This window comes from uncultured Roseobacter sp., from assembly GCF_947501835.1.
Classification (GTDB): Bacteria; Pseudomonadota; Alphaproteobacteria; order Rhodobacterales; family Rhodobacteraceae; genus Roseobacter.
In genome coordinates, this window is record NZ_CANMXR010000001.1 from 56152 (window position 1) to 171494 (window position 115343).

103 protein-coding genes, 2 tRNA genes, 2 pseudogenes and 1 riboswitch (2 of these 108 only partly in view) are annotated in these 115343 nt (G+C 60.5%); of the genes and pseudogenes, 41 read left to right on the forward strand and 66 right to left on the reverse strand.

The window, feature by feature from the left end:
• The 3 genes in view from cobM to cbiE are tightly spaced (each overlapping or abutting the next) and all read right to left on the reverse strand, a layout consistent with a single transcriptional unit that may run on beyond the window.
• Positions 1–363, reverse strand: partial view of a precorrin-4 C(11)-methyltransferase gene (gene cobM / locus Q1A20_RS00260; protein WP_299915519.1) — the beginning only. Its footprint begins 432 nt before the window's first position; the window shows 363 of its 795 coding nt (coding positions 1–363); its start codon is at positions 361–363; the stop codon falls past the left edge of the window.
• Positions 360–728 (reverse strand): cobalamin biosynthesis protein, encoded by a 369-nt coding sequence (locus tag Q1A20_RS00265; protein WP_299915520.1) that lies wholly within the window; start codon positions 726–728, stop codon positions 360–362. The genes cobM and Q1A20_RS00265 overlap by 4 nt, the downstream gene beginning before the upstream one ends.
• Entirely contained in the window at positions 725–1924 is a 1200-nt protein-coding gene (gene cbiE / locus Q1A20_RS00270; protein ID WP_299915521.1) for a precorrin-6y C5,15-methyltransferase (decarboxylating) subunit CbiE, read from the reverse strand. The genes Q1A20_RS00265 and cbiE overlap by 4 nt, the downstream gene beginning before the upstream one ends.
• Here cbiE and Q1A20_RS00275 point away from each other — a divergent pair.
• Positions 1923–2678 (forward strand): cobalt-precorrin-6A reductase, encoded by a 756-nt coding sequence (locus Q1A20_RS00275; protein WP_299915523.1) that lies wholly within the window; start codon positions 1923–1925, stop codon positions 2676–2678. The genes cbiE and Q1A20_RS00275 overlap by 2 nt on opposite strands.
• Here Q1A20_RS00275 and cobJ read toward each other — a convergent pair.
• From cobJ to Q1A20_RS00350, 15 genes are all read right to left on the reverse strand, one after another.
• Positions 2651–3403 carry a precorrin-3B C(17)-methyltransferase gene (cobJ, locus tag Q1A20_RS00280; protein ID WP_299915524.1) on the reverse strand — a complete coding sequence of 251 codons (753 nt, stop codon included), beginning with the start codon at positions 3401–3403 and terminating at the stop codon, positions 2651–2653. The two genes, Q1A20_RS00275 and cobJ, sit on opposite strands and share 28 nt — an antisense overlap.
• A complete protein-coding gene (gene cobI / locus Q1A20_RS00285) occupies positions 3400–4128 on the reverse strand; it encodes a precorrin-2 C(20)-methyltransferase (protein WP_299404974.1) in 729 nt (242 codons plus the stop codon). Before cobI ends, cobJ begins: the two co-directional genes overlap by 4 nt.
• A complete protein-coding gene (locus Q1A20_RS00290) occupies positions 4125–4754 on the reverse strand; it encodes a precorrin-8X methylmutase (RefSeq protein ID WP_299915525.1) in 630 nt (209 codons plus the stop codon). Before Q1A20_RS00290 ends, cobI begins: the two co-directional genes overlap by 4 nt.
• Positions 4751–5887, reverse strand: a complete 1137-nt coding sequence (locus Q1A20_RS00295) for a cobalamin biosynthesis protein CobG (RefSeq protein WP_299404969.1) — start codon at positions 5885–5887, stop codon at positions 4751–4753. The genes Q1A20_RS00290 and Q1A20_RS00295 overlap by 4 nt, the downstream gene beginning before the upstream one ends.
• Entirely contained in the window at positions 5884–9177 is a 3294-nt protein-coding gene (gene cobN, locus Q1A20_RS00300) for a cobaltochelatase subunit CobN (RefSeq protein WP_299915526.1), read from the reverse strand. The genes Q1A20_RS00295 and cobN overlap by 4 nt, the downstream gene beginning before the upstream one ends.
• Positions 9178–9183: 6 nt before the next feature.
• Positions 9184–10242: a cobalamin biosynthesis protein CobW gene (gene cobW, locus Q1A20_RS00305; protein WP_299404964.1), complete on the reverse strand. Its 1059-nt coding sequence runs from the start codon at positions 10240–10242 to the stop codon at positions 9184–9186.
• The gene (locus tag Q1A20_RS00310; RefSeq protein ID WP_299915527.1) at positions 10235–10633 is read right to left on the reverse strand and encodes a DUF1636 domain-containing protein; all 399 of its coding nucleotides are present in this window, start codon (positions 10631–10633) and stop codon (positions 10235–10237) included. The genes cobW and Q1A20_RS00310 overlap by 8 nt, the downstream gene beginning before the upstream one ends.
• A gap of 93 nt (positions 10634–10726) precedes the next feature.
• A riboswitch (cobalamin riboswitch) is annotated at positions 10727–10939 on the reverse strand.
• Between the two features lie 48 nt (positions 10940–10987).
• Positions 10988–11884, reverse strand: a complete 897-nt coding sequence (locus Q1A20_RS00315) for a DMT family transporter (protein WP_299915528.1) — start codon at positions 11882–11884, stop codon at positions 10988–10990.
• A 125-nt stretch (positions 11885–12009) separates the two neighbouring features.
• Positions 12010–12531: a DUF2478 domain-containing protein gene (locus Q1A20_RS00320; RefSeq protein WP_299404956.1), complete on the reverse strand. Its 522-nt coding sequence runs from the start codon at positions 12529–12531 to the stop codon at positions 12010–12012.
• Positions 12532–12543: 12 nt separating this feature from the next.
• Positions 12544–14664 carry a HEAT repeat domain-containing protein gene (locus tag Q1A20_RS00325; RefSeq protein ID WP_299915529.1) on the reverse strand — a complete coding sequence of 707 codons (2121 nt, stop codon included), beginning with the start codon at positions 14662–14664 and terminating at the stop codon, positions 12544–12546.
• Between the two features lie 54 nt (positions 14665–14718).
• Entirely contained in the window at positions 14719–17394 is a 2676-nt protein-coding gene (locus tag Q1A20_RS00330) for an arsenate reductase (azurin) large subunit (protein WP_299915531.1), read from the reverse strand.
• An 11-nt stretch (positions 17395–17405) separates the two neighbouring features.
• Complete coding sequence (locus tag Q1A20_RS00335; protein WP_299915532.1) at positions 17406–17993, reverse strand: arsenate reductase (azurin) small subunit; 588 nt, start codon at positions 17991–17993, stop codon at positions 17406–17408.
• Positions 17994–18006: 13 nt separating this feature from the next.
• Positions 18007–19134, reverse strand: a complete 1128-nt coding sequence (locus Q1A20_RS00340; RefSeq protein WP_299915533.1) for a cytochrome c peroxidase — start codon at positions 19132–19134, stop codon at positions 18007–18009.
• Between the two features lie 11 nt (positions 19135–19145).
• Positions 19146–20222: a cytochrome c peroxidase gene (locus Q1A20_RS00345; RefSeq protein WP_299915534.1), complete on the reverse strand. Its 1077-nt coding sequence runs from the start codon at positions 20220–20222 to the stop codon at positions 19146–19148.
• Positions 20223–20545: 323 nt separating this feature from the next.
• Entirely contained in the window at positions 20546–22747 is a 2202-nt protein-coding gene (locus Q1A20_RS00350) for an ATP-binding protein (RefSeq protein WP_299915535.1), read from the reverse strand.
• A 76-nt stretch (positions 22748–22823) separates the two neighbouring features.
• On the opposite strand from Q1A20_RS00350, the gene Q1A20_RS00355 reads away from it, so the two are divergent.
• From Q1A20_RS00355 to Q1A20_RS00390, 8 genes are all read left to right on the forward strand, one after another.
• Entirely contained in the window at positions 22824–23531 is a 708-nt protein-coding gene (locus tag Q1A20_RS00355) for a response regulator transcription factor (RefSeq protein ID WP_298975248.1), read from the forward strand.
• 367 nt (positions 23532–23898) lie between these two features.
• Entirely contained in the window at positions 23899–24519 is a 621-nt protein-coding gene (locus Q1A20_RS00360) for a VPLPA-CTERM sorting domain-containing protein (RefSeq protein ID WP_298975249.1), read from the forward strand.
• Between the two features lie 123 nt (positions 24520–24642).
• Positions 24643–25833, forward strand: coding sequence for an LLM class flavin-dependent oxidoreductase (locus Q1A20_RS00365; protein WP_298975250.1), 1191 nt, complete (start codon positions 24643–24645; stop codon positions 25831–25833).
• A 193-nt stretch (positions 25834–26026) separates the two neighbouring features.
• A complete protein-coding gene (locus Q1A20_RS00370; protein WP_299915536.1) occupies positions 26027–27679 on the forward strand; it encodes a hypothetical protein in 1653 nt (550 codons plus the stop codon).
• A 210-nt stretch (positions 27680–27889) separates the two neighbouring features.
• Positions 27890–28135 carry a hypothetical protein gene (locus Q1A20_RS00375; RefSeq protein WP_298975254.1) on the forward strand — a complete coding sequence of 82 codons (246 nt, stop codon included), beginning with the start codon at positions 27890–27892 and terminating at the stop codon, positions 28133–28135.
• Positions 28136–28180: 45 nt separating this feature from the next.
• The gene (locus tag Q1A20_RS00380; RefSeq protein WP_299404925.1) at positions 28181–28597 is read left to right on the forward strand and encodes a hypothetical protein; all 417 of its coding nucleotides are present in this window, start codon (positions 28181–28183) and stop codon (positions 28595–28597) included.
• A complete protein-coding gene (locus tag Q1A20_RS00385; RefSeq protein WP_299915537.1) occupies positions 28597–29034 on the forward strand; it encodes a hypothetical protein in 438 nt (145 codons plus the stop codon). The genes Q1A20_RS00380 and Q1A20_RS00385 overlap by 1 nt, the downstream gene beginning before the upstream one ends.
• A 100-nt stretch (positions 29035–29134) precedes the next feature.
• Positions 29135–29587, forward strand: coding sequence for a hypothetical protein (locus Q1A20_RS00390; protein ID WP_299915539.1), 453 nt, complete (start codon positions 29135–29137; stop codon positions 29585–29587).
• 39 nt (positions 29588–29626) lie between these two features.
• Here the strand turns inward: Q1A20_RS00390 and Q1A20_RS00395 are convergent, their stop codons facing one another.
• From Q1A20_RS00395 to Q1A20_RS00410, 4 genes are all read right to left on the reverse strand, one after another.
• Positions 29627–30364, reverse strand: a complete 738-nt coding sequence (locus tag Q1A20_RS00395; RefSeq protein WP_299404917.1) for an aspartate/glutamate racemase family protein — start codon at positions 30362–30364, stop codon at positions 29627–29629.
• A gap of 27 nt (positions 30365–30391) precedes the next feature.
• Positions 30392–31618: an FAD-binding oxidoreductase gene (locus tag Q1A20_RS00400; protein WP_299915540.1), complete on the reverse strand. Its 1227-nt coding sequence runs from the start codon at positions 31616–31618 to the stop codon at positions 30392–30394.
• A 17-nt stretch (positions 31619–31635) separates the two neighbouring features.
• The gene (locus tag Q1A20_RS00405; protein ID WP_299915541.1) at positions 31636–33852 is read right to left on the reverse strand and encodes a TRAP transporter fused permease subunit; all 2217 of its coding nucleotides are present in this window, start codon (positions 33850–33852) and stop codon (positions 31636–31638) included.
• A 95-nt stretch (positions 33853–33947) separates the two neighbouring features.
• Positions 33948–34955: a TAXI family TRAP transporter solute-binding subunit gene (locus Q1A20_RS00410; RefSeq protein ID WP_298975265.1), complete on the reverse strand. Its 1008-nt coding sequence runs from the start codon at positions 34953–34955 to the stop codon at positions 33948–33950.
• Positions 34956–35084: 129 nt separating this feature from the next.
• Between Q1A20_RS00410 and Q1A20_RS00415 the strand changes: the two genes are divergently transcribed.
• Positions 35085–36032, forward strand: a complete 948-nt coding sequence (locus tag Q1A20_RS00415) for a LysR family transcriptional regulator (RefSeq protein ID WP_299404906.1) — start codon at positions 35085–35087, stop codon at positions 36030–36032.
• Here the strand turns inward: Q1A20_RS00415 and Q1A20_RS00420 are convergent.
• From Q1A20_RS00420 to Q1A20_RS00485, 14 genes and pseudogenes are all read right to left on the reverse strand, one after another.
• Positions 36029–36499 carry a YbaK/EbsC family protein gene (locus tag Q1A20_RS00420; protein WP_299404904.1) on the reverse strand — a complete coding sequence of 157 codons (471 nt, stop codon included), beginning with the start codon at positions 36497–36499 and terminating at the stop codon, positions 36029–36031. The two genes, Q1A20_RS00415 and Q1A20_RS00420, sit on opposite strands and share 4 nt — an antisense overlap.
• 152 nt (positions 36500–36651) lie before the next feature.
• Positions 36652–38091 (reverse strand): alpha/beta fold hydrolase, encoded by a 1440-nt coding sequence (locus Q1A20_RS00425; protein ID WP_299404901.1) that lies wholly within the window; start codon positions 38089–38091, stop codon positions 36652–36654.
• Between the two features lie 411 nt (positions 38092–38502).
• Positions 38503–38579, reverse strand: a tRNA-Arg gene (locus Q1A20_RS00430).
• Positions 38580–38746: 167 nt separating this feature from the next.
• The gene (locus Q1A20_RS00435; RefSeq protein WP_299404756.1) at positions 38747–39967 is read right to left on the reverse strand and encodes a cysteine desulfurase; all 1221 of its coding nucleotides are present in this window, start codon (positions 39965–39967) and stop codon (positions 38747–38749) included.
• A complete protein-coding gene (locus Q1A20_RS00440) occupies positions 39960–40553 on the reverse strand; it encodes a YIP1 family protein (RefSeq protein ID WP_299404753.1) in 594 nt (197 codons plus the stop codon). The genes Q1A20_RS00435 and Q1A20_RS00440 overlap by 8 nt, the downstream gene beginning before the upstream one ends.
• A complete protein-coding gene (locus tag Q1A20_RS00445) occupies positions 40550–41035 on the reverse strand; it encodes a YIP1 family protein (protein WP_298969597.1) in 486 nt (161 codons plus the stop codon). Before Q1A20_RS00445 ends, Q1A20_RS00440 begins: the two co-directional genes overlap by 4 nt.
• Entirely contained in the window at positions 41035–42315 is a 1281-nt protein-coding gene (gene sufD, locus Q1A20_RS00450; RefSeq protein ID WP_299404750.1) for a Fe-S cluster assembly protein SufD, read from the reverse strand. The genes Q1A20_RS00445 and sufD overlap by 1 nt, the downstream gene beginning before the upstream one ends.
• Entirely contained in the window at positions 42315–43070 is a 756-nt protein-coding gene (sufC, locus tag Q1A20_RS00455) for a Fe-S cluster assembly ATPase SufC (RefSeq protein WP_299404747.1), read from the reverse strand. Before sufC ends, sufD begins: the two co-directional genes overlap by 1 nt.
• A 71-nt stretch (positions 43071–43141) precedes the next feature.
• Positions 43142–43456: a heavy metal-binding domain-containing protein gene (locus Q1A20_RS00460; RefSeq protein ID WP_299631173.1), complete on the reverse strand. Its 315-nt coding sequence runs from the start codon at positions 43454–43456 to the stop codon at positions 43142–43144.
• A gap of 14 nt (positions 43457–43470) precedes the next feature.
• Positions 43471–43713 carry a hypothetical protein gene (locus Q1A20_RS00465; RefSeq protein WP_299404745.1) on the reverse strand — a complete coding sequence of 81 codons (243 nt, stop codon included), beginning with the start codon at positions 43711–43713 and terminating at the stop codon, positions 43471–43473.
• Between the two features lie 110 nt (positions 43714–43823).
• Positions 43824–43937: pseudogene (locus tag Q1A20_RS00470) on the reverse strand (heavy metal-binding domain-containing protein); the annotation flags it as partial.
• Between the two features lie 310 nt (positions 43938–44247).
• A complete protein-coding gene (sufB, locus tag Q1A20_RS00475) occupies positions 44248–45786 on the reverse strand; it encodes a Fe-S cluster assembly protein SufB (protein ID WP_298969602.1) in 1539 nt (512 codons plus the stop codon).
• Positions 45787–45800: 14 nt separating this feature from the next.
• On the reverse strand, positions 45801–47003 hold the full coding sequence (locus Q1A20_RS00480; RefSeq protein ID WP_299915542.1) for an aminotransferase class V-fold PLP-dependent enzyme: 1203 nt from the start codon (positions 47001–47003) through the stop codon (positions 45801–45803).
• On the reverse strand, positions 47000–47461 hold the full coding sequence (locus tag Q1A20_RS00485; protein WP_298969604.1) for an Rrf2 family transcriptional regulator: 462 nt from the start codon (positions 47459–47461) through the stop codon (positions 47000–47002). The genes Q1A20_RS00480 and Q1A20_RS00485 overlap by 4 nt, the downstream gene beginning before the upstream one ends.
• A gap of 182 nt (positions 47462–47643) precedes the next feature.
• Between Q1A20_RS00485 and Q1A20_RS00490 the strand changes: the two genes are divergently transcribed.
• The 5 genes from Q1A20_RS00490 (at position 47644) to Q1A20_RS00510 (ending at position 50899) form a co-directional block, all read left to right on the forward strand.
• Positions 47644–48297, forward strand: coding sequence for an alpha/beta hydrolase (locus Q1A20_RS00490; protein WP_299404735.1), 654 nt, complete (start codon positions 47644–47646; stop codon positions 48295–48297).
• A gap of 4 nt (positions 48298–48301) precedes the next feature.
• Positions 48302–48544: a hypothetical protein gene (locus Q1A20_RS00495; RefSeq protein WP_299404733.1), complete on the forward strand. Its 243-nt coding sequence runs from the start codon at positions 48302–48304 to the stop codon at positions 48542–48544.
• Positions 48537–49115 carry an HD family hydrolase gene (locus Q1A20_RS00500; RefSeq protein WP_299915543.1) on the forward strand — a complete coding sequence of 193 codons (579 nt, stop codon included), beginning with the start codon at positions 48537–48539 and terminating at the stop codon, positions 49113–49115. The genes Q1A20_RS00495 and Q1A20_RS00500 overlap by 8 nt, the downstream gene beginning before the upstream one ends.
• A gap of 1 nt (position 49116) precedes the next feature.
• Positions 49117–49575, forward strand: coding sequence for a hypothetical protein (locus tag Q1A20_RS00505; protein ID WP_299915545.1), 459 nt, complete (start codon positions 49117–49119; stop codon positions 49573–49575).
• Between the two features lie 109 nt (positions 49576–49684).
• Positions 49685–50899 carry an NADP-dependent isocitrate dehydrogenase gene (locus Q1A20_RS00510; protein WP_298969609.1) on the forward strand — a complete coding sequence of 405 codons (1215 nt, stop codon included), beginning with the start codon at positions 49685–49687 and terminating at the stop codon, positions 50897–50899.
• A gap of 83 nt (positions 50900–50982) precedes the next feature.
• On the opposite strand, the gene Q1A20_RS00515 is transcribed toward Q1A20_RS00510, so the two are convergent.
• Entirely contained in the window at positions 50983–51189 is a 207-nt protein-coding gene (locus Q1A20_RS00515) for a DUF6356 family protein (RefSeq protein ID WP_299915546.1), read from the reverse strand.
• Positions 51190–51301: 112 nt separating this feature from the next.
• On the opposite strand from Q1A20_RS00515, the gene Q1A20_RS00520 reads away from it, so the two are divergent.
• The 3 genes from Q1A20_RS00520 (at position 51302) to typA (ending at position 54037) form a co-directional block, all read left to right on the forward strand.
• On the forward strand, positions 51302–51760 hold the full coding sequence (locus Q1A20_RS00520) for an Lrp/AsnC family transcriptional regulator (RefSeq protein ID WP_299915547.1): 459 nt from the start codon (positions 51302–51304) through the stop codon (positions 51758–51760).
• Between the two features lie 15 nt (positions 51761–51775).
• The gene (locus Q1A20_RS00525; protein WP_299915548.1) at positions 51776–52111 is read left to right on the forward strand and encodes an SMR family transporter; all 336 of its coding nucleotides are present in this window, start codon (positions 51776–51778) and stop codon (positions 52109–52111) included.
• Positions 52112–52219: 108 nt separating this feature from the next.
• Positions 52220–54037: a translational GTPase TypA gene (gene typA / locus Q1A20_RS00530; protein ID WP_299404718.1), complete on the forward strand. Its 1818-nt coding sequence runs from the start codon at positions 52220–52222 to the stop codon at positions 54035–54037.
• 74 nt (positions 54038–54111) lie between these two features.
• On the opposite strand, the gene Q1A20_RS00535 is transcribed toward typA, so the two are convergent.
• The 6 genes from Q1A20_RS00535 to Q1A20_RS00560 form a co-directional block, all read right to left on the reverse strand.
• On the reverse strand, positions 54112–54399 hold the full coding sequence (locus Q1A20_RS00535) for a DUF1330 domain-containing protein (protein WP_299404715.1): 288 nt from the start codon (positions 54397–54399) through the stop codon (positions 54112–54114).
• Positions 54400–54404: 5 nt separating this feature from the next.
• Positions 54405–57098 carry an alanine--tRNA ligase gene (alaS, locus tag Q1A20_RS00540; protein WP_299915549.1) on the reverse strand — a complete coding sequence of 898 codons (2694 nt, stop codon included), beginning with the start codon at positions 57096–57098 and terminating at the stop codon, positions 54405–54407.
• 142 nt (positions 57099–57240) lie between these two features.
• A complete protein-coding gene (recA, locus tag Q1A20_RS00545; protein WP_219503582.1) occupies positions 57241–58320 on the reverse strand; it encodes a recombinase RecA in 1080 nt (359 codons plus the stop codon).
• A 380-nt stretch (positions 58321–58700) separates the two neighbouring features.
• Positions 58701–60890, reverse strand: coding sequence for an ATP-binding protein (locus tag Q1A20_RS00550; protein WP_299404709.1), 2190 nt, complete (start codon positions 60888–60890; stop codon positions 58701–58703).
• 292 nt (positions 60891–61182) lie between these two features.
• Positions 61183–61479, reverse strand: coding sequence for a hypothetical protein (locus Q1A20_RS00555; RefSeq protein WP_299404706.1), 297 nt, complete (start codon positions 61477–61479; stop codon positions 61183–61185).
• Positions 61480–61657: 178 nt separating this feature from the next.
• Positions 61658–62827: an RsmB/NOP family class I SAM-dependent RNA methyltransferase gene (locus tag Q1A20_RS00560; protein WP_299915550.1), complete on the reverse strand. Its 1170-nt coding sequence runs from the start codon at positions 62825–62827 to the stop codon at positions 61658–61660.
• 610 nt (positions 62828–63437) lie between these two features.
• Here Q1A20_RS00560 and Q1A20_RS00565 point away from each other — a divergent pair.
• Positions 63438–64160, forward strand: a complete 723-nt coding sequence (locus Q1A20_RS00565; protein WP_299915552.1) for a transglutaminase domain-containing protein — start codon at positions 63438–63440, stop codon at positions 64158–64160.
• A 320-nt stretch (positions 64161–64480) separates the two neighbouring features.
• Here the strand turns inward: Q1A20_RS00565 and Q1A20_RS00570 are convergent.
• Together Q1A20_RS00570 and guaB are read right to left on the reverse strand one after the other, a co-directional pair.
• Positions 64481–64603: pseudogene (locus Q1A20_RS00570) on the reverse strand (RsmB/NOP family class I SAM-dependent RNA methyltransferase); the annotation flags it as partial.
• Between the two features lie 36 nt (positions 64604–64639).
• A complete protein-coding gene (gene guaB / locus Q1A20_RS00575) occupies positions 64640–66088 on the reverse strand; it encodes an IMP dehydrogenase (RefSeq protein WP_299915978.1) in 1449 nt (482 codons plus the stop codon).
• Between the two features lie 327 nt (positions 66089–66415).
• Here guaB and Q1A20_RS00580 point away from each other — a divergent pair, with 327 nt between their 5' ends.
• The 3 genes from Q1A20_RS00580 to Q1A20_RS00590 all read left to right on the forward strand — a co-directional run bounded on the left by Q1A20_RS00580 (position 66416) and on the right by Q1A20_RS00590 (position 69439).
• On the forward strand, positions 66416–68467 hold the full coding sequence (locus Q1A20_RS00580) for an ASKHA domain-containing protein (RefSeq protein WP_299404696.1): 2052 nt from the start codon (positions 66416–66418) through the stop codon (positions 68465–68467).
• Positions 68464–69315 carry a class I SAM-dependent methyltransferase gene (locus Q1A20_RS00585; RefSeq protein ID WP_299915553.1) on the forward strand — a complete coding sequence of 284 codons (852 nt, stop codon included), beginning with the start codon at positions 68464–68466 and terminating at the stop codon, positions 69313–69315. The genes Q1A20_RS00580 and Q1A20_RS00585 overlap by 4 nt, the downstream gene beginning before the upstream one ends.
• A 50-nt stretch (positions 69316–69365) precedes the next feature.
• A tRNA-Gly gene (locus Q1A20_RS00590) sits at positions 69366–69439 on the forward strand.
• An 11-nt stretch (positions 69440–69450) separates the two neighbouring features.
• On the opposite strand, the gene Q1A20_RS00595 is transcribed toward Q1A20_RS00590, so the two are convergent.
• Both Q1A20_RS00595 and Q1A20_RS00600 read right to left on the reverse strand, forming a co-directional pair.
• Entirely contained in the window at positions 69451–69894 is a 444-nt protein-coding gene (locus Q1A20_RS00595) for a hypothetical protein (protein WP_298969620.1), read from the reverse strand.
• Between the two features lie 116 nt (positions 69895–70010).
• Positions 70011–71630: a long-chain-fatty-acid--CoA ligase gene (locus Q1A20_RS00600; RefSeq protein WP_299915554.1), complete on the reverse strand. Its 1620-nt coding sequence runs from the start codon at positions 71628–71630 to the stop codon at positions 70011–70013.
• A gap of 130 nt (positions 71631–71760) precedes the next feature.
• Here Q1A20_RS00600 and Q1A20_RS00605 point away from each other — a divergent pair, with 130 nt between their 5' ends.
• Positions 71761–72243 carry a thioesterase family protein gene (locus Q1A20_RS00605; protein ID WP_299404686.1) on the forward strand — a complete coding sequence of 161 codons (483 nt, stop codon included), beginning with the start codon at positions 71761–71763 and terminating at the stop codon, positions 72241–72243.
• Between the two features lie 30 nt (positions 72244–72273).
• On the opposite strand, the gene pgi is transcribed toward Q1A20_RS00605, so the two are convergent.
• Genes pgi through zwf form a run of 3 tightly spaced genes read right to left on the reverse strand, consistent with a single transcriptional unit; the run spans position 72274 to position 75997 of the window.
• Positions 72274–73866, reverse strand: coding sequence for a glucose-6-phosphate isomerase (gene pgi, locus Q1A20_RS00610; RefSeq protein WP_299915979.1), 1593 nt, complete (start codon positions 73864–73866; stop codon positions 72274–72276).
• Entirely contained in the window at positions 73863–74534 is a 672-nt protein-coding gene (gene pgl, locus Q1A20_RS00615) for a 6-phosphogluconolactonase (protein WP_299404683.1), read from the reverse strand. Before pgl ends, pgi begins: the two co-directional genes overlap by 4 nt.
• Positions 74531–75997 carry a glucose-6-phosphate dehydrogenase gene (zwf, locus tag Q1A20_RS00620; RefSeq protein WP_299404680.1) on the reverse strand — a complete coding sequence of 489 codons (1467 nt, stop codon included), beginning with the start codon at positions 75995–75997 and terminating at the stop codon, positions 74531–74533. The genes pgl and zwf overlap by 4 nt, the downstream gene beginning before the upstream one ends.
• 174 nt (positions 75998–76171) lie before the next feature.
• On the opposite strand from zwf, the gene Q1A20_RS00625 reads away from it, so the two are divergent.
• The gene (locus tag Q1A20_RS00625; RefSeq protein ID WP_299404678.1) at positions 76172–77119 is read left to right on the forward strand and encodes a radical SAM protein; all 948 of its coding nucleotides are present in this window, start codon (positions 76172–76174) and stop codon (positions 77117–77119) included.
• A 5-nt stretch (positions 77120–77124) separates the two neighbouring features.
• Here Q1A20_RS00625 and Q1A20_RS00630 read toward each other — a convergent pair whose 3' ends face one another.
• On the reverse strand, positions 77125–77394 hold the full coding sequence (locus tag Q1A20_RS00630) for an usg protein (RefSeq protein WP_299404675.1): 270 nt from the start codon (positions 77392–77394) through the stop codon (positions 77125–77127).
• 230 nt (positions 77395–77624) lie between these two features.
• Between Q1A20_RS00630 and gyrA the strand changes: the two genes are divergently transcribed.
• Complete coding sequence (gene gyrA, locus Q1A20_RS00635) at positions 77625–80342, forward strand: DNA gyrase subunit A (protein WP_299404673.1); 2718 nt, start codon at positions 77625–77627, stop codon at positions 80340–80342.
• Between the two features lie 55 nt (positions 80343–80397).
• Entirely contained in the window at positions 80398–80748 is a 351-nt protein-coding gene (locus Q1A20_RS00640) for a DUF6614 family protein (protein WP_298969627.1), read from the forward strand.
• Positions 80749–80751: 3 nt separating this feature from the next.
• Here the strand turns inward: Q1A20_RS00640 and Q1A20_RS00645 are convergent, their stop codons facing one another.
• The 3 genes from Q1A20_RS00645 to Q1A20_RS00655 all read right to left on the reverse strand — a co-directional run bounded on the left by Q1A20_RS00645 (position 80752) and on the right by Q1A20_RS00655 (position 84199).
• Positions 80752–82227 (reverse strand): carboxypeptidase M32, encoded by a 1476-nt coding sequence (locus Q1A20_RS00645; RefSeq protein WP_299404670.1) that lies wholly within the window; start codon positions 82225–82227, stop codon positions 80752–80754.
• Positions 82224–83378, reverse strand: a complete 1155-nt coding sequence (gene ctaA, locus Q1A20_RS00650) for a heme A synthase (RefSeq protein ID WP_299404668.1) — start codon at positions 83376–83378, stop codon at positions 82224–82226. The genes Q1A20_RS00645 and ctaA overlap by 4 nt, the downstream gene beginning before the upstream one ends.
• A gap of 65 nt (positions 83379–83443) precedes the next feature.
• Entirely contained in the window at positions 83444–84199 is a 756-nt protein-coding gene (locus tag Q1A20_RS00655; RefSeq protein ID WP_299404665.1) for an RNA methyltransferase, read from the reverse strand.
• 143 nt (positions 84200–84342) lie between these two features.
• Here Q1A20_RS00655 and Q1A20_RS00660 point away from each other — a divergent pair, with 143 nt between their 5' ends.
• On the forward strand, positions 84343–84963 hold the full coding sequence (locus Q1A20_RS00660; RefSeq protein ID WP_299404662.1) for a thiamine phosphate synthase: 621 nt from the start codon (positions 84343–84345) through the stop codon (positions 84961–84963).
• 4 nt (positions 84964–84967) lie between these two features.
• On the opposite strand, the gene Q1A20_RS00665 is transcribed toward Q1A20_RS00660, so the two are convergent.
• Positions 84968–86113: a HupE/UreJ family protein gene (locus Q1A20_RS00665; RefSeq protein WP_299405174.1), complete on the reverse strand. Its 1146-nt coding sequence runs from the start codon at positions 86111–86113 to the stop codon at positions 84968–84970.
• A gap of 25 nt (positions 86114–86138) precedes the next feature.
• Between Q1A20_RS00665 and Q1A20_RS00670 the strand changes: the two genes are divergently transcribed.
• The 4 genes from Q1A20_RS00670 (at position 86139) to Q1A20_RS00685 (ending at position 89581) form a co-directional block, all read left to right on the forward strand.
• A complete protein-coding gene (locus Q1A20_RS00670) occupies positions 86139–86921 on the forward strand; it encodes a DUF4198 domain-containing protein (RefSeq protein ID WP_367180861.1) in 783 nt (260 codons plus the stop codon).
• A gap of 42 nt (positions 86922–86963) precedes the next feature.
• Positions 86964–87857: a PfkB family carbohydrate kinase gene (locus Q1A20_RS00675; RefSeq protein ID WP_299404657.1), complete on the forward strand. Its 894-nt coding sequence runs from the start codon at positions 86964–86966 to the stop codon at positions 87855–87857.
• Positions 87854–88786 (forward strand): pseudouridine-5'-phosphate glycosidase, encoded by a 933-nt coding sequence (locus Q1A20_RS00680; RefSeq protein WP_299404655.1) that lies wholly within the window; start codon positions 87854–87856, stop codon positions 88784–88786. The genes Q1A20_RS00675 and Q1A20_RS00680 overlap by 4 nt, the downstream gene beginning before the upstream one ends.
• A 75-nt stretch (positions 88787–88861) precedes the next feature.
• The gene (locus Q1A20_RS00685; protein WP_299404652.1) at positions 88862–89581 is read left to right on the forward strand and encodes a DUF502 domain-containing protein; all 720 of its coding nucleotides are present in this window, start codon (positions 88862–88864) and stop codon (positions 89579–89581) included.
• Position 89582: 1 nt separating this feature from the next.
• Here the strand turns inward: Q1A20_RS00685 and Q1A20_RS00690 are convergent, their stop codons facing one another.
• Both Q1A20_RS00690 and Q1A20_RS00695 read right to left on the reverse strand, forming a co-directional pair.
• Complete coding sequence (locus tag Q1A20_RS00690; protein ID WP_299404650.1) at positions 89583–90620, reverse strand: patatin-like phospholipase family protein; 1038 nt, start codon at positions 90618–90620, stop codon at positions 89583–89585.
• Between the two features lie 64 nt (positions 90621–90684).
• Positions 90685–91470 (reverse strand): 3-hydroxybutyrate dehydrogenase, encoded by a 786-nt coding sequence (locus Q1A20_RS00695; RefSeq protein ID WP_299736410.1) that lies wholly within the window; start codon positions 91468–91470, stop codon positions 90685–90687.
• 454 nt (positions 91471–91924) lie between these two features.
• Between Q1A20_RS00695 and Q1A20_RS00700 the strand changes: the two genes are divergently transcribed.
• A complete protein-coding gene (locus Q1A20_RS00700) occupies positions 91925–93640 on the forward strand; it encodes an extracellular solute-binding protein (RefSeq protein ID WP_299915982.1) in 1716 nt (571 codons plus the stop codon).
• A 10-nt stretch (positions 93641–93650) separates the two neighbouring features.
• Here the strand turns inward: Q1A20_RS00700 and Q1A20_RS00705 are convergent, their stop codons facing one another.
• Positions 93651–94274, reverse strand: a complete 624-nt coding sequence (locus tag Q1A20_RS00705; RefSeq protein ID WP_298969638.1) for an XRE family transcriptional regulator — start codon at positions 94272–94274, stop codon at positions 93651–93653.
• Positions 94275–94338: 64 nt separating this feature from the next.
• Between Q1A20_RS00705 and Q1A20_RS00710 the strand changes: the two genes are divergently transcribed.
• From Q1A20_RS00710 to Q1A20_RS00720, 3 genes are all read left to right on the forward strand, one after another.
• Positions 94339–95853, forward strand: coding sequence for a class I adenylate-forming enzyme family protein (locus Q1A20_RS00710; protein ID WP_299915555.1), 1515 nt, complete (start codon positions 94339–94341; stop codon positions 95851–95853).
• Positions 95850–96491 (forward strand): DsbA family oxidoreductase, encoded by a 642-nt coding sequence (locus tag Q1A20_RS00715; RefSeq protein WP_299915557.1) that lies wholly within the window; start codon positions 95850–95852, stop codon positions 96489–96491. Before Q1A20_RS00710 ends, Q1A20_RS00715 begins: the two co-directional genes overlap by 4 nt.
• A 180-nt stretch (positions 96492–96671) precedes the next feature.
• On the forward strand, positions 96672–97838 hold the full coding sequence (locus Q1A20_RS00720; RefSeq protein ID WP_299736472.1) for an MFS transporter: 1167 nt from the start codon (positions 96672–96674) through the stop codon (positions 97836–97838).
• Here the strand turns inward: Q1A20_RS00720 and mfd are convergent, their stop codons facing one another.
• Both mfd and Q1A20_RS00730 read right to left on the reverse strand, forming a co-directional pair.
• On the reverse strand, positions 97839–101306 hold the full coding sequence (gene mfd / locus Q1A20_RS00725; protein ID WP_299915558.1) for a transcription-repair coupling factor: 3468 nt from the start codon (positions 101304–101306) through the stop codon (positions 97839–97841).
• A 33-nt stretch (positions 101307–101339) separates the two neighbouring features.
• A complete protein-coding gene (locus Q1A20_RS00730) occupies positions 101340–101867 on the reverse strand; it encodes a component of SufBCD complex (RefSeq protein WP_298969642.1) in 528 nt (175 codons plus the stop codon).
• Between the two features lie 121 nt (positions 101868–101988).
• Between Q1A20_RS00730 and hemB the strand changes: the two genes are divergently transcribed.
• Together hemB and Q1A20_RS00740 are read left to right on the forward strand one after the other, a co-directional pair.
• The gene (gene hemB / locus Q1A20_RS00735) at positions 101989–102993 is read left to right on the forward strand and encodes a porphobilinogen synthase (protein ID WP_299404634.1); all 1005 of its coding nucleotides are present in this window, start codon (positions 101989–101991) and stop codon (positions 102991–102993) included.
• Between the two features lie 106 nt (positions 102994–103099).
• On the forward strand, positions 103100–103666 hold the full coding sequence (locus tag Q1A20_RS00740; RefSeq protein ID WP_298969644.1) for a YSC84-related protein: 567 nt from the start codon (positions 103100–103102) through the stop codon (positions 103664–103666).
• 52 nt (positions 103667–103718) lie between these two features.
• On the opposite strand, the gene Q1A20_RS00745 is transcribed toward Q1A20_RS00740, so the two are convergent.
• Entirely contained in the window at positions 103719–104591 is an 873-nt protein-coding gene (locus Q1A20_RS00745) for an NAD(P)-dependent oxidoreductase (RefSeq protein WP_299404630.1), read from the reverse strand.
• A 103-nt stretch (positions 104592–104694) separates the two neighbouring features.
• Here Q1A20_RS00745 and Q1A20_RS00750 point away from each other — a divergent pair, with 103 nt between their 5' ends.
• Together Q1A20_RS00750 and Q1A20_RS00755 are read left to right on the forward strand one after the other, a co-directional pair.
• Positions 104695–107160: a penicillin acylase family protein gene (locus tag Q1A20_RS00750; RefSeq protein ID WP_299404628.1), complete on the forward strand. Its 2466-nt coding sequence runs from the start codon at positions 104695–104697 to the stop codon at positions 107158–107160.
• 4 nt (positions 107161–107164) lie between these two features.
• Positions 107165–107728 carry a pseudouridine synthase gene (locus Q1A20_RS00755; protein WP_299404625.1) on the forward strand — a complete coding sequence of 188 codons (564 nt, stop codon included), beginning with the start codon at positions 107165–107167 and terminating at the stop codon, positions 107726–107728.
• Between the two features lie 18 nt (positions 107729–107746).
• Here the strand turns inward: Q1A20_RS00755 and hflX are convergent, their stop codons facing one another.
• From hflX to trkA, 4 genes are all read right to left on the reverse strand, one after another.
• Positions 107747–109024, reverse strand: coding sequence for a GTPase HflX (hflX, locus tag Q1A20_RS00760; protein ID WP_299405168.1), 1278 nt, complete (start codon positions 109022–109024; stop codon positions 107747–107749).
• Positions 109025–109041: 17 nt separating this feature from the next.
• On the reverse strand, positions 109042–109281 hold the full coding sequence (gene hfq / locus Q1A20_RS00765; RefSeq protein WP_007119530.1) for an RNA chaperone Hfq: 240 nt from the start codon (positions 109279–109281) through the stop codon (positions 109042–109044).
• A 129-nt stretch (positions 109282–109410) separates the two neighbouring features.
• Positions 109411–110964 carry a TrkH family potassium uptake protein gene (locus tag Q1A20_RS00770; protein ID WP_299915560.1) on the reverse strand — a complete coding sequence of 518 codons (1554 nt, stop codon included), beginning with the start codon at positions 110962–110964 and terminating at the stop codon, positions 109411–109413.
• A 3-nt stretch (positions 110965–110967) separates the two neighbouring features.
• Entirely contained in the window at positions 110968–112344 is a 1377-nt protein-coding gene (trkA, locus tag Q1A20_RS00775) for a Trk system potassium transporter TrkA (protein WP_298969649.1), read from the reverse strand.
• 104 nt (positions 112345–112448) lie between these two features.
• Between trkA and Q1A20_RS00780 the strand changes: the two genes are divergently transcribed.
• Both Q1A20_RS00780 and Q1A20_RS00785 read left to right on the forward strand, forming a co-directional pair.
• Positions 112449–112931 (forward strand): hypothetical protein, encoded by a 483-nt coding sequence (locus Q1A20_RS00780; RefSeq protein WP_299915561.1) that lies wholly within the window; start codon positions 112449–112451, stop codon positions 112929–112931.
• A 54-nt stretch (positions 112932–112985) separates the two neighbouring features.
• Positions 112986–114011, forward strand: a complete 1026-nt coding sequence (locus tag Q1A20_RS00785) for a nuclear transport factor 2 family protein (RefSeq protein WP_299915562.1) — start codon at positions 112986–112988, stop codon at positions 114009–114011.
• 1 nt (position 114012) lies between these two features.
• Here the strand turns inward: Q1A20_RS00785 and Q1A20_RS00790 are convergent, their stop codons facing one another.
• Positions 114013–115343, reverse strand: the 3' portion of a protein-coding gene (locus Q1A20_RS00790) for a sigma-54 dependent transcriptional regulator (protein ID WP_299404585.1). It continues 82 nt past the right edge of the window; 1331 of the gene's 1413 nt are visible here — the last part of the coding sequence; the start codon falls outside the window, past its right edge; its stop codon occupies positions 114013–114015.

The following is a 115343-nucleotide window of genomic DNA, read 5'->3' on the forward strand; positions in this document are numbered from 1 at the left end:
GCCCAATGCGGCGGCGGCGGCGGCAAAGGACGGCACACCGGGCGTCACAGACACCGGGATGCCCGCCGCGCGCAGCCTGCGCATCTGCTCGCCCATCGCCGACCAGACCGACAGATCGCCGGAATGCAGCCGCGCGATGTCCTTGCCTTGGTCATGGGCCGCCTGGATCGCCGCGATGATCTCCTCCAGGCTCATTGAAGCCGTATTCACAATCTCCGCGCCGGGCGGACAATGCGCCAGCACCGCCTCCGGCACCAGCGAGCCCGCGTAAAGGCACACCGGGCAGGATGCGATCAGATCGCGCCCGCGCAGGGTCAGAAGGTCGGGCGCGCCGGGACCGGCGCCAATAAAATGAACGGTCATGATGTCTCTCTGATGGCCAGGGCACAGGTTGCCAGCCTGTCCGCGGAAATATGTCGTGTCGTCAACAGCTTGGCGCCGGGGCCTGCGGCGGCGAGCGCGGAGGCCTCGGCGACGGAGCCGATGCCCCTCTCTGTCAGGGATTTCAACGACTGCGTGACGGTGTTTTGCTGTTCCAGCATGTCGGCGGGCACCGCCTTGATGGGCAGGTCGGCCGCCTCTGCGAAAAGGCGGAACGCCTTGGCCGTCGCCTTGTCGTCCGGGGCTGCCAGCAGTTCCGGTCGTGCCGAAGCACAGGCGCTGTCATAGGCATCCTGCAGGCTGCCCTGGGACGCATCTTTTCGAAATCCGAAACCTGCAACAATCATAGGGTCACGCTCCATTGCACAATCGGGTAGCTCGCCTTCCATCCCCGGCGCGGACCCAGGGGTTCGGACCGGGACAGCTCCAGACGCATTAGCTCCCCGCCGTGGTGTTCCTGCGCTTGCAAAAGCAGTGCTTCGGTCTCCAGCGTCACGGCGTTGGCGACCAGCCGGGTGCCCGCGGCAAGGTTTTCCACCAGCCAGTGTAGCAGGTTTTCAGACAGCCCGCCGCCGATGAAGACCGCCCGCGGCGCGTCCAGCCCGGCCAGCGCCTCGGGTGCCGCGCCAGTCACAACCCGCAATCGGTCCACCCCAAGGCTGGCCGCATTGGCGGTGATGCGCGCCGCGCGGTCCGGGCGCGGTTCAATCGTTGTGGCCTGCAAGGTCGGGTGGCAGAGCAACCATTCGATGCCGATGGAGCCCGACCCGCCGCCGATATCCCACAGGTGTTCGAAGGGATGTGGCGCCAAGGCGGACAAGGTCAGGGCGCGGATCGGTTGTTTGGTGATCTGACCGTCGTTGTCGAACCATGTGTCCGGGCGCCCGCTGGCCAAAGGCATCGCGGCCCCCACCCCGAGGATGTCGCAGGCCACGCAGACGGGGTGCTGAAACGTGGTATCAGGCAGCGCTTTGGCGTGCATATCGGTCACCCGTTCGCGCGGTCCACCCAAAGCCTCAAAGACTGTCATCGAGGTTTCGCCGAAACCCGCCTGCCCAAGATAATCAGCGAGGTCGCGGACCGCCGCACCGTCACGCAAGAGCACGATCAAGCGCAGGCCCGTGGACAGATGTGGCCGCACCCGTGTCAAAGGAGCCGCGTGCAGGCCCAGGCAGAGCGTCGTCTCAAGCGCCCAGCCCAGACGATTGGCCACCAGCGAAAACACTGAAGATGTGGGCAGGCTTTGCCATTCATACGGGTCCAGATGCCGCGCCAGTACCGCACCCGCCCCGAACCAGAAGGGATCGCCTGAGGCCAGAACAACCACGCGCCGCCCGCGCAGCGACAACAATTGCTGCACGCCTTCCGCAAAAGGCACCGGCCATTCGATGGTTTCGCAGGGCAGATCACCCAAAAGCGCCAGATGCCGCGTCGGTCCCATCACGATTTCTGCGCTATCCAGCGCGGATTGGCTTGCAGCGGTCAGGCCTTTGAGGCCATCTTCGCCCAACCCGATGATGGTCAACCACGGAGCCTCAGACATGGTGCCAAACCTGCTTGTCCTTGGCGGCACAACCGAAGCGACGGCGCTGTGTCGTGCGCTGGCAGAGGTTGGCCTGGTGGGCACAATCTCCTTTGCCGGTCGGGTCAAGCGCCCGGTCAGACAACCCCTGCCGCAACGTGTCGGCGGGTTCGGCGGTGTTGCCGGGTTGGTGTCCTATCTGCGCGCGGAGAAAATCACCCATGTTGTGGATGCCACACACCCCTTTGCCGCGCAGATGAGCCGGAATGCCATTGCCGCCTGTGCCGAGGCTGGGGTGCCGCTGGTCGCCCTGACGCGCGCGCCCTGGATGGCGCAGGAGGGTGACCAATGGACGTCGGTGCAGAGTATTGACGCTGCCGTTGCCGCCCTGGACCGGCCCGCCACGCGGGTCATATTGGCCATCGGGCGCATGAACCTGCCCGCATTTGCCCCGCACCCGCAACACTTCTATTTGCTGCGGCTTGTGGATCCGCCCGAAACGCCGCCGCCCTTTCCCGATCATCACATCGTGGTGGATCGCGGCCCCTTCGACACACAGGGGGATCTGGATCTGATGCGCAGCTTTGACATCTCGCTTGTGGTCTCCAAAAACGCCGGTGGCACAGGTGCTTATGCGAAAATCCTCGCCGCGCGCGCGCTCAGGCTGCCCGTCATCATGATTGACCGCCCGCAAGTGCCGGAGCGCCGCGAGTTGCATTCTGTTCAGGCGGTGCTGGACTGGGTGCATCATGCCTCAACCGATCTGGGCGTGTAGACAATCGGAGGGCCGTCCCGCGCAATGATCCGCGTATTTGACGCACCCACAATCACCATGGTGCGCATATCTGCCATCTCAGGCCGGGCATCGGTCAGGGGCACGACCGTGATCTTTTCCTCTGGCGTGGAAACCGCACGTGCAAAAATCACCGGGCGCGCATCGCGACAGACCTCTTTGAGGATTTCAAGCGTTTTGACAAAACCTTCGGGGCGCGATTTGGACCGCGGATTGTAGAAGGCCATGGCAAAATCGGCTTCCGCCGCAAGCCGCAAGCGCTTTTCGATCAAGGCCCAGGGTTTGAGGTTGTCGCTGAGGTTGATGGCACAGAAATCATGGCCCAGGGGCGCGCCCACATGGGCCGCCGCCGCCAGCATTGCGGTGATGCCGGGGGCCACGCGAATGTCCAGCGCCCGCCAGTGCTGCGGCCCCGCTTCAACCGCCTCAAACACCGCCGCTGCCATGCCAAAAACGCCGGGATCGCCTGAGGAGACCACCACAACGCGCCGCCCCGCCGCTGCCATCGCCAACGCATGGCGCGCGCGGTCGAGTTCCACGCGGTTGTCGCTGGCATGCAGGGTCAACCCTTCGCGCGCAGCCACGCGGGCCACATAAGGAATGTAGCCCACCACATCCGTGGCCTGATCCAGCGCGGCGCGCACTTCCGGCGTGACCAGATTTTCATCCCCCGGCCCCAGCCCCGCAATGACCAGCCAGCCGCTCACGGTCTGCGCCCTTGCCCATGCACAACGATGATCGAGAAATAGGGGGTGATCTTCTCACCTGCTTGCGAGAGTTTCTGCACCGTCTGGTTCGGCATACTGGCATATTCGATGATCCAGGCATCCTCGAATTTGCCCGCCTGTTGCAGCGCGGATTTGACCTTTTCGATATGTCTGCCGATCTTCATCACCACAATCGCATCGCTTTGCACCATGCGGTCCGCCAGCATCTCCAGCGGCAGGGTGCCCATCAGCACCGTGAGGATATCATCGCCCCAGGTGATAGGCTGACCCGTCGCGGTCCAGGCCCCCGACATGCCGGTGATCGCAGGCACGACCTGCACCGGCACGACATCCCTCAGACGGGTATAGAGATGCATGAAAGAGCCAAAAAAGAACGGATCCCCCTCGCAGAGCACTACGACATCTTCACCACTGTCGACCAATGCGCGCAGATGCTCGGTACAGCTTGCATAGAAATCGGAGAGGGTCGCGTTGTAGCTCGGATCGGTCACTGGGATTTCGGTGGTAACGGGGTATTCCATCGGAAATTCGATGACATCCTTGTGCAGCATGCCTTCCACAATCCGCCGGGCCTGCCCCGACCTGCCGGCCTTGCGAAAGAAGGCGACGTGGCGGGCGCTCCGCAGCAGCCGGTCGGCGCGCACGCTCATCAGATCCGGATCACCGGGGCCGAGCCCGACACCATGAAGCGTCCCGGCGCTCATTCCGCACGGCTCGCGATGGCGTTGACCGCGGCGACTGTGATGGCGCTGCCGCCGAGGCGTCCCTGCACGATGCAGCAGGGCACCGGTTGATCCGCCCAGAGCGCGTCCTTGCTTTCCACCGCGCCGACAAAACCAACGGGGCAGCCAATGATCGCTGCGGGGCGCGGGCAATCGGGGTCTTCCAGCATGTTCAGCAGATGAAAAAGCGCCGTGGGCGCATTGCCGATGGCCACCAGCGCGCCTGCCAGATGCGGGCGCCAGAGCTCTAGCGCCGCCGCCGATCGGGTATTCTGCATCTCCGCCGCCAGGGCGCGCACGCCATCGTTCTGCAGGGTGCAGATCACAGCGTTCTGCACGGGCAGACGCGGGCGCGTCACCCCTTCGCTGACCATCCGCGCGTCGCATAGGATCGGCGCTCCGGCTTCCAGTGCCGCCCGTGCCGTCCGGGCAAACCCCGGCGAAAACCGAATGTGCTCTTCCAGCCCGACCAGCCCGGCGGCATGGATCATCCGTACCGCGATTTGCTCTTCATCCTCGGCAAACCGCGCCAGATTTGCCTCCGCGCGTATTGTTGCGAAGGATTGTTTGTAAATCGCAGCGCCGTCCGTTTCGTAAGCATAAGTCATGAGGAGCCAGTCAATTCCGTCAATAAGTCCTGGGGCAATAGCCCTGATTTTTCCGGGGCATCCCATGCAGGGCCGCGCCGAACAAGGTCAAAACGCCCGTCCTGGCCAACAATTGTGGTGTCGGCGGCGCCCTTTCGCGCGCATCCCTTGGCGCACCCCGAGACATGCAGGCTGCCGGTTTGCGCCCCTGCCAGCGCCCGCGCAATGGCGCGGGTGTCGACGGTGGCGCTGGCGCAGAAGGGCGCGCCCGGGCAGGCATCCACCTGTAGCAGCGGATCGTCGGGCGTGGTCACAAACGCATCGTGGTGCACCATATCCGCCCCTTCGAGCAGAAAGAGCCGCCGGGGTGTGACGCGCAAGGCAATCGCACCCGTCTCCCGCATGAGTTCAGAAAGCGCAGCAGCATCGATCTGCCCGAAAGCAGCACCGAAAAGCGCACCCAGTTGATGCGCGCCGGGCATCGGCAGAGATGCGGCGGCAAGCGGTGGGGTTTGCCGCCATGCCTCAGGCGGGTGCGTATGTGCCAGGACGCTGGCCATGCGCCGGTCCTCGGGCCGTTTGTGCGTGGCAAACCAAGTCGCAAAGTCATGAACAGCCGTTACCACAGCGTCCATAGGCACCAAGCGGCCCAAATCCGCGCCATCCGCCCGCACGATGATGCCCCCCGCGCTCCGTTCGATCCGGATATCCGCAGAGGCTGTTGTCAGTAATGGCGCGGCAACGGTATCAACCGAAAATCCAAACTTTGCAGGCAGATCAGGGAGTTGCGCCAGAGAGCTCAACAAGCTGGCCGTGAGCGCTTCCGTCTCATCCCCAGCGGACCAGAACGGCGTCACCAGGATGTTGCGGCGGCTTTCCAGCGCAGGTGTTTCGTCAAGCAGGTTCAGATCATCCAGGTCCTGTAGCAGCGCGTCGAGCACACCTTCGCCAACCCCCCGAATTTGCAGGTTCGCCCGGTTGGTCAGGTCGAGAAACCCGTTGCCATACCGCTGTGCCAGCGTGCACAGACCCGAGACCTGAGCGGCGTTAAGCCGGGCAAAGAACGGCCTGACCCGCACGATCAGCCCATCCCCCGACATCATCGGTTTGTAGGCACCGGGGCACCAGCCTTTGACATCGGGCGCGGCGGTCATTGCGCCGCCTCCAGCCCGGCGAGGATCGAATTACGCCGTGTTTGCCAAAGCCCGGCAGCATGCAATTCGGCAAAGCGGTGCAGCATGGCCTCGCGCGCTTCTGGATTGGCGTCCTGCAGGAACTGATCCGTATCCACGTGACCCAGCGTTGCATCATGATAGAGATCGAAGAGATGCGGCGAGACAGCGCCCGCCAGATGCGCAAAGGCGGCCATGTGATCCAGCGTCGCCGCAATCTCCGCCGCGCCACGGAACCCATGGGCGCGCATGCCAGCGATCCAAGCTGGATTGGCGGCGCGCGCCTGAACCACCCGCGCGATCTCTTCGGGCAGCGCGCGGGCGCGGGGCCGGTCGGGATCGGTGTTGTCCAGATGATAGAGCGCCGCCTGCCCGCCAGTGATGGCCTGTGCCGCGGCAAATCCGGCCTCATGCGCCGCGTAATCGGCGGCCAGCAACAGGTCCGTCTCCGGCAGGTCCTGCGAGTGCACAAATGTGTCCGCCTGCGCGACCCGGGCGCGGATGCCGTGATCCTGCCGCTCGGCGCTGTCGCCGTCCAGTGCCCAGGCACTGGCTTTCAACCAAGCCTCGCCCGCAGCCTGGCGGCCCGCTTCGGTATAGGTCTGCGCGGCATCAGTCATGCCGACGCCAAAACTGTCGGGTGCCGGGCCATAGACGCGCGCCAGATCGCCTGCCGCAACATAGGGGTTCCAGTCAGATGCCTCGTCCCGCGCGGCCAGGGCGCGCACGGCCTGGGCAAAGAGCGCCGAGAGCGTGGGGAAGACATCGCGGAAGAGACCCGAGACCCGCAGGGTGACATCGATCCGGGGCCGGTCCAATTCGGTGATCGGCAGCACCTCGATGCCGGAAACGCGCTCTGATCCGGCGTCCCAGACGGGCCTTGTGCCCAGCAGATGCAGCGCCATGGCGAAATCCTCGCCCGCCGTGCGCATGGTTGCCGACCCCCAAAGATCGACGATCAGACCGCGCGGCCAGTCCCCCGCATCCTGCAGATGGCGGCGCACCAGCTCATCGGCCAGCTTCACGCCCTGCGCATAGGCGGCACGGGTCGGCACGGCGCGGGGATCGGTGGTAAAGAGGTTGCGGCCCGTGGGCAGGACATCCGTGCGACCGCGATAGGGCGACCCCGAGGGCCCCGCCGCAATGCGCCGCCCGTCCAGGGCATCCAGCAACGCGCGTTGCTCGGCTTGGATCGAGGGCCCGACATCGAAAGCAGTGTCGGCTCGCGGTGCCCTGCCCCAGATGTGCAAACCTTCGCCAAACTGGCTTTCCTTGATGTCACAGACAAACCGGTCGATGCGCGTGATCGCTTCGGCGCTGCACCCGGCGCGATCCAGACCCAGATCATCCTCGACACCCAGCGCCTGCGCTTCGGCGCGGATGTCATCCTGCAATCGGTCGCGGCGGCGCGGGTCCAACCCATCGGCGTTGGAGAACTCGTCCAGCAGGCTCTCCAACCGCACCAGGCCCTCGGGCGTGCCGCTCTCGCGAAGGGGTGGCGGGACATGACCGAGGGTGATCGCGCCGATCCGCCGTTTCGCCTGCGCCGCCTCGCCGGGGTCATTGACGATGAAAGGATAGATCACTGGCAGCGCACCGGTGAGCGCCTCGGGCCAGCAGGTGGCTGAAAGCGCAACCGATTTGCCGGGTAGCCATTCCAACGTCCCATGCGCCCCGATGTGCACCAAGGCGTCGGCGCGTGCCTGTAGCCAGAGATAAAACGCCACATAGGCATGCCGGGGCACGCGCGACAGATCGTGGTAGTCATCGTCGCGCTGATCCGGCGTGCCGCGTTCCGGCTGCAGCGCCACGAACACCTTGCCCCGATGGGTCACGGCAAAGCGGAACGCGCCCTCCTCGACATCCGGATCGTTCTCCGGCGTGCCCCAGGCGTTGAAAAGATCGGTTTTCAGCGCGGTAGGGATTTGGCTCAGAGCCGCCATGTAATCCGCCACAGGCCATGTTTCGTGACGGGCCAGGAGCATGTCCGTGATCTCTGCACCCGCTGGTTGCACGTCGTAACCGGCCAGCGCGAGGTCTTGCAGGATGGTCTGCGCCGAGGCGGGCGCATCCAACCCCACCGCATGGCCCATGTTCCAGTCTTTGCCGGGATAGGTGGAGAGCACCAGCGCCACCCGGCGTTCGACTGCGGGTGTCGCCGCCAGTGTCAGCCAGCCGTGCACACGATCGGCAATCGCCTCGATCCGATCGGGCTCCGGCGCATGGGCAAAGCGGGAATACTCAAGATCAGGGTCACGCACGCCCGGTTCCTTGAAGGAGGCGACACCGCCCATGATCCGACCGTCCACCTCGGGCAGCACCACATGCATGGCCAGATCCGCAGGGGACAACCCCCGCTCCGCTTCCGACCAGTCCGCGCGGGTCGAGGTGGCCAGCGCCACCTGAAATACCGGTACATCGCCCACGTCCAGCGGTGATGCGCCATCGTCACCCTTGCCGCTGAAGGCCGTGGCATTGACGATGGCGGCCGGTTTCATCTGCGCCACCTGACGGCGCAGCCACCCGGCGGCTTGCGGCGCTTTCAGCGAGGGCACAAAGAGTCCCATGACGTCATAGCCCCGGGCGCGGAATGCCGCAAAAAGCGCATGGATCGGCGCCAGATCGGCAGAAACGAGGTAAGAGCGGTAGAAGCTGATGAGAATGCGCGGTTTCGGATCAGCGACCTGCGTCACAACAGGACAGGTCACGCCATGCTCCGGCGTCCAGGCGCCAAGAGCCGGCAGCGTTTTGGAGCCTGCGACCGGCCCCGCATAGAGGCCCGCCGCCAGTGACATCTGCGCCAGCGCCGCCTGCGCGGCAACAACGCCACCAGTGTCACAGAGGTGGCCGAGCCGTCGCAGGGTCGAGACCGGCAGCGTGGCAAAATCATCGAGCCTTGCGTCGACGCGCCCATCCGCAGGCAGCACCGCCAGCGCGATGCCTTTGCGCTCGGCCAGTGCGCGGACCTGTTGCAGCCCGTAAGACCAGTACGGCACGCCGCCGATCAGCCGGATCAGGATGCCCTTCGCGCCCGCCAGCGTCTGCTCCACATAGGTATCGACCGAAAGCGGATGTTTCAGCGCCACCAGATTGGCGAGCCGCAATGTGGGCAGTTTGCCCTCTGGCCCGCCGCCCCGCCGCCAGGCTTCCGCGAAAGCACCCAGGTCACTGTCAGAGAACGACAACACCACCAGATCGGCGGGGCTCTGCCCCAGATCCGTTGGCGTCTCGGTCTCCTCCAACCCATGGCTTTCGCGGAAAACGACGTGCATGGGGGGTTACTCTGCGGCCTCGACGGCGCGGGCGCCCAGCACGGACTGAATGGTTGCCACTCTGATATCATCATGTTCGGCAATCACCACCAGACGCCCCTGCCGCGCTTCATCCGGCTGCCACGCACGATCATACTGATACCGGACGCGGGCACCCACCGCCTGCACCAGCAAGCGCATGGGTTTGCCTGCCACAGCGGCATAGCCTTTCACGCGCAGGATGTTGTGCTCATTAGCCAGCACCTCCACCGCGCGCACCAGATCCGCCGGGTCGGTTTGCTCGGGGATATCTACCACGATGCTTTCAAAATCCTCGTGGTCGTGATCATGCGGGCCGTCGTGGTGGCTGGGGCGCGCGTCCATGTCATCCTCCGCCGCCGCTTCGAGGCCGAGAATGATGCGCGGATCCACGATCCCCTCGGCAACCTCAACCACCGGCAAGGGGCGCGGCGCTTCGGCGGCGATGATTTCTTTTGCCTTCTCAACCCCTTCCGGTCCGGCCAGATCGGGCTTGGTCAACAGGATGATGTCAGCGCAGGAAATCTGATCTTCAAAGACCTCGGACAGGGGCGTTTCGTGATCGATGCTCTCATCCGCTGCGCGTTGCGCATCCACCGCCGCCACATTGGGCGCAAAGCGACCCGCCGCCACGGCCTCGGCATCTGCCAGAGCGATCACGCCATCCACGGTGATTTTCGAGCGGATATCCGGCCAGTCAAAGGCCTTCAAGAGCGGTTTCGGCAGCGCCAGACCCGATGTTTCGATCAGGATGTGATCGGGGCGCGGCTCCAGCGCCATCAGCGCCTCGATGGTGGGGATGAAATCATCGGCAACCGTGCAGCAGATGCAGCCGTTGGCCAGTTCCATGATGTTCTCCGCCGGGCAATCGGGGATGGCGCAGGATTTCAGGATGTCGCCGTCGACCCCCACATCGCCAAACTCATTCACCACCACGGCCAGCCGCTTGCCGCCGGGGTTCTGCATCAGTTCGCGGATCAGGGTGGTTTTGCCCGAGCCCAGAAAGCCGGTGATGACGGTCACGGGAAGTTTTGCAAGATCAGTCATGGTCGTTCTCCAGCGGCGGGATGCGCGCGATACAGTTGCGTTTAAAATGGTCGGGGCGCTCGCGCCACGGGATCAGGCCGTCCTGCGTGGCGTTATAGCGGGCCGCCCCATCGATCAGGACGTCCGGATGCGACACTTCATCGATGTTTCCGTAAATATACGTCCACCTGTCGCCACCGCGCAGCGCAATCGTGCAGCCATGGTCACAGTTTTGCAGGCATTCCACGGGTTTCAGGCGAATGCCGGGCGGCATCTCGTTTTGCGCCAAAGTGTCATAAAGGCGTTGCCCCGGACGGCGTTCGTCCTCCGGGATCTCCTGACCGCGCCTGCATTTGACACAGATCAGCAATTCTGTGGCAGGGCCGGTCAAGGCTGTTGCGTCTGTCGTCATAGTGTTTTGTCCCATATGTCATGGGACGTGGGTCAGATGACGAGATGGGCCTGATGGGATCAGGGCTTTCCCGACACCGGAACACCCCGTCCGGTTTCCTCACGTGTCGCTGGCAGGTCTCCCGGCTCACGGATCCCGGCAGCCTGGCTGCCTTCGGTCTGCGCCACCTTCCCGGACCTATGTCCAGTGGTATCGGCAGACCTTTCCGTTCACGGTCGCGGGGGCGGCTGTGCTTCGTCGAAAGCAATCGACTGCACATTCCCTTTTCACTTCAAATCACGAAGCACCAACTGGGATTCAGTTGCGTCAGAACCACGGGCATTGTCAAGCAGAAGCGGGTGTTTCCACCGCGGGCTATGCCTGACCGGTGGTTTGTTTGCTGCGCCAAAGAATGAAAAGACCGGACAGAACGATCAGGCCGCAGCCCAAGAGCACCGACCAGCCGATGTCCTCGCCGAAAAGGACGACACCAAAGCCAATGCCAAAAAGTAGTCGCGTGTACCGGAAGGGCGTGACCGCAGAGACTTCACCGGTGCGCATGGCTTTCATCAGGCTGGTGTAGGCGGCAACGCCCGCTAGCACCGCGCCCAAGAGGCACGCGGACGTCACGGGATCAGGCCGGACAAAGGGCGCCGCTTCCCACAAGAAGAACAGCAGCCCCGCGACGACAACCGATAGAAACCCATAGAGCCCCAGAATGGACGCGCTCAAAGACGCCGGGGCCGCGCGGCTCGCCAGATCGCGCCCGGCAAACCCAAGCATGCCCAAAACGGCCAACAGCGACAGCAGCGAAAAACTGTCTGAACCCGGACGCACGATCACGATCACACCCAGCAACCCGATGAAGATCGCGACCCAGCGTCGTGGCCCCACCTTTTCACCAAAAACCAGGGCAGCAGCAGCCACCACAACCAAGGGGGTGGCTTGCAGGATCACCGTGGCCGACGACAGCGGCGTCAGGGTGATCGCCAGCACGAAAAAGAGACGTCCGGTGATCTCGAAAAAGACCCTTAGCCGCATCGGGCGCGATACCACATCCGGCGTGAAAAGGCTTTCCCGGTTGAGCACGGCCAGACCGGCAAAGACGATAGCACCGCCGAGGCCGAAAAGGATCAGGATTTGACTGACGGGCAGCGTTTGCGACGCCGCTTTGATAAACACGTCTTCGACTGCGAAAGCGGCCATGGCGAGCACCATCCACAGGCTGCCGACAAGGTTCGCCTTGCTGTCGGTTGCAATGCTGGGGGTCACGCGGTCTCCGATGCTGCGATGCGCCAGGACCTAACTGATCCCGGCTCCGCATGACGGATCGCACCGGGCGCGTCAACGGCAATGCAGCAGGCAATGTGTTTTCACAGCGTTCCCCGTGGCGGGGGTCAGGCAGGCGCGTTCCGTTCCGCGATTTGCGCGTCGAACCATGCGGTCAATGCCGCCTCATCAGCTGGAAGCGCTTGGGCCAAATCCCCCGTAAACGCGATGAACGCGGCACGGTTTAGCGCATTCAGACCCACAAGAACCGGGATATCATGGCTCAGCGCTTCTGCGATCACCGGTCGAAACCCGCGACCAGCGGCCTCGTGTTTGCCGAACTTGTTGACGATGAGCAGATCGGCCCCCTTGGCCACTTCGCTGCTGACCAAACCCACGGCCTGTTCCAGCGCTTCGGGATCAAGCCTGCAGCCGGTCGCGGAAGGGCCAAGGCTTTGCGAAATGCGAATGACAGGTCCCTCCGGCAGGAGTTTCACATCCATATCGCAGAGCCCGCCATCGCAGCTGTCGGTATTGACCTGCACGGCACCACACAAGCGATGGCCACGGGTCAGCGCTTTGCGGGCAAAGCCATAAAGCAGCTGATCTGTATCGCCTTTTCCGGGCGCAATCGTATAGGCAATTCTCATGGTCTGACCAAATTATGAAGCGTCGTGGCGCGGGGCGAGCCCCCGCAGGATGATCAACGCGCGGCGGGGATTGTCAACACTGTCTGCGAGGATTTCGAGGGCTGTTTCCTGCGCCGCGTCAGCTTGCCGCGCCAGCATCCCGAGGGTGTCGGACCGCTCTGCGTCGATCACGGCGCGCATGGCCGCCTGGATAAGCGTAGTCTGTCCTGACGTGAGGATTTTCTGCGCCGCTTTTTGTCGGACAGCGGTTGCTGCGTCGCCGATGAAGTCGAGCGCTTGGCCCGCGGGCAAGTGCGCAACGGCTTCGGCGCGGATCAAGGCGTCCGCGTCATTGAGCCCCCTGCTCAGCACGGCAGGATCGGGATCTTGCGAGAGGATGCGAAACGCCGCCATGCGGATCAGCGGGTCACTGTCAGCAAAGCCAGCCTCGGCGGTCTTGCGAAATGCGGCGGCCACCGCCCTGCCCGCCAACGTCTCCCAGGCCGCGCGGCGCACCGTCTCATCGGGGTCATCTACCCGCGCCATCATCGCCTCGGTCAGCTTGCCCCCAACGCAGTCGCGGAATATCCGCATCGCGTCGCAGGCGAGCGACGGCGCCAGATCGTCGGATCCTTCAACAGCGCGTCGTTTGGCACGTTTCGCACCGGATTCTTCGGGCGTTTCTCCTGCCATCGGGGGCGCTACGGGGAGGGTCACATGCGCGTCCAACTGGATCGCATCCAGTGTGCTCTGCCCGCTTTGCTGGGCGACATTCTCGCGTTCGACAATCTCACCCTCAGGCGTGATCCAGATGCGGCTGGACCCGGCCCCTTCCTTGGGCGTGCCAGCGTCCGGAACCGAGACGTCACCCGTCATTTGTTCAGCGTCGGGCTCGGGCAGCAGGATGTCGCCCGCAATCACGGCCGCCGCGAGATCCATTGCAGCGTCATCGGTCGCAACCTTTTGCAGCAGAACCGCCAAGAGCGTGGCGCGGACCTGACGCGCGGGATTTTCCAGACGTTCCGCAATCAGCGCCACCGGCACGTTCAATGCAGTTGCTCCGAGCGCTTTTGCCGCCGCGACGCGCACCTCCAGGTCATTTTCACGCGCGTCAATCAGCTGCAAAAGCGGATCCAAAGCGCGGTTGGGCACGAGCACTGGCAGTCTTTCGATCACGCAGATCGCCAGCTCAGGCCCAGAACGCGGAAGCCACATCAGCATGTTGTCGACGAGTGCCTCGTGGAAATCTGGCTCAAACGGCGGTACGAGGCAGTCCAGGGCGGCAACCCGAACACGCTCGCTGCTGTCGGAAAGGCCGCGGCGCGCGAGATCGGGATGGGCAGATACCGCATGCCGCAGCGCCGCCGCGCGGACATCGGCATCGGGGTCGTCGCGCGCAAGCGCTTCGCCGCGGGCATCATCGGGCGCGAGCGCCTTGAGCGCCAGCACCCGCAATTCGGGCTCCTCTGCCGCCAGCAGCTTTTCCAGATGCGACTCGAAGCTTTCTGGTGCGGCCTTGGCTAAAGCTGCGGCGGCACGGCGACGCGCGACGCCCTTCATCTGATTGAAGACCTCGATCAGCGTGGCAACGCCAATCTCGCCCATTTGCGCCAGGGCGCGGTAAACAGGCACGTCAACGGATTGCCCGAACGCATCCATCAGCGCCACGATCAGATCGTCGATGGTCTCTTCGGCCTGCATGTCACCCAGCGCGCGGATGGCAGCCGTTTGAACATCCAGCCAGTCTTCCCAATCGCTGCCGACGTCTTCCCAGGCCACATGATGCTCGGACCGCGATGTCACCAGCGCCTGCAACAGGGGGACAGCCTCCGTCGACTGCAATCGCGCCAGCGCCCGAATGGCAGCCAGTTTGACCTCGCGCACCGGATCACCGGCGAGCGAATGTAGCAAATCCTCCGCATCTTCGGGCTCTGCCAGAGGCACCAGCGCCTCCATCGCATCGCTGCGCACGTCCGGGTCGGGGTCAAGGCGTGCCATCAACAATGCCGCGCGCACATCCTTTGCGCTCGCCTCCCCCAAGGCGGGCAAGGCACAGACCGCGGCCGAACGAAGGACTTCGTTGTCGGACGTCAAAAACGCATCAATGGCGGAAAGCATTGCGCGCGGATTGAGCAAGGTATCAGATTGCATCATGTCTCCGAGAATGTGCGGCGGGCCGGACCGAATAGATCAGGCCCGCACTTGGGATCACGCGATATCGCGGCGGGCAAAGGACATCGACCGGAACTGCGATTTGTAAGGGCTTTCGCCCATCTTCCGCACCTTGCCGACCCCCATCTTGTAGTTGTAATTGCCGCTGATCCAATCGACGACACGACCCGAGAGCGCATTGGCGGGCTGGCTGGTGTGCAGGAAATCCATGTAGCCAAGGTTTTCCTTCACCGCCGGCGTCACAATGGCGACGGCAGTGATCGACGCTTTGGTCAGTTCGATATGCCCGTTTTTCAGCAGCTCGGCGAAATCGAAATCCGAGCCTTCGACCCCGATGATCGTATCTGTCTGCACCGGAATCCGGTCTGAATAGACCTGCACATAGTCGCCATTCTCGATGCCGTTTGCCTCCGCCACCGTCGGGTGAATTTCGATCCAGTTCTCCGGCCAGCGCTGTACGATGTAAGGCCTGCGCCGGTCGTCATATCCCGATTGCCACCGCTCGTTGATGCGCCCCGAGGTGATCCAGATCTCGCCCTCACGCGGCTTGAGCCATTCCCAATAGCTGGAGAAAAGATCCCATGGTGCTTTCTGGATGTTGCACTTGCCGGTCTGGCTGTTGAAATGGGTCAGCTTCTTGTTGAATACATTGGCGCCAATCGGTCCCTCTTCGGGCAACACGCGGTTCACGTCATGCAGGCGCTTGGTCTCGATCAGCGTGCCGTCCTTATCCATCAAAACTGGACCCTGAATGCCATTGGTGCCAAACTCGCCCAGCTTCTGGTGCAGCGTCTTGCCTTCCTGATCCGCCTTGACCTTGACCATGAAGAAATCCTTGCGCGAGCCGCGCGAGTGCCGCGCGCCCTCTTCCAGCACCTCGTTGGAGTCCTTCCAGTCGAACCCTTCGAAGCCCATTTTCCTGGCCAGTTGCGCGATGATCCACCAATCCGGTTTTGCCTCACCGGGGGCGTCGTAGAACTTCGGATAAAGCCGGATGCGCCGTTCGCCATTGGCGCGGGTGAAGGTGTCCTCGCCCCAGCCGCTGGCCGGGAAAACGATATCGGCATAGCGCGCACCGATGGGATCGACCATGTAGATGTCCTGGTTCCAGACCACCATACCGCCTGAGTCCGCGCGCCGTTTCAGCGTGTCGATGATGTCCTGCTTCTCGAAGCTCTGCACCTGATGCGGGTTGCGGGTGGTCAGCTCGTCGAACTTGGCCTGCAGCGACTGCGTGCCGCACATCGCCTGCACCCAGGTGGTGCCGATGACATGGGCCAGCCGCGTGTGACCGCTCATTAGATAACGGTCGGTGTCCATGGCGCGGCGGCGGCGGCCGGGGAGTTTTTCGGGAGATTTGTTCCGCGGGTAGCCACCGCCGCGCAGGCCACCGCGCTGGTGGCCCCCTGCCCGACCGATCACCTGACCGGGGCGTCCACCGCAGCCGGTGATGATGCCCAAGGCAGAGATCGCCTGCGTGTTGCCGGTGTTATTGGACCAGTAAAACCCCTTCTCGATCATCACGGAAGTTTTGGGGCGCGTACCGTCCTCTTTCGGTTTCGCCATCCATTCGGCAGCTGTGTAGATTTTCTGTACGTCGATCTGGGCGATCTCGGCGGCCTTTTCCGGCTCGGAGTAATCCTGGCTCAGCAGCCATTCCTTCCAGTCTTCAAACCCTGCGGTCTGGAACTTGCCCCAGGTGGTGCGCCACTGCCAGGGCGTGTTGCGCGTGCCCTGCCCAAAGCCCGACGAGCTTTCCCACTTGTTGTTGACCCAGTTCTGGATCCATTCACTGTCTTCCCAGCCGTTCTCGACAATCACCCGCGCGATGGCCAGCACCACCGGCAGGTCAGTGCCGGGCTGAATATCGATCACCATGCCACCGTTCTTTTCTGCAAAGGCGGTCCCGGAGGTCCGGCGCGGCAGCAGGAAGATCGCCTTCTGACCGCCTTGGATCGCGGGCATGATGTAATCGGTAAAAAGAATGGTCTTGGATTCGTAGGGGTCCGTGCCACACATCAACAGCGTGTCAGCCTCCGCCCAGTCGTCATAGCTCGGCCCGAAATTGTCAAAGCCCGCGTCCCGGAAACCCGGCGTCGAGGTCACATCCGAGGGCGTGTCGTGAAAGGTAAAATTCGCCGTGCGCACGTGGCGCAATGCGTATTTGGTGATGGCGTAGGTGTTCTCCATGTAGCCGTAGGAGAAGGTTTTCACCCCATAGGCATTGGTGCCGTGTTTTTCGAGCACGTGGTTGCCCACCTCGGCTGCGATCTCGAGCGCGAAGTCCCAGGTGACGGGCATCAGCACGCCAAACATCCGCACCATTGGCGATTTCAACCGGTCGCGTGTCGGTGTCTGCGGGTTATATACCTTTTGCGCCAGCGCCCCGCCCCGGATCGACGAGTTGCCGGAGTAATTGACGAATTCGGCGTCCTTGTCCGGGATGATAACAACGTGATGCGGCTCGCCATTGTGCAGGACGATGTTGTGCTGATTGGGCGCAACCCAGGCCCCGAGGGGGGCGACGGGGAAATCTTCGTTAAAGGCGTTGTCTTCGGCTTTGGGGCCGCCGACTTTGCCGCCCGCGACCGGCCAGCGGTAGACCTTGTAGCCGCAGGCCACGATGCAGTAATCGCAGGCGGTCGAGATCACATCGGCGTCGGGGGGCGGCAACGGAACAGAGGTTTCCGGGACATAATATGGCGTGGACATGGGTGTGCTCCTCAGCCTTGCAGATTGTCAAAACGGCCGTAGATCAGGCCAAACATGCCGACGGCGTAGATGTCGTCGCCGTCCAGTTCGAGCAGCACCTGCGGCAGGGACTGATAGGCCTGCCCGGCGATGAAAATCCCGTGGCGCGTCAGATCGAAAGTCGTCAGGTGCAGCGGGCATGGCCCCAGCGCCTTGTCTGCGGCCTGATAGGTGCCTTGCAGCGGGCCACCCTGGTGCGTGCAGGTATAGTTGAACGCCACGACGTCCTTGTCCGGGCCGAGCCCGCCCCCCGCTTCCTGCCCGAGTTTAATCAGGATGGATTCGGCATATTCGCCCTCGTCGGGGTATTCGAAGTCAAAGGGTTCATCGACCTTGAGTTCACTGAGCTTGGCGATGAGTTTGCGCGGATAGGTGGAGACCACCGCCGGGGTCTGCGCCTGCGGCAGGCCGGGCACGCCGACCATGACCACGCTGGTGGCAATGCCGCTGGTGAGTAGGAATTCGCGCCGGCTCATCAGGCATTTGCGGGTACCGGCCTTGGCGGCTTCGCCCTGCGCGCCATTGATCGCGGCGCGGATCTTTGGATCGACCTGTGTCATGCTTGCTTCCTCATCAATTCTGTGTCGCTGGCAGGGGTTGCATTTCGGGCAGGTCCGGATCGTCCACCAAAATTTCCGGACCGCTCAGGCTTTCGAGAAAGGCAACCAGATCGTCGATTTCCGCCGCTTCCAGCCCCAGAGGCTGGATCAACTCGGATTTGTTCGCGGCAAATTCATTCTCGCCGCCGCCCGCGTTGTAAAAGACGACCACGTCGCGCAGCGTCTCCAGCATGCCGTTGTGCATGTAGGGATAGGTGTATTTGGTGTAGCGCAGGCTGGGCACGCGGAATTTGCCCTTGTCGGCCTTCTGCTTGGTGCGGAAATAGAGACCCGGATCATCCTTGGTCTTGCGGTACATCTCTTCTGTCGAGCCTTTGGCGTAGAGTTCGAACCGGAAGGTGATCTGCGCCAACTCATCCTCTTCCCAGCCGTCGTAGGGTGGCACGCCGATGTTGTAATAGGCCTCGTTCGACAGCAGCGCGCCATTATGGCACGCAGCACAATTCGCTTTGCCGGTGAAGAGATCCAGCCCGCGTTTCTGCGCCTCGCTCAGCGCGGCATCATCGCCGCGCATATACGTGTCAAAGGGGGTGTCGGTTTGGACCAAGGAGCGTTGGTATGAGGCCAGCGCCATATAGGCATGGCGCACCAGCGGCCAGTCATCGCCAAACACCTCGCGGAAGGCCTCGCGGTATTCCGGCACGAAGGCCAGCCGCGCCTCCATCATGTCGTCTTCGCCATTGCCAGCCACGCCGCCGCGGGCGGCCGAACGCGCCTGATGCTCAAGGCTACCGCTCGCCCCGGCCCAGAATAGCTTCTTATAGTAGGCCGAATTCACCACGGTCTGGCTGTTGCGCCAGTGGGTCGTGCCGGGATAGCCAAAGCTGATCTTGTCCTGCACCGCCCAGCCCGCTTCGGGCCGGTGACAGGAGGCGCAGGACATCTCGCCATTGCCCGACAGGATCGGGTCAAAGAACAGCAACTCGCCCAGGGCGATCTTTTCCGGTGTCTGCGGGTTGTCAGCGGGGGCCGCGGGTGGCTCCAGCGCGGCCAGTTCCGATGGACGCGGTCCATCTGCCATGACCGTCCCTGCAAGGCAGGTGACCATGAGGACCGCGGCGATCCGGGTTTTATGTGTCATGATGCCCTCCATCAGTTTGGCTGCTCGCGCCAGTTTTCGATCAGTTCGTAATCGTAATCATCTTCGCGCCAGACGTAGGCATCGGTGTCGAAGCTGTCGCCGGAGAGGCTTTCGAGGAAGGCGATCAGGTCGGCCTTTTCGCTGGGCACCAGTCCAAGCGGCTTCAGGCGCGCGTCCTTTGCCGTGTCGTTGCCGCCGCCCTCGTCATAGAAATCGACCACATCCGCCAGCGTCGCAAAGGTGCCGTTGTGCATGTAGGGCGCGGTGTATTTCAGCTCCCGCAGCGAGGGTGTGAGGAACGTGCGTTTGGTTTCTTCACGGTGGGTGCGGACATAGGCGCCCAGATCCTCGCGCAGGTTCATGTAGTTTTCGACACCCATGAATTTGGCGTAGGTGACAAAGGCGGAGTGCCGCAGCGGGTCGCTCCAGATGTCGGGGTTGGTCGGCACGCCGGTGTTATGGGGTTTGTCATCGGTGAAGCGCGACCCGGAATGGCAGGCGGCGCAGCCGCCCTTGCCCTCAAAGATACCCTGCCCGCGCGTCGCGGCCGCCGACATCTCGCCGGTGTCGAAAGGGGCATTGCGTGACTGGATGGTCTTCATGAAATCCATCAACGCATTACGCGCGCCCCCGTTCGACGGTTCCGACATGCCGGCGGCGGCGAACATCTCGCGGTACACCGGATCCTGCTTCATGCGTTCCTGCATGATGCGCATGTCCATGTTCATCAGGTAGGTCTCGGTGATCATCTCCCGCGCGACATCGTTGAGGTTGGTGCCCAGACGGCCATCGTGCATCCAGGCGTCGCGGAACCCGACATTCGCCAGTGTCGGTGCATTTCGGAAATGTCCGGCACCCGTATAAGCCTGGCTCAGCGCCTCACCATCGGTAAAGGCCTTGTCGGGCTGGTGACAACTGGCACAGGACAGCGAGGTATCGCCCGAGAGCCGCGTGTCGTAGAACATGCGCTTGCCCAGTTCGGCACGGGCGGCGTCCACTTCTATGGCAGGGTCAGGTGTGACGTCTTGTGCGGCGCCCGCACTCGCCCCCAGAACCAGCACGCAAACCGCTTGCAGTGTCCGTTTCATCGAGCTCTCCTTCTTGCTGGGCGATGAATGGCCTAGCTGTAATTCAGCTGCGAAATGCGCAGCCGCGACGGGTGCGGTGCCGTGAGACACCGCTTTGGAAAACACCCTCAGATGAGACTTTTTAAGTCCTGTCCCTTTGGTTTTTATGCGACATGAGGCGGCTGGGGCGCACTGGCGAGGTGGGTCCCGACCGTTCCGTTTAACCTGAGGTTAACGCCTATTCTCGCGGGATATGTTGCGCGCGGGGTTGCGACTTGTAACTAATTGCGACGAAATGTTGCGATATGAAACGGGGCTGCACGAGGTCCTTCAAATGCGACAGATTAGTCCAGGAGTGTGCGAATTTCCTGCGCCAGCTTTGCGGGCTGCACGGGTTTGTCGATGAGGATTGGTGCAGGGCCCGGCACGGTCACACGGCGCGGTTTATAGGCGGAGCAATAGATGACCGGGATTTCGTCGCGCAGATCCCGCACGGCGCGCACCAGATCTTCGCCGCTCATGTCCGGCATCACCATGTCCGAAATCAGGATGTCAAATCGGGCCGGGTCCGCCTTGAAGCGTTCCAGCGCGGTCATGGGTGAATTGAAGGCTTCGACCCGATACCCCAGCCGCGTCAGCAGGCGCCGGAAGGTGCCCAGAACCTCGGCCTCGTCGTCCACCAGTAGAATGCGTTCGGTGCCGCGCGGGATGGCACCATCCCTCGACGCTATAGTTTCTTCTGCAGCTTCCGCGCCGGGCAGAATGATGGTGAAGGTGCTGCCGGCGCCAAGATCGCTGGCAAAGGAAATCTCGCCCCCCATTTCATTGACCAGCCCGTAGACCACGGACAGCCCCAGACCGGAGCTTTTGCCCAGTGGTTTGGTGGTGAAAAACGGCTCAAAGAGATGGCGCTGGGTTTCAGCGGACATGCCCGGCCCGTCATCCCTCACCGTCAGGCGCACCCAGCCCTCGGTGCGGGGGGCGGCGTTGGCGGGCGGTGCAGCGGCGGAGAGCTTCAGCTCGATATTGCCCTGTGACCCCTCCAGCGCCTCAGCCGCATTGCGGCACAGGTTCATGACGATCTGGTGCAGGTGCGTCGGATCCCCGCGCACGAAATGGCGCGCGCCCTCGGGGTCGAAACGGATGGTGATCATCGGCGGCGTCGAGGCCTTGAGCAGCCCGGTCACCTCCTCGATGATCTGCCCCAGATCCACGGCGCGCATGTCTCCGGGTTCGCGCCGCGCAAAAGTCAGCAGTTCATTCACAAGGCTTTGGGCTCGGCGCGCCGCGATGTTGATCTGGGCAATCTCTCCGGCAAGATCACTGCCCTCGGAAGCATCCAGCGACGCCAGATGCGCAGAACCCACAATCGTTGTCAGGATGTTGTTGAAATCATGCGCCACACCGCCCGCCAATTGTCCGACCGCTTCGAGCTTTTGCGCGCGCACGACCTGATCGCGGGCCTGCCGTTTTTCGGTGATGTCCTCGCTGATCCCGATGAAGTTCTGGATGCTGCCTTCGGGCGACAGCAAGGGCAGGATGGTTGTTTCCGCCCAATAGCTTGACCCGTCTTTCTTGCGGTTGCGAAAGATACCGTGCCAGGCTTCGCCATTTGAGAGCCCGGCGCGGATGTCGCGGTAGACGCTGTCTTCGGTGTCGCCGGATTGCAGGAACGCGGGCGTCTGCCCCCGGACATCATCCAGCGTCCAGCCGGTCAGCTGTGTGAATTTGGCGTTCACATATTGGATCTGCGCATTTGTGTCCGTGATTATGATCGTCGCGGGGCTCTGCTCAACAGCCGTGGCCAACCGCCCCTCGGAGGCCTCCAGCCTTTTGCGTTCCGACAATTCATTCGCCAGATCCGCCACCGCATGGCGCAAATCGCGAAAGAGCAGGATCAGCAACCACCCCACGAGCAGAGCCGCCATCACCAGCGCTGCGATCGATAGAAACCCGATCCAGATCAGCTGCTGTCCCTGCCCCACGGCCGCCAGCAAGCGCCGCGTGCTCGACGCCTGCAACTCCGACCAGATACGCTCCAATTGTGCCAGCCCTGCAATCGCCTGGCTGTCATCGACCCGCACCTGTGCGTCCGTACGCTCTGCAGACCAGCCCTCGTCCGCAGCGCGGATCGCGAGCGGCAGATTGGCGTTGTATTCCGCAATCGTCCGCTCGATCGCGCTGAGCGCGGCCTCTTCGTCCCCCGAGAGGTCAAGCGCCCGGAACCGGGACAGGACTTCATCGAATTCCACAAGTTGCCGCTGTGTCTCGCCCAGGTAGCGATCCTCCTGGCGCAGCACGAAGTTCTTGTAATTGTGGATCAGGCCGCCATAGCCCAGTAAGGCGCGCACTTCGCTGATCAGGATGCCTTTGCGTTCCGTTCCGGTTGAATAGTCGAGCCAACTTTGCCGGACTTCCTTGAATTGCGCCTGCGTCAGCGCGCCCAGAACACCGCCCAGAATGACGGTGACCAGAACCAATGCCAAAGCTGACAGGGCTGCGCGCAGGGGGCGGTGCATCGAGACATGGGCTCTGGACTCTGTCATGGCCGCAGCCTGTCGCGAGTTGCGGCCCGCCACAAGTTAAAATACGCTAAAGCTGCGGGTGTGGGAGTGTAGGGATATGGAACAGAAAATTCTGGTGGTTGATGACGACCAGCAGGTGACCTCCTTTCTGGAACGGTTCTTTGCACGTCACGGGTATCAATCTGCGACCGCGGCCACCGCGGCTGAGCTCTTCAAAATTCTGGAAACCGAAAGTTTTGATCTGATCATCCTCGATCTTATCCTGCCGGATGAAGACGGTTTTGAGGTGGCCAAGCGCATCCGCAGCGAGATGGAAACGCCGCTGATCATGCTGACCGCGCGGGATGAGGTCTATGACCGGATTGTCGGGCTGGAACTGGGCGCGGATGACTACGTCACCAAACCCTATGAGCCACGGGAATTGCTGGCGCGCATGCGCTCGGTGATGCGGCGCTACGCAGGTGGCGGGTCGCGCCCTGAAACTTCCGCCAAGGCGCTGCGTTTTGACGCACTGGAAATCGATCTGATCCGCTCGGTCGTGCGCAACATTCACAATGACAGCGAACTGCGGCTCACGAGCACCGAATTTGCCCTGCTGCGCGCGCTTGCCGATGCGCAGGGTGAGGTTCTGACCCGGGAGCAGATTTTGACGACGGTCTATGGCAACTCGGTACAGATCACCGACCGGGCCATCGACGCCCATGTCGTGCGCCTGCGCAAGAAACTTGGCGGCGCAACGCAGAATGAGGACCTGATCCGCACGGTACATGGGGTCGGGTACAAGCTCGCGGCCCTCGTGTCCTAGCAGCAGTGCAACTTTAAGATGAGTGCCATTTTTCGCCGCGTCGGCCCGCTTTGGGCAGCAATCTCTTAGCATTCAAAGGATTGATAGTGAATTCGGCCTCCGAGGCGCGCAAGAAAATTCAATCGAAGATGGAATTCGCCGCTATCTGGAGACGAATCAAAAGGTTAACGGCCAATAAAGCGCTTTGAAAAACGGGGCCGATGCAGGACTTGCCACCGCTTGAGGGGGAGCGGCGCTGAGGTCCCGCAACCTATGGGCGCAAAATCCGCTGAGGGAAGCGCCAATCCATCTTTTCCTTTGAAACCGGAGCACAAACCCTGTCCAAGTGCTAAAGTATTAATTTTTCCTTAATTATGAGGCATGTGTCATGTTCCGGTTTCTGAGTTCCCTGTTTTTTCTGTCGCTTGGTGTTTCAGCCACGGCGGGCACCGTCCATTCCTTTGAAAAAAACGTGCGATTGGAAAAGATCGAATGGATCGGCCTGATCGTCGATACGGACTCCGGCAGAACAGAATATGACTCTCTGGAATCATCCTCTGATGTGTGGGGTCTGAACGACATTTTCCGCACGCCCGGTCCTTTTGGATATGACGATATCGGCAAGGTTTTCAGCTTCACCGCCACAATCGAAAACGGCGGCGGGTCAGAGAACCGTGGCATCGCGACCAACTGCTATCTGGGCAATTTTTCCTGCAACAACAACGAAAGCGCTCAGGCAACACCCGAAGATGTCGACATCTCGCTGCCCTATGATGAAGTCTTTGATTTCTACGGGTCAACGATGAAGGGCGAGATGCTTTATCTGGAATGGTCCCCTGAATTGATCGGGTTTTACGGCAGCACCGACAATGGGTCCTGGGAAGCGGCCTATTTGACCTATACCTTCACGCCGGTCGCCGTGCCTGTGCCCGCCACGTTGCCGCTTTTGGCGCTGGGTCTGGGCGGGCTGGGGATGATTGCCCGGCGTCGGCAGAAAAAAGCGGCCTGACCCTGCCAGCGCGGAAGTGCCGGTACCTGCTACCTAAAATTGAATTGGTGGATAGGCCTGCTTGGTTTACCCTGTCCTAATGCCGGGCGCACAACGCCCCGGCACATAGGGAGGTAAAACCACATGACGGATCGTATGCGTTTCGGCATTTTTTTGGCCCCGTTCCACAAACCGGGTATCAATCCTACACTGGCGCTAGAACAGGACCTTGAACTGGTCGAATGGCTCGACCGGTGCGACTATGACGAGGTCTGGTTCGGCGAGCATCACTCCGCAGGATCAGAGATTTCCGCCAGTCCGGAGATCATGATCGCCACATCCGCGCCCCGAACGCGCCGCATCAAGCTGGGCACCGGGGTTGTGTCCGTCAGCTATCACAACCCGCTCTGGGTGGCCGAGAAGATCGTGCAGTTGGACCACCTGACACGCGGGCGGGCGATGTTGGGGTTGGGGCCTGGCTCTCTGCCCACGGATGCCGCGATGATCGGGCTGTCGCAAAAGGACACACGCGGGTTGCTGGCGGACGGGCTCGATGTCATCACGCGGTTGCTGCGCTCCGATGAGCCGGTGAATTTCGAAAACGATCGCTGGGTGCTGAAGGACGCGCGGTTGCATCTGCGCCCCTACTCCAATTTCGACCTTGCCACCGCCGCTGTGGCCTCGCCCACCGGACCGAAACTGGCAGGGAAATACGGCACGGGCATGATCTCCATCGGCGCAACCACCGCCGCCGGGTTTGATGCGCTGGCCCTGCATTGGGATGTGATCGAGGAAGAGGCCAAACACTACGGTCACATGCCGGATCGGTCCAAATGGCGGCTGGTGGGCCTCTGTCACATCGCGGAAACGATGGAACAGGCACACCGCGATGTGGAATACGGCATTGAACACTGGTTCAACTATTTCCAGGAAATTGCCGCCTTCCCGCAAATGTCCATGCCCGGCCAGAATGCCAAGGAGATGATTGATTTCATCAATGACAGCGGCTTTGGCGCCATCGGCACGCCGGAGATGTGCCGGGCACAGATCGACCGGCTTTGGAAACAGAGCAACGGCGGCTTTGGCGCCTATCTGATGCTGGCGCATAACTGGGCGAATTTTGACGCGACACGGCGCAGCTACGAGCTGATCGCCCGAGAAGTCTTCCCGCATTTCCAGGGGCAGCATATGTCGACGATGAACGCAGCGATGCGCGCGCAGAAAATGCGGCCTGAACTGGCGGAAATCCACGCCAAGGCGGTGGAGACGGCGCAGACCAACTATGCCGCCGAAAAGGAAAGCCGCACAAAAACGGTGAGCGAACCGGCGGAATAAACCGCGGTGGCGCCTGCGATTATTCAGGCGCCACTTCATCCCCGGCTTTGACGTAAACGCATAGGGTTGGACGCAACCATACACGCATGAATGGGATTTCTTGCATCCGCTCTCCAATAAGTTGATCGCGTGATGGATTGAAGCTAGGATGTTGCGATCACGGCATTTTAAACTCTAGCTGAGTATCCGCCACATGACCCCGACGATCACATTGCAGGACGTCGACGCTTACATCGAACGCATCAGAGCCTCCGGCGCCATGGGCAAGAGCGAGCGCAGGTTGCGGCTGCTGGAGCATTTGGCCAAGGCCGAGGTGTTGGATAAGGGCGACCAGCTCAAGGCCTATACCATCGCTTTGGACATCTTCGACAAGTCAGAAGATTTCGACCCCTCGACCGACAGCATCGTGCGGGTCGAGGTTGGCAGGCTGCGCACGGCCATCGCCGTTTTTGAGGCCAGCACGTTTGCGGATACCGACATCCGCATCGACATTCCGGTTGGCACCTACCGGCCAAACATCACCTACCGTGCCACGTATACGCCCACCGCACAGATCGCGGCGGAGCCACGCGCGACACGCCAGCGCAAAACCAGCTGGTGGACCGTTGCTGTCACGGCGATTGCCACCACGCTGCTCTGGATCGGGTGGCTGGAGTTCTACGCGCCGCGACAGGACCCGGCGGAAAACGCGATCGCGGTGCAGATCGACGATCTCAAAGGCAGTGACCAATCCGGCCAGCAGGCCGGGTTGATCCTACGCCGGGTGCTAGCGCGCAACAAGGCGATCACGGTTCTATCGGCACCTGAAGATGCCAAGCTGCACCCCCATGCGGAGTTTGTCCTGCGCGGTGCGATTCTGGAGGTGGATGATCAAAAGCAGGCCAGCGTGGAGTTGATCAACGCACAGACCAGCCGCACCGTCTGGGCCAAATCCGTCGCCCTCCAAAGCGGGGAGCGCCTCGAAGAGACGCTGGCCAAAACCATCGGCAATGAGCTGCGCGTGCGGCTCTTTGGCGTCACCAAGAACGTGCTGGAGGGCCGCGACCCCAACCGGCTGAGCCCCGAACAGCTCTTTGTCATGGCGACATGGGTGCCCGGCCCCGCCACAAACGCGGTCGAATGGGAGTTGGAACGCATCGAGTTGATGCAGATGGCGCTGGAAAAATCCCCGAAATTTGGGGCGGCGCATTCCGTGCTGGCGGATAAACTGGCCTATCTGGCAAATGTCTACGGCCCGTCCGACACCCCTGCGCTGCGTGATCAGGCCCATTGGCATGCGCAGCGGGCGCTGGAACTGGCGCCGCTCGACCCGGATGTAATGTTCAACGTTGCCCAATCGCAATGGCACAGCGGCCATATCCATGACAGCGAACAAACCATGCGCCGCGTCGTCGCCCTGGACCGGAGCCACGACCTGGCGCGTTTTCTGGCGCTTGTGATCCCCTATACCTGTCGTGTGGCACCGGATGATACGCTGGCCGAGGCCATCGGGTTTGACGCCAATCTCTCCCCCGATAACCCGATCCGCTGGCTGACCCTGACCTGGATCGCATGGCTGCATTTGCACCGAGAAGAATACAGCGCCGCACTTGAGGCGGAGACCGAAGCCGCCCTGATTTTTCAGATCCCCTATACCTTCATGCGCCGCGCGGTCTTGCTGAACAAATTGGGCAGGCCTGACGCGGCCGCGGATGTCATTCGCAGCCAACAGGTCAACTGGCCCGACATCAGCCCGGAACATTTTGCCAAAGTCACGATCCCGCGCCTCTGTTCAGAGGAAGACTCCGCAGCGCCCTTCATCGAAAACTATGTCACGCTGGCAAAGGCGATGACCCCGCGCCTCTAGGCGGACGCCGTAAATATCCAAATATTTTCAATATCTAACGAGGTGATGTAACCTGTTACATACCCTTTGAAACTGGTTTTTCCGTCACGCTTTTCGCACAAGGCGCCGATCAGCTGCCGCTCGGGCAGGCTGAACCAAAAAGATCATCAGCCAGCGGTCGTTTTCGATCCCGCGCTGAAATCTTGGACTTGAAGACCAGAAGGAAAACGCATGACACATTCACCGGGTGACTTCGACACCTTGCTGTCTCAGCTCGCAACACGTGCCTCGGAACGGCAGTATCCGGACAATTACCGCATGTGCATGATGGCTGCGGCCGCCTTCGTGGATGAGGCCGCAAATTGTGTCACCCAGCATAGTCCTGGGCACCGCGTGGCCGAATTGCTGCTGCTGGCCGCGCGGTTGGAAGACCTGTCCCTCGCCCAGGACACATCATCATCAGAACAAACAAATTAGATCCATTCACTTTTGAAGACCCATGCCCGTCAGGAGGGGCAGAAAATGCATATTCGCACCCCTGTGACCCCGTCACATAGCCTGCTTCTTTGGAACGCGCGCGACGACTTTCCGAATGCCCCTGAATTTATGCAGGACTCAGGATGGTTGGTCCTGCACTTTGCCTGTGTTGAGGATTTCAGAGCCAAAGCGGCAAACATGACGGTGGATGCGCTGTTGTGGCCGGTCGATCCGCTCAGCGCGGAAAACCTGGAGAGCCTCCGCGAGGTTGTCTCTCTGCTGTCAGGAAGCGACCCGCTGGTCATGACATATGCGCGGTTCAACCCGCGCTGGATGGGCAACCTGATGGAACAAAGCGGCTCGCAGATGCATTTTCAAGGTGTGCCCAGCCTGCGGGACGTTCTGTCTGTGGTGCAGGCGCAGGTAGAAACTGCTGGGTTTGAAAAGCGGAGGGGAACCTGATGAAACTGACGCTCGAAACTCATTTTGAACAACTGGCCGGGCATTTTACGTCCGGCGAATTGCACCGGATCGCGGCGCATTTCTCCTTCCCGACCGCAGTTTACTATCAGGACCATATGATCGTCATGAACTCAGCAGAGGAGATGGTCGACGCTCACGGGAAATACCGGCAATTGTTGCAGGGTGCAGGCTATACGCACACGGCCTGCGATGTGATTGCGCAATCGCTTACACGTGGTGATCGGAAATCGGTTTGGGTGCAATGGTCGCACTACCGCGAAGGCGGTGCGATGCTCGGCAAGAGCTTCATTCGCTTTTTCGTGTCTCATGTGCAGGACCAGCCGATGAACATCATGCTGGTGGAATATCTGCAGTTGCCCTCGCCCGCTTTGGCCGAGGCGATCCTGCCGAAAAAGAAAAACAGCGTCGCAGGTTAAGGGAATAGCAATCCGCAGACCCTATCGTTGATGCGGTTCTGGGCACCGCTCATGACCGTAACGCTGCACTTAGGTCATCTCTGATAGGGTCCCAAATACCTTGCCGTCATCGAAACCGCCTTCTTCCATTCACGTGCAGGAGTTCCAGGATTTGCTGGACCGGATGTCGGCGTGTTTTATCGAGCGGGATTTCGCGGCATGGCGCAGCCTGATCATCCTGCCCATTTCGATGGTCACCAAGGATGGGCCGGTGTTTTTGTCGACAGAGGATGAGCTGCGCAAGAATTTCGACCATTACCTGACGGCCTGCGACATCATGCAGCTCGACAATATCTACCGGCGGCCCCTGGGGCTGGAAAACTGCATGGACGGCACCTGGATCGGGACTTACGAGACCAATCTGATGCGCAAGAACCTCCGCGCAGCACCGCCTTTCACCTCCTCTGCCCTGCTCGTATCTACCGACGAAGGCATCAAACTGGCGGCCATTCTGAACGCCAGAGGACACCATGAATGGACCGGTGTGTGGCCCGGTGATCTGGGCGACCACTAGTCAAATGGCATGACTGGCGCACATCAGGCCGCCTTGCGCTTACCACGGCATAAAACCACTGTACCCGCGCCGCGTTGTGACATCATGTGCCATCGTGGCCAGGGTGGTAAGATCAAAGACCGGCAGTTTCAAAGCGCCCTGCAACCGCGCCGCATAAGGCGGCAGATCGGTACATTCCAGCACAAGCGAACGGATGTCAGGCGCGCGGGATTTAAGCCGATGCGCCGCAGCCAGCACCTCCTCTTCGACCCTATCCAAATCCAGCGCAGTACGCTCGTAGCGCAGAATAACGGCGGCAAATTCTGCGCTTTGTTCGAGCCCTTCAACGGCGATGGGCACGGTGCCCGCGCCGACGGCTTCAAGATGTCCGGGCGTCAGGGCCGAGGCATCCGCCGTCAATATGCCAACGGGTGCCGCAGCCCCGGTCATGTGAAACGCCAAAGGCACCTGGATCAGGCTTGACGCAAACACCGGAATATCGACCGCAGCGGCCAGTTCTTTCTGGAAAAGTGCCAGAAACCCGCAACTGCCGGTGATGGCGCGCACCCCGCTCCGCTCCAGACGGCGCGCGCCCTCCAGAAACGGCTCCAACAAGGCGGGGTTGGGATCATGCAACAAATCGGGCACTTTCACGCCCTCAATCATCTCATAGAGCACCGGGAATGGGAGGCTTGAAGGGTTCTTGATATGGCCGGGCGGTTTGGGAAAATAGCTTTCAAGACATAATACGCCAATGGTTGCGCCACAGATGTTCTGCCCGCCCGCATATGTCACCATGGGATGTTCCTTTCCAACAGGGATGTTTCAGAACCGGCCGGGATCAAACGGGCTGAGATCCAGATTGGGCACCACACCAGCAACCAGATCCGCCACCAATTCGCCGGTTTTTGGCGCCATCATCAGCCCGTAATGCGAATGCCCGAAGGCCGCAAAAAGACCCGGTGTGCCATTGATTTCGCCCAGAGCGGGCAAGCTGTCGGGAAATGAGGGGCGCCGCCCCATCCAGAACCTGACATCCCGCATCTCCAGATCAGGCAGCATCGCTTTCGCCTGCCGCGCCAGCAGCGCCTTCTTGCGCGGATTGGCCGGCGCATCCGGTGTGGCGAATTCAGAAGATCCCGCGACCCGTATGCCCCCTTCCATCGCGCTTGCAACGATCTTGGCATCCACATCCATGACCGAATTCTCAAGCGCAAGCGCGGCATGTGGAAATTCGACGTGATACCCACGTTCCGCAGCCAGCGGGACGGAGAGGCCAAGGGGTTTCAGTAGCGCAGCGCTCCAGACCCCTGCGGCCAGAATGATCCTTTGGGCCGAAATATCCTCGCCCGTGGTCCGTACCCACCAGCCGTCATCCCCTGCCCGCTCCAGCGCTGTGACTTCGGCACTGACAAATGACCCGCCTTGCTGGAGGATCTTTTCGGCCAGCACCTTTGCGATCCGTCCGGGCGCCCGCGCACGCGCTTGCCCCTTGATCAGGATAGCGGCTTTGAAATCCCGCGACAGCGCGGGCTCCAACCGGTGCAGTGCGTCCGCCCCGACCATTTCCATCTCCGCCCCTTTTTCATGCCGGATCGCGTATCCCAGATCCGCCAGACTGGCTTTTTCAGCTTTGCGAAAGGCGTGCACATAGCAGCTGTCCACAACCAGATCCTCATGGCCTGTGCCCGACAGGTGGCGACGAAAGAGCATCACGGAAGGCCCGCAGAGTAGCTCCATCGCATCCGCGACACGGCGCGTGCTTGATGCGCTTGATTTGCTGAGAAACCGCAGCCCCCAGGGGATCATCCGAGGCCAGAAACGCGCTTGCACCGACAGCGGCCCCGACGGGTTCAGCAACATTCCGGGAATGCTTTTCCAGATGCCCGGCACCGCTTGCGGTACAATCGACCAGGGCGAGATCACCCCGGCATTGCCAAAGGAGGTCTCCTGCCCCGGTGCGCCACGGTCGATCAGACGCACCTGCACACCACGCTCCTGCAGGGACAGCGCGCAACAGATGCCGACGATCCCGGCGCCAATGATGGTCACAGGTGGCTGCACGAGGATCAGGCAGGCGCCACAGCGGCGCGCCGGGCAATGATCTGTGTCACGATGACCGGTGACGCGATGAGCAGAGCCACCAGATCCGCCGACAAGGAGGGGGCGACAAAGACCAGCCCGGCAACCGCCATCAGGATGCGCGACACCCGCCCCATCGGCACCAGCCAGTAGCCGACGACCGACGCCGACAGGGCCACGACACCGGCGATGCAGGAACTGGCCGTATAGGTGAACTCCCACAGGTCGAAACCCGTCGAGGAAACAAAGAGCAGCACCGGCGCATAGACGAAAGCCATGGGCGCCACCACCTTGCCCAGCCCCAGCGAGAAGGCCGACAGCCCGGTGCGGAACGGGTTGGAATTGGCAATAGCCGCGGCGGCATAGGCGGAGGTACAGACCGGGGGCGTGATCTCGGACACAACCCCGTAGTAAAGCACGAACATATGGCTCGCGATGGGGGGCACCCCAAGCTGCGCCAGCGCGGGCTGAGCGACCGACACCAGCATGATATAGAGCGCCGTGGTAGGGATGCCCGCGCCCATCAGAATGCAGGCGATGGCGATGAAAACCAAAGAGATAAAGAGCTGCAGATCCTGCACGGTAAAGAGCTCCAACAGCCCGCCCAGGGTCATGAAACCAAAGATGTCGGTGGCGAGGTTGCCCGCGCCCTGGGTCACCATGAAGCCGATGCGAAAGCCGATGCCGGTGGTGTTGATCACCCCAACCACGATGCCCACAGCGGCGGAGGCGGCCCCCACGGCCAGTGCGTATTTCACGCCGAGCTCCATCGAGGCGGCCATCTCCGGGATCCTGATCCGCACCTGTGGGTTGAGCGTGGCGATGGCCGAGCCCGCGCAGAGGATGATGGTCATTGTCAGGTCAAACCCGCCGTCGGAAAATTTCCAGAGCACAAAGGCCATGAAGGCGGCCGCATAGACCAGCGTCGGCGGCTCCCTGAGCCGCGACATCCCCGCAACAACGGCCAGCGAAATGCCACAGAAGGCGGACATAAAGGGTGTATAGCCCGAAAACAGCACCACCAGCAGACCGATCAACGGCACGATATTGGCCCAGCCTTCGCGCCAGACCGCAGCCAGCTTGGGCAGTTGGTCTTTGGTCAGACCTCTGAGGTCCAGCTTGCGCGCCATCAGGTGCACAACAGTAAAGACGCCCACATAGTGCAGCAGCGCGGGAAAGATCGCGGCAATCACGATGGTGGTGTAGGGAAGCTCCAGAAATTCCGCCATGATGAAGGCCGCAGCCCCCATAATCGGCGGCGTGATCTGCCCCCCGGCAGAAGACGCCGCTTCGACGCCCCCCGCGAAATGGCCAGGGTATCCGAGGCGTTTCATATTGGGAATGGTGAGCGCCCCGGTCGACACGGTATTGGCGACGGAAGAGCCGGAAATCGTGCCGAAAAAGGCGGATGACACCACCGAGACCTTGGCCGGACCGCCCGTATAGCGGCCCGCGAGGATCGTGGCATTATCGATGAAGAGCTGCCCCAGCCCGGTGCGCTGCGCGATCACCCCGAAGAGGACGAAATGGAACACGATGGTCGAAACCACCCATAGGGTGACGCCAAAGATGCCTTCCTGCGGGAAGTACATCGAGGAGACGAAGGTTTTGAAATTCACCCCGGGATGTTGTAGCAGGCCGGGGAAATAGGGGCCCAGCAGTGCGTAGGAAATGAAGACGCAGATGATCAGCGGCAGCACCCAGCCCAGCGTGCGCCGCGCGATGTCGAGCACCAGCAAAATGATGACCACGCCGAAAAATACGTCATAGCCATTGGGGTTGCCCATGCGGAAGGTCTGCTCCTCGATCCCCAAGCTCGGCACGCCGCGCCAGGCAAGGCCGACGTAGAGGGCGGAGGCGACACCAAGCGCCATGAAAACAAGGTCGTAGAGGGGGATGTTGCCGATGCGAAAGGCGCTGAGCTTCTGCGCATAGAGGCTTCTTGCGCCGATAATCGGGAAAAGCGCGTAGGTCAGAATGAAGAGGCCGGCCAGATGCCAGCCCATGTGCCAGTGATCCGCAGGCAGACCAGACCCGGCAGTGATGTAGTGATAGAGGGCAAAGACAAGCGAGACAGCGCGCAGGATATGCCCGGTGGTCGGCCCGACGGATCGGGTCGCGGACCCTTCGTCAAATTTCTCTTCGATCGCGGCCAGTTCCGCGTCGGTCAGGTCGTGCTGATCGGTCTGAGATGGGTCCGACATTGGAATGCCCCCTTGGCAATGCTTGCATTCGGAGAATGCGGTGCCCCGCATCATTGGGGCACCGGCATGGGTTTTGACCAGGAAAGGTCAGGTGATTACTTCAGAAGACCAGCTTCTTTGTAGAACTTCTCGGCACCGGGATGCAGCGGAACACCCAAGGCTTCGACGCCATCCAGCGCCGTGTCCGGTGTGATCTGCTTGCCCTTGGCGTGGCCGTTGTCGAGCAGCTTGCGGGTGTTGTCGTTCCACAGCGCCTTGGTCAGACCGTAAACCAACTCGTCGCTCAGATCCGAGGAGACAACCAGCATCGCCGAGACGGCAGGCGTCAGAATGTCTTCATCCACGCCTTCATAGACACCAGCCGGAATTTTCGACGGGATATAGGCAGGGATGATTTCGTTGATCTTGGCCAGATCTTCCTCGGAGAAGGAATGCAGGCTCATGCCCTTGGTGGACGCAAGCTGCACCATCGCGGCAACCGGCCAGCCCGCAGCGTAGAAATAGGCGTCGATCTGACCATCCGCGAGCCGTTCGGCAGACTGGCTGTTGTTCAGTTCCGCCTCTTCCATATTGTCGCGATTCACGCCCCAGGCGTCGAGCATCTGCAGCACGGCCACCTGCGTGCCGGACCCCGCCTGAGCGATGCCCACACGCTTGCCCGCAAGATCCCCCAGATTGCTGATTTCGCTGCCCTGCGGCATCACCAGATGCAGGTCTTCGGGGAAGAGGTTCGCGATGATGCGCAGCTTGGGGTGCGGTTTGCCCTCAAACTTGCCCTCGCCCAGATACATCGAGCGTGTCACATCGGCCGCGGCCAGCCCCGCTTCCAGCTCACCGTTCTGCACGGCGGCGTTGTTGAAAACGGAGGCCGTTGTCGATTGCGCAATCGCAATCAGCCCGGGCACGCCGCATTGGCCGCCCTCGTCGCAGGCCCGCGAGCCGGGAGGCGCGGAGATACCATTTGCGATGGTGCCGCCGATGGGGAAATAGGTTCCGCCAGCCCCGCCCGTACCGATGCGGAAAAACGTAGGATCCTGCGCAAGTGCAGGCACGGCCAACGCAGCGGTCAGGGCGATCCCTGCCAGTGTCTTTGTGAATGTCATTGTGGTCTCCCGGTTGAGGTTTTCTGTATCGGTTTTCCCGATTATTGCGACGACCAGCCTAACGGGAAATCACATAAAAACAAATTTAATATATTTAACTTTCACAAAGTATTCCTTATGGAACATCAGATGAATCTCACCCAACTCACCGTCTTCCGCGAGGTCATGGAATCCGGGTCCATTTCGCAAACAGCCAAGAAACTGGGCCGGACCCAGCCCGCCATCAGCCTTGCCATCAAGAATCTGGAAAAATCGCTTGATTTGAAGCTCTTCGAACGCCGGGGACGCCAACTTGTGCCCGTGCCGGAGGCGCGATATCTGCTGGCGGAATCCTCCGAGATACTTGACCGGCTGACAACCGTGTCCGGCACCATGAAAAGCCTGCGCAACGCGCAATCCGGTAGTCTGAACGTTGCTGCGATGCCCGGACCGTCGGCGTTCATTTTTCCCCGATTCATCAGCCGCACAGTCGCGGAAACCACGGATTTCAGGATCACGTTTTCCTCTCGCAGCTCTCCTCAGATCCGCGAGTTGGCCAGCACCCAAAGCATCGATTTCGGTTTTGCAGATTTTGACGATCCGATTGGAAAGACCCCGCAATACCATGCGGAAATCATCGATGCGCGCTGCTTTTGTGCGCTGCACCGGGACCATCCGCTGGCGCGCCAGGCAGTGATTTCCGTCGCCGACCTGGACAACCAACCCATGGGCACGCTGCATGCAAATCATCCCTTGTCACGGACCCTCACCCGGGCGTTTGATCAGGTTGGTGCGCGCTTCAATGTTGTGAATGCAAGTCAGTTTTTCCTGCCGCTGATGCCGTTCATCACCTCCGGTCATTGTCTGTCCATTGTCGATCCCTTGACGGTTGTCACGGAACGCGAATTGAAGATCGGTCGGGGAGAGATTGTCTTTGTCCCGATGGAAGATGCGATCCGGTACGAGTACTCAATATTGACCCCGCTGCATCGTCCGCTGTCGCAGTTGGCGCGCCGGATCAAGGACAGCTGGGCGAGCGAATTGATGGCCATGTTGCAGGATGTTGACGCAGCACCGCAAAGCCGGGTGAAAGGTTAGCCGCTCAGGTCCAGCACTTTGGCCGCAGTTGCGGCCAGGAGCCCCTCTGGCGCGACACTGAAAACCGCATTCGGCGCGCCAGCGGCGGCCCATATGGTGTCATGCCCCAGCAGCTCGGTATCCATCCAGGTCTCGATTTCCGACAGATGGCCAAGGGGCGAGACACCGCCAATGGCAAACCCGGTTTCCGACCGCACCCGTTTTGGATCGGCACGGATCAGCTCTTCGCCGAAAAGCACCTTGGCTTTGCCAAGATCAACGTCATGTTTTCCACTGATCAGCAAAAGCTTGAGCCTGCCCGTACTGGCCCCTTCGAAGACCATAGATTTCACGATCTGGGCGACGGAACACCCGCAGGCCTCGGCGGCTTCGCTGGCGGTGCGGGTGCTGTCTGGCATGCGTTCTATTTCAATCTGCAGCGATGCCGCGCGCGCGGCCTCTTCGACGCGTCGGATGCTTTTGGACATTTCGGAACCCCGTTTAACTTTATGGACAAAGGACCCTTCGTCAGGGATGCTGTCAATCACTGTTAATCTGTTCGGCCAAATGCGCCAGTTGCTGAGGCTCATGGCAGGTTGCATGCCGCGCGAAGCTATTCCAAAAACCGCCCGAGATAAGTTTATACTTGGAAAAGTGGGAAACTGACACCAAGCGCCCAGGCCAGCACGATACCCAGTGCAAGACCCGATGCCAGCGGCCCTGACCTGGTTGCGGCACTGCGGCCCATGGTCCCGAAAACCAGGTAGAACAGCACCAGAACCGGCGCGATCATCACCAGGAAAAACAGGCTGTCGAAGTCCAACGTAACAGCGCCGAAAAGCGAGATCAGCAAACCCATGCGCAATCCAAGGCGTCTGAGACGCGTGGCATTTGTCGTCAGCATTGCGTCCGCAAGCATATAGGGCACCGCACCCAGCAGCATCGCGGCAATGATGGCAAGCCGCTCAGGCGTTGGCCAGAAATTCGCGGCATATCGGTCAAGGGCCACCCCAAAAAGCACACAGAAAAACAGAAGCACAACAAACGCGGTGATGCAGAGCCCCCCTGCCCGTACGCCCCACATCCAAAGCAAGGCAAGTTGCACCGCACCGAAAATCATCAGGTGCAAAACCAGGTAGTCGGCAACAAGGACGGGCAGGAACTCTGGGTTCATGGGCACGGCGATCAGCGGCGTGAGCACCATCGGCAGTAACACCAGGATTGAAAACCGCGTGCGGCTCAGCTCCGGCGTGGGAAAAACGCGTGCTGGCAGATGCTTTGCGAGGCTCACGAAGAGCAGCACCAGCCCGCAGAGCAGACCGAGGATTGCCCAGCCGGTAGGCAGGATACCGACGTCCGAGCGCCGGTCATAGGCCCGATCAAGCCAGGCCAGCGCCTCGCGCCGCCCCGCGCGGCTCTGCAAGACAGAGACGTGCTCGGCGAAAGGCGCAGCAATGGCGCGGCGCGTGACATCCCCCGTTGTGACCGTCTCGCCCTCGGCCGCATCCGGTGCCACCATTTGCAACGCCTCTTGCGCAAAACCGCGCAGCCCGGGTTCCCAGGCCCCGGTCACCAGCAAAAGATTTTGGGGGTTTTGGGCGTCAATCACCTGCGAAAAGGCGGAGATCAGGACAATGGGGCCAATATCTTGCCGCGTCGTGGCTGTACGCACCAGAATATCAGTCGCCATGGAATGACCAACCAGCGCGACCGGGTGATCGCCCGGCGTCACAGCATCAATGATCTCCTGCGTTTGCTCCACGAGCACGCGCGTCGTGCCGTCAATCGCGTTTACATCGCCGGACATCGGGTCCGGGTGCCGCCCGTGACCGAGGAATTCAAACACGACCACCCGGTATCCGGCCCGCGCCAGGGGCAGCGCGTACCCCTGCATCATCTGGGCCGAGCCGGCAAAGCCGTGCGCTATTACCACCACCGGCCCGTCGCTCTCTGCGATGGAAAATTCGGTGACAGGTGTTTGGCCGATATCGAAGCGTGAAATATCAACGTCCTGCCGCGCGCTTTCGAGAACCCAAAGCGAGGTCAGGATCGCGGCAATCGCTAGAAAAGCTCTCAACATTTCACCCTGACGTGTACATTTGCTGATCCCATTCAAGCTTTCCGGAAAGGACGGAAGGTGCTTGCCTGTCGGGCTCGGTTTAACATTGCATTCATGCGCTGCAATCTAGCTTCTGGGGCTTTGGAAGAAAGTACAATTATGTGAGCGGTGACCATGGCGCGCGTGGAAGCGCCGGACGATGCGATTGTCCATTCGAAAGATGTTACAGGGCGGTCAAGGAAGTTGAAAAGGGGATCATTGATGCGATCGCCCAGGTGCAGCACGCAGTCGAAGACATGAACAGAAACAGAGCTTGAGAGGTCATTCATAACAACAACCTATGTATCCGTTGCAGTGAAGGCGTACCAAACTGTGTTTTGTTACGCGGAACAGATACTAAAGAGAGGACGAATGGCAAAGTTATTGATTTCATGGCGGACCCTAGAGGATTCGAACCTCTGGCCTCTGCCTTCGGAGGGCAGCGCTCTATCCAGCTGAGCTAAGGGTCCACTGATGCGCGGTATAGCGGCATGATTGTCCCCTCGCAACGGCAAAACGGATGTGCCAACGGAGATCGTAGCGTTTAGCGACATCATCGAAACATACCAATCCGCGCACCCAACCAAATCACCCAAATTGGAGGGAAATCGCGGGGAAGCTCCGTGATTTAATTCACTCAGGCGAAAAGATCATGTGCAAGCTCCAGCGCATCCACCAGAACATCGACTTCTGCCTTGGTGTTGTAGAGCCCGAACGACGCACGACAGCTGGCCGGAATACCCATATGCGCCATCAGGGGCCCGACACAATGCTGCCCCGCCCGCACCGCGACACCCTTTTTATCGAGGATCGTGGAAATGTCATGCGCATGCGCGGCCCCATCCATCGTGAAGCTGAAGATCGCAGCCTTGTCCGGCGTCGTGCCCTGGACCTGCAGCCAGTTCAATCCACCCAGTTTTTCAACAGTATAGTCCCGCAAGTGATCTTCATGGGCTGCGATATTCTGCATCCCCAGGCCCATCATGTATTCCAGCGCTACGCCAAGCCCGATGGTCTGGACAATCCCGGGTGTCCCCGCTTCGAATTTCATCGGCGGATCATTATAGGTGACGGTTTCCTTGCTGACGTCACGGATCATATCGCCGCCCCCGATGAAGGGTCGCATCTCGGCCATACGATCTGATTTGACATAGATCGCACCGGACCCGGACGGGCCATAAAGCTTGTGGCCCGTAATGGCGTAAAAATCACAGCCGATGTCGGAGACATCTACCGGCTGGTGCACCGCTGCCTGACTGCCATCCACCAAGACCGGCACCCCGCGGGCATGCGCTTCCTGTGTGATGGTTTTCACATCCACCCGCGTGCCTAAGAGGTTGGAAAGGTGGGAAATCGCCACCAATTTCGTCTTTGGCCCAATCGCATCGATAACAGCCTGCGGATCGAGATAGCCAGTGCTGTCTATGTCCACCCACTTCAGCACCACGCCCTGCCGTTCGCGCAGGAAATGCCAGGGCACGATATTCGCGTGGTGCTCCATCACGCTCAGCACGATCTCATCGCCCGCTTCCATGTGCGGCATCGCCCAGCTGTAGGCGACCATGTTGATGCCTTCGGTGGTGCCGGAGTTCAGCACGATCTCATCTTCGGACCCTGCGTTCAGGAACCTTGCAATCACGCCCCGGACGCTTTCGTATTTATCCGTGGCCAGATTGGACAGATAATGCAGCCCGCGGTGCACATTGGCGTATTCGTTGGCATAGGCGTTGGTGACGGCATCAATCACCACCTGCGGCTTTTGCGCAGAGGCTCCATTGTCGAGATAGACCAGAGGCTTGCCATTGACCTCACGGCCAAGGATTGGAAAATCATTGCGGATTTCGGTGACATCATACATTCGCGGGTACTCCGAGGGCGCTGACGCCAATCATGGAAAAAAGCAGGGAAAATCCCACAGACAGCGCCAGAACCGCCGCCAGCAGGACCATAACGGCGCGGGCCAGAGAATTGAGCTGAAGCCCGGCGCTGATGAAATTCAAAAACACCCAAAGCGTCGCAATCCCGATGAGCAGCACCAGGAAACCAGCCAGAAAAGGCACCAACAGAACGGTGAGCAGAACGGCAACCTGGGCGACCGCGCGCAGGACCTGCATCCACACCAGCAGCGCCAGCAGATCGTCCATGTCACCGCTGCCGCCGATCGCGCGCCCGGTCCAGTAAATCGCATGCACGGTGATGACAAAACCACCCGCAACGATCATGAAAAGCGTAAAGGGGCTCGCAACCATACCCGCCAGTGGATCGGGGACCGGGATCAGGTAGTTCGACAGGGACGACATGATCGTGCTGATGATCGCCACCAATGCTGCGGCCATCCACAGCTCGGTGCGTCCGATCTGCCAGCTCATGATCTGCACCGCTGCGGATTTGGGATCGCGCAGGGTCAGCAGGGCCAGTTGCGGCCAATCCACTGCCACAGTCACTCAGGCGTCCTTTCTGCGGCGATCAACCCGCCGATCCAAAACCAGCCAAACACCAAAAACCACGCAAGCCCCACGATCTGCAATTCCAATCCCGGCCCGATGAACCCTGCCACAAGCCCGTTGAGCAACATCAGCGGGGACGCGGCGAGCAATGCCCAGAACAGCGCCAGCCGCGCGCCATAATGGCTCCCCTGCCCGCGAAAAAGCTTGGCCACAAGATGCGACAGGCTGGCAAGGCCATACAGCATCAGCGGCGCAATAAAAACCCAGGCCATGAGCGAGGCGCCCAGCAGCATGTTCAACTCGGTGCCTTCAATATGCGCCTCGCGGGCGAGCCGTGGCATCTGCGCGATAAAGACAATCACGCAACCCGCCATCAGATACGCCAGAGCGCGGTCCTCACGCGGTCCAAGCGACAACAACCCGCGCAATACTTTGCCCGGGTTGCGATAGGTCGCCGTGATGTTGCGCGTGACCGCCATTAGCCGCGATGCCGTTCCAGCCAGGCCGCAAGACGGTCATTGATCTCTTCGCGCAGATCCTCGTTTTCGATCTCTTCCACCGCTTCCGCAAGGAAGGCCAATGTCAGAAGATCCGTCGCCTGAGCTTCGCGCACGCCGCGCGAGCGCAGGTAAAACAGCGCGTCCTCGTCAATCGCCCCCGAGGTGGAGCCGTGGGAACAGGCCACATCATCGGCGTATATCTCCAGCTCCGGCTTGGCCAAAAACTGACTGTCATCATCCAGCAGGAGGGATTGGCTGATCTGATATCCGTCTGTTTTCTGGGCATCTTTCTTGACCAGAATTTTGCCCTGGAACACGCCGGTTGCGCCATTGCGCAGCACCTTCTTGAAGACCTGGCGGCTTTCGCAGCCGACCGCATCATGGGTGATGAACACCGTATCATCGTGGTGGAAATCCCCGTCACCAACACAGGCACCCGCCACATGGGCCACCGCATTATCGCCGGTCAGCTCAATCACACATTCATTGCGGGTCAGCACGCCATTGGCGGTCAGCGTAAACGATTTGAAGGTGCTCTCCTCGCCCAACCGGGCAAAGAGATGCGTGGCCGCGCGCCGCTCATGATCGCGCCCTTGCGCCCGGACGTGATGGAATTGTGCCCCGTCCGCGACATCAACCTCCATACATTTGTTGAAGCGCGCCGCGGCCGGGCCGTTTTCCAGAACCGTGACTTCCGCCCCCGCATCCAAACGGATCACGTGGTGCAGTACCGCATCGCTGGTTTCTGACCGGTGATGATACGTCAGATTGATCGGCTTCGACGGTTTGCCCGTGACATGGATCAGCACGCCGTCCGTGGCGAAAGCGGTATTCAGCGCAGCCAGCGGTCGGACAACCGGGTCCTGCCCCCTGGCTTCCAGCACGCCGTAGAGATCGCGCGCCCAGTGAATATCCGACCTCGTGTCGGCAAGGCGTTCGATGGTCACCCCTTCGAGCGACAGATCATCGGAGGCTTCCGCATCAAAGACACCGTCGACAAAGACGATGTTCAGCCGGTCCATCTCGCCAAAAATCGGCGCTTCATCATTGTCGAAAAGGGCTGCCGGGACGGCGCCCGGCTGCACCAGCGTTTCCGGGCGGGTGTACTTCCAATACTCATCGCGCCGGTCCGGCAGGCTCATGGCGCGCACACGTGCCAAAGCATCTTTGCGCGCGGCCTCGGACCATCCCCCCTGCGGCAGGCTCAAAGCGTCAAGCCGGGCCTCGGTCGCTGTCATTTGTGTTGCAGCTTCGGCCATTACGCCACCTCAGCCAGGATGCCGGCATAGCCGTTGTTTTCGACTTCGAGCGCCAGTTCCGGCCCCCCCGATTTTACGATCTTGCCGTCCGCCATGATGTGCACAACGTCCGGTTTGATGTGATCGAGCAAGCGCTGATAGTGGGTGATCACCAGAAAACCGCGCCCTTCGGAACGCAGAGCATTCACGCCTTCGGAGACCAGTTTCATCGCGTCCACATCCAGGCCGGAATCGGTTTCATCCAGAATGCACATCTTGGGCTCAAGCATGGCCATCTGCATGATTTCATTACGCTTTTTCTCGCCACCGGAAAAGCCCACATTGACGGGCCGTTTCAGCATATCCGCGTCGATCTTCAGCTCCTTGGCGCGGGCACGCACCGCCTTGAGGAAGTCAGAGGCAGACATTTCCTCCTCGCCGCGGGCTTTGCGTTGCGCGTTCACCGCCGTGCGCAGGAAGGTCATATTGCCCACACCGGGGATTTCGACCGGGTATTGAAACGCCAGAAACAGGCCAGCCGCGGCGCGCTCTTCGGGCTCCATCTCCAGCACATCCGCGCCCTCAAGCGTGGCCGCGCCTTCGGTTACCTCATAGCCATCCTTGCCGGACAGAACATATGACAGCGTGGACTTGCCGGAGCCATTGGGCCCCATGATCGCATGGACAGTGCCCGCTTCGATTTCCAGATCGACACCTTTGAGGATCTGCTTATCCTCTTCTTCGAGTTTCACATGCAGGTTCTTGATGCTCAGCATTTTCTTATCCTTTTCATTCGGGTTCCACCGGGGCGGAAAGTGTTCTTATTCAGTGTATTGTGCGATGTTCTTCAGGTGATCGTGACAGCCGTACCGGAGACGGAAACCATCAGCATGCTGTCCCCGATCACCTCGTAATCTAGATCGATACCCACAACCGCATTGGCCCCCAGCGCAGCCGCGCGTTCCTCGATCTCATGCATGGCTTCATCGCGGGCATCCTTGAGCTTGCTTTCATAGGCGCCCGAGCGCCCGCCGATCACATCCGTGACAGAGGCAAAGAAGTCGCGCACGATATTCGCGCCCATGATTGCCTCACCCACGACGATCCCCTTGTAGGCAGTGATCGGGCGGCCTTCGACGGTGTTGGTGGTGGTCAGGATCATCATCGTTTCCAGTCTTATCGCTTGGCTTCGTCACAGGCCGGGCACAAACCGCTGGACGCGCGCGCACGTTGAAGCACGGTGAACAGCCTAAGTGTGAGCGCGCTCCAGCATAAAAACAGGACAAACCCGATGACGATCTCAAACCGCTCCGCGTATTGCCCGATCAACCATCCATCTTCGACAAGTTCAGCAACGATTTCATCGTGGCCCATCGACATGAAAAACACGATGAGATGCCCGAGGATGAGTAGCGTCAACTCGCGCGTCTCAGGAAGAAGTCGCCCGGGATTACCTAGCCGAACTCGGATATCGTTTCCGTTATGTGACGCCCCCGGTGCCATTACCGTACTGACCTTTCTACCGACGTGGTGGCAAAGAAATCCCGCGCGATGCTCGCGCCTATAATGGCCTCGCCCACGACGATGCACTTGTAGGCGGTGATCGGATGGCCTTCGATTGTGTTTGTGGTGGTGAGGATCACAACTTTATTCTCTCATGATTGTTTGATTAGAGCGCTTGTTCCGGCCAGATGTTTCGTCCCGATAAGTAATAAATAGGACAGAAATCCACGAAATTGCGAAAGCCGCGATACCCGCGACAAACGCAACCAAAATTGCGGTACCCTGATCGCTTGTGAAGACAGAGGTTGCCCACCAACTTGCAATTGCCGCAATGAAACCCAGAAGGAGGCACGTTCCTACAAGTATCGCCTTTTCCACAACAGATTTCAGTATCCAGAAAGCAAAACCGAGGAGACTAGGCGGTTTATTTTCCGAGCGGGGTTTAACCATTTATCCAACCGACCCTTCCAACGAAATCGCCACCAACTGCTGCGCTTCCATGGCGAACTCCATCGGTAGCGCCTGTAGTACGTCCTTGCAGAACCCATTGACCACCAGGGCCACGGCTTCCTCCTCATCCATGCCACGCGAGCGGCAGTAGAAGAGCTGATCGTCATCCACCTTGGAGGTCGTCGCCTCATGCTCGACGCGAGAGGAGTTATTCTTCACCTCGATATACGGCACTGTATGAGCACCGCAGTCCCCGCCGATCAGCAGGCTGTCGCATTGCGTATAGTTACGCGAATCCTTGGCTTTGGGATGCATTGATACCAGCCCACGATAGGTGTTCTGCGCCTTGCCCGCGCTGATGCCCTTGGAGACAATACGCGATTTGGTACGCTTGCCCAGGTGGATCATCTTGGTGCCGGTGTCGGCTTGCTGCATGTTGTTGGCGATGGCAATCGAGTAGAACTCGCCCTGCGTATCATCCCCGCGCAGGATGCAGCTAGGGTATTTCCAGGTCACGGCAGAGCCGGTTTCCACCTGCGTCCACATCACCTTGGCGCGGTCACCTCGGCAATCGGCCCGCTTGGTCACAAAGTTATAAATGCCGCCCTTGCCATTCTCATCGCCCGGGTACCAGTTCTGCACGGTGGAGTATTTCACCTCCGCATCTTCCTCGACGATGATTTCGACCACTGCTGCGTGCAGCTGCGCGATGTCGCGCTGTGGCGCGGTGCAGCCTTCGAGGTACGAAACATAGGAACCTTTGTCGGCGATGATCAGAGTGCGTTCGAACTGCCCGGTGTTCTCCGCATTGATGCGGAAATAGGTGCTGAGCTCCATCGGGCAGCGCACGCCCGGTGGCACGTAAACGAACGAGCCATCCGAGAAAACTGCCGAGTTCAGTGTTGCATAGTAGTTGTCGCTGACCGGCACGACAGTGCCAAGGTATTTCTTCACCAGCTCCGGATGCTCCTTGATCGCTTCGGAGATGGAGCAGAAAATCACGCCCGCCTTCTTAAGCTCGTCCTGAAACGTCGTGCCGACCGAGACAGAGTCAAACACCGCATCTACGGCCACCTTGCGCGGCTCGTCACCCAGTTCCTCAGCACCCTCGACGCCTGCGAGGATCATCTGCTCCTTCAGCGGAATGCCGAGTTTCTTATATGTTTCCAGCAGCTTGGGATCGACCTCATCCAACGACTTCGGCTTGACCTCCATCGATTTCGGACGCGCGTAGTAGTATTGGTCCTGGAAATCGATCTCCGGATAATCGACCATCGCCCACTTGGGCTCTTTCTTCTGCAACCAGCGCTCATAGGCCGCCAGCCGCCATTCGGTCATCCACTCCGGCTCTTCGTTTTTCTCGGAAATCAGGCGCACGATATCAGGGCTGAGACCCTTGGGCGCATATTCCATCTCGATGTCCGTGGACCAGCCGTATTTATACTTGCCACCGACCTCGCGCACCGCATCAACGGTTTCCTGATCGACGCCTTCCTTGACCTGAATCTGGTCCGCTATGGTGTTGTCCAGTGCTGCCATCTTTCCCTCCAAACTCATGCCGCGCGGGCACGAAATTTACGTTCTTGTTCAAGCCAGGCTTCGGCGAACCGTGCCACGTCCTGCTCTGTTGTCTCCAGACCCAGCGACACCCGAATGGCGCTGCTGGCGGTCTCATCGTCGTATCCCATGGCACGGAGCACCGTGCTGGCACGCACTTTGCCACTGGAACAGGCCGAACCTGCGCTGATGGCAAAACCTGCGAGATCCATCTGCATCACCTGAGTCTCGCCCTTCCAGCCGGGCGTGGCAAAGCAGGAGGTATTCGGCAGGCGGTTTGCGCCTTTCCCGACAAAAATAGTCTCCTTCGCGCCCCCTGCAAGAGTGTTTTCTAGAATCTTTCTAAGTTTTTCGACTTCATCCCAACGCCCCGCCGCTACATCTCGTGCCGCAGCCTCCGCTGCAGCCCCAAATCCGGCAATGCCGATGACGTTCTCGGTGCCCGACCGACGGCCCATTTCCTGTCCGCCGCCGCGAAGGATAGCCTCCGGATCATCAGCCGTGAAATTGATCAGCGCGCCGACACCTTTCGGTCCGCCCAGCTTGTGCGCTGATAGGATCATGTAGGAGGGCCGCTTCTCACCGTTTGACGCTTTCCGAGTATCTTTCTCGTAGAGCACAGGCATTTTTCCCGCCATCTGAGTCACATCACAAACAACCGAATAGGGTATCACCCCAAGCGCTAGCGTATTAATCCGTCCATCCGGTGACACACGCGAAAGAGGAGTGACCACTCCCGTCTCGCTGTTGGCGGCGGATATTGCCAGCAAAGCAACGGAACCATCTTTGTGATCCCAAAAGTCACCAACCCTTCCGCACACCCAATCTATGAAATTGTACTCGGAAAGGTCCACATTGCCGTCTTTGTCAAAAAGACCTGGCAATTCTTCATCCGCCCACACGCGCAAACAATCATGTTCAGTGGGCAGGGCGGCAAAGACTCCGCCGTGTCTGCTCTTCTGTGCAACGGCCAAAGCGGCAGCCTCTGTCGCACTCCCGGTAAAGATTACTTGGTTTGTTCTGCATCCCACAAGCTCCGCCACCTGCGCCCGTGCCCGTTCGACCAACGCCTTGGCCTGCCGCCCTTCTGCATGCACGGAGGAAGGATTGCCGATCACATCTATGGCATCGATCATCGCCTGCCGCGCCTCTGCGCGCAGGGGGGACGTAGCGTTATGATCGAGATAGACGCGCTTCATGCCTCGTCTACAACGTCAAAGAGGTTCGGCACCGCTGGACAGGGCGCAAGCTCGTTGGCCACCACATCCGACAGGCGGGTGTGATGCAGGAACACATAGACATGGGCGCTGAGCCCTTCCCAGAGGCGGTTCGTCAGGGACTGCGCACGGCTGCCCGAGGCCCCACCGGAGGCTCCTGCCCCCTTGTGCATCGCATCGACGGTTTCATCCACCGCCGAGAGGATATCGACCACGCGAATATCCGAGGAGCGTTGCGCCAGCTTGTAGCCGCCCCCGGGACCACGCACCGAAGACACCAGCTCCGCCCGGCGCAGTTTCACGAAGAGCTGCTCCAGATACGGCAGGGAAATCGACTGCCGTTCGGCGATGTCGCCCAGCGTCACCAATTGCCCTTCGGGTTGCAGCGCGATGTCTGCAAGCGCCACCATGGCGTACCGGCCCTTTGTCGAAAGTTTCACGTTAAGGCTCCTTGCGATCGTGGGTTCAGCCGCAATTGATTGACGCGGACAAATAAAATGCCTAAGTCCGAGTTTCGCACTCCGAGGAACGAAGTGCGCACGAATTAGAACCGTTCTAAGGTGCCCCAGCGGAGCAGTCAAGAATTCGCAAGGCACGAATAGACATTGAAACAGGGACGCTCATGCCCGAGGTCATTTTCCCAGGACCCGAAGGCCGCCTCGAAGGCCGTTACCACCCTCAAAAAGAACGCGACGCACCGATTGCAATCATCCTGCATCCGCATCCGCAATTCGGCGGCACGATGAACCACGTGATTGTGCACCGGATGCATTATGCCTTCTACAATATGGGCTTTACCGTTCTGCGGTTCAATTTCCGCGGTGTCGGGCGCAGCCAGGGGGAATATGATCAGGGGATTGGCGAGCTGTCTGACGCGGCCTCCGCGCTGGATTACTTGCAGTCCATGAATAACAACTCCAAGCACTGTTGGGTAGCCGGTTTTTCCTTCGGGGCGTGGATTGGCATGCAGCTTTTGATGCGACGCCCGGAAATCACCGGCTTCATCTCCGTGGCCCCCCCCGCCAACATGTATGACTTTTCCTTCCTCGCGCCCTGCCCGTCCTCCGGTCTGATCATCAACGGCACGGCGGACCGCGTGGCCCCGCCTAGTGATACAGAATCGCTGGTGGCCAAGCTGCATGAGCAGAAGGGCATCACCATCACCCATGAACAGGTCGAAGGGGCCGGGCATTTCTTTGAAGAACCGCACCTGGATACGCTGATCGACACCACGACGTCCTATGTCAAAAGGCGTCTGACAGAAACGACGCGGTGATCTCATGGGCATTGTTGAAGACGTTGCCGACGAACTGGCGCTGGAAAGCCTCAAGATTATCAATGCGACGGGCGATGATGCCTTTGTCCAGCGCATCGCCGACACCATTGGCGGCTCCTCCCAGACGATGGAAGAGGCCTATCTGACGGCGGTCCGGGTCCGACGTGCCGAGCAGCGCGCCCGTGAACTGCTCAAGACCCTCAAAGAAGACATGGCCCGCACGCTGGAGCCACCAAAAGATGGATGACCGGCTGTCCGCCCAGATCGCTTTCCTGAGCGAGGCGGACAAGCTGAAGTCGGTCCTGCGCGCCTCGCGCCTGCATGATGCCAGCCGGTTTGAAAATTCCGCGGAACACTCATGGCACGTGATGCTCTATGCGCTTGTGCTTGCCGATCAGGCCGGCCCCGACGTCCGGATCGACCGGGTACTGAAAATGCTGCTGCTGCACGACCTGGTTGAGATCGACGCGGGCGACAACCCGATACACGGCGAGGTGGATGCCGACGCGATGGCCGCCGAGGAGGCCGCCGCGGCGGATCGGATTTTCGGCCTGCTGCCCGCCGATCAGGCCGAGACCTTTCGCGCGCTCTGGGAAGAGTTCGAGGCTGCAGAAAGCGCCGATGCCATCTTTGCCAAATCCATTGACCGGGTGCAGACCCCCATCGGCAATCTGGCCAATGGCGGCGGATCGTGGAAAGACTACAACGTCTCCTATGCACAGCTTGAAGCCCGCGTAGGCACACCGGTAAAACGCGGCGCGCCGGGGCTCTGGAGCTGGCTGCAACCCAAGCTCAACACCTTCTTCGCCGAAAGCTGATATGTCCGATTTTCGCGCCAGCCTCCCGTTGATCTTTGGCCTGTCGGCAGCAATTGGCGGTCTTTTTTCCGTGGGGGCCTATGCCTTTGAATTTCCCTGCATTGATGCCTTCAGGGGTGTTGAATTCTCAGGCCGGGGCGAGGCGCTCATCGGGGCGGCCCGCCATGCGTTGCAGACCCCGGACCGGTTCATCGAGGTTTTCATTCCCTTCTTCCTGATAACCCTCGCGGTCTTCGCCAGCCCCTTCATCTTTGAAAAGACCACACCCGCCCGGCGCGTTACCGGATTTTCCAGCGTCATCTACATGCTCTTTTCGGTCGGTGTTCTGGCGATCATGGGGCCGCGTCTGGACTGCAGCGCCGAAGATGTCCCCTGGGCGCTGTTCTCGGTCATCGGCGGTGTCACCCTGGCGGGACTGGCTGGTGTGACACTCTTGGGCACATGGCTCAATAGGCGCTGACCCCATTCTGAAATTCAAACGGTATACATTTGCATACCATCTTTTCAAAGCCCGCCGAACACGCTAAACCGCGCGCAAACCGAACCGACATACCTCACAGGAGCCCGGCATGACAAAGATCAAGGTGGATAACCCAATCGTCGAACTCGACGGCGATGAAATGACCCGCATCATCTGGGACTTCATCAAGAAAAAACTGATCCTGCCCTACCTGGATGTCGATCTGAAATACTACGATCTGGGCATCGAGGCCCGCGACGAGACCGATGACCAGATCACGGTCGATGCGGCTCATGCGATCAAGGAACACGGTGTCGGCGTGAAATGCGCCACCATCACACCGGATGAAGCCCGTGTGGAAGAGTTCGGTCTGAAACAGATGTGGCGCTCGCCCAATGGCACCATCCGCAATATCCTGGGCGGGGTGATCTTTCGCCAGCCGATCATCTGCAAGAACGTGCCGCGGCTTGTGCCGGGCTGGACCCGGCCCATTGTCGTCGGACGCCACGCTTACGGTGACCAATACCGCGCCACGGATTTCAAATTCCCGGGCAAAGGCAAACTGACCCTGAAGTTCGTCGGCGAAGATGGCACCGAGATCGAGCGCGATGTCTTTGATGCGCCTGACAGCGGCGTGGTGATGGCCATGTACAACCTTGATAAGTCCATCATTGATTTCGCGCGGGCCTCCTTCAACTACGGTCTGACACTGGGCTGGCCGGTCTATCTGTCGACCAAGAACACGATCCTCAAGCAATATGACGGCCGCTTTCTGGAGCTTTTCCAGCAGGTTTTCGACGAGGAATTCGCCGAGAAATTCAAGGAGGCCGAGATCTGGTACGAACACCGGCTGATCGACGACATGGTCGCCTCTGCGATGAAGTGGTCGGGCGGCTATGTCTGGGCCTGCAAAAACTACGACGGGGATGTGCAATCCGATACCGTGGCGCAGGGCTTTGGCTCTTTGGGGTTGATGGCTTCGGTGCTGATGACGCCCGATGGCAAGGTGGTGGAATCCGAGGCCGCCCATGGCACCGTCACCCGCCACTACCGCCAGCATCAAAAGGGCGAGCAGACCTCCACCAATTCCATTGCCTCGATCTACGCCTGGACCGGCGGTCTGAAGCACCGGGCGAAATTGGACGACAATGCCCCCTTGGCGCATTTCGCGGAAACCCTGGAGAAGGTTGTCGTGGACACTGTCGAAAGCGGGTTCATGACCAAGGATCTGGCGCTTTTGGTCGGACCGGACCAGCGCTGGCTGACAACCATGGGTTTCCTGGAGAAGGTCGACGAGAACCTGAACAAAGCGCTGGCGGGGTAGCTCAGCAATTTTCTTGGGAAAAGGGCCGGTGCATCACAGCCGGCCTTTTTTATGCGCCCTCGCAAAACCTGCCAGAGGTTCTCCTAGCTGCCCCGGTTGTGGATACGGCCATGAAGCCGCGTGATGATCCGGCTTGCGGTCTTTTCAAAAAGGCAAGGGATGAACGCGTGAACAAGCGCCGCACCCGCCGCCGCAAAAAGCGAAAACGCGAAGGTCAGGGCAAACCGCATGTGCTGGAAGAACGTCTCATCCACCGTCGCCGGATGAGAGAGAAAGATACGTTGGAACATTTGGGACCTCCTGTTTGGCTTGTCTGTTGTATCAAGACCGTGCTGAGAAGTTATCCCAATGATTGCGCCAATTTGATTGACGTCGTGAAATTTTCCCAACAAAATACAATTCATGGTGACAATCGATAACATCGATCGCAAAATCATGGAACTTCTGCAGCAGGATGCCAGCCTCTCGCTCGACGCACTTGGCGAGGCGGTGCATCTCAGCCGCAATGCCTGCTGGCGCCGGATCAAAGCCCTGGAGGCGGCGGGCGTGATTTCGGCACGGGTGACGCTGCTCAACCCCGAGGCCTTGGGGCTGGGTCTGATGGTTTTCATGATGATCCGCACCAATGCTCACGCGCCGGACTGGCTCGACACCTTCAAAAAGGCCACGAAATCGATGCCCGAAATCCTCGGGGTCTACCGCATGACCGGCGACCTGGATTACCTGATCCGCGCGCGTGTTGCCGATATGGCAGATTACGACAGACTATATCAGACGCTGATCCGCCGTGTGCCCCTGTCAGACGTTTCCGCCAGTTTCGTCATGGAACAGATCAAAGACACCCACCAATTGCCGCTCTGACCGAAAGGCGCACCCATGCCGATGCATTACCTCTACCTCGTGCTTGCCATTGTCGCAGAAACCATTGGCACCACCGCCCTGCAGGCCAGCCAGCAATTCAGCCGGCTTTGGCCTTCCATACTGGTGGTCGTGGCCTACGGCATCTCGTTTTATCTTTTGGCGTTGGCGCTGAAATTCATGCCCGTGGGGATCGTCTATGCAATCTGGTCGGGCCTGGGGATTGTCCTGATTGCGATCATCGGTTTCATCGTTTTCGGACAGCGCCTGGACCTGCCCGCGGTGCTGGGTCTGACGCTGATCATTGTCGGCATTCTGATCATCCATCTCTTTTCCAAAAGCGCCGTGCATTAAGCCGCGGCGCTCTTTTCAGATTTCCCCTAGCTTTCCGGCAGGAGGCGCGGTATGCGCCCCCAACAAACGCGCCCTTTGCCGCGTGATCTCCCAATAAAGGCTCTCGTCATGGACCTGCGCAACATCGCAATCATCGCTCACGTTGACCACGGCAAAACCACGCTGGTGGACGAACTGCTCAAGCAATCAGGCACGTTCCGTGAAAATCAGGCCACGGCAGAACGCGCCATGGACAGCAACGATCTGGAGCGCGAACGCGGGATTACCATCCTGGCCAAGGCCACATCGGTGGAGTGGAAAGGCACGCGGATCAACATTGTCGACACGCCGGGCCACGCAGATTTCGGCGGCGAAGTTGAACGTATCCTGTCGATGGTCGACGGGGTTGTCCTGCTGGTTGACGCGGCAGAAGGCCCGATGCCGCAGACCAAATTCGTAACCTCCAAAGCGCTGGCCCTGGGTCTGCGCCCCATCGTTGTGCTGAACAAGGTCGACAAGCCCGATGCCGAACCCGACCGCGCGCTGGATGAGTGTTTTGATCTCTTCGCCAATCTCGGTGCCGATGACGATCAGCTCGATTTCCCCGCCATGTATGCCTCCGGCCGTAACGGCTGGGCCGATATGGAGCTGGACGGCCCGCGCACTGATCTCTCCGCCCTTTTTGATCTGATCGTCGATCACGTACCCGGTCCGGCGCAGGTCGCGCAGCGGGATGAACCGTTTCGCATGCTGGCCACCACGTTGGGCGCGGACCCGTTCATCGGGCGCATCCTGACGGGCCGCGTCGAGGCGGGCACGTTGAAAGCAGGGGAAACCGTCAAAGCGCTGTCGCGGGATGGCGATTTGGTCGAGAACTTCCGCGTCACCAAGATTTTGGCGTTTCGTGGCCTGACGCAACAGCCGATTGATCTGGCCGAAGCCGGTGACATCGTCAGCCTTGCTGGTATGTCCAAAGCCACCGTGGCCGACAGTATCGTGGCCCCGCAAGTGACCGAGGCCCTCCCCGCGCAACCCATTGATCCGCCCACGATCACCGTCACCTTTGGCATCAACGACAGCCCCCTGGCCGGGCGCGACGGCAAGAAAGTCCAATCCCGCGTGATCCGCGAACGCCTGATGAAAGAAGCGGAATCGAACGTCGCGATCAAGATTAGCGACACGCCGGGCGGCGAAGCCTTTGAAGTTGCCGGGCGCGGCGAATTGCAGATGGGTGTTCTGATCGAAAATATGCGCCGCGAAGGCTTCGAGCTGAGCATTTCCCGCCCGCAAGTGCTGTTTCAGGACATTGATGGCCAGCGTCACGAGCCCATCGAAGAAGCGACGATCGACGTGGATGACGAATACTCCGGTGCTGTGATCGAAAAGATCACCGGGGTGCGCCGGGGCGAGTTGGTGGAGATGAAACCCGCAGGCGCGGGCAAGACCCGGATCGTGGCGCATGTGCCCTCACGCGGACTGATCGGGTATCACGGTGAATTTCTGACCGATACGCGCGGCACAGGCGTGTTGAACCGCGTTTTTCACGCCTGGGCACCGCATAAAGGACCCATCCCGGGGCGTCGCGCAGGTGTGCTGATCTCAATGGAAAACGGCACCTCGGTGGCCTATGCCCTGTGGAACCTCGAAGAACGCGGGAAGATGATGATTGGTGCGCAGGCGGATGTCTACACCGGCATGATCATCGGTGAGCACAGCCGCGAAAACGATCTGGAAGTGAACCCGCTGAAGGGCAAGAAGCTGACCAATGTGCGTGCGTCCGGCACCGATGAGGCGGTACGTCTGACGACGCCGATGACCTTGTCGTTGGAAGAGGCAATTGCCTATATCGATGATGACGAGTTGGTTGAGGTGACGCCGAATGCCATCCGCCTGCGCAAACGCTACCTCGATCCGCATGAACGCAAGCGGATGGCGAAAGCAGGGTAAGGCTGAACCGGGGCGTTGCCCCGGACCCCAGGATATTTAGGGCCAGAAGAAGCGGGCTGTGCCGCGATACTTGGTTATTCGGTGGTTTCGATGATCATCAATTCGCGTTCACTCGCGTCGCGCGCATGGTTCAATGCACGCTGATAAACATCTGAGTTATAGCATTTTTCAGCTGTTTCAACGTCTGGAAACCGCGCCACGACATTGCGTGGACGCGCCTGACCTTCCAGTTGCACGAACCGACCGCCCCGCGCAATGAATGTCCCACCATGATTGGCAATGGCCTCCGTCGCAAGGGCGGCGTATTTGCCGTAGGCTTCTTCGTCTGTCACGGTGACATGTGCGATCCAAAGTGCTCCCATGGTCCTTATCCTTTCAGTACGGCTTCTGCCGCTGCGATGGCGGCATCGGCGTTTTGAACATCCTTGGCGCCGCCCTGCGCCATATCAGGGCGACCCCCGCCGCCCTTGCCGCCAAGCTCAAGCACAGCAGCTTTGACGATATCCACCGCGGAGAGGTTTTCAACGAGATCCTCGGTAACCCCTGCCGCCACGGCGGCCTTGCCATCTGCATCGGCGATCAACAGGACAGCACCCGACCCGATTTTATCTTTGAACTGGTCCACCAGAGCGGGCAGATCTTTCCCGGTGACGCCGGATAGAACCTGTGCCATGAAAGCGACGCCATTGATCTGATGCGCTTCTGGTGCCGCGATGCCGCCGCCAGCAGACATCGCCAATTCCCGCCGCAGCTGTGCAACCTCGTTGCTGAGGTTGCGGCGTTCTTCCATCAGGCTGCGCACCCGCTCGGGCACATCGGCAGGCTGAGCTTTCAAATCCAGGGCCACTTCCGCCAACCGGTGGTCTTGTGCGCGCAGGTAGGACAGGGCCGCGGCCCCGGTGAGCGCTTCGATCCGACGGACACCGGCGCTGCTGGCACTGTCGCCCAGTGTCACGAAGGCACCGATATCTCCGGTTTGGCGCACATGTGTCCCGCCACAAAGCTCCAGCGAGTAGGTATTGCCCTCCGATCCCTTTCCGGAACCCTCCTGCGTGCCCATGGAGACAACGCGCACCTCGTCACCATATTTTTCACCAAAAAGCGCCTGTGCACCCAATGCGCGGGCGTCATCAGGTGTCATGATCCGTGTCTCAACGGGCGCGTTCTGCCGGATGTAGGTATTCACATCCGCTTCCACTTTCATCAGCTCATCCTGGCTCAACGCCCGGGTATGGCTGAAATCAAAGCGCAAACGATCTTCCGCGTTCAGCGACCCGCGTTGCGCCACGTGATCGCCAAGTGCTGCGCGCAGAGCTTCATGCAGCAGGTGCGTGGCTGAGTGGTTCGCGCGGATGGCGGTTCGACGCGTATGGGTGACTTCCAGCTGCACGGCGTCGCCCACTTTCAGGGCGCCCGTATCCACGGTCAGATGGTGCGCAAACAATCCTTCGCCGCGCTTTTGCACATCACTTACATGCCCCGAAAAACGGGTTTCATAAGCCTCATGCGTGCCTTCGAGGATGCGCACGTATCCGTGGTCCGCAACCTGCCCGCCGGATTCAGCATAAAAAGGTGTCTGGTTGAAAATGACCCAGGCACCGCCGCCCGCAGTCTCCAGCGCATCGATTTCCGCGCCATCCTCGATGATCGCCAAGACAACACCTTCGGCGATCTCCGTGTCATAGCCGAGGAAATCGGTGGCACCGTGCTGATCCGCCAGATCGAACCAGATCGCGGCATCCGCCGCTTCGCCGGAACCGGACCACGCCGCCCGCGCCTTGGTCTTTTGCTCTGCCATCGCTGCGTCGAACCCTTCGATATCGACGGAGCGCCCCTTTTCGCGCAAAGCATCCTGTGTCAGGTCCAGTGGGAAGCCGTATGTATCGTAGAGCTTAAAGGCTGCCTCCCCGGGGAGGTTCGCATCTTCTGGCAAGCGTGACAGCTCGTCGTCGAGCAATCGCAGACCGCGATCCAGCGTTTGCCGGAACCGGGTTTCTTCGTGCAACAGGGTCTGTTGGATCATCGCCTGCGCCTGACCCAATTCCGGATAGGCGGCCCCCATCTGCTGGACAAGCGCGGGCACCAGTTGATGCATCAAAGGATCTTTCGCGCCCAGCAAATGCGCGTGGCGCATGGCACGTCGCATGATCCGCCGCAACACATAGCCGCGCCCATCGTTGGACGGCATCACCCCATCGGCCATCAGAAAGGACGTCGACCGCAAGTGATCCGCAATCACCCGGTGATGCGTTTTGCCCGCGCCATCGGGGTCCGTGCTGGTCGCATCCGCAGAGGCTTCGATCAGATTGCGCATGAGGTCGGTGGCGTAATTGTCGTTGGTCCCCTGTAGCAGCGCCGCGACACGTTCGATCCCCATGCCGGTATCGATGGATTGTGCGGCAAGATTGCGACGGGTGCCATCCTCGAACTGCTCATATTGCATGAAGACGAGGTTCCAGATTTCGACAAACCGGTCACCGTCTTCTTCGGGGCTGCCGGGAGGGCCGCCCCAGATATGATCGCCGTGATCGTAAAAGATCTCGGTACAGGGTCCGCAGGGGCCTGTCGGGCCTGCCGACCAGAAATTGTCATCCGTGGCGATCCGGATGATCCGGTCATCCGACAGACCGGCATGTTTTTTCCAGATTTCCACCGCTTCGTCATCGGTGTGATAGACGGTGACCAGCAGCCGGTCTGCGTCGATGCCGAAATCCTTGGTCAGCAGATCCCAAGCAAAGGGGATCGCATCTTCCTTGAAGTAATCGCCAAAGCTGAAATTGCCCAGCATTTCAAAGAATGTGTGGTGACGCGCGGTGTAGCCGACATTGTCCAGATCGTTGTGCTTGCCACCGGCGCGCACGCATTTCTGTGCGGTCACCGCACGTTTGTAATCCCGCGTTTCCAGACCGGTAAAAAGGTTCTTGAACTGCACCATGCCAGCGGCCGTGAACATCAGCGTCGGGTCGTTGCGCGGCACCAGCGGGCTCGATGGCACCACCGCGTGGTCCTGCTTGTCAAAATAGGACAGGAAGGTGGAGCGGATATCGTTCAGGGTTTGCATGAACCGGGGCCTTTGAGCGTGAAATAACTGGTCTTGACCAAATAGCCCCGCCGCGCGCGGCTGTCCACGTCTCAAACCGCTTAAAACGTAAAGAAGGCGCAGCCTTTCGGTGCGCCCTGCTCATGTGCCGGTGGAAAGTCTGCTATGCTTCGAGGATATCGTCGTCTTCTTTGCGCTCATGTTCGGGCATATCAAAATCCAGCCCGTGTGCGGCGCGAATTTTATCTTCGATTTCCAGCGCCATCTGCACGTTTTCGCGCAGGAAGCCTTTGGCATTCTCCCGGCCCTGCCCGATACGTTCATCACCATAGCTGAACCAGGAGCCGGATTTGTCAACCACACCGGCGGCCACGCCCAGATCAAGCAATTCGCCCATCTTGGAGATGCCTTCGCCATACATGATGTCGAATTCCACCTGCTTGAAGGGGGCTGCGACCTTGTTTTTCACAACTTTCACGCGGGTGTGGTTGCCGACCACCTCATCGCGGTCCTTGAGCGCGCCGATGCGGCGAATGTCGAGACGCACAGAGGAGTAGAACTTGAGCGCGTTGCCGCCCGTCGTCGTCTCCGGCGAGCCGAACATGACGCCGATCTTCATGCGGATCTGGTTGATGAAGATCACCATGCAGTTGGAGCGGCTGATCGATCCGGTGAGTTTGCGCATGGCCTGACTCATCAGGCGGGCCTGCACGCCGACGGAACTGTCGCCCATGTCCCCTTCGAGCTCGGATTTGGGTGTGAGGGCAGCCACAGAGTCCACGATGACCATGTTCACCGCACCGGAGCGGACCAGCGTGTCGGTGATCTCCAGCGCCTGCTCGCCAGTGTCGGGCTGGCTGATCAGCAGCTCATCCAGATCAACGCCCAGCTTCTTGGCATAGGTCGGATCAAGCGCATGCTCGGCATCGACAAAGGCACAGACACCACCCGCTTTTTGCTGCTCCGCCACGCAGTGCAGCGTGAGGGTGGTTTTACCGGAGCTTTCCGGCCCGTAAATCTCGACAATCCGGCCCATCGGCAGACCGCCGATCCCCAGCGCGATGTCCAGACCAAGCGAGCCGGTAGAGCTGGCTTTGATATCTTGAACAGCGCCTTCCTGACCCAGTTTCATGATGGAGCCTTTACCGAACTGGCGCTCGATCTGTGCCAGCGCGGAATCAAGCGCCTTTTGTTTGTCTGCTGTCTTCTTGCTATCCATGCTCAATAAATCTGCCGTTGCCATTTGCGTTTCCTCTTAGTGTCATACTTCGCGATACGCGGCAATGATACCGAGACGACGAAGCCGGGATGTTCTCATTCCGTTCCTTATGAGATCAAAAAGAGAACATTTCAATCAAAATTTCACTAAACCATCCTTTTCCGAATCTGGTTAAGGAGTGGTTTAAGGTTGTCCAATTCGTCGAGCGCAAGGCTTATACTACATGAGAGCACTTTAATTTTACCGTCTAGAAATCTGAATTATAAACGATTTTTCTGCATTCAATATCGAGCGCAGCGGAGCTAGGACCGTAAGCAGCGATCACCTGTCGCAAGATCATAACGGCGCGCTTGGTTACAAATCCGGCATGCCGCAGACAATCCGACTGGATTTGGAAGTCGCGGTCAGTGCAGCTGTTGATGCACCGTGTCGGTAAGATCATTCAGGGAGAAGGGCTTCGGCAGAAACACCGAATTCGGGATTTTGATCTGGGTCTCGCCAAAACTGTCCTCGGCATAGCCTGACACAAACACCACCCGCACGCCGGGACGCTCCTTCAAGGCCTCGCGCACCCAACTTGGACCATCCATACCCGGCATGACCACATCGGTGACAAAGACGTCGACGTTTAGCGAGGCATCCTCCAACGTCTTCAAAGCCGCCTCTGCGGAATCCGCTTCCAGCACCGTGTAGCCACGCAGCCGCAGCGCCCGGCTGGCAAAGGCGCGCACGGGCGCCTCATCCTCAACAAGCAGGATGACGCCATCCCCATGTTTCGCGGCAGGTTTGGCTTCTATCTGCTTTTCGACCGGTGTCGGCACTTCGGAGGCTTCCAGCACAGGGAAGTAGAGGGTAAATTTCGTCCCCGTGCCCACCACACTGTCGACAAAAATATAGCCGCCGGTCTGTTTGATAATCCCATAAGCCGTCGACAGACCAAGGCCCGTCCCCTCGCCCGTGCGTTTCGTAGTGAAAAACGGCTCGAACACCTTTTGCAGCTTGTCTGAAGGAATACCCACACCGTCGTCGGAGACCTGCACCGTGACATAGCGTCCCACGGGTACGGTGACGCGGTCACGCTCCAGCGCCTCATTGAGATCCGTGCATTCGGTCACAATCCGGATCTGCCCCCCTTGCGGCATCGCATCACGCGCATTGACCACAAGGTTCATCAGCACCTGTTCCAGCTGCCGCTTGTCCGCACGAATGGGGGCAAGCACCGGATCATGGCTGAGCGTCAGCGTGATCTTTTCGCCCACCAGGCGGTTCAGCAGATGCGTCAGATCTGACAGCGTATCCCGCATGTCGAGGGTTTCAGGCCGCAGGGTTTGTTTGCGCGAGAAAGCCAGCAACTGACCCACAAGAGCCGCAGCCCGGTTCGCGTTCTGATTGATCTGAACCAGGTCGCTGAAGTCCGGGTCACCCTGATCGTGGCGCAGCAGCAGCAGGTCGCAGTGGCCGGAAATCGCCGTCAGCAGATTGTTGAAGTCATGCGCCACACCGCCCGCCAATTGCCCGATCGCTTGCATTTTCTGGCTTTGGACGAATTGTGCCTCCAGTGATTTCAGCTCGGTCGCATCGTTCAGAACCGCGATCAATGCGGGCTTGCCCTCCTCGGTGACGCGGTTGAGCGTGACCTGCACGTAGACTTCCTTATCCGTGCGCTTGAGACGCAGGAACTCCGATTGCTGTGCCGCGCGCCCGGCGAGCGTTTCCGACAGCCATCCGGTGATCGACCGTCCCAGACCTTCCATCAGATCCGACAAATGCACCTGATCCTTGAGCGAGACGCCAATCAAGCTCGCAGCCAGCCGGTTGTAAGCCTGCACGTCGCCATCGGGGCTGACCTTGAGCAAGGGGACGGGCAGGTCCTGAAATACGTTCCAGCCGTCTTTGGACATGGTCTCCGCGCCGGGCGGCAGCAGGTAGAGCGCGCGGCGTCCGGCGCCAGCGTCGACCTCACTGACCAACGCGCGTGTTGGTCCCTCGACGCCCGTTATGTCGCAAACGGTTCCCGGCACAACCGGCAATTGCTTGAAGAGCCGATCCAGTGTCTTGATGCGCCCACCCGCAAGCTTGCGGGCCTGCTCGTTCATGTACAATACCGCATTGGTACGCCCGACAAGGATCATCGGCAGCGTGGGCCCTTCGGCGCTTTGCTGCGCGCTTGCCACATCTTCAAGGCGCCAAAGATAGGCCTCCGATCCGGCATGATGCACCGACAACCGCAGATGCCCGCGGCGCGTGACCAAATCCTCACGCGCGGATCCTTCGGTATCTGAGCGTGTTTGCAGCCGAAACAGGATGCCAGCGGGATTGGCCAATGTGTTTTTCAAGGTGCCGCCGACGGTTTCCTCAATATCCGCTTCGAAGCGTTTGCGTGCCGCGAGGTTCGCCGAGAGAATTTCGCCGTCCTTGGTTGCGAGAAAACTGGGCGAGGCGTCTTTGCTGATGAATTCAGATAAGACCGCGACAGTGGCGGCACTGCGGCGCTCGAAACTCTTGGCCATCCACATCAACACGCAGCTCATCCCAAGCAGCGTCAGACATCCCGCAAACAAGGCCCGGCGCAGCAACAGATCTGGCGAAGCCAAGGCCAAAATTCCCAACAAGACGGCCACCAGAACGAGGGTGCCCAGGCGCTTTTGCGCCCTGAGCGCAACGCGAGCTAATCTGGATGGTGTAAGTGCGCTGCGCGGCAAAATCGTGTCCCCATGGTTCGAATCGCTTCAGCATTTACACGCCCTATTTGTTAAGCTCGGCTTAACCACGTACGGCAATGCTCGTTTTGGTTGAGTATGAACAGCCTCACACGCGCGTCAAGTGTGCTGTAAAAAAACCATCACCTGTGTCCGTTACGCCAAACCGGCGTTCAAGCGCGCATTTCTATTGGGTATTTCGATGCAGGAAGGCCGCAATCCGACCCTCGTTTTCACACCGCAGGACCGATGAGGTCGCATAAACCAACCAGCCAGAGGAATGAACAAGCTCTCTCGCGGCGTCTAGAATGTCATTCCGAAGGCGCACCGCTGAGCACCAGATCGACGGGGCATGCTTGCGAACCGTTTCGGTTGCCACCCGCTCGATTGGAGCATCCTCCCAATGCGCGCGCATAGGCAGATTGGCCATGCGGGCGGAAACGATTTCATCTGTGGTGACATTGCGCCCCAGTACCGCCGCCACTGGCATTAACCTGGGGAACAAGGGGCGCATAGGTTGCGTGCAAATGTATGCGCTGGTGAAGTGGCAATAGAAGCGTTTTGTCGAGTGAAACAGTCCGTCATAACCCGCTCTATAAAACAGGTTTCTAAATCAGGTAGAGCGCCAAACCACCTCCGGTTCAGACGGATACGCGGTCATATCAATCTCGACGCAGAACCGCGCAATAAAATCCGTCTCCACCATCCAGCGGTGTGAACCGTTTTTGGGTTTTGAGAGAGTATTCACGGTGGCGCGACAGGAACGCATCAACCTGGTGATCATTTTCGCACTCCAGCAAGGAACATGTCGCATAAACCAAATGGCCTTGTGATCTGACCAATGCGGCTGATTGATCCAAGATTTCTTGCTGAATTTCCAAAATGCGACGTAACTTCTCGCGTGTCAGCAACCATTTGCCCTGAGGGTCACGGCGCCAGGAGCCGCTGCCTGTGCATGGTGCATCTATGAGAATGGTATCGTAGGGGGATTTCTGCTTCACCTCCGGCCCCGATAGCAGGTTTACTATCGCCTCGGCCCGAGCGGCACGTGCAGGCAGATCTTTCATCCTTCTTTGATCCACATCATGGGCAAAAAAAACGCCTTCGACGCGGCTTGCAATCGCCAAGGTCTTCCCTCCACCTCCGGCACAGAAATCCAACAGTTTTTCACCGGTCTCAAGCGGCACCATGTCCGCAACCGCTTGCGATGAGGCATCTTGCAACTCGATCTTCCCGTCGAGATAGGAAGGCGCATTTTTGATCTTCCTTGCGCCCTCGATGACCTCGACAGCCGAGGGAGAAAGAGCATGTGAACGGGCAACTATCCCTTCCGAAGACAGTTCTTCAATTGCGCTATCTCTATCCAATCGCGCCAGATTGATCCTAAGATGAACCGGAGCCCGCCTTCGCATCTGCTCGGCAACCTGTTGCGCACGCTCGCCCAGGGAGGTCTGAATATCGGGCCAGAGCCACTCTGGAAAATCTGCGCTTTCGCTGCTGTTTGCTTCGGGCCAACGCCCATTGGACCGTTCTGCATCTGTTAACTCGGAAGGAGCATATGGACCTGCACCAAAGAGGGAGTCAGGCGCCAGCCCTGCGTCCCTCACATATCCGAGCAACAAAGCCCTTCCCGTCTCACCGCCACCGAGCGCTGCCAGGCTTCGCTTGCGCCGGAGAACATCATATACCAGATCTGCGATCGCAGCGCGGTCCTTCGAACCAGCATACCGGTTCTTGCGCCCCCACCCGGCCAGAGCACGATCTGCCAGTTCACCGTCCAAAATACGATCTACCAAGTTGATCGCGGCGCTTATACGTGCTGCAGGTGTCACGAAACTCTCATCCAACTCAGCTAAATTCCAATCGCAAACTCCATATACAGGAGCAATGGGCGGGACCAGCGTGGAAACGGTAGATCACCCGCCAATTTGACAATGCGCCAGAAATTCTATCGGCCAAGCGGCATGCATCGGCCGCTATGGATTGGTAAAATGCCAACGGAACAGGATCCCGCGCCGAAGCACTTTATGGACAACCGCAGGGCTGCGCTGACGTAAGATAAGCACATCCTGCCCCATGTTTTTTTGAGGTCAACGCGCCGCGATTTGCGCCCGCAGCGAATGCCTTCACTAAAAGGCCGCGAGGGACCCTAGATGTCTGATCTGAGCGGGCCTCAACCGTCAACCCGATGCCAAAAGAGGTAGTGTTGCCCCCAATCTGATGACGTGTGAAGGCACAAGCCTTATATAAACGCTCCTTTTCAGCGCGGGATGTCAGCGGTAACATGTTGTGCATCGTATTAGGGTCCCCATGCACCAGCAAAACGCGTCTCAATTCTATCGTCGACACGGAGAATGGAGCGATCCGAAAGAATGCGTCAGATCGTTTGATGTCGTCCCTGGCGTCTTATCGGCGGTCACATCCACGGTGCAGGGCATCCTCTTGCATGATTACTTTGGCGCGCATCTATATGCTGAGCCGCCTGAGGACATTGCGCGAGCATCGCGTGCGACCTTGCCGGTCTCCGAAAGACTGACGAGTGTTCATGCCTTCGGAAAGAAACCCCTTACGCAAGCGCGGCATACGTCTTCTCGGACCATTGGAACATGTCGAGACTATGCCCTGTTGACCTGCTCCCTGCTTCGTCATCATGGCATTGCAGCCCGTGTTCGTTGCGGTTTCGCGCGCTATTTCCACCCACCAACCTACGAAGATCATTGGATCTGTGAATATCAGGATGCCGCCACAAAAGAGTGGAAGATGGCCGACGCCCAATTGGATGAAGAACATCGAAAGCATCTGTCGATCACCTTTGATGTGAACGACATGCCAAAGGAACAATTCTTGTACCCGTGGCACGTGTGGGAGCAGTTCGGCCGCGACCTCCCACGTCTGGAGGATTTTGGGCAAGGTGACGCCAAGGGCCTTTGGTTCGTCCGTGCAAACTTGGCAAGGGACTTTTTGGCTCTGACAAAGCAAGAGGTTTCCGATTGGGATAGCTGGCGTGACCAAACTGATGCAGACAAAATGGCTGTCAGAGAGGCGATCGCTCAATGCAACGAACTCGCCGCTGCAGGAAAGCTGTTGGATACCGCCGAGACCGTTGACCTCGACGCTCTTGATGGCTTAGTCGCCAGCCTTCAAACCCCGCATTGGCGCAGCTGACCGCCGACAACCGGGTCCGCGCACCTGACTGTGGACTTTAAAAGTAGTGCGCGACGATGAACGCCAGCCTTAGCCATCATGAATTATTGGCCTGCCAAACGGCACATGTATGAGTAGTATCGACGGTCTTTGTCGGCACGCTCAAAGAGCCATGACCGGCAAGGCGTTTGGAATGCGGAGACAGCTATCAGCGTTGAAAATTGACGGCCCAAGTAACCAGCGCACTATTCAAAGCGGCGCTTTGTGTCGGGGAATTGCGCGGTGATCGCTAACCCTGCGGCATCCTGAAGGTTCACCGGAACATCAAGATGCGTAGGTCTATTGCGCGAGGCTGCGCGGTCTTTCGATCCGGCCCAGCGGGTCAGGGCCTGTTCGGCAGCGGCCCCTGCGGCGATCACATCAAGAATCTCGATCGCCGCTGCGACCCGCGCAGCAGGGGTCATCGGAACGGACGCGGGTCAGTCACCAGAAACATCCCGTTACCCCGCCCGATAGTTCGGGCTTTCGCGGGTGATCTGCACATCATGCACGTGGCTCTCCTTCAGCCCCGCGCCGGTAATCTTCACGAAATGGCAGTTAGTGCGCATCTCCTCCACGGTCGCGCACCCGGTGTAGCCCATGGCCGCGCGCAACCCCCCGACCAGCTGGTGGATCACTGCGCCCGCGCTGCCCTTATAGGCCACCTGCCCTTCGATGCCTTCGGGCACCAGCTTGTCGCTGGCCGCATCTTTCTGGAAATAACGGTCTGCCGAGCCGCTGGCCATCGCGCCCAGGCTGCCCATGCCGCGATAACTTTTGAAGCTGCGGCCCTGGTAAAGGATCACCTCGCCGGGGGACTCGTCAGTACCCGCGATCATGCTGCCAACCATGGCGCAGGACGCGCCCGCTGCGATGGCCTTGGCGAAATCGCCGGAGAATTTGATGCCGCCATCCGCAATGACTGGCGTATCGCCCGCCGCAGCAGCACAATCCATGATCGCCGTCAGCTGCGGCACACCCACGCCCGCCACCATGCGGGTGGTGCAAATCGAGCCTGGTCCGATGCCCACCTTGATCGCGTCGGCACCAGCGTCGATCAAGGCGCGCGTGGCCTCTCCGGTCGCGACATTGCCCGCAACGATCTGCACCTCGTTGGACAGCGCCTTGGCGCGGCGCACGGCCGCGGCGACCCCTTCGGAATGACCATGTGCGGTGTCGATCACGATCATATCGGCACCGGCGTCCACCAGCGCCTCGGACCGTTCAAACCCGGCGTCGCCCACGGTGGTAGCGGCAGCGACCCGCAGACGCCCCAGCGCATCCTTGCAGGCGGTTGGGTTCAACACGGCCTGTTCGGTGTCCTTGAGCGTCAGGAGCCCGGTAAGCTTGCCCTCCTTATCCGTGATCAGCAGCTTTTCGATCCGCCGCGCCTTCATCAGGCTGATGGCCTCTTCGCGGTCCGCGGGTTCATGCAGAACGGCGAGGTTGTCCGAACTCATCATCACCGATACGGGCGTATTATCATCACTGGCAAAACGCATGTCGCGGTTGGTCACGATGCCAACGACACGACCCTGCGCGTCCACAACCGGGAACCCGGTGACGCGGTAGCGATCCTGCAACGCCTTGGCATCTGCCAGCGTCTGATCGGCCCGCAGGGTGATCGGGTTATAGACAATGCCGCTCTCAAACCGCTTGACCCGGCGGATTTCGCGCGCCTGCTCTTCGATGCTGAGGTTGCGGTGCACCACGCCGATCCCGCCGGCCTGCGCCATGGCAATCGCCATGCGTCCTTCGGTGACCGTATCCATCGCGGAACTCAGCAGCGGAATGTTCATCGAAATCGCCCGCGTCACGCGGGTGCGGGTGTCTGCGGTGGACGGCAGGACGGATGACGCCCCCGGCACCAACAGCACATCATCAAAGGTAAGGGCCTCACGAATCTCCATAGCAACCTCGCTCGCGGAGTGTCTCATTTGGCAGTTTCCTATTTCACGCCGCGCCGAAAATGGAAAGGGGCAAAATCCGCACATCCGCCGGGTGGCTTATTTCCCCGCTCAGCACGCCCCCTTTTGCATGGCACTACTGCCGCCGCAGACAGCAGAAAAGAGCGACATTGAGGCTGACAGAAAGCCAGGTTCAACCGGACTTCATAATCAATATGACAATTTCAGGCGGGTAATGCCGCCAGAAGCGTATTAAGTGACGCGGGAGAGCGATTTCGCTGCTCTGCCCGCGCTATTCTGGAACCAGATCATGACAGGCAATTGAAAACTATGAGCAACGACCCCCTCGTCGTCTTTACCCCCTCCGGCAAACGCGGCCGTTTCCCGGCGGGAACCCCGATCCTGACGGCGGCACGCCAGCTGGGTGTCGATCTCGATTCCGTCTGCGGCGGGCGTGGCATTTGCTCCAAGTGCCAGATCACCCCAAGCTATGGCGAGTTTTCCAAACATGGCGTCACCGTGCACGACACGGCGCTGTCGGAGTGGAACAAGGTGGAACAGCGCTACCAGGACAAACGCGGTCTGAAAGCAGGCCGCCGCTTGGGCTGCCAAGCGACCGTTCAGGGCGATGTGGTGATCGACGTGCCCCCCGAAAGCCAGGTGCACAAACAGGTGGTGCGCAAGCGCGCGGAGGCGCGCGAGATCGTGCTCGACCCCTCCACCAAGCTCTATTACGTCGAGGTCGCAGAGCCCGACATGCACGACCCCTCGGGCGATCTCGAACGACTGCGCGACGCGCTTGAAAGCCAATGGGAGTTGGAGCACGTCACCGCCGATCTGCATATCCTGCAATCGATGCAGCCTATTCTGCGCAAAGGCGACTGGAAGGTCACCGTGGCGGTGCATCTGGGCGATCGCGAAAACCGCCCGCGCATCATGAACATCTGGCCCGGCTACTACGATGGCACGGTTTACGGGCTGGCGGTCGATCTGGGCTCCACCACCATCGCCGCACATCTCTGCGATCTGCAAACCGGCGAGGTGCTGGCCTCCTCGGGCGTGATGAACCCGCAGATCCGCTTCGGCGAAGACCTGATGAGCCGCGTCTCCTATTCGATGATGAACGCCAAGGGAGCCGAAGAAATGACCCACGCGGTGCGCGAGGGCATGTGCGGGCTTTTCACCCAGATCGCCACCGAAGCAGCGATCGACAAGGAACTGATCGTCGATGCGGTTTTTGTCTGCAACCCGGTCATGCATCATCTGCTTTTGGGCATTGATCCCTTTGAGCTGGGCCAGGCCCCCTTCGCGCTGGCCACCAACAATGCGCTGCGCCTGCGGGCGGATGATCTGGAGCTGAACATCCACCCTTCCGCGCGCATCTACCTGTTGCCCTGTATTGCTGGCCATGTGGGTGCCGATGCCGCCGCCGTGGCCCTCTCCGAAGCGCCGGACAAATCCGACGATCTGGTGCTGGTCGTGGACGTTGGCACCAACGCGGAGATTCTGCTGGGCAACAAGGACAAGGTATTGGCCTGCTCCTCGCCCACCGGCCCCGCCTTTGAGGGCGCGCAGATCAGCTCCGGCCAGCGGGCTGCGCCGGGTGCCATCGAACGCGTGGAGATTGACCCCGCCACCAAGGCCCCGCGTTTCAAGGTCATCGGCTCGGATCTGTGGTCGGATGAAGAGGGCTTTGACGAGATGATCGCGACCACCGGTGTGACCGGCATCTGCGGGTCCGGCATCATCGAGATGGTAGCCGAGATGCGCATCCATGGGATCGTCGATGCACCAGGATTGATCGGCTCGCCGGAACAGACCGGGTCGGACCGTGTATTTCTGGACGGGCGCACCTATTCCTACCAGGTCTATGATGGCACCGCGTCAGGGGGGCCGCTGATCACCATCACCAACCGCGACATCCGCGAGATACAGATGGCCAAGGCCGCGCTCTATTCAGGCGCGCGGCTGCTGATGGATAAATTCGGCGTCGACAAGGTGGACCGGGTGGTGCTCGCCGGGGCGTTTGGGGCGCATATCTCGACCAAACATGCGATGGTGCTGGGCATGATCCCGGACGCACCGCTGGACAAGGTCACCTCAGCAGGCAATGCCGCGGGCACCGGTGCGCGGATCGCGCTGCTCAATACCGGCGCGCGCGCCGAGATCGAAGCCACCGTCGGCGCCATCCACAAGGTCGAAACCGCCATCGAGCCCCGGTTTCAGGAGCATTTCGTGAATGCTTCGGCCATTCCCAATGCGGTGGAGCCCTTCCCCATTCTCAACTCCATCGTCACCCTGCCGGAGGCCACTTTCAACACCGGCGGCGGTGGCGCGGATGATGGTGCGGGCGGCGGGCGGCGCAGAAGGCGGCGCGCATGACCTCTGCAAACGCCGATCAGGCGGAATTCTGGACCCATTCAGCGGGGCAAAAATGGGTCGAGCAACAGGAAATGCTTGATACGTTCATGCAACCGGTTCTGGACGGTGTCTTTGCGCGGGCAGACTTGTGGCCCGGCGCCTGCATCCTGGACATTGGCTGTGGCACCGGCGCCAGCACGCTGCAAGCCGCCGAAATGATCGGCGACACCGGATCTGTGTTCGGTGCGGATATTTCGCCCACAATGCTGGCCCACGCAGAGAAACGTGCCGCGGGCGTATCAAATGTGGTCTTTGAGGTCGCAGACGCCGCAGAGCATGGTTTTCAGCCTGCGTCTTTTGACCATTTGATTTCGCGTTTCGGCGTGATGTTCTTTGCCGATCCGGTGTTGGCATTTTCCAATCTGATCAAGGGGCTGAAACCGGGGGGGCCTGTGACGTTTGCCGCCTGGGGCCAGATCCCAAACAATCCCTGGTTCACCACAGCAGCGCAGGCGGCCAAGGCGCGGCTCGGCGCCCCGCCCGCGGTGGACCCCGATGCGCCGGGCCCCTTTGCCTTTCGGGACGTGGACCGTGTCACGCAGATTCTGTCAGAGGCGGGTTTTGATGAGATCAAGGCGGAGGTCGCCAGTCTCCACCTGACGCCACCCGGCACCCCTGCAGAAGTGGCACGCATGGCGACGAGCGTTGGTCCCGCTGCGCGAACAGTTGACTATTTTCAGGGGAATGCCACCGACAGCGCCGCGATTGCCGATCATGTTCAAGCTGCTTTTGCGGCCTATGAAACGGCGGATGGCCTGCGGGTCCCGGCCGAAATCAACTACTTTCAGGCCCGCCGTCCGGCGGCGTGACTGCGCCCCTTGACGCTCCAGATCGAAAGCAATATCTGAGCCGTCAGGGCGCGGGTATGGTGAAAAGGTATCACGCGAGCTTCCCAAGCTTAAGTTACGAGTTCGATTCTCGTTACCCGCTCCAGCCCATTCCGATCAGTTGAGTGCGAAGGTCACACCAAAGGTAAGCACACCATCTGCGGAATCGCCATCCGCCGGGATCAATTGGGTGAAGAAGTTGCGATACCGCGCCTGCAGACCCAGCAGCGGCACCACATCGCCAATGGCGTGGCTGAAACGGTCCCCTTCGCCCGGGTAGAGCGCCAGAGCACCAAAAATACCCACTTCGAATTCATCTGCCAGTTCCACGTCATACCCGATCGAGACCAGCGCGGAGACATTGGAATAGCTGTTCTGAAACAGGCCAACGCTGTAATCGAAGGTCTCCTGCTCCCAGGTCAGGAAAACGCCGGGGTTGAACTCCCGGAAATCCTCCGAGGCATTGAAATGCTCTGATCCCAGCAGAATGGACAGCCGATCCGGCCCTGCCAGTGCAGTGGTCGGCAATGCTGCCGCAAGAATGAGGGCTGTCAGTTTCATGGAATGTCTCCCGGTCGGATCAAGCGCAACACGTAAAAGGCGCACTCTGGTTGGCGATTAAATCTGTGGTTGAGATACTTCTACGCCAATTTTGCCAGACAGGGGTTAAATCTGACTTACTGCATCAATACGTTTCCAAACGTGTCCCGCAGGTCACGCTTCAAAACCTTGCCCGTGGCATTGCGGGGCAGAACATCCGTGAAGACAACCGTATCCGGGATCTGCCACTTGGCGATCTTGCCCTCGTAGATTGAAAGTATCTCAGCGACCTCAGGCTCCTGACCCTCGGATTTGACCGCGACCAGCACCGGGCGCTCATCCCATTTTTCGTGCCGCGCGCCGATCACAGCTGCATCCGCCAGTTGCGGATGGGCGATGGCGATGTTTTCCAGCTCCACCGAACTGATCCATTCCCCACCCGATTTAATGATGTCCTTGGACCGGTCGCGGATCGACAAATAGCCATCGGGATCAAGGGTCGCCACATCGCCGGTGTTGAACCACCCCTCCTGCAGGGTCTCTTCGCGTGTGGAGCGGAAATAGGCGTCCAGAATAAACTGGCCGCGCACCACCAACTCGCCCTGGGTCTCACCGTCATGCGGCAGCGGATTGCCCGCATCATCGACAATCGCCAGCTCCACGCCCCAGGGCGGACGGCCCTGATTTTCGCGCAGACGGTGCAGGGCATCCAGCTCAAGGTCCATGTGTTTGGCCAGCGGTTGATTGACCGACCCGATGGGCGACATCTCTGTCATCCCCCAGGCGTGGATCGTTTCCACGCCGTGACGCTCGCGGAAGGCCGTGATCATGGAGGGCGGGCAGGCTGAGCCTCCCACAACGGTTTTCTGCAGGCTTTCCAGCGTGCTGCCCGCCTTTTCCGCCTCCCCCAGCAGCCCCAGCCAGATGGTAGGCACCCCCAGGGCCACGTTGATTTTATGGTGATCGATCAGACCCACAAGCGATGGCCCATCCAGGCCCGGTCCGGGCAAGACCACCCGTGCGCCGACCATGGCACAGGCATAGGGTGAGCCCCAGGCATTGACGTGGAACATCGGCACCACGGGCAGTACGACATCCATGGCCGAAAACCCGATGCTATCAGCCAGATTGCAGGCGAAACTGTGCAGCACGGTCGAGCGATGTGAAAACAGCACCCCCTTGGGGTTGCCCGTGGTGCCGGAGGTATAGCAGAGACTTGAGGCGGTAAACTCATAGAACTGCGGCCAGAGGTAGCCCGCATCGCCCTGCGTCAGCAGATCATCATAGGCGATGATTCCGGGCAAGATGCGCGCAGCCTCACCGACCTCGGCTTCGAGCAAAACGATGTGTTTCAAGCTGCTCAGCTTATCGCGGATCGCGGCGACCAGCGGCACAAAGGTACTGTCGATGAACAGCACTTCATCCTCGGCGTGGTTGATGATGTAGACGAGTTGTTCCGGGAACAGCCGCGGGTTGATCGTATGGCAGACAAAGCCACCCCCCGACACGCCGAAATAGATCTCCAGATGGCGGCGGTTGTTCCACGCGATGGTGGCGCAGCGGGTTTGCGGGGCCAGCCCCAGATGGGTCAGCGCCGACGCCAATTGCCTGGAATTGCGCCCCACCTGCCCCCAGGTGGTATGCTCTTCACCACCACCGGTATTGACGGAAATCACATCGGTGTCGCGATGGTAGCGCGCCGCATGATCAATGAGTGAAGAAATCAGTAGGGGCGCGGTCATCATCTGGCCAAGCATGGTCGTCTCCCGTTAGGTCCGGGTCGTCTTTTGCGCCATCGGCGTTTTGCGACCCTTGAGGGCATCGTGCACCCGCAACCCTGCGCTGACAAGTCTTGGCAAACATCGCGACAAGGCTTAGGGGCACTGTATGACCCTGCTCTACCACACGCCGCTGTCGCCCGAAGACCAATCCAAGCTTGGCATCACGCCCCAGGCGCCGCTGGCCATGGCGGACAAGGTGCGGTTTTCCGAACTCGACGTGCTCAATCACGTCAACAACGCCGTTTACATGCATTGGTTTGAGCGGCTGCGCATCAAATACACGCAGGACTGGGGGCTGTCGCGCTATATGGGCGCGGGCACCGACCCGCGGATCGTGATCCGCTCAGGCCAGATCCACTACCGGCAGGAAATGCGCATGGACGAGGATTATGTCGTCACCTGCGGATGCACGGGGTTTCGGACCACATCCTTTTCGCTGGCGCAGATGCTCTGGTCCGGCGGCACGCTGCGGGCGACATTCGACTGTGTGCTGGTGCTGCTGAACCCGGATGGCACCGGGCGTTACGAGATCCCCGCGCCGGTACGCGCGCGGTTCGAGGCTGTGGACGGCGCCACCCGCGACGTTTGAAAGCGGGGGCAGACCGTCTGTTCCAAAGTGTTACGCCTGATGCCGATGAATGAAATCCACCAACGCCGCGGTGGAGCCATCCTTGCCGTCGGTGCCCGCCTGCCCGTCGATGACCGGCTGCAACGAGGTTGCCAGTTCCTTACCCAGTTCCACGCCCCATTGATCGTAGGAATTGATGCCGAGAATGACCCCTTCCACAAAGACGCGATGCTCATAAAGCGCCACGATCTGTCCCAGGACAAATGGGTCCAGCAAGGGGTACGCCAGCGTCACGGAGGGGCGGTTGCCGGTAAAGACCCGATGCCGCGCTTGTCTTTCCAATTCATCGCCGCTTAACCCGGTGGCCGCCATTTTCGCGCGCGCCTCGTCCAGGCTGCGCCCGCGCATCAAGGCTTCGGATTGCGCCAGGCAGTTCGCGATCAGCAATTGATGGTGATGCGCCAGATCGGCCTCATGCCCCTCCGCCGCGATCATGAATTCACAGGGCACCACACGCGTACCCTGATGGATCAACTGGTAGAATGCATGCTGGCCATTGGTGCCCGCAGCACCCCAGACAATCGGGCCGCTGGACACCTCGACATCCGAGCCGTCCATCTGCACGCCCTTGCCGTTGCTTTCCATTTCGAGCTGCTGAAAATAGTCGGGCAGACGCGTCAGGCGTTGATCATAGGGCAGAACCGCGCGGCTCGCATAGCCACAGACCTGGGCGTGCCAGATGCCTACCAGCGCCAGCAGCACCGGCAGGTTTTCGGACCATGCCGCGGCCCGAAAGTGCCGGTCCATCGCCTGCCCGCCGCGCAGAAAGGCATCAAACCCCTTGGGGCCAATCGCAATCATCAGGGACAAGCCAACGGGCCCCCACATGGAATAGCGCCCCCCGACCCAATCCTCAAAACCAAAGACCCGATCCGCGGGAATGCCGAAATCCCGTGTCTTCTCTTCGGCGGTGCTGAGGGCTGCAAACTGCGCCGCCGGATTGCCGCCGTGATCCGCCATCCAGGCCTTGGCGGTCCGCGCGTTGGTCATGGTCTCAATCGTGGTGAAGGTTTTCGAGGCCACGATGATCAGCGTGGTTTTGGCGTCCAGCCCGCGCAGCGTATCGGCGATATGCGCACCATCGACATTGGAGACAAAATGGCAGCGCGGCCCGTCGTGGTAGGGCGACAGCGCCTGCACCGCCATGGCCGGGCCGAGGTCCGACCCGCCGATGCCGATGTTGACGATATCCGTGACGCCACTGCTCCGGATCTGATCGGCAAAGCCCCGCATGCGCTCTAGGGTCGCGTGCACCCCGGGCATCACGTCCTGCCCGTCCACCAGCACCGGCCCGCCGTCCAGATTGCGCAGCGCGGTGTGCAGGACAGCGCGCCCTTCGGTATCGTTGATCGCCTCACCAGAGAACATCGCGTCGCGCTTTGCCGCCACGCCCGCCGCGTCCACCAAAGCCATCAGGGCATCGCGTGTCTCAGCGTCAATGTTGGTTTTCGAGTAGTCAAAGAGCATGTCGCCGGTCTGCGCACTAAAATCAGCCGCCCGGTCCGACGCCTCAAAGAGCGACAGGATCGGTCGCGTCTTGGTGGCGTCATAACGCGCATTCAAGGCGGCCCACTGATCGGTCAAGCGGCCCAATGCACCGTCCCCCCCTTGATCACCGCGCCAATGGGTGCATCCAGCGCTGGCAGGGTCATCGCCCGCTCAAAGGCGGCACGTTTCTCATCGCCGAAAATCACCAGATGTTTGTCCATCGCCCCATCCAGCGCCTGCGCGCTCAGCGTCACCCGCGCTTCGGGCTGGCTGTCAGGCGCCATCGCGCAAATAAGCGGGGCATTGCGTGCCATCGCCGCCTCAAGGCCTGGCGCGTTGGGAAAGAGCGATGCGGTGTGCATGTCTTCGCCCATGCCAAGCAGCAGCAGGGAAATCGGCACCCGGTCAGCAAGCTCCGCGGAGACCTCAGGCGCAGCCTCCGCCGCGCTCATGCCATCGCGGTAATAGGAAATGAACTTTGCCTGCGCCGCGTGCCCGGTGAGCAGGCGTGACTTCACCAGTGCCGCGTTCGATCTGGCATGTGTCTCGGGCACCCAGCGCTCATCCGTCAGCATCACATGCACCCGGTGCCAGTCGATCTCCACCGAGCTCATCGCGTCAAAAATCGGGCCTGGCGTGGTGCCGCCCGGCACGGCGAAACTGGCAAACTCATGCTGCAAAAGGCATTTGCGCAAATCGCTGGTCAGCGCATGTGCCACGTTCATCACCGCCATATCACGGTCTGCATTCTCTATGAAGTTCATGGGGTTACCTCCCGCCATTCCCGATCATCCCGACGCATCAGCTGTAGCGATGCATCCGGGCCTGCACTGTGACTGTCGTAAGGTTTGGGCACATCGTTGCGGTTTGTCCATCCATCAATGATCGGATCGGTCCAGGCCCAGGCGGCTTCGACCTCATCACCGCGCATGAAGAGGGTCTGATTGCCCCGGATCACATCCATGATCAGGCGCTCGTAGGCGTCAACGTTTTCGGCGCCATCCGGCCCCAGCGCATCGGCAAAGGTCATGTCCAGCGGGACATCCATCAGGCGCATGCCACCAGGCCCCGGCTCCTTGATGGTCACGCCCAGCTTGATCCCCTCGTTCGGCTGCAACCGGATGGAGAGAACGTTGCGGTGCCGCCCCGCCTCCTCGCCAAAGATCGAATGTGGCGTGTCCTTGAAAACAATCGAAATCTCGGAGGAACGCGCGCAAAGGCGTTTGCCCGTGCGCAGATAAAACGGCGTGCCCGCCCACCGCCAGTTGGCGATATGGCACTTCATCGCGATGAAGCTTTCGGTCTTTGACTTGGGATTTTCGACTGCCGTGCGGTAATCCGGGTGCTCCTCCGGGTCCTCCGGGTCTGCCCCATACTGACCGCGCACGATGTGATGCGGCTCCACAGGTTCCAGGGCGCGGATCACTTTCAGCTTCTCGTCGCGCACCGCGTCAGGGTCGAATCGCGCCGGCGGCTCCATCGCGATCAGGCACAAAAGCTGCATCAGGTGGTTTTGCACCATATCCCGCATCGCACCTGATTTGTCGTAATACTCGCCGCGCCCACCGACGCCCACGGTTTCAGCGACCGTAATCTGAATGTGATCGACAAACTGGCTGTTCCAGAGCGGCTCGAACAACATGTTGCCAAAGCGCACCGCCATCAGGTTCTGCACCGTTTCTTTGCCAAGATAGTGATCGATCCGGTAAATCTGCCCCTCGTCGAAAAACGCCGCCAAGTCGCTGTTGAGCTGCCGTGCCGTGGTCAGGTCACGGCCAAAGGGTTTTTCAACCACAATACGGCTGTCGTGATCCGTCAGCCCGTGATTGTTGAGCCGCTCCGCCAGATCGCCAAAAAGGCTGGGCCCGACGGAAAAGTAGAACGCGCGCACGACCTTATGCCGCATCTGCGCTGCCAGATCGCGCCACCCGTTTTCCCCGCGTGCGTCGATGGCCACATATGAGAGCTTTTCCAGAAATGCAGACAGATTTTTGGCGTCCACTTTATGCCCATCGCTGAATTCACCGATCGCATCGGCGATCAGATCGCGGTAGCCTGCGTCATCCATCTCCGCCCGGGCGGCCCCGATGATACGCGCCTCTTGCGGCATCTGACCCGCGCAAAACCGACGAAACAGACCGGGCAAAATTTTCCGCCGCGCCAGATCCCCCGTGCCGCCAAAAATCACAAGGTCGAAAGGATCGACCGGAATTACGCGCGATACCATGTGAAATCATCCTGCTGTGCGGCGTCCCTCAGCCGCAGTTTTTTGTTAGCGCAAACATGCCCTGATTTACACACGATCACAAGAGCGTGCTCACCAGCGAAAAGCGGTTTTCTTGCCTTTATGTATCCCCTAGCACACATTCACGGCAATAAGAGACGAAGGGCGACGTACTTCATGAAAGATCTGGCACCGGCCAACGCAGGCAAGTTCATCGACCCCAAATGGACTGCAAAGGGCGAAAAGCGCGCGACCGTCAGCCTCTCCGCGCCCAAGACACTTTGGTTCAACACCGGCACATTGTGCAACATCGCCTGCGTCAACTGCTATATCGAGAGCAGCCCCACCAACGACAAGCTGGTCTATATCTCTGCGGCGGAAGTCACCGACTATCTGGACCAGATCGAGGACCGCAACTGGCCCGTCACAGAGATTGCCTTCACCGGCGGTGAGCCATTTATGAACCCCGAAATGATTGAAATCACGCGGGTTTCGCTGGAACGTGGCTATGACGTCCTGATCCTGACCAACGCCATGCGTCCGATGATGCGGCGCGCCATGCAGGACGGTCTGGTGGCGCTGAACAAGGCGTTTCCCGGCAAATTGACCCTCCGGATCTCAGTGGATCACTACGACGCTGGCCTGCATGACGCGGAGCGTGGCGTGGGCGCGTTCGATAAAACGCTGACGGGCATGAAGTGGCTGCGGGACAATGGTTTCCGGATGGCCGTGGCTGGGCGCTCCATCATGGCCCACAGCGAGGCGGAAAGCCGCGCAGGCTATGCCGCTTTTTATACCCGTCACGGCTTTGACATCGACCCGCAGGATCCTGCCATGACCGTGCTGTTCCCGGAAATGGACGAAACGGTCGAGGTGCCGGAGATCACGACCTCCTGCTGGAGCATCCTGAATAAATCTCCCGATGCGCTGATGTGCGCGTCGTCCCGCATGGTGGTCAAACGCAAAGGCGATGCGCGGCCTGTCGTGCTGGCCTGTACCCTGTTGCCCTATTCGCCCGAGTTCGAACTGGGCGCAACCCTGGAAGCGGCCGAACGGGATGTGGCGCTGAACCATCCGCATTGCGCAAAGTTCTGCGTGCTGGGCGGGGCAAGCTGCTCCGCCTGAATGGTCTAGTGCAGGGTAAACTCACCGGTGACATTGCGCCATTCACCCGCGCCGATCATCTTGCGGTGGGTAAAGCGCACTGAATGCAACGGACCTTCGATTTCCGACTGCCAGAATTCGACGAATTCAAACAGTTTGGGATGGTCCGGCGCGATGTCATATTCCTGCCAGACGAAGGTATTCAGCACATGCGTGTAGTCGGGCATGTGATAGAAGAATTCCGCCGTGGTCAGGCCGTACCCTTTCAACATCAGTTCGGTCTCAGATAGGGGCATTTCTTGTCCTCTTGACTGCTACATTTCACCAGAATGCCACGAACAAATTACTTTTCAATGAAAACAATGTACTAGCACTTTATGCTTGCGGCTGCCAACTGCGCGCAAACTGAGGGATTGCACCTTATATGTCCCCTCTGATAAGGTTAATCCACAAGATATAGACCCTGCGGCAAAGATGGGCAGCATACGTGAGCGACACACCACAACCCCCTGAAAATGATGATGAAATGACACCTGAACGGCCCACTTACGATGGCCCGTCGGTCAGCATCGAGCATGAGATGCGCACATCCTACCTCGATTATGCGATGTCGGTCATTGTCAGCCGTGCAATCCCGGATCTGCGCGACGGATTGAAGCCGGTGCACCGCCGGATCCTCTTTGCGATGCATGAAACCGGCAACAGCCACGACAAGGCGTACCGCAAATCCGCGCGGCCCGTGGGGGATGTGATGGGTCAATACCACCCGCACGGGGACAGCGCGATCTACGATGCGCTGGTGCGCATGGCACAGGATTTCTCCATGTCGCTGCCGCTGCTGGACGGTCAGGGCAACTTCGGCTCGATGGACGGCGATAACCCTGCCGCGATGCGCTATACCGAAGTGCGCATGGACAAGCCCGCCGCCTACCTGCTGGCGGATATCGACAAGGATACGGTCGATTTTCAGGACAATTATGATGGCAAGCAGCAGGAGCCGACCGTGCTCCCTGCCCGTTTCCCCAATATGCTCGTCAATGGCGCGGGCGGCATCGCCGTGGGGATGGCGACCAACATCCCGCCCCACAACCTTGGCGAAGTGGTCGATGCGACGCTGGCGCTGATCGAAGAGCCCGATCTGACCTCCGAACAACTCATTGAATACGTCCCGGGCCCCGATTTCCCAACGGGTGGCATCATGCTGGGCCGGTCCGGCGCGCGCAAAGCGTACCTTGAGGGCCGCGGATCGGTCATTGTGCGGGCAAAAACGCGCATTGAAGAGCTGCGCAAGGACCGTTGGGCCATCGTCGTGGACGAGATCCCCTATCAGGTCAACAAATCCACGATGATCGAAAAAATCGCGGAACAGGTGCGCGACAAGAAGATCGAGGGCATCGCCCATGTACAGGACGAATCCGATCGCAATGGCGTGCGGGTTGTGGTCGAGCTGAAACGCGATGCCACGGCAGAGGTCGTGCTGAACCAGCTCTATCGCTTCACACCGATGCAGACCTATTTCGGCTGCAACATGCTGGCGCTGAACGGCGGGCGGCCGGAACAGCTGACGTTGCGCAAGTTCCTCACCTATTTCATCGACTTCCGCGAGGATGTCGTGGCGCGCCGCACCGCGTATCTCTTGCGCAAGGCGCGCGAGCGCAGCCATATCTTGTGTGGTCTGGCTGTCGCCGTGACCAACATCGACGAGGTGGTGGCCACCATCCGCGCCTCCGCCGACGCCGCCGAAGCGCGAGAAAAACTGATGACCCGCCGCTGGCCTGCCGCACAAATCCTTGACTACATCGCGCTCATTGACGATCCGACCCACACGGCGAACGACGATGGCACCTATAACCTCTCCGAGGCGCAGGCGCGCGCCATTTTGGAGCTGCGTCTGCAGCGTCTCACCCAGATCGGCGTCAAGGAAGTCACCGATGAGCTCGAAGAGCTGGCCGGCAAGATCAAGGAATACCTCGAAATTCTGGGCTCCCGCGACCGGATCATGGGCATCATCGCAGATGAGCTGCGCGAAGTGCGCGAGCTTTTCGCCGTGCCGCGGCGGACGGAGATCGTCGACTGGTCCGGCGACATGGCCGACGAGGATCTGATTGCGCGCGAAGACATGGTCGTGACCGTGACCTCCGGCGGCTATATCAAACGCACGCCCTTGGCCGATTTCCGCAGTCAGCGCCGCGGCGGCAAAGGTCTGGCCGGAATGCAGACCAAGGAAGAGGACGTGGTCACCACCCTCTTTGTCGCCAACACGCATACGCAGCTCTTGTTCTTCACCACCGACGGGATGGCCTACAAGCTCAAGACCTGGCGCTTGCCGCAGGGCGGGCGCACGTCTAAGGGCAAGGCCATCGTCAATATCCTGCCGATTCCACCTGGTGTGTCGATTGCGGCGATCTTGCCGATTGACCGCGACGAGGAGGATTGGTCCGAGTTGCAGATTGTGTTCGCGACCTCCGCGGGCACGGTCCGCCGCAACGCGCTGAGCGATTTCACCAATGTGAAATCCAACGGCAAGATCGCGATGAAGTTCGAGGACGAACACGCCAACACCACCCTCATTAACGCGCGCATCGCCTCGCCGGATGAAGATGTGATGCTGGTCACCGCCTCGGGGCGAGCGATCCGCTTCCCCTCGACGGATGTACGCGTGTTCAACTCCCGCAGTTCGGTGGGCGTGCGCGGCGTCAAGCTGACCGGTCAGGACAAGGTCGTGTCCATGTCCATCATCCGCCATTTTGATGCCACCTCCGACGAACGCGCCGCCTATCTCAAAATGCGGCGGGCGATGGCCGGGCTGGCCGATGATGCCGATGGCGGCACTTCGGACGAGGAAGAGACCGACGCCAACGCCACCATCAGCCCCGAACGCTATGCCGAGATGTCAGCGGCGGAAAACCTGATCTTGACGCTGACCGCAAGTGGGTCGGGCAAGCTCAGCTCCAGCCATGATTACCCCGTGCGCGGGCGCGGCGGCATGGGTGTGCAGGCGATGGATAAGGCGATGCGCGGGGGGGCGCTGGTGGCAAGCTTCCCCGTCGAGATGGACGATCAGATCATGCTGGCCACCTCCAAGGGCCAGTCGATCCGGGTGCCTGTCGATGGGATTTCCTTCCGCTCTAGATCAGCGGGCGGTGTCAAAGTCTTCGACACAGGCAAGGGCGAAGAGGTCGTCAGCGTCGCCTGGATCGCCGATCAGGGCGATGCCGAAACCGGCACGGACGACGAGGCTTAACCGCTTTTCAACAGTTTGACGGCACCATTGCGCAAAAGCTGCGCGAGGTGACCGGATGAATATCTATTGCTGCATGATCACGTTGAAAGACGATGCAAAGGCCCTGCTCTTTGCCAAGGCGCTGGACGAGTGGCTGGGGCATCTGAGCACTGCCGGGGTGATCGGTGAGTGGCGCCTGATGCGGCGCAAACTGAACCTGGCCGCGGATTGTTACCGCGATTTCATGCTGGAGATCGAAGTAGATGGTCTGGCGCAACTGGATGACGCCTTCCGGTTGACCGGTGCGCATGACGACGATGTCGCGGAAAAGCATCGCGCGGTGAACGATCTGATCGCGACAGCAGAGTTCGCGCTCTACCGCCCCTATCCGGATATGGAGCGGGCGGAGCGCATGGCACTCCTCTGACGTTCAAAGACCGTAAATGCCGGTGAATTTTTCCTTTAGATAGGCCAGCAGTGGCGCCTCGGAAGGCTCAGCCCCGCGCGCATTGGCAATGACTTCCCGTGGCTCATAAAGCCCTCCATGGGTCTGCACGTTTTCTCGCAGCCAGGTCGTGGCTCCGGACGTATCGCCCTGCGCCAGTTGTCCATCCAGATTTGGCAGGGCCGCGCGCATCGGTTCATGCAGGCAACCGGCGTAGACATTGCCCAGGCTGTAGGTCGGGAAATAGCCAAAGAGACCAACAGACCAATGCACATCCTGCAGCACACCGTTAGAGGGCTTGTCGACCGCAAATCCGAAGTCTGCCGCAAATCGGTCGTTCCAGGCAGCTTCAAGATCACTGACCTGCAAGTCCCCCGACATCAACGCACGCTCCAGATCAAAACGCAGCAGAACATGCAGGTTGTACTGCAGCTCATCCGCTTCAGTGCGGATATAGCCATCCGATACACGGTTTACGCTGGCATAAAACGCATCTTCATCGGCGATACCGAAATCGCCAAAGGCATCGCGCATCTCGCCGTAAAGCCACCCGGTAAAGGCGCGGCTGCGCCCGATCTGGTTTTCGTAGATGCGGCTTTGGCTTTCGTGCACCCCCATCGACACCCCTTCGCCCAGGGGCGTCAGCAGATAATCGCGATGAATGTTCTGCTCATAGGCAGCATGGCCAACCTCATGAATTGTCGAATAAAAGCAGTTGAACGGATCCTCGGGGTTGGTCCGGGTGGTAATGCGCACGTCAAGGCCCGACCCCGAACTGAACGGATGCACGGCCTTGTCGACGCGCCCATGCGTCATGTCGTAGCCGAAAGCTTTCGCCAGCTTGCGTGTCAGTTTCATCTGCGCCGCTTCATCGAAAGTGCCGGTCAGTTGCGCCGGGGCCTCCGCCGCCAGAACCGCTGTCCGCAGTGCAGAAAGCTCCGGACGCAACGCGCCGAACATCGCCTCCAACTGCGCGCCGGTGGTCCCGGGCTCATAATCGGCCAGCATGGCATCATAGATGTCACCGCCATTGGCGAGCGCCTGTCCCTCTTCGCGTTTCAGCTTGATCACCTCCTCAAGCGTTGGCGCGAAGGCCGCAAAATCATCCGCCGCGCGCGCCTCCGCCCAAGTGCCCTGCGCTTGTGATGTGACGCGGGCGATTGTCGCGGCCAAGGCTGCCGGCACTTTGCTGGCGCGGTCATGACTGCGCCTGATGTGACGCAATTGCGCTTTGGCCACGCCGTCCAGCTCTTCGGTTTCCAGCGCGTTCAGCCAATCCGCAACCTTGGGGTCGATCCGGCGCGCGTGCAGGACGCTGGCGATCGCCGCGCATTCTTCCCCCCGCTGCGGGGCCGCACCGCGCGGCATCATCGTTTCCTGATCCCATTCCAGACGCCCGGCGATCAGCGACAGCGCCTGGGTTTCACGGGCAAAGGCCATCAGATTTTCGTAGGCAGTCATGTGGAAGGTCCTCTCAGGGATGTGGCAATGGGATAGCCGCTCAGGAAGCGCGCGCGCAGGATCAGGACCCACAGAATGACGGCCATCAGCTGGTGAACCAGAGCGATGTACACCGGCGCCCCATAAAGGACGGTCGCGATGCCAATGACGATTTGCAGGGCCGTCGCCGCAAGCACAGCGTTAAAGGCAAACCGCGTGTTTGCATGTGACGACTTGCGCCCCTGCAGCCAGACCACCACGGCAAAAGCTGCCAACAGATAGCCTGTGACGCGGTGGATGAATTGCACCAGCCCCGGGCTTTCAAAGAAATTACGCCAAAGAGGCTCAAGATTGAAGGCGCTTGCAGGCAGGATCTGCCCCCCCATCAGCGGCCAGTCGGTGTAGCTGCGCCCGGCATCGATGCCCGCAACCAGCGCACCGATCAGAATTTGCAGAAAGGCGAAATGCAAAAGCCCCGTAGACAGGCCCCATTGCTTTGCTTCTTTCGCGCGCCGCGCTTGCATGAGGTCCCGGGCGCTGCGCCCCAATTCCATCACATACCAGGCAATGAACCCCAAGATCACGAAGGCCAGGCCAAGATGCGTCGCCAGACGGTAGCTGGCCACATCCGTGGTGCCTTCACCTTGTGTCACGCCCGATGACACCATCCACCAGCCAATGGCCCCCTGCGCGCCGCCAAGCGCGCCGAGCCAGAGCAGTTTCGGGGTCCAGCCCGTGGGGATCTGACGCCGGATCGCGAACCAGCCAAAGCCCAAAGCCCAGACCACACCTATCACGCGCCCAAGCTGACGATGACCCCATTCCCACCAGTAAATGACTTTGAAATCATCCAGTTGCATCCATTGGTTCTGGATGCGGAATTCGTCGATGGCCTGATATTTGGCGAATTCCGCTTCCCATTCCGCGACCGACATCGGCGGCAGCGCCCCGGTGATCGGGCGCCATTCGGTGATGCTGAGACCGCTGTCGGTCAACCGGGTCAACCCACCCACGGCGATCATGATAAACACCAGCGCAAAGAGCATCATCAGCCAGACGCGAATGGCCCCGCGCGCACCCCCATGGCCCTGATCGATCAGTCCCGGCTGCGTCACCGGCCGGGCGGCATCGGCACTGTCTACCTCTTCAAAGAGCTTGCGCTTGCTGCTCATGTCTGCGTCCTTGTCATCCTTCGCGCTGCATACCTAGAACCTGTGGCCGGGCAGGTCCAGCGCGTCTAGTCGTCGCGCGTTTTCCACCGGATCAATTGCCGCATCATGCCGTGCATCATTTGCACATCCGCACGGGTCAAAGGCATCCGGCTCCACATGTTGCGCAGGTTCGTCCGCATCGACTGGGCCTTGTGATCGGGGAAGAAGAACCCCGCCTCTTCCAGCCGGTCCTGATAATGGTTGGCAAGATGCTCAACCTCGATGGCTTCGGCCCAATCCGTACCCGCCATCTCGGTGATGTGATGCGTCACATCACCCACGGCGCGCATCCATTCGTACCCTACCAGCAGCACACATTGCGCGAGGTTCAGGGAGGCAAACTGCGGATTGACCGGCACGGAGATGATCGCATTGGCCCGCGCGATATCCTCGTTCTCCAGCCCGGCACGCTCCGGCCCGAAAAGTACGGCAACCCGTTGACCTTGGGCAATTTTCTCAGCCGCAAGGCGCATCGCCGCTTCCGGGCTGAAGATCGGTTTGGTCAGATCCCGCGCCCGCGCCGTCGTCGCAAAAACAAACGCACAGTCCCCAATAGATGTGGCCAGATCCTCACTCACCTGGGCCTCGTCCAGCAACCGCCCGGCACCGCTGGCCATGGCCACAGCATTCTGGTTGGGCCAGCCATCGCGGGGGGCAACAATGCGCATCCTGTCGAGGCGAAAATTCCACATCGCGCGCGCAGCAGCACCGATGTTTTCGCCCATCTGCGGGCGCACCAGCACAAAGGCCGGGATCTGCGGTTGTTCAACAGGCTCGCTCATAAAGGCCTCATACGTCGCCCCCTGCCCGCTCGCAACCACGCGCGCTTTCTCTTGGCCAAAAATATCCTCGCCGAAGGCATTAAAGTTTTCATTTCCCAACGCTTGCGCTACTGCTCTGCGCAGACTTCCGAAGGACCCCGCTCATGGACACGCCCGAACAGCCGCAGCTTTACCTGATCACCCCCGCCGAGTTTGAGTTAAGCAGCTTTCCCGACGTGCTGGCCGCGGTGCTGGATGTACATCCTGTTGCCTGTGTGCGCCTTTCCATGGCTACCCGGGATGAAGATCGCCTGTCCCGTGCGGCGGACGCTTTGCGCGAGATCACCCATGCCCGCGACATCGCGCTGGTGCTGAGCGATCACACCTTGCTCTCTGACCGTCTGGGCCTCGACGGCGTGCACCTGACGGATGCCGCCCGATCCGTCCGTGACACCCGCAAAGCGCTTGGCGACGAGGCCATCGTCGGCTGTTTCTGCGCCACTTCGCGCCACGATGGCATGACCGCGGGCGAAGCAGGTGCCGACTATGTGAGCTTCGGCCCGGTGCAGGCCTCCAGCCTCGGCGATGGCAGTTTTGCCGAAATCGATCTCTTCCAGTGGTGGTCCGAGGTCATCGAAGTGCCCGTGGTGGCCGAAGGGGCGCTCGACGAAAACATGATGCGCACCCTCGCCCCTTTCACCGACTTCGTTGGCCTCGGTGACGAAATCTGGCACGCGGAGAACCCGAGCCAGGCCCTTGGCGTTTTGATCGCGGCCATGGGCTGACCCGCTACAGGAATACCCGCTCCACAAACCAATAGGCGCCGACGGCGGCAATCACACAGGACGCCGGGACGGCAATGCGCGATCGGTACCATTCCTTGCGCGCAAACCATCCGACCACAGCAAAGGCGATCGCGATCACGGTCAGCTGGCCAATTTCGACCCCGATGTTGAAGCCGATTAATGCCGGCACGAACTGACCTTCCGGCAGGCCGAACTCGCCTAGCACGGAGGCAAAGCCCAACCCGTGCAACAGCCCAAACGCAAAGATCACCACCGGTCGCCATGGGTTGAGGCCAGAGGTAAAGATGTTCTCAACCGCCACAAACACAATCGACGCCGCAATCAAAGGCTCCACAAGCCCCGGGTTAATCTTCACCAGCCCCAGAGCCCCCAGGGCCAGCGTCACGGTATGTGCCAGCGTGAAGGCGCTGACCTGCCAGACCAGCGGGCCTAATTTGGTGCTGAGAAAGAACAGCCCCAGCACAAACAGGATATGGTCGAGGCCTTTGGGCAGAATGTGATCGAAGCCCACAGGGATATAGGCCAGGAACGCCCCCATCAGGCTCTGTGCGCCACCACCGCCAAAGGCAATCGCCGGGCTGCTTTCACCCCCGGTAAGATAGCCGGTAAAGGGCTCCTCGACCCCTTGCTGCCGCAGCACCAGCGCACCGGATCCTTTGGGCCAATTCACGGTGATCGTACTGGCCGCATCGGGCATTTGCGCCGTCAACCGTAGCAATGATATGCGCGGCAGCTCTGCGCTTAGGTCGTCCGGCACCTCCACGCTCGTTATTCCGAATGCGAGCGGCGCACTGCTCTCGGCCAGGGGCACCGTGTTCCAGAATTCAACCAACTGCGGCACCCGTGCTGCCAGATCGGCGCCTGAGAGACCCCGCAGGGTCGTATAGGTCTCACCGGCGGCATCATCATCGGTGTTCTCCGCGACATCCAGATCGACCCCGGCAAGGAAGGCCTCAAGATTGATCCGGAAATCCAGCACCACGCTTTGCCCATCCACAACGGTCAGATCGGCAATGGTCGGTACCAGTTCATGCGCCATCACGCGCGATAGGGATGCCCAGGCACCAGCGGTTGACAACGCCAGCAAAAGCAACAGCTTTGTCACAAGGGTTCTGAAGGATGAAGTCATCATGCTCTCTCGACTTTTAATAATTATGCTACTGCTAACTGGTACGTCAGCGGTTAGCCATGAGTTTTGGATTGAGCCAAAAAAATATCAAGTTGAACCGGGCGCGGCGCTCGTGGCCAACCTGCGCAATGGTGAAAATTTCAAAGGCATCGCGCTGGCGTGGTTCGAAAATCGCTTTACCCGGTTTGAAATGGCCCAAGGTAATGCACTGCTCCCCGTCGAAGGCCGCATTGGCGACACGCCCGCCCTGGCGACGACCGCGCCAGATGAAGGGTTGCTGGTCATTTTGCATGAAACGGCCCCCTCCTCGCTGACCTATAAGACGTGGGAAAAATTCCTGGCCTTTGCAAAACACAAGGATTTCCCGAATGCGGCAGCGGATCACGCGGCCGCCGGTTGGCCCCAGCAGGATTTCCGGGAAAGCTACACGCGCCATGCCAAATCCCTGATGGCCGTCGGTGACGGTCTGGGGGCGGACCGCGCTTATGGGCTGGCCACGGAGTTTGTCGCGCTGACCAACCCCTATGATCCGGGCTTCGACGGTCAGATGCAGGTGCGCGTTGACTACCAGGGGGCGCCACGCCCTGACGCGCAGATCGAAGTCTTTGACCTCGCGCCGGACAATCAGGTCACCGTCACCCTCACCCGCACGGATGGCGATGGCAAGGCCACCATCCCGGTCACCCCCGGTCACAGCTACCTCTTTGACGCCGTTGTCCTGCGCCCCAGCGATGCCGCTGGCAGCTCCGAGCGCGCGCCGGTCTGGGAAACTCTCTGGGCGGCGCTGACATTCGCAGTGCCCGGCTGACACGCCCTTGAACCCGCTGGGTTTCCCGGTCACAAGACATTCATGACAATGACACCTGATATTCTCTGCATCGGCTCCGTGCTCTGGGACGTCATTGGCCGATCGGCCAGCGCGATGCGTCAGGGGTCGGATGTGCCGGGGCGCATCACCCGTCTGCCGGGCGGCGTGGCCATGAATATCGCGATGACGCTGGCGCGGTTCGGGCTGACCCCGGCGCTGCTCACGGCCATTGGCCGGGATGCGGAAGGGGATGAGTTGATCTCTGCCTGTGCGGCGCGCGGGATGATTACCGAGACGGTGTATCGGTCTGATGATCTGCCCACCGATGTCTATATGGCCGTCGAGGGCGCCAATGGGCTGATCGCAGCCATCGCGGATGCCCATTCGTTGGAAGCCGCAGGGGCCAAAATCCTCTCGCCGTTGTCGGATGGGCGGCTGGCCACGGTGGACGCCCCCTACACAGGATTGGTCGCACTGGATGGCAACCTGACCCTCAATCTGCTCAGCGACATCGCCCGCAGCCCGTTGCTGGCGCAGGCGGACCTGCGTGTCGCCCCCGCCTCGCCCGGCAAGGCAGAACGCCTCGCGCCCTTTGTGCAATCGGGGCGCGGCACGCTATATGTGAACCTCGAAGAGGCCAGCCTGCTTTGCCAGCGCAGTTTCGACACCTCGCGCGGTGCAGCAGAAGGCCTGCTCGCACGCGGTGCTGCGCGGGTGCTGGTGACCGATGGGGGGGCGGACGCAACCGAAGGCCGACAAGACGGCCTGCTGACCCAAACCCCACCGCAAGTCCTGGTGACCCGCGTGACCGGTGCGGGCGACACCTTCATGGCCGCCCATATCGCCGCCGACGCAACCGGTGCCAATGCCGAAGACGCCCTGCGCCGCGCGCTGCAGGCCGCCGCCACCTATGTATCTGGAGAGACCGCCCTATGACTGCCCTGCCGATGATCCATTCAACCGAAGTGGCCGCTGCCAAGGCCGCGGGCAAACCCATCGTTGCGCTGGAAAGCACCATCATTACCCATGGCATGCCCTATCCACAAAACCTGGAAGTGGCGCGACAGGTGGAAAATGACATTCGCGCCGCGGATGTCACGCCCGCAACCATCGCCGTCATCGATGGCACGCTGCACATTGGTCTGGACGATGCGCAACTGCAGCTCCTTGCCCAGGCCAAGGGGGTGGCCAAACTCTCCCGCGCGGATCTGGCCGCCTGCATGGCAACCGGCGGCACCGGCGCCACAACCGTGGCCGCAACGATGATCGCGGCCCATCTGGCCGGTATCCAGGTTTTCGGCACGGGCGGGATTGGCGGTGTGCACCGCGGCGCGGAAAACAGCTTCGACATCTCCGCCGACCTGATGGAGCTTGCACAGACCCCGGTGACCGTGGTTGCCGCGGGCGCTAAGGCCATTCTGGACGTCGATAAGACGCTGGAAGTGCTGGAAACTCAGGGCGTGCCGGTGATCGCCGTCGGGCAAGACGCATTCCCCGCCTTCTGGAGCGCCACATCCCCTTTCAAGGCGCCGCTGCGCATGGACACGCCCGCAGAAATTGCCCGGGCGCATCATATGCGGGGCCAGTTGGGGTTGCCGGGCGGTCAATTGGTCGCGAACCCAATCCCGTTGGACGATGAGATCCCCGCACCGACCCTTGCCCCCATCATCGCGCAAGCTCAGAAAGACGCCGATTCCCATGGCATCCGGGGCAAGGCCGTGACACCCTATTTGTTGCAGCGTATTTTTGAGCTGACCGAGGGCCGCTCGCTCACCGCAAACATCGCACTGGTGCGCAACAATGCCCGGCTTGCGGCTAAAATTGCAGCGGAACTGATGGCCCTCTCCCGCGATACGGGAAATTGAACACGTGATCCGCCAAAGCCATTGTGAAGCAGTGGGATTGCGCCTACCTACGAGGCACGTCAGTAGAGATGCGTTATGAATACTCCGTTTGATCCAGAGCCGGCCACCCCAAGACGCAGCTTGTTCAGCGCTTTGCGCGCATCCTTTCTGACCGGTCTTGTTGTCATTGCCCCCGTGGGGCTGACCATCTGGTTGATCTGGTCGGTTGTGGGCTGGATCGACGGTTTTGTGCTGCCGCTCGTGCCCGGATCCTACCAACCCGACCGCGTGTTGCAGGATTGGCTCGGCCTCGATCCGGAAATCCAGATCAACATCCGCGGCATCGGCGTTGTGATCTTCTTGATCTTCACGGTGATTGTCGGCTGGATGGCCAAAGGTTTCATCGGCCGGTCCTTCATCCGCTTTGCCGAAAGCCTGGTGGAGCGCACCCCCGTGGTGCGGTCGATCTATTCCGGCATCAAACAGATCTCGGAAACCGTTTTTGCGCAATCCGAACGGAGCTTTGAAAAGGCCTGCCTGATCGAATATCCGCGCCGCGGCATCTGGGCCATCGGGTTCATTTCAACCGGCACCAAGGGCGAAATCGCCGCGCGGGCGAATAATGCCGAACCCATGGTCAGCATTTTTGTCCCGACAACGCCAAACCCCACATCCGGCTTTTTGCTGTTTTTCCCGTCGAAAGACATCATCGAACTGGACATGACCGTCGAAGACGCCGCCAAACTGGTGATCTCCGCAGGCCTCGTCTATCCCAACGGCAAAGACCCCTCCGAGCCTCCCGAAAACGGCGCGTAACCTACTGGAACATATCCACCAGATCGACCGAGCTGCACTTGCCCAGGTCGTTTTTGTGATGTGTCAGGAAGGCATCCGCCGCCTTCTGACCGGCAGATTTCAGGCGTGACAGGGTAAAGGGTGTCGGCACCAGCTTGGTCGCCACCGACAGCTCGTTCATCAACGCATCATCGGCCACCATATGGATCAACACGCGGCTCTTTTGGTCGGTCGTCAGGGCACCACGCTCCAGCAGACGCTGCACAAACTCGATGGCGCGCAACTCCCGCAGCAAGGAGGAATTGAAACTGATCTCATTGATCCGGTTCTGGATCGCCTGCGCCGTGCGCGGCAATTCCGTCCGCTCCAGCGGATTGATGTTGATGATCAAAATGTCATCGGGCAGCGACGGATTAAACAGCGGGAACAGCGCCGGATTACCGGTATAGCCCCCGTCCCAGAAGGCTTCGCGCATGCCAGTCTCCGCGTCCTCCACCTCAACCGCCTGAAACACCGTCGGCAAACAGGCAGAAGCCAGAATGGCATCGGTGCCGATTTCACTGTCCTTGAACACCCGCACCTTGCCGTTACGCACACGTGTGGCACAGATGAAGAGGCAGGGGCCTTTCCCGCCTTCCTCATGCACCGCATCGAAATCGAACTGCTCGACAATTGATCGCAGGGGGTTGTTGTAAAACGGCCCGTACGCATAGGGCGACACCGCCCGCGACCAGGCATCCGCCGCCATCACCGGCCAAGAATACTCCAGCGCCTGACTGAAATCACCCAGCGAAAACGGCAGCATCCAGGCGGGCAGTTGCAAATCCGGACGGGCGCCAACCTCGCGCCAGAGCCAATCCAGCCGATCCCGCGCGCCCTGCCGGCCGCCCTCGATCATACCGGCCTTGAGCGCCGCGCCGTTCAGTGCGCCCGCCGATGTCCCGGAAATGGCCGCGATATGAATATCCTCTTCGCAAAGCAACCGATCCAGCACCCCCCAGGTAAAGGCGCCATGCGCGCCACCGCCCTGCAGGGCCAGGTTGATTTTCTTGACCGCCATCTCCGCTCCTTCACCCATTGGTTTCTTCTGGCCGGAAATATCCCCGCCGGAGGCTTAAAACCTCTTACAACGCCGTCCATCCGCCATCGACACTGATGGTTGTCCCGGTGATCTGTGCAGCTGCATCTGAACACAGGAAGGTGGCGGTGCCGCCCATTTGCTCCACGGTTGCAAATTCCTTCGACGGCTGACGCGTCAGCATCACGTTCTCGATCACCTCTTCGCGGCTCATGTCGTATTCTTTCATCGTGTCCGGAATCTGCTTTTCAACGATGGGGGTCAGCACATAGCCGGGGCAGATCGCATTGGCGGTGATCGGCTCCTTGGCGGTCTCCAAAGCGGTCGTCTTGGTCAGCCCGACCACCCCGTGTTTGGCAGCGATATAGGCCGCCTTGTAGGGGGACGCCGTGAGCCCATGCGCGGAGGCGATGTTGATCACCCGACCCCAGCCAGCCGACCGCATCATCGGCAAGGCGATGGCCGTGGTGTGGAAAGCCGACGACATGTTGATGGCAATGATCGCATCCCACTTTTCCACCGGGAATTCCGGGATGGCGGCCACATGCTGGATCCCGGCGTTGTTGACCAGAATATCGCAGCGCCCGGCCTCTTCGATCAGACGGCGGCATTGGTCACCCTTCGACATATCCGCCTGAATGTAGCGCGCGGTCACACCCGCCTCATCCGCCACCTGCTGCGCCAACGCGTGATCTTCCTCGGCGTCGGTAAAGGAATTCAACACCACATCCGCGCCCGCGCGGGCCAGTTCCCAGGCGATCCCCAGCCCAATGCCGGAATTTGATCCGGTGATAACGGCGGTCTTCCCTGCCAATGAAATCTCATATGCCATGAAACTTGGTCCTTCCAGTCTGAGCTAATGCTGCGTTGCACACATCATGCATTGCTGCGACTGCAAAGGAAACGCTCTTTTCGCAGGTCCGACCGATCCGGTGGTTGTGCGCCCAGGGGCGGGCTGCAACCCTGACCAGAAGATGGGCAAAGTTGCGGGGCCAAAAAAAACGCCTGCACAAGGCAGGCGTTAAGTTATTGAGGCAGGTTTCATACAGGCAAGAAACCTATCGAGCAGTGATCTCTTTATAAGCAATCTCACGCCGCAGTCCAAGCTAAAAGTTTGATAAGACGTAAATACCTCGGTAGTCTGAGACCCAAGAAAACAAGGGCAGCAGGAGATTGTCTCCAAAATGGGTACTGTTTTTTTCCGCGCTCTTTTGCGGATTTTGATCGCGTGGGCAGCGATTCTCTGGGTCAATGCCGCGGTTGCTGAACCGCAACACGGGATATCTATGTATGGGTCCCCGGCATTGCCACCTGATTTTGTGTCTCTGCCCTATGCGCGCCCCGACGCGCCCAAGGGGGGCAGTATCACGCTGGGCAACACCGGCGGGTTTGACAGCCTCAATCCCTTCGTGCGCAAGGGCACCGTTCCCTGGCAGTTGAGCTTTTTTACGCACGAGGCCCTGATGGGCCGTTCCTGGGACGAGCCCTTCACCCTTTACGGGCTTTTGGCCGAATCGGTTGAGGTGCCCGAGGACCGCTCTTGGGTCGCTTTCACCCTGCGCGAAGAGGCCCGGTTTTCCGATGGCACGCCCGTGACCGTGGATGATGTGATTTTCTCCTACGAACTGCTCGGCACCGACGGGCATCCGCGCTACCACGGGCTGGGTGACCAGATCGAGAGCATTACCCAGACCGGCCCAAGATCCCTGCGCATCACCTTCAACACCGACAATCGTGAGCTGGCGCTGCTGGCTGGCATGCGTCCGATCCTCAGCCGTGCCCAATGGGAAGGACGCGATTTTGCCAATGCACAGCTGGCCGACGTGCCCATCGGGACCGGGCCTTACGTGGTGTCCAATTACGAAGCGGGACGGTTTGTGCAATTGACCCGCAATCCGGATTATTGGGGTACGGACGTGCCCTTCCGGCGCGGCACCCATAACATCGACCGCATCAAGCTGGATTTCTACGGCGATGCCACCGTCCTTTTCGAGGCTTTCAAAGGTGGTGACATCTCAGCGCTGCGCGAGTTCAATGCCGAAAAATGGGCGACACAGTATAATTTCCCCAGCATCGACCGTGGTGACGTCATCAAGTCGGAAATACCGCATCAGAAACCCTCCGGCATGACCGGTTTTGTGATGAACACGCGCAGGCCCCCCTTTGATGACTGGCGCGTGCGCGAGGCGATGATCCAGGCCTTCAACTTCGAATACATCAACGACACGCTGACCGGCGGCGCGCAGCCGCGGATCACCTCCTATTTCTCCAATTCCGGTCTGGCAATGCAGGCCGGGCCCGCAGGGGGCGCGGTATCTGAATTGCTCACGCCCTTTGCGGCCCAGCTTTTGCCCGGCACCCTGGAGGGCTACGCGTTGCCACAATCCGACGGCTCCGCCCGCAACCGCAAAGGCATCCGGGCGGCCATGGCCTTGCTGGCCGAGGCGGGCTGGACCCCGCAAGATGGTCAGATGCGCAATACATCGGGTCAGCCACTGAGGTTCACCATCCTGCTGGCGCAAGACAGCAGCGAGAACATCGCCATCGCCGACCTCTATGTCTCCGGCCTGAAACGGCTCGGTGTCGATGTCGCCATCGAAACAACCGACAGCGCGCAATACACGGCACGCACAAATGAATTTGATTTCGACATGACCTACTACCGGCGGGCACTGTCGCTGTCGCCCGGCAATGAACAGCGGTTTTACTGGGGGTCAGAGGCCGCGGACCAACCGGGATCGCGCAACCTGATGGGGGTCGCGTCACCCGCCGTGGACGGGATGATCGATGCCATGCTGGCCGCCAAGGAGAAGCAGGAATTTGTCGCCGCCGTGCGGGCGCTGGACCGTGTGCTCACCGCCGGACGCTATGTCGTCCCGTTCTGGCAATTCACCACCGGTCAGATCGCGCACATCAAGGAAATGAAATACCCCGACGTCCTGCCCATCTATGGCGATGGGCCGAATTTCATGCCGGAAACATGGTGGTACGATCCAAGCTGATCCTCTGACCTCAGGTCAGTGACGTGACCCAGAGGATATTGGCGTCTTCCTCGCTGACCGACACCACGTTGTGGCCCATGGTCGCGTCGTAGTAGGCGCTGTCGCCCCGGCGCATTTCGACCGGCTCATAGAATTCGGTGTAGAGCCGGATCACGCCGGTCAACACATATAGAAATTCCTCGCCGTCGTGGCGCACCCAACCTTCGAATTCCTCCATCTTCCGCGCCCTTACCCGTGCGCGGTAAGGCAACATCTGCTTCTTGGTCAAGGTTTCAGCGAGCAACTCATGCTCGTAGGTCACCGTTGCCTGGCCTGCGCCCTGTCCGGATTTCGTGACCGCCATACGCCCGTTGATCTGGCCCGCTTGCGGCGGCGTGAAAAGCTGCGGGATCGAGATTTCCAAACCCACAGCCAGTTTTTTCAGCGCGTCATAGGTGGGGGACATCTGGCCGTTTTCGATCTTGCTCAGCGTTGAGCGTGCCAGCCCGGCCTGACTGGCGGCATGTTCCAATGTCCAGTTCCGTGCCTTGCGCAACTCACGCACGCGCTGGCCGAGGTCCACGGGCGCGCCGTGTTCCTCTGTACCGGTCTGGCGTGCAATCTGGATCAGGGTTTTTGGGTCTGCGTTTGTCATCCTAAAGCTATAAGGCCAAGCAGGCAGGCTTGCAACGCAGGGAGCGTCGCGCTAGCACGCCATCATGCTTTCAGTTTTCGACGAAGGGCCCCCCGCGCCCTGCCCCCGGCCCTTCAACATGGCAGCCTACGTTCTGGCCGCCGCGAACCAAGACCCACAGAAAGAAGCGCTGTTGGTCCTCGGTCAGGATGACGTTGAAACATGGACGTTCTCGGCACTCGAAGCTGCGGTGCGCGGCACCGCCACCGGTTTTCTGGGTCTTGGTCTGAAGCCCGGCGACAAGGTGCTGATGCGGCTGGGCAATACCGTTGATTTCCCCATCGCGTATCTGGGCGCGCTGACTGCGGGCCTGGTGCCCATTCCGACCTCCTCCGCATTGACCGAACCTGAAACCGCTAAAATCATTACGGAAACCAACCCCAAAGCGATTTTGCGCGATCCTGACGTAGCCTGCCCGGAGGACCCGGCAATCTGCGGTCTTGACCAACTGCGCGCGTTCAGGGCGTTGCCGCCAGCAGACTTCCACATGGGAGATCCCGACCGGTTGGGCTATATCATCTACACCTCGGGCACTTCGGGTGTGCCGCGCAGCGTGCTGCACGCGCACCGTGCCATCTGGGCGCGGCGCATGATGTTTGACGGCTGGTACGGGCTGACGGCACATGACCGGCTGCTGCACGCGGGCGCATTCAATTGGACCTACACCTTGGGCACCGGCCTGATGGACCCGTGGACGGTCGGTGCCACCGCCCTGATCCCCGCTGCAGGCACCGGAGCCCAAGCCTTACCCGACCTACTCACAAAGCATCGCGCCACGATATTCGCAGCCGCACCAGGGGTTTACCGCCAACTTCTCAAGCAAAACGCACCTTTCGAAAGCCGTGCGCTGCGCCACGGCCTCAGCGCCGGGGAAAAACTGCCGCCCCGCATTGCCAAGGCCTGGACCGCGCTCACGGGGACGCAGGTCTTCGAAGCCTATGGCATGTCCGAATGCTCGACCTTCATTTCCAGTGCACCGGGTCTGCCAACCTCCGCGGACACGCTGGGGCGACCCCAACCCGGGCGGCGCGTGGCGCTGATGGGCGAGGACGGGCCGGTACCGCTGGGCACCGAAGGGACCATCGCGGTGCATCGCGACGATCCTGGCCTGATGCTGGGATACCTGAACGCCCCCGAAGAAACCGCAGCCAAATGGCAGGGGGAGTGGTTCCTGACCGGCGATCAGGGGGTGATGTCCGAGGATGGGCAGATCACCTATCTGGGTCGAAACGACGATATGATGAACGCGGGCGGCTACCGGGTCTCTCCCATCGAGGTCGAATCCGTGCTGACCGCGCGCGCCGATATCACCGCCGTCGCGGTCACCGATGTCGAGATCAAAACCGACGCGCGGGTGATTGCGGCTTTCTACACCGGCCCCGCGGCACTGGACGATCACGAGTTGCACACCTATGTGTCTGATAAGTTGGCACGATATAAACAACCGCGCCTATATGTTCACCTGCCGGAGCTGCCCATGGGGGCCAATGGCAAAATACTGCGGCGCGCCCTGCGGGCCGGTTTCGAGGCGACGAAATGACCAACACCATCAAGCTCGACATCATGTCCGACCCGATTTGCCCGTGGTGCTATATCGGCAAGACCCATCTCGACAAGGCGCTGGCCGACACGCCGGATCATCCCTTTGTCATTGAGTGGCACCCGTTTCAGCTGAACCCCGACATGCCCCTCGACGGGATGGACCGCCGCGCCTATCTGGAGGGCAAGTTTGGCGGCAAGGAAGGCGCCGTGCGCGCCTATGCGCCCGTGGTCGAGCACGCCGAAGCGGCCGGGCTGAAGATCGATTTCGAGGGGATGAAACGCACCCCCAACACGCTGGATGCGCACCGCCTGATCCATTGGGCGGGCATCGAGGGACGGCAAACAGCCGCCGTTTCCGCATTATTTCAAGCCTATTTCGTCGATGCACGGGATATCGGCGACCACGATGTGCTGGCGGATATTGCCGATGGTATCGAGATGGATGCCGCCGTGGTCCGCAAACTCTTGACCTCTGATGCGGATGAAGAAGACATCCGCAAGCGTGATGCGCACAGCCGATCCATGGGCGTCAATTCCGTCCCGACCTTCATTGTTGCGGGCAAACACGCGGTGCCGGGCGCGCAACCGCCTGAGCTATGGGCGAAGGTGATCAGCGAGCTTTCTGCCGCCGCCTGACGGCAATTTTCATCCCCACAGAAGCGCAGGCCGCATTGTGTAAAATTGTGACATTGTTTGTAATACAACTCTGAGTTACACCCGATCAACCGAGGCTCTATTTCGCTTTCGGCTAGGAGTTTTATCGTGTCGGAACCAGTATCACAGCCCGCAATTGGGCGGGTTGAGTTTATTGCCCTGATGGCGATGATGTTTGCCACCATCGCGTTTTCAATCGACGCGATGCTGCCAGCCCTGCCGAACATCGCGCAGGAGCTAACGCCCGACGATCCGACCCGCGCACCGCTGATCATGACTGCATTCGTGCTTGGCATGGGCATCGGGACGTTTTTCACCGGCCCGCTGTCCGATGCCTTCGGGCGCAAGACGGTGATGGTATGTGGTGCTGCGGTCTATATCCTCGCCTCTGCCATCGCCTGGGCCAGCGCCAGTTTCGAGGTGGTCATTGCGGCCCGCATCCTGCAGGGGCTTGGCGCCGCCGGTCCGCGCGTCGTGTCCATTGCCGTCATTCGGGATCTCTTTTCCGGGCGCGAAATGGCCAAGATTGTCTCCATCGTGATGATGATCTTCACGCTGGTGCCCGGGTTTGCCCCCACCCTGGGCTATGTGATCATCACCACAAGCGGCTGGCGCGGCATTTTCATGGCGTTTATCGTTTTCTCCGTGATTTCAGCGGCTTGGCTTATCCTGCGATTACCGGAAACCCTGCCGCGGGAAAACCGTCGCCCGCTCCGGATGCGCCTGCTGCTCGACGCGGTACGCGACATGTTCACACATCCCATCGTGCGGCTGTCGATCCTTGTGCAGACCCTGTGCATGTCGATGCTGTTCTCAGTCCTGATGCTGATCCAGCCGATTTACGAACATGTCTACGACAAGCAGGATACCTTCCACTTCTGGTTCGGTGGCATCGCGCTGGTGTCTGCGGGGGCGAGTTTTCTCAATGCCATGCTGGTGGTGCGTCTGGGCATGCGCCGCCTGATCACCATCGCCCTGTCGATCCAGATCGTGCTCTCTGCCACGGTGCTGGTCCAGAACGAAACCTTCGGCACCAGCACCTTTGCCGTTTTTGCCTTCTGGCAGGCCTATCTGTTCTTTCAGGCGGGGCTGACCATCGGCAATCTCAACGCCATTGCGATGGAACCGATGGGACATATCGCGGGCATGGCCGCGAGTGTAATCGGTGCCGTCTCAACCGTGTTGGCCGCCGCGATCGCATCGCCCATCGGGCTGCTTTTCGACGGGACGATCCGCCCGCTGGTCGGGGCCATTCTGCTCATGGCGACAATGGCATTTGTGCTGATGCGCTACATGGGACGGATCGAGGCGCGCCTGCCCGCTGAATGATCAGCTGGCTTTCGCCTTTTTCCGGGCCTTTTTCTCCGCCACAACTTTTTCCGCCAGATCGCGGGCGATGGCAAAGGCACCCTTGATCTTATCGGCATCCGCCTTCCAGTCGCGGCGCACCACGATCTTGTTGTCCTTGACCTTTGCCATGCCGCGCTGGTCCTGAATGAATTCCACCAGACCTTTGGGGGAGGCGAATTTGTCGTTGTGAAACTGGATGGTCGCGCCCTTGGGGCCGCCATCCAGCTTGGCGATGCCAGCACGCTTGCACATGGCTTTGATCCGCACCACCAGCATCAGCGTGTTGACCTCACGCGGCAGCTTGCCAAAGCGGTCGATGAGTTCTGCGGCGAACCCTTCCAGTTCAACTTTCGTGGTCAAGCTTGACAGGCGCCGGTAAAGCCCCAGGCGCACGTCCAGATCGGGCACATAGTCTTCGGGGATCAGGACCGGCACGCCAAGATTGATCTGTGGCGCCCATTGGTCATCGGCCTCCGAGAGCCCTTCCATTTCGCCCGCGCGGATCTTGGCAATCGCCTCCTCCAGCATCGACTGATAAAGCTCGAAGCCCACATCGCGCATCTGCCCCGATTGCTCTTCGCCCAGCAGGTTACCCGCCCCGCGAATGTCGAGGTCCTGGCTGGCCAGCGTAAACCCCGCCCCCAGCGTGTCGAGGCTTGAGAGCACCCGCAGCCGTTTCTCCGCCGTGGCCGTCAGCCTGGCACGCGGTTTCGTGGTCAGATAGGCATAGGCGCGCGTCTTGGAGCGCCCAACGCGGCCCCGTATCTGATAAAGCTGTGCCAATCCGAACATGTCCGCCCGGTGCACCACCATCGTATTGGCCGTCGGGATATCGAGCCCGGATTCGACGATGGTCGTGGCCAGCAGAATGTCGAATTTGCCGTCGTAAAAGGCGTTCATGCGGTCATCCAGCTCACCCGCTGCCATCTGACCATGGGCCACCACATAGGTCAGTTCGGGCAATTGTTCCTTCAGGAACTCCTCGATCTCCGGCAGATCGGAAATACGCGGCACCACATAGAACGACTGCCCGCCACGATAGTGTTCGCGCAAGAGCGCCTCGCGCAGCGTCACCGTATCGAATTCGCTGACATAGGTGCGGATCGCCAGCCTGTCCACCGGCGGCGTGCCGATGATGCTGAGGTCCCGCACGCCGGTGAGGCTCAGCTGCAATGTCCGCGGGATCGGTGTGGCGGTGAGCGTCAGCACGTGGATGTCGGTGCGCAGCTGTTTCAGACGCTCCTTGTGCGTCACGCCGAAATGCTGTTCCTCATCGATGACCAGCAGCCCGAGGTTCTGAAAGCGGATGCCTTTGGCCAGCAGCGCATGAGTGCCGATCACGATGTCCACGGTGCCGCGCGCCATGCCGTCGCGCGTGGCATTGGCCTCCTTGACTGAGACGAAACGGCTCAACTGGCGCACGTTGATCGGAAAGCCCCGGAACCGCTCGGCGAAGCTCTTGTAATGCTGCCGCGCCAGCAAGGTCGTCGGCGCGATCACCGCGACCTGCACGCCCGACATGGCAGCCACAAAGGCCGCGCGCATGGCCACTTCGGTTTTGCCAAAACCAACATCGCCGCACACCAGCCGGTCCATCGGATTGCCGGAGGTCAGATCATCAATGACATCACCAATGGCGCGCAGTTGATCATCGGTTTCCTGATAGGGGAAACGCGCGGAAAACGCGTCCCACATACCTGCGGGCGGCTCCAGCACCGGCGCCTTGCGCAGCGCGCGTTCGGCTGCGACCCGGATCAGCTTGTCGGCAATCTCGCGGATGCGCTCCTTGAGCCGCGCTTTCTTGGCCTGCCACGCGCCGCCGCCCAGACGGTCAAGCAGCCCCTCTTCGTGCCCGTATTTCGAGAGCAGCTCGATGTTCTCCACCGGCAGGTAAAGTTTTGACCCTTCGGCATATTCCAAAAGGATACATTCATGTGCGGCCCCGGCTGCGGTGACAACCTCCAGCCCCTTGTAGCGGCCAATCCCGTGATCCACATGCACGATCAGATCGCCGGGGCTGAGCGATTGCGTCTCCGTAAGAAAGTTCTCTGCGCGGCGCTTTTTCTTCGCCCCCCGGATCAGCCGGTCACCCAGCACATCCTGCTCCGAGATCACGGTAAGACCAGGTGCTTCAAACCCGTGTTCCAGCGCCCAGACCGCCAGATGCAGCCCGCGTTTGCCGATGCGGGTGGCGTTTGGCACCGGGATCGCCTCGGCCAGCCCTTCGTCCTCGATCAGCCCGGTCAGACGCTCGCGCGCGCCCTCGGAATAGCTGGCGATCAGCACCGGACCGTCGTCTAATTTGACTTTAATATGTGCCGCCAATGCACCGAAAAGGCTTAAAGATTCCTGCTGGCGTTCCGGCGCAAAGTTACGGCCAATCCGCGCGCCAGCATCGGTGACGCCAAGGCCCGTGGGCTGGGGCAACGCCGCGATTTGCGAGACCCGACGCTTGGCCGTGAGCGCCTCCCATGCCGCATCGTCCAGATATAGCCCGTCCGGCGGGCTGGGCTTATAGACGCTGTCCATCTTGGAGCGGTGCGCCATCGCCAAGCGCCGGGTCTCGTACTGATCCGCGATGCTGTCCCACCGCGCCAGACGGATTGGCGTAACCTGATCATCCAGCGTGATCACCGCCTGCGGGACATAATCAAAGAGCGTCTCCAACGCCTCGTGGAAAAACGGCAACCAGTGTTCCGCGCCCTGATGTTTGCGCCCGGCGCTGATCGCTTCGTAGAGCGGATCATCCGTCCCCGCGGCGCCAAATTCGATCCGGTAATTCTGCCGGAACCGCGTGATCGCGGCCTCGTCCAGGATCACTTCGGACACGGGCGCCAATTCAACAATATCGAGCTTTTCGGTGGTCCGCTGTGTGGCGGCATCAAAGCGGCGCGCGCCGTCCAACACATCGCCAAAGAGATCAAGCCGCACAGGCCCCAGATCGCCGGGCGGAAAGATATCGATGATCCCGCCCCTGATGGCATAGTCGCCCGGCTCGGTCACTGTGGGGCTCTGCACAAACCCCATGCGCACAAGGAAGGTTCGCAGAGCGCTTTCGTCCACCCGGTCCCCGACACGGGCCGAAAACGCCGCATCCTTGAGCGTTGCGCGCGCCGGGACCCGCTGCGTGGCGGCGTTGAGCGTGGTCAGCAGGATGAAGCGATCCGGCATGCCGTGCACCAGACCCGCCAGCGTCGCCATGCGCTGCGCGGAAATATCCGCATTTGGCGACACCCGGTCGTAGGGCAAGCAGTCCCAGCCGGGAAACACCACCACCGGCATATCTGGGGCAAAAAAGCGCAGCGCCGCCTGCAACGCCGCGAGCCGCTTGTCATCGCGCGCCACATGCAGGATCGGCCCGTCCCGACGTGCCAGCTCCGACAGCAGAAACTGCGCGTCAAACCCTTCGGGCACGCCGGAGACGGTGATATGCGTTTGCTCAGCCATGGGCTGCTTCAATTGGCGTTCGGGGCGCCGGTGTCAACCGCCCAATGGACCCACGGCGAGGTTTTGATACATCCCCCAGAGGGCCGTTACAAAAATCGAAATCATGCCGGTGATCTGAACATAGAGACGGTGCCGCGTCAGCCTGCGCCGCAACTGCTCGCCACTCGCCGCTTCATGCTGGATCAGGCGCGACGTCGACAGCGAAATCAGGCCGACAATCGACATTGGAAACCCTAGTAAAAACAACGCCTGGGCGATCTCGACGCCATAGAAGAACCCCAGCACGCAGAGCCCGGTCAGTAAAAAGCAGCCAAAGCCCAGAAGCCACAGACCGGATACGCTGGCGATGAAAAGCAGCCGGTTGGTGTTGATCCGCACGAGGTCTTCGAGGTCCTGCTCGGCCTGCCCGCCATTTCTGCGCGCGCGCAGCACCATATCGTAGGGAACGCCCAGAACCCAATGGCTGGCCGTCGACCAGAGCACGGCCAAGGCAATCCAGAACCACAGGTTCGAGAAGGACCGCATGTCAATTAGTTCGAAGACACTTTGATAGAAACTCAAGGGAAACGCTTTACCTGTTTTGACGCCCCCTCTTAGCCTTGGATTTCGGCAATTCCTACCCTTGGCTTGCGGAAAAATCCGTGGCAAGCATGAAGTGTCACACAAACTGGACACATCGCCCATGCGCCCCACTCAAGCCCCCTTTCCGATGACCCGCCTGCGCCGCACCCGGCAAAGCCCGGCCACGCGCGCCCTGACCCGTGAAAACAGCCTCAGCGTGGATGATTTTATCTGGCCGGTTTTTGTGCGCGCGGGAGACGGGATCGAGGAGCCGATCCCCTCGATGCCCGGTGTCTACCGCCGGTCCGTCGACAAGATCGTCAAGGCGGCGCGCGAGGCCGCAGATCTGGGCATTCCGGCGATTTGCATCTTTCCCTACACCGGAATCGAAGAACGCACCGAGGATTGCGCGGGCGCCTGGGATCCGGAAAACCACGCCAACCGCGCCATTCGCGCGATCAAACAGGCGGTGCCTGAGATCGCGGTGATGACGGATGTGGCGCTCGACACCTATAACATCAACGGGCACGACGGGTTTGTGGAGAACGGCGAAATCGTCAACGACCGCACCATCGAGGCCCTGGTCAAGATGACGCTGGCGCAGGCTGAGGCGGGGGCCGATATTATTGGCCCCTCCGACATGATGGACGGGCGCATTGGCGCGATGCGCAGCGCTCTCGAAACCCATGGCCATCAGAACGTGATGATCCTGAGTTATGCGGCCAAATATGCCTCGGCCTTCTATGGTCCGTTCCGCGATGCAGTGGGGGCCTCAGGCGCGCTGATCGGCGACAAGAAGACCTACCAGATGGACCCGGGCAATTCAGACGAAGCGCTGCGCCTGATCGAGCGGGATCTGCGCGAAGGGGCGGACATGGTGATGGTCAAACCCGGCCTGCCCTATCTCGACATCTGCCGCCGGGTGAAAGACACCTTTGGCGCGCCGACCTATGCCTATCAAGTGTCCGGTGAATTCAGCATGATCCAGGCCGCCGCCGAACATGGCTGGATTGATGGCGAAAAGGCCATGATGGAAAGCCTGATGGCCTTCAAACGCGCGGGCTGCGATGGCATTCTTACCTATTTCGCCCCTGCCGCCGCCCGATTGCTGAACGCAAAGCGGTAAGCCGCGCAGCCTGTGACCTTTTCAGTGACAGCGCCACGCAATCGGCGTATGTTCGCGCATAAGTCGGATCAACCGACACACGAGCAACATTTTACAGGCGGATAACATGGAAAATCCAAAACTCTCACGCAGGGTCTTCACCCTTGGCGCGCTTGCGGGCGTATCGGTGACGGCGGCCTGCGGCAATGGCATCGGGTCGCGCGGGGCGGCAACCATCGACGCCCGCGTCGACTCCACGCTGCAGGAAATGTACCGCAGCTTCCCAAACACACGTAATCTGGCGGAAAAGGCCAACGGCATGTTGGTGATGCCCCTGGTGACAGAGGCCGGCTTCGGGTTTGGTGGCGCATACGGGCGCGGCGCATTGCGCGTGGGCGACGTGACGGTCGATTACTATTCCACCACCCAGCTGTCTGGTGGCTTGCAGATTGGCGGACAGCAATATTCCCACGTGCTGTTCTTCATGACTGAGGAAGCACTGACCAATTTCCGGCGCTCGCCGGGCTGGGCCGTGGGGGGCGACGTCAGATATGTGATCTCGGATCAGGGGGACGGGTTCAAGGCGGATTCGACCACCACCTTTGCGCCGGTCCTGGCCGCCGTCTTTGGCCGCGCGGGCCTGCTGGTCGGTGCAACCCTGCAAGGCACCAAATACTCGCGGATCATTCCCTGAGCCGTCAATGTCAAAGCGCCCCCTGCGATCAAGGGGCGCTTTTGGCGTTGCGTCAGCCCGACGCCTGCAAGCGTTTGAAGAGGCTGGAGGTATCCCAGCGCCCGCCACCCATTTTCTGGACGTCCTTGTAGAACTGATCCACCAATGCGGTCACTGGCAGGCTTGCACCGGTTTCATCCGCGGTGGACAGGCAAATCCCAAGATCCTTGCGCATCCAGTCGGTGGCAAACCCGTGATCGAAATGATCGTCCAGCATGGTTTCATAGCGGTTGTTCATTTGCCAGCTGCCAGCGGCGCCCTGGCTGATCACTTCCACCACCGCACGGCCATCGAGCCCCGCCTTGTCGGCAAAATGCAGCGCTTCGCTCAGCCCCTGCACCAGACCGGCGATGGCGATCTGATTGCACATCTTGGTCATCTGGCCTGCGCCACTGTCACCGATGCGGCGGCAGATCTTGGAATAAACCTCCATGATCGGCAGCGCGCGCTCATAAGCGCCCGCATCCCCGCCACACATGATCGAAAGCGCGGCGTTTTCGGCACCGGCCTGCCCGCCGGAGATCGGCGCATCGACAAAGCTGACCTGACTGTCATTGGCAGCGGCATAAAGCTCACGCGTCACTGCGGCAGAAACAGTTGTGTGGTCAACAAAGACTGCCCCTGATGCCATCCCAGCAAAGGCCCCGTCCGGCCCCAGACAGACGGACCGCAGGTCATCGTCATTGCCCACACAGGCCATGACAAAATCAGCGCCCTCGGCCACTTCGCGGGGCGTTTTCGCCATCGCGCCACCATGGGCCGCCACCCAGTCTTCGGCCTTGGACGCGGTGCGGTTGTAGACCGTCACATCGTGACCTGCTTTTTGCAAATGGCCCGCCATTGGGCCTCCCATGACGCCCAGTCCTAAAAATGCCAGCTTGGCCATATGTTTGCCCTTCTCTTTTTCCGTGTTGCGTTACGCTGTTCTCCTACCTAACAGTCAGAACCCAAGGGTCAACAAAACGTCGGACTTTTCACACGGGGCATGAATGAATCTGATCTTTAGATGGTTGGTGCGGCTGGCGGCCACTCTGGTGGTGATTGTCGTGTTGGGTGTGGTCCTGGTCTACTACCTCGCGTCACGGTCGCTGCCGGACTATGACAAGGTCCTCGAACTGCCCTATCTCACTGCCCCTGTCGAGATTGTGCGCGACAATGCCAACGTGCCGCATATCTTCGGCGAGGCCGATACCGATGTCTTCTACGCGCTTGGCTATGCTCATGCGCAGGACCGGTTGTGGCAGATGACGATGCTGCGCCGCACGGCACAGGGTCGATTGTCCGAAGTCTTTGGCACCGCAACGGTGAATATCGACAAGCTGATGCGGCGGCTGGATCTTTATGCGCTGGCCGGTGCCTCGGTGGATGCGCAGGACGAACGCACCAACCTGATGCTGCGCGCCTATGCCACCGGTGTGAATGCCCGGCTGGACGAGATCAATGCCAGCGCCCTGGGGCGGGGCGCGCCGGAAATGTTCCTGTTCAACGCGCCGGTCTCAGCCTGGCGGCCATCGGATTCGATTGCGATCATCAAATTGATGGGGCTGCGGCTCTCCGGACATCTCGACAAGGAGGTGCTGCGGGCGCGCATGTCGCTGGCCTTGCCGGATGCGAACCGGCTGGCCGATATTCTGCCCGACGCGCCGGGCAGCGGGCTGGCCGCCCTGCCCGAGTATTCCCAGCTTGTGCCGGGGGTGTCCCGGTTTGCGCAGAGCATACCGCTCGACCCGCACCCCTTGTCGCCCTTCCAGCGGCATGCTTTTGCAGGCGCATCAAATGCCTGGGCTGCTGCCCCCTCGCGCTCCGCCTCTGGCGGGACGCTGCTGGCAAATGACCCGCACCTGGGGTTCTCCGCCCCCTCCATCTGGTATCTGGCACGCATGCAATTGCAATCAGGCAGCATCATCGGCGCGACCATCCCCGGCATGCCCATCGTGCTCAGCGGTCGCAGTGAGGCGCTGGGGTGGGGTCTGACTGCCGCCGGCATGGACGACCAGGACGTTTATGTCGAAGCGCTGAACCCGGACAACCCCGAAGAATACCGCACGCCGGATGGCTACAAGACTTTTGAAAAACGCGGGTCCATCATCAACATCAAGGATTCCACCCCCATCACCATCACCCTGCGCTGGACCGACAATGGGCCGGTTTTGCCGGGCACCCATTACAATCTGGCCAGCATTACCCCGCCTGGGCATGTCGCCTCCCTCGCCTGGACCGTGCTGAGCCCGAACGACACGTCGATGACCGCAGCGATGAAGCTGATGGGGGCAAAATCCGTGCGCGAAGGGGTTGCCGCAGCCGAAGATTACATCGCACCGGCGCAGAACCTGATGTTGGCGGACCGCAATGAGATCGGCATGAAAATGATTGGCGCGATGCCCCGTCGGGATGCGCGCCACCAGAGCCAGGGCCGCCTGCCCAGCCCCGGCTGGATCGAGTCCAACCGCTGGCAGGGGCGCTTGCCCTACGCCGCCAACCCGGAATTCATTGCCCCCAACGGCGGGATATTGGGCAATACCAACAACAAGCTTGTAGACCGCCCCTTTCCCAACCACGTCTCCTTTGACTGGGAGGACACACAACGGGTGCAGCGATGGCAGCGCCTGATGCAGGCCCGCGAAGTCCATACCCGCGACAGTTTCATCGAAGCGCAGCTGGACACGGTCAGCTTCACCGCGCGCTCGCTCCTGCCGCTAATCGGTGCCGAGCTATGGTTTACCGGCGAGGCCGCCCCCGAGGGGACGCCGCTGCGGCAACGCCAGCGTGCCCTGACCCTGCTTGCAGGATGGTCAGGTGAGATGAACGAACACATGCCCGAGCCGCTGATCTATGCGGCATGGCTGCGCAGCCTGCAGGACCGCATGGTGCGGGATGAGCTGGGACCGCTGGCCAGCGAGCTGACCCATGTGGAGCCACTGTTCATCGAACGTGCCTTTCGCGACATCGACGGGGCCTCGGTGTGGTGTGACGTGATCCAATCCGCGCCGGTGGAAACCTGCGCCGACATGGCGCGGCTGGCGTTGGATGATGCGCTCATCTGGATTGAGGAGACCTGGGGGCCACAGCTTGAATCGCTGCGCTGGGGCGACGCGCATCAGGCCACACATGATCACGCGGCCCTGGGTAGCATTCCGATCCTGCGGTTTTTTGTGAACATCCGCCAGTCGACCAACGGCGGCGACAACACGCTGCAGCGCGGTCTGACCAGCGGGCGGGGCGAAAACCCTTTCCACAACGTGCATGGCGCGGCCTATCGCGGGGTCTATGATTTCGCCGACCCGGACAGCTCCGTTTTCATCACCTCAACTGGCCAGTCGGGCCACTTCCTGTCGCGGCACTATGACGACATGGCGCAGCTTTGGCGGCGCGGCGAATATATTCCGATGTCACTGGATGAAGGTCTCGCGCGAGCGGCTGCCGTGGGTGTCACCGTATTGAGACCGCAGCAATAGCCCGATGTCCCGCGTCATCCTGTTTCACAAACCTTTCGGCGTACTGTCGCAGTTCACCGACAAGGGGACCGAAGGCACGCCGCGCCCAACCTTATCCGCCTTTATCGACGTGCCGGGATTTTACCCTGCCGGGCGGCTGGACAAGGACAGCGAAGGGCTGATGGTGCTCACCGATGATGGCAAGCTGCAGGCGCGCATTGCCAACCCCAAGCATAAGATGGCGAAAAACTATCTGGTGCAGGTCGAAGGCACGCCCGACGCACAGGCGCTGGATGCGCTCAGGGGCGGTGTGCGCCTGAAGGACGGCGTGACAAAACCCGCCGACGTCATCCAGATTGACCCGCCTGATCCCCTCTGGCCGCGCGATCCCCCGGTACGGTTCCGCAAAACCGTGCCCGATGCCTGGCTGCGGATCATGCTCAGGGAGGGCAAAAACCGGCAGGTTCGGCGCATGACCGCGCATGTCGGGCTGCCATGTCTGCGCCTGATCCGGGTTCAGATCGGCCAATGGCATCTGAATGAACTGGCGCCCGGTGCCTGGCGGTTTGCCGACGCAGGTGGCCCATAGGCCCACCCTACGAGGCCATCACAGACGCGCGAACTGCGCTTCTTGCCGAGCGGTCCAGCGCACGGTGATCTCAAAGCCCTCGTCGGTCTGGCGTTCCGTCTCGACCAGTTCGTGATCGAACAGCCAGGCCCGCTTTTTCCCGTCAGCAAATCCCAGGCTCAGCTCCGTTTCGCGCTTGGCTCCCTGCAGCTGCGTCGTGATTGCCGCCAGAAGCGGGTCCACCCCTGCGCCGGTGAGCGCCGAGATGGCAAAGACATGATCATCGCGCGCGGCACGGGCCTGCATGGCCTCGGCAGCCTCAGGGGTCATCAGGTCCAGCTTGTTCCAGACCTCAAAGCTCGGACGGTCGTCCTCCACGCCCAGCGACGCCATGATCTCGCGCACGTCCTGCGCCTGCTCTTCGGTTTCGGGGTGCGAAATATCTCGTACGTGGCAGATCACATCCGCCGCCAGCACCTCTTCGAGCGTCGCCCGGAAGGAGGCCACCAGTTCGGTGGGCAGATCAGAGATGAACCCGACCGTGTCCGACAGGATCACCTCTGGCCCGTCCGGTAAATGCAACCGCCGCATGGTCGGATCAAGCGTGGCAAAAAGCATGTCCTTGGCCATCACCTCTGCCCCTGTCAGGCGGTTGAAGAGCGTGGATTTGCCAGCGTTCGTATAGCCCACCAGCGCCACAATCGGATAGGGCACCTTGGCGCGGGCGGCCCGGTGTAAGGCCCGTGTTTTTACCACCTTTTCCAACTGACGTCGCAAGCGGGTCAGCTGGTCATCAATCGCGCGCCTGTCCGCCTCGATCTGTGTCTCGCCGGGACCGCCAACAAACCCCAGACCGCCCCGTTGCCGTTCCAGGTGGGTCCAGGCGCGCACCAGCCGCGTGCGCTGATAGCTCAACGCGGCCATCTCCACCTGCAGCACACCCTCGCGCGTCGCCGCACGGTCGCTGAAGATCTCCAGGATCAACCCGGTGCGATCAAGCAGTTTCACGCCCCATGCTTTTTCGAGGTTGCGCTGCTGTACCGGGCTAACGGGGCCATCGACCAGAACCAGCTCAATCTCCTGCGCTTCCAACATCTGTTTGATCTCGGCGATCTTGCCGGAGCCAAAGAGCATGCCCGCCCGCACGGTCTTGAGCGGCACGATCTCGCCGCCCACGACCTCCAGCTCCGGCAGGGCGCGCGCCAGCGACATGGCCTCTGCCAGTGCGTGATCGGCCAGGCGACGTTCGGGGTCGGATTTGATGTCAGGATGCAGGACCCAGGCGCGCGTGACCCGCGCTGCCTCGTCATTCTCGATTTGAAATGGCGCTTTGCTCAAGAAGCGTCTTCGCCCTCATACAGGCTGATCGGTTGGCTGGGCATGATGGTCGAAATGGCATGTTTGTAGACAAGCTGGGACTGTCCGTCGCGCCGTAGCAGCACACAGAAATTATCGAACCAGGTGATCACACCTTGCAGCTTCACCCCATTGATCAGGAAGATTGTCACAGGAACTTTAGTCTTGCGTACATGGTTCAGGAACGCATCCTGAAGGTTCTGTCTGTCCGACGCCATTTTAGCACTCGCCTTTTTTCTTGCCGGAGCCCGCAGATCGAGCCCGCCCCTCGCGCCAATTATGAAGCGCTAAACGCGGAGATTCCACCCCAAAAAACAGTCCGTTACGGACCTATCGGCGAAACTCCCCTAGTCCCGCCATAAATCCGGGGTCAAAAGCGCAATAATCGCCAGTGTTTCCAACCGCCCCAGGACCATCGCTGCGCAAAAAACCGCCTTCGCGTAGGGGCTCAGTTGCACCAGCGAAATCGGCGTATCCGCCGCGAAGGTTGTCAGCGGCCCGGTGGTGGACAACCCGGCAATGCTCAGCACCAATGCATCCTCGAAAGACACCCCCAAAAGCGCCAGCAGCACGGTCAGAACCGCCAGCGTCAGCGCAAAAAGCATGAAGAATATCCAGGCGATAAACGCCCCGTTGCGTTGCAGCCGCCTGGTGTCCGACCCGGCGCCGCTGACTGAGGAAGGATGCACCAGCCGCTCCATCTCGCGCAGACCATTGAGGTAGAGCGCAAAAACCCGCAGCAATTTTACCCCCCCGGCCGTGGTGGCAACCCCACCCCCGATCAACGCCAGCCCCATGAGGATCAAGCCCGGTGTTTCCAGCCCCGACCAGGCCTGGGTCTGCGCCCAATCCGCGCTGGCAAACCCCGTGGTCGTCAAAAACGACATCACCGTGAAAACAGAGCCCCATAGCGCGCGCCAGGCCTGCTCCAGATCATCTTCGGCCGCCACATCCAGGGCCCCCAGCCAATGGCGCAGAAACAGGATCAGCGGCACGCCGACAATCAGGACGATGCCCAGGCGGAATTCAGGATCCGTGCGCAGCCCGCCCTGCGTCGCGGTGATCGTATCGGACGAAAAGGTCAGACGCGAGAGGGCAAAGAACATAAAGAGCAGCATCAGCGCCTCGCCCGTCGCCCCCGATCTGGCAAATTCGGCCCCGCCCACCGGTGAAATGCCCGAGGTGGCCATGACCGACATCGCATGGCTCAGCGCCACAAGAGACGCATCGCCACTGATCATCAACAGAACCCACAAGAGCACCGTCAGCCCGAGATAGATCGGCAGCAACGCCCCGGTGACACGCAGCAGCCGCTCGCGCGGGTCCGCCCGGTCGATGAGGCTGGAGCGGGCCTCGCGTTGCCCGGGTTCCGCCTGCGCCGTCACCTCGAAACCGCCCAGATTAAGCGGTGCCAGGATCGCAGAGGCGGCAATCCACATCACCGCCCCGCCCATCCAGCCGACCTGCGCCCGCCAGAGGTGCAGGGTGCTGTTCAGGCGCTCGGGCTGTTCAAACAGCGTGGCCCCGGTGGTGGTGACGGCGCTGACCATCTCCACGTAGGCGTTCAGAAATGTGGTCGTGCCCAGGCCTTCGAAAAAGGGAATGGCCAGAAACGCAGGCAGGAACACGAAAGTCGCAAAAAGCGACATCAAAGACCCCAGCGCGCCGTTGCGCTGCCTGCGCCCGGCATGGGCGATCGCAATCAGGGTGAAGATCGTGAGCCCGAGAATGGCGCAGTAAAAGAACATCCGCGCGGTATCGAGATTGCGCGCCACGCCACCATGCAAAGCAGGCACGAGCATGGAAACAGAGGCGACGCCAAAAATCAGCAAAAACAGCGGCAGGTCCATCAGTTGGACAAATGCGCCGCTGCGTTGCTTGGTATGTGGCGCCTGCGACATGGCTTAGAAGAAGTCGATGGAGACCTGCAACAGCCGCTCCACTTCCGGCACATCACCTGCCAGCGCGAAAATAGCGACGACATCGCCTTCGTCGATCCGGGTGCTGCCAAGCGGGCGGATCACCTCGTCGCCCTTCTTGATGGCCCCCACCAGAACGCCTTCGGGGAAATCGACGTCTGATATGCGCTTGCCCGCGAGCGGCGAGGTTGACAGAACCTCCGCCTCGATCACCTCGGCCTCGGCGTCGCCAATGGAATAGACCGCGCGCACCCGGCCATGGCGGATATGGCGCAGGATCGAACTGACGGTGGTGGCGCGCGGATTGATATAGGCGTCGATGCCCAGCGGGGTCATCAACGGCACCAGCGTGGGGTCGTTGATCAGGGCAATCGTATAGGGGCAGCCCTCGGCCTTGGCCCGCACGCAGGCCAGCATGTTGGTCTTGTCGTCGTCGGTGATGGCGAGCATGCCATCCGCCCGTGAAATCCCCGCCTCGGCCAAAAGGGCCGCATCCAGCCCGTCGCCATTGAGCACAATGGTGCGCTCTAGCGCTTCGGCAGCCTTTTCAGCACAAATGCGGTTTTTCTCAATCACTTTGGCGCGCACGCGCTTGGCGCGGGCTTCCAGCGTCTGTGCCACGGCCAGCCCCACGTTGCCGCCGCCCACCAGCACCACACGTTCCTGCTTGGCAACCCTTTTGCCAAAGATTTCCAGCGTGCGCGGGATGTCGTCAACATGGGTGAAGACATAGCAATCGTCGCCCACAAAGAGCTGGTCCTTGGCTTCAGGCGCAAAGAGCGAGCCTTCGCGCCGCACTGCAACCACCGTGGCCCGCAGCGTGGAGAAAAGATCCGTGAGCTGCCGCAAGGGCGTGTTCACCACCGGGCATTCCTCTTCGATGGTGATGCCCATCAGATGCGCCTGCCCGTTCATGAAAATCTCGGTGTCAAAGGCGGCTGGGGCTGACAGCCGTTGCAGGGCGGCGGCGGCGACCTCCTTTTCGGGACTGATCACCACGTCGATGGGCATATGATCGCGCCGGTAGAGATCCGAATAGATCGCATCGAGATAAGAGCGGCTGCGCAGCCGGGCGATCTTGCGGTTGACGCCAAACACCGAATGCGCCACCTGACAGGTGACCATATTGACCTCATCCGAATAGGTCGCGGCGATGACCATCTCCGCATCGCGGGCCCCGGCACGGTCCAGCACATCCGGATAGCTCGCAAACCCGGCGATCCCCTGCACATCCAGCGTATCGGTCGCGCGCCGCACCAGATCGGGGTTGTTATCGACCACCGTGACATCGTTGCGTTCGCCGGAAAGGTGACGCGCAATCTGCCATCCCACCTGACCTGCGCCACAGATAATCACCTTCATGCGTATGAGGTCCTTCGAGCCGTTTCGCGACACTCTGAATGGCAGATGGCCCAAGGGGGGTCAATTCAATTGTCCTTGGCCGCAATCCACGCCACAATATCACCATGGTTTCTCAGCGACTCTCTTTTGCGGTTTTTGTCGGGGTGATGGTATTGGCGTCCTGCGCGCCCTTGTCGATTTATTACAAGGAAGGCGCTGAGGTCTCGCGCCTGCAGACCGATGAGCTTCAATGCGAAATCTCCGCGCTGTCGGATGTGCCGGTCAACAACCAGATCCGGCAGGAGCCGCCCATCTTCATTCCCGCGCGCCGCTACTGTGATGGCGCCGGAAACTGCTATATTCGGCACGGGCGTTTTGAACGGGGCGACATCTATACCGTGGATGTGAACGCAAACCTGCGCGCGCGCGCTGAGCAGCAATGCATGCTCGACAAGGGCTATGCCCCGACCACCGTTCCGAATTGTCCCAACACCGTCTTCCGCGCGGCGCCAAAGGCCTCGACCCGGGTGCTGCCCCGCCTGACCCCGCAAAGCTGCGCCATCAAATACCAGGACGGCACCTGGCAAATTGTGAACCAACCGGGCTGATCACGTCGCATTTGGGCTGGAAGTCTGCGGACGCCCTTGTCAAAGCTGCGCCTCATGAACATGACGAATCTCCCCCTGCCCGATCTGCAAAATGCCAAATCTCTGGTGCAACGCCACTACCAGGCGCTGGCCGCGGCGACGCCAGACACGGTCGGCGGTATCCTGCGGCAAAGCCTGCACCCGGAATGCCACTGGTACGGCATGCACCCCTTTCATGAGCAGACAGGACCTGAAGCGATTGCCGAAACCTTCTGGGTGCCCTTTCTGAACGCGTTCTCCAGGGTGCAGCGCCGCGAGGACATCTTCTTTGCCGGATTGAATGAAATGGACGGTTTCCAGGGCCAGTGGACCTGCTCGATGGGCCATCTCATGGGTCTTTTCGATGCGCCGTTTCTGAATATTCCAGCCACCGGCAAGATGGGTTTTCTGCGCTATGCGGAGTTCAACAAGGTCGACGGCGGCCAGATTACGCAAAGCGCGCTCTTTGTGGATCTGCTGCACCTGATGCTACAGGCGGGCCTCAACCCGCTGCGGGCGCCGCAAACCGGGGTGCACCTCGTCCAGCCCGGCCCGATCACCCATGATGGGCTGCTGCACCAGCCGCAGGACCCCACCGAGGGCACCCGTACCCTGGCACGCATCAATCACATGATTGGCTCCATAGATCACGCCAATGCCGCCAAGGAACCACTGATACCGCAGGAAGAACTGGCGCAGGACTGGAATGATGACATGATCTGGTGGGGCCCGGCGGGCATCGGCGCCACCTACACCATCGACAGATACATCGCCCAGCATCAGCAGCCCTTCCGCACCGGCCTTGCCGGACGGTCGTTCAACGGGCATCTCTGCCGCATGGCGGAAGGCACCTATGGCGGCTTTTTCGGCTGGCCCAACCTGACGCTCAGCAACACCGGCGGGTTCATGGGGGTGCCCGTCAATGAGGCCCGCGCCGATATGCGGGTGGTCGACGTCTATCGCCGGGATGGTGACAAACTCGCGGAAAACTGGATTTTCATCGACATGCTGCATTTCCTGAACATGCAGGGGGTCGATGTTCTGGGCGAGTTAACGGGCTGATTTACTCGGCGGCGTCCGCTTCCTCATCCACATGCGCGACCCGGGTGCCGGATTTTGCCGAGGTCACCACGCCCAGCGATTTCAGCTTCCGGTGCAGGGCTGAGCGTTCCATCCCGACGAAATTCGCCGTGCGGGAAATGTTACCGCCAAAGCGGTTGATCTGCGTCAGCAGGTATTCACGCTCAAACGCCTCGCGCGCCTCCCGCAACGCCAGCGTCGCCAGCGCTCCAGACAAGACCACGCGGTTCTCGTCATCGCTGCCCTCTTCAACGCCGGGCAGTTCGCGGGCCTCGATGGCGCCGTTCTCATCGCCCAGGATCAGCACCCGCTCCACCAGGTTTTTCAACTGACGCACATTGCCGGGCCAGATCATGGTCTGCATCAGCGCTTCGGCATCTTCGCTGATCTCGCGGATCGGCAGACCCTGCACCGCGTTCATTTCCGCAATGAAATGCGCCGCCAGTGCGGGAATGTCCTCGCGCCGCTCTTCCAGCGACGGCACCGCAATCGGCACCACATTGAGACGGTGATAGAGCTCCTCGCGGAAAGTGCCGGCCACAATCGCCTGCTCCAGATCGCGGTTGGTCGAAGAGATCACCCGCAAATCCACACGCACCTTGTCATTGCCGCCCACGCGCTGAAACTGCTGATCGACCAGAACGCGCAGAATTTTCGACTGGGTGCCCACCGGCATATCGGCCACTTCGTCAAAATAGATCACCCCGCCGTGGGCCTCTTCGAGCAACCCGGGTTCCACGCCGCGCTCTGCGGTTTCGCGGCCAAAGAGCACCTCTTCCATCCGCTCCGGTGCCACCCCGGCGCAGTTGACCGTGACAAAAGGCGCCGAGGCGCGGTTGGAATTGGCGTGGATGTAGCGCGCGGCCACCTCTTTGCCGCAGCCCGCAGGGCCGGTCAGCATCACCCGACCGTTTGATTTGGTCACCTTATCCAATTGACTGACCAGCGCCCGGAACGCCGCCGAGGTGCCGATCATCTCCGATTTGGTGACATCGCGCCGCCGCAGGCTCTGGTTTTCGCGGCGCAGGCGTGAAGTTTCCATCGCCCGCCGGATCACCACCAGCAGCTGATCGATGTTGAAGGGCTTTTCGATAAAATCGTAGGCCCCCTGTTTGATCGCCGCCACCGCGATCTCGATATTGCCATGCCCCGAAATGATCACCACCGGCACATCCGGATTGTCGCGTTTGACAGTCTTGAGGATATCGATGCCATCCATGCGACTGTCTTTCAGCCAGATGTCCAGGATGATCAGCGCGGGTGCTTCGGCGTTGATCGCCGCCATCGCATCATCCGAATTCCCGGCCAATCGTG

Bases quoted from the DNA above. Each gene is read 5' to 3' on its own strand.
- Q1A20_RS00265 (WP_299915520.1), bottom strand. From the start codon at position 728: ATGATTGTTGCAGGTTTCGGATTTCGAAAAGATGCGTCCCAGGGCAGC.
- Q1A20_RS00275 (WP_299915523.1), top strand. From the start codon at position 1,923: ATGGTGCCAAACCTGCTTGTCCTTGGCGGCACAACCGAAGCGACGGCG.
- cbiE (WP_299915521.1), bottom strand. From the start codon at position 1,924: ATGTCTGAGGCTCCGTGGTTGACCATCATCGGGTTGGGCGAAGATGGC.
- cobI (WP_299404974.1), bottom strand. From the start codon at position 4,128: ATGAGCGCCGGGACGCTTCATGGTGTCGGGCTCGGCCCCGGTGATCCG.
- Q1A20_RS00290 (WP_299915525.1), bottom strand. From the start codon at position 4,754: ATGACTTATGCTTACGAAACGGACGGCGCTGCGATTTACAAACAATCC.
- Q1A20_RS00295 (WP_299404969.1), bottom strand. From the start codon at position 5,887: ATGACCGCCGCGCCCGATGTCAAAGGCTGGTGCCCCGGTGCCTACAAA.
- cobN (WP_299915526.1), bottom strand. From the start codon at position 9,177: ATGCACGTCGTTTTCCGCGAAAGCCATGGGTTGGAGGAGACCGAGACG.
- cobW (WP_299404964.1), bottom strand. From the start codon at position 10,242: ATGACTGATCTTGCAAAACTTCCCGTGACCGTCATCACCGGCTTTCTG.
- Q1A20_RS00310 (WP_299915527.1), bottom strand. From the start codon at position 10,633: ATGACGACAGACGCAACAGCCTTGACCGGCCCTGCCACAGAATTGCTG.
- Q1A20_RS00320 (WP_299404956.1), bottom strand. From the start codon at position 12,531: ATGAGAATTGCCTATACGATTGCGCCCGGAAAAGGCGATACAGATCAG.
- Q1A20_RS00325 (WP_299915529.1), bottom strand. From the start codon at position 14,664: ATGATGCAATCTGATACCTTGCTCAATCCGCGCGCAATGCTTTCCGCC.
- Q1A20_RS00330 (WP_299915531.1), bottom strand. From the start codon at position 17,394: ATGTCCACGCCATATTATGTCCCGGAAACCTCTGTTCCGTTGCCGCCC.
- Q1A20_RS00335 (WP_299915532.1), bottom strand. From the start codon at position 17,993: ATGACACAGGTCGATCCAAAGATCCGCGCCGCGATCAATGGCGCGCAG.
- Q1A20_RS00340 (WP_299915533.1), bottom strand. From the start codon at position 19,134: ATGACACATAAAACCCGGATCGCCGCGGTCCTCATGGTCACCTGCCTT.
- Q1A20_RS00345 (WP_299915534.1), bottom strand. From the start codon at position 20,222: ATGAAACGGACACTGCAAGCGGTTTGCGTGCTGGTTCTGGGGGCGAGT.
- Q1A20_RS00350 (WP_299915535.1), bottom strand. From the start codon at position 22,747: ATGACAGAGTCCAGAGCCCATGTCTCGATGCACCGCCCCCTGCGCGCA.
- Q1A20_RS00355 (WP_298975248.1), top strand. From the start codon at position 22,824: ATGGAACAGAAAATTCTGGTGGTTGATGACGACCAGCAGGTGACCTCC.
- Q1A20_RS00360 (WP_298975249.1), top strand. From the start codon at position 23,899: ATGTTCCGGTTTCTGAGTTCCCTGTTTTTTCTGTCGCTTGGTGTTTCA.
- Q1A20_RS00365 (WP_298975250.1), top strand. From the start codon at position 24,643: ATGACGGATCGTATGCGTTTCGGCATTTTTTTGGCCCCGTTCCACAAA.
- Q1A20_RS00370 (WP_299915536.1), top strand. From the start codon at position 26,027: ATGACCCCGACGATCACATTGCAGGACGTCGACGCTTACATCGAACGC.
- Q1A20_RS00375 (WP_298975254.1), top strand. From the start codon at position 27,890: ATGACACATTCACCGGGTGACTTCGACACCTTGCTGTCTCAGCTCGCA.
- Q1A20_RS00380 (WP_299404925.1), top strand. From the start codon at position 28,181: ATGCATATTCGCACCCCTGTGACCCCGTCACATAGCCTGCTTCTTTGG.
- Q1A20_RS00385 (WP_299915537.1), top strand. From the start codon at position 28,597: ATGAAACTGACGCTCGAAACTCATTTTGAACAACTGGCCGGGCATTTT.
- Q1A20_RS00395 (WP_299404917.1), bottom strand. From the start codon at position 30,364: ATGGTGACATATGCGGGCGGGCAGAACATCTGTGGCGCAACCATTGGC.
- Q1A20_RS00405 (WP_299915541.1), bottom strand. From the start codon at position 33,852: ATGTCGGACCCATCTCAGACCGATCAGCACGACCTGACCGACGCGGAA.
- Q1A20_RS00410 (WP_298975265.1), bottom strand. From the start codon at position 34,955: ATGACATTCACAAAGACACTGGCAGGGATCGCCCTGACCGCTGCGTTG.
- Q1A20_RS00415 (WP_299404906.1), top strand. From the start codon at position 35,085: ATGAATCTCACCCAACTCACCGTCTTCCGCGAGGTCATGGAATCCGGG.
- Q1A20_RS00420 (WP_299404904.1), bottom strand. From the start codon at position 36,499: ATGTCCAAAAGCATCCGACGCGTCGAAGAGGCCGCGCGCGCGGCATCG.
- Q1A20_RS00425 (WP_299404901.1), bottom strand. From the start codon at position 38,091: ATGTTGAGAGCTTTTCTAGCGATTGCCGCGATCCTGACCTCGCTTTGG.
- Q1A20_RS00435 (WP_299404756.1), bottom strand. From the start codon at position 39,967: ATGTATGATGTCACCGAAATCCGCAATGATTTTCCAATCCTTGGCCGT.
- Q1A20_RS00445 (WP_298969597.1), bottom strand. From the start codon at position 41,035: ATGGCGGTCACGCGCAACATCACGGCGACCTATCGCAACCCGGGCAAA.
- sufD (WP_299404750.1), bottom strand. From the start codon at position 42,315: ATGGCCGAAGCTGCAACACAAATGACAGCGACCGAGGCCCGGCTTGAC.
- sufC (WP_299404747.1), bottom strand. From the start codon at position 43,070: ATGCTGAGCATCAAGAACCTGCATGTGAAACTCGAAGAAGAGGATAAG.
- Q1A20_RS00460 (WP_299631173.1), bottom strand. From the start codon at position 43,456: ATGATCCTGACCACCACCAACACCGTCGAAGGCCGCCCGATCACTGCC.
- sufB (WP_298969602.1), bottom strand. From the start codon at position 45,786: ATGGCAGCACTGGACAACACCATAGCGGACCAGATTCAGGTCAAGGAA.
- Q1A20_RS00480 (WP_299915542.1), bottom strand. From the start codon at position 47,003: ATGAAGCGCGTCTATCTCGATCATAACGCTACGTCCCCCCTGCGCGCA.
- Q1A20_RS00490 (WP_299404735.1), top strand. From the start codon at position 47,644: ATGCCCGAGGTCATTTTCCCAGGACCCGAAGGCCGCCTCGAAGGCCGT.
- Q1A20_RS00495 (WP_299404733.1), top strand. From the start codon at position 48,302: ATGGGCATTGTTGAAGACGTTGCCGACGAACTGGCGCTGGAAAGCCTC.
- Q1A20_RS00500 (WP_299915543.1), top strand. From the start codon at position 48,537: ATGGATGACCGGCTGTCCGCCCAGATCGCTTTCCTGAGCGAGGCGGAC.
- Q1A20_RS00505 (WP_299915545.1), top strand. From the start codon at position 49,117: ATGTCCGATTTTCGCGCCAGCCTCCCGTTGATCTTTGGCCTGTCGGCA.
- Q1A20_RS00510 (WP_298969609.1), top strand. From the start codon at position 49,685: ATGACAAAGATCAAGGTGGATAACCCAATCGTCGAACTCGACGGCGAT.
- Q1A20_RS00515 (WP_299915546.1), bottom strand. From the start codon at position 51,189: ATGTTCCAACGTATCTTTCTCTCTCATCCGGCGACGGTGGATGAGACG.
- Q1A20_RS00520 (WP_299915547.1), top strand. From the start codon at position 51,302: ATGGTGACAATCGATAACATCGATCGCAAAATCATGGAACTTCTGCAG.
- Q1A20_RS00525 (WP_299915548.1), top strand. From the start codon at position 51,776: ATGCCGATGCATTACCTCTACCTCGTGCTTGCCATTGTCGCAGAAACC.
- typA (WP_299404718.1), top strand. From the start codon at position 52,220: ATGGACCTGCGCAACATCGCAATCATCGCTCACGTTGACCACGGCAAA.
- Q1A20_RS00535 (WP_299404715.1), bottom strand. From the start codon at position 54,399: ATGGGAGCACTTTGGATCGCACATGTCACCGTGACAGACGAAGAAGCC.
- alaS (WP_299915549.1), bottom strand. From the start codon at position 57,098: ATGCAAACCCTGAACGATATCCGCTCCACCTTCCTGTCCTATTTTGAC.
- recA (WP_219503582.1), bottom strand. From the start codon at position 58,320: ATGGCAACGGCAGATTTATTGAGCATGGATAGCAAGAAGACAGCAGAC.
- guaB (WP_299915978.1), bottom strand. From the start codon at position 66,088: ATGGAGATTCGTGAGGCCCTTACCTTTGATGATGTGCTGTTGGTGCCG.
- Q1A20_RS00580 (WP_299404696.1), top strand. From the start codon at position 66,416: ATGAGCAACGACCCCCTCGTCGTCTTTACCCCCTCCGGCAAACGCGGC.
- Q1A20_RS00585 (WP_299915553.1), top strand. From the start codon at position 68,464: ATGACCTCTGCAAACGCCGATCAGGCGGAATTCTGGACCCATTCAGCG.
- Q1A20_RS00595 (WP_298969620.1), bottom strand. From the start codon at position 69,894: ATGAAACTGACAGCCCTCATTCTTGCGGCAGCATTGCCGACCACTGCA.
- Q1A20_RS00600 (WP_299915554.1), bottom strand. From the start codon at position 71,630: ATGCTTGGCCAGATGATGACCGCGCCCCTACTGATTTCTTCACTCATT.
- Q1A20_RS00605 (WP_299404686.1), top strand. From the start codon at position 71,761: ATGACCCTGCTCTACCACACGCCGCTGTCGCCCGAAGACCAATCCAAG.
- pgl (WP_299404683.1), bottom strand. From the start codon at position 74,534: ATGAACTTCATAGAGAATGCAGACCGTGATATGGCGGTGATGAACGTG.
- zwf (WP_299404680.1), bottom strand. From the start codon at position 75,997: ATGGTATCGCGCGTAATTCCGGTCGATCCTTTCGACCTTGTGATTTTT.
- Q1A20_RS00625 (WP_299404678.1), top strand. From the start codon at position 76,172: ATGAAAGATCTGGCACCGGCCAACGCAGGCAAGTTCATCGACCCCAAA.
- Q1A20_RS00630 (WP_299404675.1), bottom strand. From the start codon at position 77,394: ATGCCCCTATCTGAGACCGAACTGATGTTGAAAGGGTACGGCCTGACC.
- gyrA (WP_299404673.1), top strand. From the start codon at position 77,625: ATGACACCTGAACGGCCCACTTACGATGGCCCGTCGGTCAGCATCGAG.
- Q1A20_RS00640 (WP_298969627.1), top strand. From the start codon at position 80,398: ATGAATATCTATTGCTGCATGATCACGTTGAAAGACGATGCAAAGGCC.
- Q1A20_RS00645 (WP_299404670.1), bottom strand. From the start codon at position 82,227: ATGACTGCCTACGAAAATCTGATGGCCTTTGCCCGTGAAACCCAGGCG.
- ctaA (WP_299404668.1), bottom strand. From the start codon at position 83,378: ATGAGCAGCAAGCGCAAGCTCTTTGAAGAGGTAGACAGTGCCGATGCC.
- Q1A20_RS00655 (WP_299404665.1), bottom strand. From the start codon at position 84,199: ATGAGCGAGCCTGTTGAACAACCGCAGATCCCGGCCTTTGTGCTGGTG.
- Q1A20_RS00660 (WP_299404662.1), top strand. From the start codon at position 84,343: ATGGACACGCCCGAACAGCCGCAGCTTTACCTGATCACCCCCGCCGAG.
- Q1A20_RS00665 (WP_299405174.1), bottom strand. From the start codon at position 86,113: ATGACTTCATCCTTCAGAACCCTTGTGACAAAGCTGTTGCTTTTGCTG.
- Q1A20_RS00670 (WP_367180861.1), top strand. From the start codon at position 86,139: ATGCTACTGCTAACTGGTACGTCAGCGGTTAGCCATGAGTTTTGGATT.
- Q1A20_RS00675 (WP_299404657.1), top strand. From the start codon at position 86,964: ATGACAATGACACCTGATATTCTCTGCATCGGCTCCGTGCTCTGGGAC.
- Q1A20_RS00680 (WP_299404655.1), top strand. From the start codon at position 87,854: ATGACTGCCCTGCCGATGATCCATTCAACCGAAGTGGCCGCTGCCAAG.
- Q1A20_RS00685 (WP_299404652.1), top strand. From the start codon at position 88,862: ATGAATACTCCGTTTGATCCAGAGCCGGCCACCCCAAGACGCAGCTTG.
- Q1A20_RS00690 (WP_299404650.1), bottom strand. From the start codon at position 90,620: ATGGCGGTCAAGAAAATCAACCTGGCCCTGCAGGGCGGTGGCGCGCAT.
- Q1A20_RS00695 (WP_299736410.1), bottom strand. From the start codon at position 91,470: ATGGCATATGAGATTTCATTGGCAGGGAAGACCGCCGTTATCACCGGA.
- Q1A20_RS00700 (WP_299915982.1), top strand. From the start codon at position 91,925: ATGTATGGGTCCCCGGCATTGCCACCTGATTTTGTGTCTCTGCCCTAT.
- Q1A20_RS00705 (WP_298969638.1), bottom strand. From the start codon at position 94,274: ATGACAAACGCAGACCCAAAAACCCTGATCCAGATTGCACGCCAGACC.
- Q1A20_RS00710 (WP_299915555.1), top strand. From the start codon at position 94,339: ATGCTTTCAGTTTTCGACGAAGGGCCCCCCGCGCCCTGCCCCCGGCCC.
- Q1A20_RS00715 (WP_299915557.1), top strand. From the start codon at position 95,850: ATGACCAACACCATCAAGCTCGACATCATGTCCGACCCGATTTGCCCG.
- Q1A20_RS00720 (WP_299736472.1), top strand. From the start codon at position 96,672: ATGGCGATGATGTTTGCCACCATCGCGTTTTCAATCGACGCGATGCTG.
- mfd (WP_299915558.1), bottom strand. From the start codon at position 101,306: ATGGCTGAGCAAACGCATATCACCGTCTCCGGCGTGCCCGAAGGGTTT.
- hemB (WP_299404634.1), top strand. From the start codon at position 101,989: ATGCGCCCCACTCAAGCCCCCTTTCCGATGACCCGCCTGCGCCGCACC.
- Q1A20_RS00740 (WP_298969644.1), top strand. From the start codon at position 103,100: ATGGAAAATCCAAAACTCTCACGCAGGGTCTTCACCCTTGGCGCGCTT.
- Q1A20_RS00745 (WP_299404630.1), bottom strand. From the start codon at position 104,591: ATGGCCAAGCTGGCATTTTTAGGACTGGGCGTCATGGGAGGCCCAATG.
- Q1A20_RS00750 (WP_299404628.1), top strand. From the start codon at position 104,695: ATGAATCTGATCTTTAGATGGTTGGTGCGGCTGGCGGCCACTCTGGTG.
- Q1A20_RS00755 (WP_299404625.1), top strand. From the start codon at position 107,165: ATGTCCCGCGTCATCCTGTTTCACAAACCTTTCGGCGTACTGTCGCAG.
- hfq (WP_007119530.1), bottom strand. From the start codon at position 109,281: ATGGCGTCGGACAGACAGAACCTTCAGGATGCGTTCCTGAACCATGTA.
- Q1A20_RS00770 (WP_299915560.1), bottom strand. From the start codon at position 110,964: ATGTCGCAGGCGCCACATACCAAGCAACGCAGCGGCGCATTTGTCCAA.
- trkA (WP_298969649.1), bottom strand. From the start codon at position 112,344: ATGAAGGTGATTATCTGTGGCGCAGGTCAGGTGGGATGGCAGATTGCG.
- Q1A20_RS00780 (WP_299915561.1), top strand. From the start codon at position 112,449: ATGGTTTCTCAGCGACTCTCTTTTGCGGTTTTTGTCGGGGTGATGGTA.
- Q1A20_RS00785 (WP_299915562.1), top strand. From the start codon at position 112,986: ATGAACATGACGAATCTCCCCCTGCCCGATCTGCAAAATGCCAAATCT.